Consider the following 109,268-nt stretch of genomic DNA (forward strand, 5'->3'; position numbering starts at 1 on the left):
GTAGCCGGCCGTCGTCGCGGACGGTGGTGGTGCGTCCCCGCGCCTCGGCGGCGGTGACCGCCGGGGCCTCGGCGCCCACGACCCCGGCCAGATAGGACAGGTAGCCGGGCACGAGCGGCACCACGCAGGGCGAGGCGAAGGACACGAGCCCGGCCAGCAGGCACGCTCCGAGGGCCAGCAGCAGCGGGCCGGACGAGGCGACCGACTGGAAGGTGTCCCCGATGCCCGCGGCGAGGACGGCCTCGCTCACGAGCGGACTACTGCTCACGACTGCACCACCCATGTCACTGCTCGGCGGGGGTTTCCGCGGCGATCCGCTCGACGACCGGCTGCAGATCGCTCGCGAGCAGTTCGGTGAGGAAGACCGCCGCGACGCGATGGTCACGATCGAGGACGACCGTGGTGGGGACGACCGACGTCGGGTAGTTCGCCCCGAGCGCCAGCAGCGAGCGCATCGACGGGTCGTAGATCGACGGGTAACCGACCCGGTTGTCGACGACGAAGTCCTGGGCCTTGTCGCGCTGGTTGTCGCGGACGTTGATGCCGAGGAACTGCACGCCCTGGTCCTCGGTGGCCTCGTAGACCTGTTCGAGGTCGTCGGCCTCACTACGGCACGGGGCACACCACTGGCCCCACACGTTGAGCACCACCACCTGGCCGGCGTAGTCGTCGAGCGAGATCGTCTCACCCTCGTTCATCAGGTCCTCGCCCGTGAGCGTCCCGAGGGTGCCGCGTTCGGCGGGCGGGTCGTAGAAGATCCGGGTCTGACCGCCCGGCGAGACGAAGTCGAAGGTGCCGCCGGTGGCGACGGCGTCGTCGCCGGTCGCGCACGAGGTGAGGACGACACTGCAGGCCAGCGCCGTCGCCGCCAGCGCCGCCCGTCGCGTGGCCCGGCGTCTCATGCGCCGTGGACGGTCGGGTCCGAGGCCCCGGCCGGTTCGGAGTAGACGATGTCGACGAGGGTGTCGCCCTGGTACACCAGCGAGGTCAGCGACGCCAGGCTGCACTGGCGGTGCTGCGGGTTGTGCCACAGCCGTTCCCCTTCGAGGAAGCGGCGCAGGGTCCACACCGGAAGCTGGTGGCTCACGCACACGGCTTCGCGTCCCACGGCTGCGACACGAGCGGCGTTGACCGCGGCCAGCATGCGGTGCGCGATCTGCAGGTAGGGCTCACCCCACGACGGGGTGAAGGGGTCGCGCAGCTTCCACCAGTGCCGCGGGCGGCGCAGCGCCCCGTCGCCGACGGCCACTCGCAGGCCCTCGAACTGGTTGCCCGCCTCGACGAGGTTCTCGTCCGTCGCCACGGGCAGGCCGTGCTTGTCCGCGATGGGCTGGGCGGTCTGCTGGGCCCGCTCGAGCGGGGAGGCGACGATGTGCGCGATGTCGTGGTCGGCGAGGGCCGAGGCCACCGACCGGGCCTGCGCCTCCCCGGTCACGGACAGCCGGAAACCGGGCAGCCGGCCGTAGAGGATGCCACTGGGGTTGTGCACCTCGCCGTGCCGGAGCACGTGCACGATGGTGCGGGTCTCGGACGGGGCAGGTTCGGTCACGTGGGAGTTCCTCGGGTGTGCGGCGGGTGTGGACGGCCTGGAAGAGGCGCGCTCAGGCGGTGGCGGCTGCCGCGGCCTTCGCGGCGTGCGGCAGTGCGTCGGCGATGCGGGAGAACGCGTCGTCGTCGAGCGCGGACGAGACGAACCACGTCTCGAACGCGCTCGGCGGGGCGTAGACGCCGTGGTCGAGCAGGGCATGGAAGAACGCGGGGAACCGCCACGTCTGCGCGGCCTTGGCCTGCGCGTAGTCGGTGACCGGCTCCTCGGTGAAGAACACGCTGAGCATGGTGCCGGCGAACTGGACCCGGTGGGCCACGCCCTCCGCCGTCAGTGCCTCACCGATCATCCGTCCGAGGGTGGTGGCGTTGCGGTCGAGCGCGGCGTAGGCGTCGCTGTCGGCGGCGCGCAGGCTGGCGAGGCCGGCCGCGACGGCGACCGGATTGCCCGACAGGGTGCCGGCCTGGTACACGGGCCCGGCCGGCGCGAGATGAGCCATCACGTCGGCGCGGCCACCGAATGCGGCCGCGGGCAGTCCGCCGCTCATCACCTTGCCGAACGTCATGAGGTCACCGGCGACGCCGTCGATGCCGTACCACCCGGCCGGTCCCGCCCGGAACCCGGTCATCACCTCGTCCATGATCAGCAGCGCGCCGTGCTCGCGGGTCAGCTCGCGCAGACCGGCGTTGAAGCCGGGCACCGGCGGGACGGTGCCCATGTTGCCGGCAGCGGCTTCGGTGATCACCGCCGCGATCTTCCCCGGTTCGGCCGCGAACGCCGCGCGCACCGCCTCGAGGTCGTTGTACGGCAGGACGATCGTGTCCTCGGCCTGAGCGCCCGTCACCCCCGGCGACGTCGGCAGCCCGAAGGTGGCGACGCCGGATCCGGCGTCGGCGAGCAGGGCGTCGACGTGACCGTGATAACAGCCCGCGAACTTGACGATCTTGGTCCGGCCGGTGAATCCGCGCGCCAGCCGCACCGCGCTCATCGTCGCCTCGGTACCGGAATTGACGAGCCGGACCTGCTCGACGGGCTCGACGCGGGCCACGATCTCCTCCGCGAGTTCCACCTCGCCGGCGGTCGGCGCGCCGAACGACAGTCCCGTCGTGGCGGCACTGCGCACCGCGTCGACGACGGCCGGGTGCGCATGGCCGAGGATCATCGGTCCCCACGAACACACCAGGTCGACATACGAATTGCCGTCCACGTCGGTCAGCGTGCAGCCCGATGCGGAGGCGACGAAGCGCGGGGTGCCGCCGACCGATCCGAATGCGCGGACCGGAGAGTTCACACCCCCGGGAATCACCTTCGACGCCCGGTCGAACAGTGCGGTGGATACGGAGTCGCGGGCGCGAGATGCATCGGGGGTCGCAGTCACGACCTCCAGTGTCCCAGTTTCGCGGGATTTGCCAAAAGGCGCGGCCCCTGCAACGGCGGTCGTTGCGGTAGGAATGTGACCATGGTCTCGTTCGACGACGTCCGTACCGCCCTCGCCGACCGGTTCCGGGTCGTCACCGCCGCGTTGTCCGCCGACGGACGTGAGGTACTTCTCACCGGACCGGTGGACGTCGGCCTGGAGGTCGGCGGATTCGCGGTCGTCGAACTCGACGACGAGCGCCGTCTCGCCGTGCAGGTCCGCAGCGCGCGCATCGTCGAGCGCGAGGGCGCAGACGTCGACGTCGACGTGGACCAACCGGGTCTGCCGGTGCGCTCCGTGCGCGGCCGCGCCATGGTGCGGACGCTGGCGGGGTCCGCGAGTGTGCTCGGCGTGTTCGGCGACGGCCGGTTCGCCGCCACGCCGGAAGTCGCACCGTTCCCCGAGCGGCATGTGCGGCCGGCCACCGCGGCCGAGACCGCGACGCTCGCGGCCGCCCTGACCGGCACCCTCGACGTCGGCACCCTGCTGCACACCCCGGCCGTGGCCGCGCGGCTGCACCCGGCGGGCTTCGCCCGGCACACCTTCATGTGCGGCCAGTCCGGCTCCGGCAAGACGTACACCACCGGGGCGGTCCTCGAGCGGCTGCTCGCCGCGACGACCCTGCCGATCGTGGTGCTCGATCCCAACTCCGACCACGTGCACCTCGGCCGGCTGCGGGATCCGGAGGACGAGTCCCCCGTCGCGCAGCGGCATCGCCGGGCCGCCGCCGGCGTGCGGGTGGTACGGGCCCGCGGCACCGGCGCCGACCACCTGCTGTGCCTGGATCTGAGCGACCTCCCCCTCGTCGCGCAGGCCCTGCTGCTGCGTCTGGACCCGGTGCACGACCTCGACGAGTACTCGGCGCTGCGCCGCGTCACCGCCGCCCTCGACGCCCCCTACTCCGTCGCGGACGTGCGGTCCGCGGCGGCCGCGGACCCTGAGACGGGGCGTCTGGCGACCCGCATCGACAATCTGGGGATCGCGTCGTGGGATCTGTGGCGGCGGGGGGGAGGAACGCTCGGCCGCCGAACTCGACGTGAGCGCGGGCCGGTGCTTCGTGATCGATCTCGGCAGCCTGAACACCCCCGGGGAGCGGGCCGCGGTGTCGCTCGGGCTGCTGGGCCGGGTGTGGATGCTGCGACGGCGCCGCCTGCCCATGCTCCTCGTGGTGGACGAGGCCCACAACATCCTGCCGTCGGTCACGGCGGATCCGTTGTTGTCGAGCACCGCGGACCTGGGGGTGCTCATCGCCGGTGAGGGACGCAAGTTCGGGCTGCACCTGTTCGTGGCGACGCAGCGTCCGGGGAAGGTGCATCCGAACGTCGTCTCCCAGTGCGACAACCTGCTCCTGATGCGCATGAACGGCAGCACCGACATCGAGGAGCTGTCCCACCTGTTCTCCCACGTCCCCCCGGCGATGCTGCGCCGCGCCACGACCTTCGGGCTCGGTCAGGCCCTGTTCGCCGGGCCGATCGCCCCGACTCCGCTGCTCGCGCGCGTGGGTACCCGGGTCAGTCCGGAAGGGGGCGCGGACGTCCCGACGGACTGGGCGCATGCCGCAGCCGATACCGACGTTCTCACATACCCACACGAAGGGCCCGAATCGTCCTAGTGTCGTTTCATGACGACCGCAGCTGAGCACATCCGCATCACCCTGGACGGCGCGTGGCGGCAGGCGCGCGAGCGGGCACGCACGGACCTGGACCGGCCCGAGTTCGCCCCGCACTACACCCCGGACCTGGACGAGGCCCGGGCGATCACGCTGAAGCAGATGCGGATGCTCGCGGAATCCGGCTACGCCCGGGCGGGCTTCGCGAAGGCGGTGGGCGGCGGCGGCGACGCCGGCGGCGCGGTGGCGTCGATCGAGATGCTCGCCATGTCGGACCTGTCCCTGATGGTCAAGGCCGGGGTGCAGTGGGGCCTGTTCGGCGGCGCGATCGAGAATCTCGGCACGGCCCGCCACCACGACCGCTACATCAACCCCCTCATCGACCTCGACCTGCTCGGCTGCTTCGCGATGACCGAGACCGGCCACGGCTCCGACGTCCAGTCGCTCGAGACGACGGCCTCGTACGACCCGGGCACCGAGGAGTTCGTCATCCACTCCCCGACGCCGTCCTCGCGCAAGGACTACATCGGCGGGGCGGCGCAGCACGCGACGGTCGCCGCGGTGTTCGCACAGCTGATCACCGGGGGCAAGTCCCAGGGCGTGCACTGCTTCGTCGTGCCGATCCGCGACGAGAACGGCGACGACCTGCCCGGCGTCACCACCTCCGACTGCGGCCACAAGGGCGGCCTGCCGGGCGTGGACAACGGCCGGATCATGTTCGACCACGTGCGGATTCCGCGGGAGAACCTGCTCAACCGGTACGCCGACGTCGAGGCCGACGGCACCTACGTCTCGGCGATCGAGAATCCGAACCGCCGCTTCTTCACCATGGTGGGCACGCTCGTGCGGGGCCGGGTCACCGTCGGCGGCTCGGCGGGTGCCGCGGCCCGCGTCGCGCTGTCCGTCGCCACGCGATATGCGCTGCAGCGCCGCCAGTTCAGCGCTCCCGGTGACGAGAAGGAAGTGCTGCTGATGGACTATCTGGTTCATCAGCGTCGCCTGCTGCCGCTCATCGCCAGGTCGTACGCGCTGACCTTCGCGCAGAACGAGCTGATCTCCACCATGGACCGGATCCAGACCACGCCCGTCGAGGAGGTGGATCCGCAGGAGCAGCGTGAGCTCGAGGGTCGCGCGGCCGGGCTGAAGGTCGCCAACACCGCCCATGCGACGCGCGCCATCCAGGAGTGCCGTGAGGCCTGCGGCGGCGCCGGGTACATGGCCGAGAACCGGCTCACCGCGCTGAAGGCGGACACGGACGTGTTCACCACGTTCGAGGGCGACAACCACGTGCTGACCCAGCTCGTCGCCAAGGAACTGCTCACCGCCTACGCGGACGAGGTCCGTGGCATGAGCCCGGTGGAATGGATGAAGTTCGCCGCCGTCACGGTGTCGGACATCGTCAAGAAGCGCACCGCCGCGCAGCAGATCATCCAGACGCTCGTCGACACCCGGAAGGACAACGAGGAGGACGGCAGCCTCTTCGACCGGGGCACGCAGATGACGATGTTCGAGGACCGGGAACAGTACCTGCTCTCGACGGCGGCGCGGCGACTGCAGGCCGCGTCGAACCGCGAGGAGAACCTGTTCGACGCCTTCAACTTCGTGCAGGACCACGTGCTGCACGCGGCGCGTGCCCACATCGACCGGGTCGTGCTCGAGGCGTTCGTCGCCGGGATCGAGTCGTGTCCCGACGCGGAGGCCCGCGAGCTGCTGTCGGACCTGTGCGACCTCTACGCGCTCAGCGTCATCGACGAGGACAAGGCCTGGTACATGGAGCACCGGCAGCTGTCGGTGGAACGGGCGAAGGCGGTGCTGCGCGGCATCAACGAGCGCTGCCGGACCCTGCGTCCCCACGTGCCGGCCCTCGTCGAGGGCCTCGGCGTGCCGGAGCATCTGCTCGGGTCGGCGATGCTCGACGCCACGGACGCCGGTCGCCTCGGCTGACCTGCCGGGCCGAGTGCCGGATTCAGACCAGCGCCAGTACCCGGCACGGCCCACCGGTGCCGCCGGCGTGCTTGGGCGCGCCGACGACGACGGTCGCGCCGCGCGGCGGCACGGTGGCGAGGTTCGCCATCGCCTCGATGCCGTAGCGGCCCGCGCCGAGCAGCTCCACGTGGGCGCCGACGTCGCCCGCCCGGTCGAGGCTCAGGGTGTCGACGCCGAGTCCCACGACGTTCCGTTCGTGCACGAGCATGCGCACCGCATCGCGGTCGAAGCCCGGTGCGTGCGGGATGCGGAGTGCGTCGGCGTTGACGAAGCGGGCGGGGTCGGCGAGGCGGGCCTCCCACCCCGAGTGCATCACGACGAGGGCGCCCGGCGGGATCGGGCCGTGTTGCCGTTCCCATGCCGCCACGTCGTCGACGGTGACCACCGCGTCGTCGTCCTGCGCGGCCTTGCCGGCGATGTCGACGACGGCGAGCGGGGCCACGAAGTCGCGCACCGGCAGCGCCTCGACGGTGGCGCCGCCGCGCACGATGTGGGCCGGGGCGTCGAGGTGGGTGCCGGTGTGCTCCCACAGCGACATCGCGTTGACGGCGAATCGCCCGGTGTCGAACGTGGCCACGGGACGCAGCGCGAACTGTTCGTTGCCGGGCCATACCGGGAACTGCGGGGTCAGCGTGTGGGTCAGGTCGATCACCGTGTCGGCCCGCACGGCGGCGGTGTCCCCGCCGGCTCGTGCCGGCGCCGCGGCGGCGGTCGCCGCGCCCAGACCCGCGGCGCTCACGCCGAGACCCGCGGCGCTCGCGCCGAGGGCCGCGAGGAAGGACCGGCGGCCGAATCGCGCCCGGCCGTCCTCGATTTCGCGGTACGCCCGGTCCAGCACGGCCGGTGAGCACATTCGTCTCGCCCTCTCAGTCGGCGGCGGGTTCCACCAGCAGGACCCGGTCGTCGCGGCCGTTGTCCGTCGTGACGAGCAGCGCGCCGTCGGGCCGTGCGGTCACCGACCGCAGCCTGCCGAACTGCCCTTCGAGCGCGGTCGCGGTCTCGTCCACCGACCGCCCGTCGGCGGTCAGTTCGAGGAACAGGAGTTTCTCCTGCTGCTGGCTCGTGATCACCAGCGCGCCGTCCCAGCCCTGCCAGCCGGCACCGGTGACGAAGGTGCCGCCGGGAGTCGCGAGGGTGGGGGCACCGGAACTCCACACGGCCCCGATCGCTCCCGGAACGCGGGCCGGATCGGTCATGGGCACCGACTCGTCGTAGACGAACGGGAAGCGGTCGGGGCGGTAGCCGTAGTTGCCGCCGGGCTGCAGGAGATTCACCTCGTCGTCGCGGACGGTGCCCTGTTCGACGGCATAGAGCTCGCCCGTACCGGGACGCAGCGCCAGTCCCTGCACGTTGCGGTGGCCGAGAGTGAACACGGGACTGTCCGGGTCGGGGTTTCCCGCCGCCGGGGTGCCGTCCGGATAGATGTGGAGCACCTTGCCGCCCAGGCTGTTCCGGTCCTGAGGCACCTGGGGGTGGGCGGTGTCGCCCGTCCCGACGAACAGCGACCCGTCGGGATGGGCGAACAGCCGGCACCCGCCGTGACGGCCGCCCTGCCCGACCGGAATGCCGGCGAGCACGGTGGCGCCACGGGTCAGTTCCGTCCATCCGGGATCGACCGTCCAGGACTGCACCCGGATGTCGGTGCCGTCGGGACCGCGGTGGCCCTGACAGCTGTAGAGGGTCCGGCTCGTCCCGAAATCCGCCGCCAGCGCCAGACCCATCAGGCCGGTCTCGCCCTCGGCGTACAGGTCGGACAGGTCGGCGCGCACCTCCCGGACGGCACCGTTCGGATCCCGGACCACGAAGCGGCCCCGGCGTTCTCCGGTGAGGATCGTGCCGTCCGGTGCAGCGACGACGTCCCACGGCTTGTTCAGGCCCTCGATCAGCGGCGTCACGGTCGACGCCGGCAGCGCGCCTGCCGTGGGCGGCGCGGCGTGGGCGCCGGGCGCCCCGGCCGCGAGCAGACCGACTGCGATCGCCGCCGCGCAGCTCCCCGAGATTCGCACGCGCATCTCCTTTTCGCCGGATCCCGGCGATGCTACGGACACGGGCCGCGCCGGACGGTGACGACACGCGCGGCGGCGTCAGATTCGTTCGGGTTCCGCTGCGGAAGCGTCCGCGGGTGCCGACCGGAGCCGCTCGCCGCGCGCCGGAACCGCCCGGCGAGCGGCGAGCATGCCGAACACCGCCACGGCGGCGAACCCGAACAGCAGCAGCCGCGCCGAACGCACGCCGGACGGTTGTCCCGCGTTGACCAGGACTCCGGCCAGTGCTGCGCCGAACGCGTTCGCGATCAACTGGACGGTGTTGATCGCAGCGGACGCCTTGCCGCTTTCGCGCGGGTCGGGGACGGCGTTCATCGCGGCGACCGCAAGGTGCGGCCACGCGATGCCGATGCCCGCGCCCGCGACGACCAGTCCCGTGACCCACGCCGCGACTGCAGCCGGTCCGGCCTCGTCACGCACGGCGGCCGCCATGAGCGCGAGGCCGAGGCCGACGAGCACCGGAGCACTCACCACGATGCGGTGCACGGCCCGGGGCGCGGACGCCGAGGCGCTCGGCATCTCACCGAGCGTCCACCCCACCGCGAGGGTGGCACCGAGGAAGCCGGCCGCCAGCGGCGCGAGGCCGGCGAGGCGCTGCCCGAACAACGGAACGAACGTCTCGGCGGTCGAGACGACCGCCAGCCCTGCGATCGTCAGGTACACCCAGCGCAGCCTGGCGGTGGTGAATGTCGCCGCCGGCAGGATGCCGTGGGGGCTGCGACGGTCGACGGCGACGAACGCGACCACGGCAGCGGACGCGACCGCGAGCAGGGCGATCGTGGACGCACCGCCGGTCACGACGGCGGCCACGCTGACCGCCAGGGTCGCGGCGGTGAGGAGGGCCAGCGAACCGAGCGGAATCCTGCCGGCAGCGCGCGATCCGCGGGCGTGCGCCGGCAGGGTGAAGGGCACCGCGGTTGCGACCGCGAGCGTGCAGACCAGCAACGCGCCGAACGCCCATCGCCAGGCGTGGAACTGGGCGAACACGCCGCCGACGGCGGGTCCCGCGAAGGTCCCCACACCCCACATCGCCGACACGAGCGCCGCGCCGCGGCTCCAGAGGCGTTCGGGCAGAGCACTGTTCAGGACTGCGTAGCCGAGTCCGGCGAGCAGGCCGCCGCCGAGTCCTTGGACCGCCCGGCCCGCCAGCAGCGTCTCCATGGACGGGGCGAGCGCGCACACGAGGGTGCCGGCCGCGAAAGCCCCCAGCCCCAGGAGGTAGGCGCCCCGGGGTCCGCGTACGGCGAGGATCCGGGCCACGGTCGTCGAGGAGACCACCGACGCGAGGAGGAACACCGTCGCCGTCCACGCGTAGTAGGCGTGACCGCCGATCTCCTCGACTGCGGTCGGCAGCAGGCTCGCGGTGAGGTACACGTTGGTGGCATAGAGGGCAACTCCACCAGCGAGAGCCGCTGCCGTACCGAGGTATTCGCGCCCGAGAAGTTCCGACCAGGTGCCGGGACGAGTCGTGGATCCTTGCATGACGGTGACTGTAGAGTCTCAAGTGCACTCGAGATCAAGAGCGGGGAACGGAGTCGTGATGAGCCGCACGAGCGAAGAACTGCTGGCAATCGGTGAGGTCTCCCGGCGCACGGGAGCTGCCGTGTCTGCGATTCGCTACTACGAGTCGCTGGGACTCGTGACGGCACACCGCACCGCAGGCGGCACACGCCGCTTCCCCCGGCACACGATCCGGCGAATCTCGATCATCCAGTTGGCGACCCGCTTCGGCATTCCGCTGGTCGAGGTGGCCGAGGTGTTCTCGGCGTTGCCGGCCGAACGGCCCCCGACCCGGCGGGACTGGATGCGCATCTCGCGGGCATGGCACGAGCGACTCGAGGAACGCAAGCAGGCGATCGACCGGATGCAGCGCGAGCTGGCGGGGTGCATCGGCTGCGGCTGCCTGTCGCTGCAGGCCTGCACACTGTTCAATCCGGGCGATCGGCTGGGCGAGGACGGCGCGGGCGCGCGGCGCGTCGACCCGGGGGCGCGTTAGACGGGGGCGACCTGCAGCACCCTGTCGTCGGAGCCGTTGTCGGTGGTGACGAGGAGCGAACCGTCGGGCAGTGGGGTGAGCGACCGCAGGCGCCCGTACTCCCCCTCGAGCAGTTCGGCCGATTCGGTCACGCTGCGGCCGTCGTCGGACAGGCGCAGCAGCAGCAGCTTCTCGCCCTGCTGGCTGCTGACGACGAGTGCACCGGACCACGGGCCCCACTGCGGTCCGGCCGCGAACGCCAGCCCGGGGGTGGCGATGGTGGGCGATCCGGAACTCCACACCGCCGGGATCGCTCCGGGGACGCGCTCGGGATCGGTCATCGGCACCGACTCGTCGTACGTGCCGGGTTCCCGGTCGGGGCGCCAGCCGTAGTTGCCGCCCGGCACGAGCAGGTTGACCTCGTCGTCGCGGCTGCTGCCCTGTTCGACCGAGTAGAGCCGGCCGGTGCCGGGCTGCAGCGCCAGCCCCTGCACGTTGCGGTGGCCGAGGGTGAACACGACGCTGCCCGGGTCCGGGTTGCCGGGGGCCGGCGTCCCGTCGGGGTTCAGGTGCAGCACCTTGCCGCCGAGGCTGCCGGGATCCTGCGGCGCCGTCGGGCGGGTGGCGTCGCCCGTGCCGATGTACAGGGTGCCGTCGGGGTGCACGAGGATGCGGCAGCCGGCGTGGCGGCCGCCGCGGGCGACCGGCAGCCCCTCGACGACGGTGCGCTGCCGCGTCATAGTGGTCCAGCCGGGATCGACGGTCCAGGCGTAGACGCGGACGTCGTCGGGGTCGCGGTGCCCTTGGCACGTGTACACGGTGCGGCTGTCCTCGAAATCGAGGGCGAGCGCGACGCCCATGAGCCCGGTCTCCCCCACCGCGTACAGGTCCGACAGGTCGGCGCGCAGCTCCTCGACGCGCCCGTCGGGCCGGCGGACGACGAACCGGCCCGAGCGTTCACCGGTCAGCAACGTCCCGTCGGGGGCCTGCACCACGTCCCACGGATGGTCGAGACCGTCGACGACGGTGGTGACGGTGACCCGCGGCGGGGTTCCCGCGTCGGGGACCGGGGCGGGCGCGCCCGAGCGCACGGTCCGCGCGGGCTCCTCGGACGTACATGCGGTCAGGACGCAGGCCAGCGCCGCAGCGCACAGTGCGTGGGCGATCCGCATGCCGGTCGGGCTCCTCGGTGGTCAGGGTTTGAGGACGAGGCGCGCTATGGCGTCCGAGGCCTCCTGGATCTTCGCGTCGGCCTCCGGTCCGCCCTGCCGCGCGGCGTCGACGACGCAGCCGGCCAGGTGCGCGTCGAGCAGCTTGAGCGAGACCGTCTGCAGGGCCTTGGTGACGGCGGAGACCTGGGTCAGGACGTCGATGCAGTAGCGGTCGTCCTCGATCATCCGGGCGATGCCCGCGACCTGCCCCTCGATGCGGCGCAGGCGCTTGAGCAGGTCCTCCTGGTGGGGGGTGTATCCGGCCATACTCGTATCGTACCCCTAGGGGGTATTAGGGCAAGGGGGGATCGGTGCGCTCGGCCAGCAAGGCTTCGAGTTCGGACCGCAGCCGCTCGTCGTCCCTGGCCCACGCCCGCACCAGAGCGCCACCCCGCAACCGCAGGCCGACGGCCGTCCGGCCCCGCGGCACGTTCGACAGCTCGCCCAGCGGCCGCGCGGTCTCCCAGCGCTCGGGATCCAGGGCCCGGGGATCGGCCGCGGGCAGCACCGCCTCGATCTCCTCGACCGGCAGTTCCTCGGTCCCGAGGCGCAGCGTCTTCGCGGTCAGCTCCACGCTCACGTGCCGTCGGGCCGCGACGACCATCACGTACGCGAAGCCGCTGAGCACCAGAGCGATCACCGGCAGCGCGACCCAGTGCACCACCGGCCCGGTCGCCAGTTCCACGACGAGCGCGACGACGCACAGCACCGGCCCGAATGCCACGGTGCGCCAACGGCCACCGGGTTCGTGGAAGCGGGGCTCGGTCGGCTCGTTCACGTCGCAGTCAGGCGCTGAGCATGCCCGGAACGACGACCAGCACCAGCGTCACCACGCCCAGGACGGCGATGAGGCCGATCAGGACCAGCTCGCGACGACGACCGTACGGCCGGGGCTCCACCTGCATGAAAGTCCTCTTCGCTCGTCGGAAACGACCGCGCGGGCCGTGGGTCGTCAGACACCGTACTCCGTGCGCCCGTCGGGTCAGCTCGGGGGCAACCGGAAGAAGTACAGATTCGACTCGCGGCGGTGCATGAGCACGATCGCCCCGACGGAACACACCCCCTGCAGGATGCTCACCAGACCGATCACGAGGCCGGCACCGCCGCCCAGCGCACCCACGCCGAACACCGTCGGGATCGCCGTGACGGTCAGGAAGACACCGATCATCGTGAGCAGCATGCGCGCCCAGTTCCGGCCGCGGCGCATCGCGAAGGCCACGAGCAGGAACAGGCCGGTGAACACCAGACCCAGGACGGCGGTGATGCCGAATCCCAACGGCAGCAACGACTCCACCGTCTCCCGCGGCATGTCCACCGGGGGTGTCTGCCGGGCCAGTTCCGCCGTCATCTGATCGACGAACTCGTCCCTGCGCTCCCACATCAGCAGCACACTCGCGCCGAGGTACACCAACCCCAGGACCGCGACCGCGCACCACAACTGGAACGCGGTCTCGACGTCCACGGGCGTGGGGCGCCGCTGCGCCGGTGCCGGCCCGGGCGGAGTGTCCGGCGGCCCGGGCCACTGCGACGGTTCGGGCGTGCTCACGAGAGCCGGCCCGCGACCTCGGCCGCCCAGTACGTGAGCACGATGTCGGCACCGGCGCGACGGATGCTCGTCAGCGACTCCAGGATCGCCGCGTCCCGGTCGATCCAGCCGTTCTGCGCGGCGGCGGTGATCATCGCGTACTCGCCCGAGATCTGATACGCCGCGACGGGCACGTCCGAACGGTCGGCGACCTCGCGCAGCACGTCGAGATACGCCATCGCGGGCTTGACCATCACCACGTCGGCGCCTTCGGCGAGGTCGAGATCGACCTCGCGCAGCGCCTCCCGGCGATTCGCCGGATCCTGCTGGTAGGTGCGCCGATCGCCCTCGAGCGAGGACCCCACCGCGTCCCGGAACGGTCCGTAGAACGCGGAGGCGTACTTCGCGGAATACGCGATCTGCCCCACGTCCTGATGCCCCGCGGCGTCGAGCGCCGCGCGGATGGATGCGACCTGACCGTCCATCATCCCGCTCGGACCGAGCAGGTGCGCGCCGGCCTCGGCCTGGGCGACGGCCATCTCCGCGTACCGCTCGAGGGTGGCGTCGTTGTCCACCTCACCCGAGGCGCCCAGGACGCCGCAGTGACCGTGGTCGGTGAACTCGTCGAGGCACGTGTCGGCCATCAGGACCGTCGCATCGCCGAGTTCGGCGCGCAGGTCCCGCAGCGCACGGTTGAGCACGCCGTCCGGGTCGGTGCCGCCCGATCCGCGGGCGTCCTTGTCCTCGGCGCGCGGCACGCCGAAGAGCATCAGCCCACCCACGCCGGCTTCGACCGCCGCGGTCGCCGCGGCGGGCAGCGAATCGGGGGTGTGCTGGTACACGCCGGGCATCGACGGGATCTCCCGCGGCGCGTCGAGGCCGTCGGCGACGAACATCGGGAGCACCAGATGCCGCGGCTCGAGGGACGTTTCGGCCACCAGCCGGCGCATTGCCGGGGTGGTGCGCAGCCTGCGGGGACGGACATCGGGATACATCGGCGTACTCACCTTCCAGGCAAGCCGTGCGCGGTTCCGGTAGCGGTGGCTACCGGAACCGCGCACGGGGGGTCAGCGGCGGGCGCGGGACTTCTTGCGGGGCGGCGGAAGTGCGCCCTCGGCCCGCAGCCGGGCGGCGTGCTCGGCGAGCGCCTCCACCAGGGGACCGATCTGCGCGGTCTCCGGCTGCACGTCCACCCGCAGCCCGAACTCGATCGCGGTCTCCGCGGTCTTCGGCCCGATGCACGCGACGATGGTGCGCGCGTGCGGCTTACCCGCGATACCCACGAGGTTGCGGACCGTCGACGACGAGGTGAAGCACACCGCGTCGAACCCACCGGTCTTGATCATCTCGCGGGTCTCGGCCGGCGGCGGTGCCGCCCGCACCGTGCGGTAGGCGGTCACGTCGTCGATCTCCCAGCCTCGCTCGCGCAGACCCTCCGCGAGGGTTTCGGTGGCGATGTCGGCGCGCGGCAGCAGCACTCGGTTGACCGGATCGAAAACGTCGTCGTACGGCGCGAATTCGGCGAGCAGCCCCTCGCTGGACTGTTCACCGGAGGGCACCAGCTCGGGGGTGATCCCGAACGAGCGCACCTTGTCCGCCGTCGCCTGCCCGACACACGCGATCTTCACACCCGAGAAGGCGCGAGCGTCGAGTCCGAAGGCCTCGAACTTCTCCCACACCGCGCGCACCGCGTTCGTGGAGGTGAACACCACCCACTGGTAGCGGCCGTCCACGAGTCCCTTGACGGCCCGCTCCATCTGGGCCGGACTGCGGGGCGGCTCCACCGCGATGGTCGGCACCTCGATCGGGATCGCACCGTGCGTGACGAGCCGCTCGCTCATCTCCCCGGCCTGCTCCTTGGTGCGGGGCACCAGCACCGTCCAGCCGTACAGGGCGCGGGACTCCCACCACGAGAGCTTGCCGCGCTGCGCGACGATCTTGCCGACGGTGACGACGAGCGGGCCGACGAGCTCGGAACCGGCGTCGTTGAGCGTGGCGAGGGTGGCTTCGACGGTGCGCTGCTGCCGTGTCGTGCCACGGACGGTGATCGCCGCCGGGGTCTGCGGCGCGAGCCCGTGTTCGACGAGGGCGCTGGCAGTCTCCGCGAGATGGCCGGACGTGGCGTGCAGCACCAGCGGGCCGGGCGCGGCGGCGAGCGCCGCCCAGTCCACCTCGCCGCGCACGTCGACCTCGGTGTGACACGAGCCCAGCGCCATGCCGGCGTAGCTCGGCACGGCCGAGCCGGGCGTCAGGCCCGGCAGGACCTCGAACACCACGTGGGTGCGGGCGACGGCGTTGACCTCCGCGATCACCGAGTCGGTGGTCAGCGGGTCGCCGGCGACGAGGCGCACGACATCGTGGCCGTTCTTCGCCTCCGCGACGAGGGTCTTGGCGACCTCGGTGGGCTCACCCAGGGCGGGACGCACCTCGGCGAGGGGCTCCCCGGTCTCCGCGTCCCGGCCGGCGGTGGTGCCCACGAGCGCCACCACCCCCCGGTCGACGTCGGGGTCGGTGAAGGCGATCGTCGCACCCGCGAGCACGTCGCGGGCGCGCACGGTCAGCAGAGCCGGGTCGCCCGGCCCAGCTCCCACGAACAGGATCCGTCCGGGATTGTGCTTACGGACTCGGCTCATCGGTCATTCTCCAGTGCGGTCGAATCTGCGGTAAAGGGAAACCTGAGGTGCGGACGGAAGGCGTCAAACATCGGCCGTGCCCTGTTCCGGCGCGTCGTCCCCCCGGTCGGCCATCAGCTCGCGCGCACCGAGATCGAGCAACTCGCGAGCCACCGCCCGGCCCAGCTCCTCGGCGCGGCTGGTGGCACCGACGGCGCTGGCGCGCAGCACGTCCGAGCCGTCGAGCGCGGCGGCGCAGCCGCGCACGGACAGTTCCTCGATGACGCGGCCGTCGTCGTCGAGGGACTCGACGACCTCGGCAACGGCCCCGACGGGGGCGGTGCAGCCGGCCTCGAGCTCTGCGAGCAGCGCCCGTTCGGCGACGACCGCCGCGCGGCTGGCGCGGTCGTCGAGACCGGCGAGGATCTCGATCAGTGCGGTGTCCTCCGCGCGGCATTCGACCGCGAGGGCACCCTGGGAGGGCGCCGGCAGCATCTGCACCGGTTCGAGGGACTCGGTGATCCGGTCGAGGCGGCCGATACGCGAAAGTCCCGCGCGCGCAATGACGATGGCGTCCAGTTCGCCGGACGCAACCTTCCCGAGCCGGGTGTCGATGTTGCCGCGCAGCGGCCGGATGTCGAGGCCCAGGCCCATGGCGGCGAGCTGGGCACGCCGGCGCGGCGCGGAGGTGCCCACGCGCGAGCCCGGCGGCAGCTCGCCGAGGACCAGTCCGTCGCGGGCGACGAGCGCGTCGCGCGGATCCTCCCGCGGCGGCACGGCCGCGATCACCAGTCGCGGATCCTGCGCGGTCGGGAGGTCCTTGTACGAATGCACGGCCAGGTCGACGTCGCCGGCGAGCAGCGCCTCCCGCAGCTCGGCGGTGAAGACGCCGACACCGATCCGCTCGACCGGGCCCGCGGTGACGTCGCCCTTGGTGGTGATGACGACCAGCTCGGCGGGATGGCCGGCGGCGATCAGCGCATCCCGGACGGTGCCCGCCTGCGTCGTCGCCAGCAGGCTGCCGCGCGTTCCGATCCGCAGCGTGCGGCTGCCGGTTCCGGTTTCGATCCGGGTATCCGATGCGACCTCGGCGCTCATGCCTGCCTTTCCTCTCGAGAAGCTCCCAGCGCCCCGGGCGACTGCTTCCGGGGCGACCGCAGTTCCGTGGTGACGGCCGGATCCAGCGCGGCCGACAGGTCGGTCGCGCCGGTCACGTCGGGGAGCGCGCCGAGTTCCTTCGCCACCGGGGTGGCGACGGCCTCGGCAGCACCCGGACGCAATTCGAACAGCTCGCGCAGCGCCTCGGCGTACTGGTCGCCGCCCGGAGTGGACGCCAGCTGCTTGACGCGCACCGTCGGTGCGTGCAGCAGCTTGTCGACGACGCGGCGCACCGTGCGGGCCACCTCGCCGCGCTGGCCGTCGTCGAGTCCCGGCAGCCGGGACTCGAGCCGCAGCAGCTCGCCCTCGACGACCTCGGCGGCGCGCTGACGCAGCGCGGTGACGGTGGGGGTGACCTCCGCCAGACGCTGGGAAGCGAGGTAGTCGGCCAGCTCGGCGGCCACGATCGAGCGAGCCGCGTCGGTGTCGGAGGCGGCGGCACCGGCCGCGGGATCGCGTTGCAGCGACTCCATGTCGAAGACGGTGACGCCGGGCAGACCCGAGACGGCCGGCTCCACGTCGCGCGGCAGGCCGAGATCGCAGATCACCAGCGGTCGGGTGCTCCGCTCGGGCTGCGCGAGGGCCCGGTGCGCGTCGGCGAGGGTGACGACCGTACCGACCGCACCCGTGCAGGTGACGGCCACGTCGGCCTGCGACAACGCGGCCGCGAGCCGGTCGAACGACAGCACATCTGCCTCGATGCCGTTGCCGCGGGCGGTCTCGGCGAGCCGCTCGGCGCGCTCACGGGTCCGGTTGACCACCACGATGCGCGCGATCCCGGCACGGGTGAGGTGCGCGACGGCGAGTCCGCCCATCGCGCCCGCACCGATCACGGCGGCGGTGCGGCCGGCCAGACCGTCGAGCACTGTCGCGGCCTTGTCCAGTGCCACCGACACCACGGACGCACCCGCCGCGTCGATGCCGGTCTCGCTGTGCACTCGCTTGCCCACGCGCAGCGCCTGCTGAGCCAGCTCGTGCAGGGCCCGGCCGGCAGCCTGCTGGGCGTCGGCGCTCGCGTAGGCGGTACGGATCTGGCCGAGGATCTGCTGCTCACCGACCACCATCGAGTCGAGGCCGCTGGCCACGGCGAACAGGTGCTCGGCGGCCGCCTCGCTGTAGCGCACGTACGCGTGCTTGTGCAGATCCACGAGGGTCAGGCCCGAGTGCTCGGCCATGAGCTCGCTCACGTCGGCCAGCGCGCCGTGGAACGCGTCGACCACCGCGTAGATCTCCACCCGGTTGCAGGTGGAGACGATCATCGCCTCCGAGATGTGGCCGGAGGCCATCATCTTGTCGGTGAGCTTGGGTCGGTCGGTGTCGGTGACGGCCACCTTTTCGAGCACCGAGACGGGCGCGGTCCTGTGCGAGACCCCGACGAGGAGAACACTCACGGCGCAATCACCGATCCGTTTCTTGTCGCTGCCGAGGCCACGGGGCTCGGCTTTCCTGATGCGGTGAACCCGGTTGCGCTCGCCTTCTGGGCGGTGAGCCGGGACGCGCCGGTCGCTGCCCGGCGCCCTTCGCTCGACGCGACCTGGCAGATATCGGGCAGGCCGGCACGACTGCCGTCCACCGGCGCGTCGTTGCGGGCACTGTGGAACGAGAGGACCTGCATTTCCACGGACAGATCGACTCGCCGGACCTCGACGTGGCCGGGCACCTCGAGCGGTGTCGCGGCGAAGCTCAGCACGGACCGGACGCCGGAACGCACCAGCCGGTCGCATACGCCCTGAGCAGCGTCGTCCGGGGTCGCGATGACACCGATCGTGGCAGCGAGTTCGCGGGCGGCCGCTTCGAGCCCGTCGACGTGCCGGATGGTCAGGTTCCCCACCCGGGTGCCCACCCGCGCCGGGTCGGCATCGAACAGTCCGGCCATCGTGAAGCCGCGGCGGTCGAACCCTGAGTACCCGGCCAGCGCGCGGCCGAGATTGCCGACGCCGACGAGGACCACGCGGTGCCCTCGGTCGAGGCCGAGTGCGTTCTCGATGCGGGCTTGCAGGCGCAGCACGTCGTACCCGACGCCACGCACCCCGTTGGGTCCGAGGAAGGACAGATCCTTGCGGAGTTTCGCGGAACCGACCCCGGATGCGGTGGCGAGTTCCTCGCTCGAGACGATGAGCGTGCCTTCGTCGGCGAGCATTCCGAGGACCCGCAGGTACGTCGCGAGACGCGTCACAGTAGCCTGGGGGATGTCCCGCACGGGGACACCGGGAGACGCACCCCCGTCGACTTCGGCGACGCCGCCGCGGGCGGCATCGCCCTGCGGGGGGTGCAGCTCTGTCACGTTCGTGGCTCCTCGTCCGGCCGACGGGTACACGTCGGTCCTCACGGTGATCCGGGGGATTCGTTCACACCACGGTAACCGCTTGTGAAGCCCTGCACAAAGTTGCTCGAACGGCCCCGAATGTGCTTCTCACCTGCACCACGGTTCCGCCCGGGGGCGCTCAACCGGCCAGATCGGCCCGCAATCGCGGCTCGTCGACCTCCCAGTAGCTGTGCTCCCGGCCGTCGAGCAGCACCACCGGCAGACGATCGCCGAATTCGGCACGCAGGTCGGGATCCGTCGAGGCGGCCCGATCGACATCGACGCACGTCAGGACCGCGCCGAGCTCGTCGCACAGTTGCTCGAGCAGCGTCAGGGCGGGAGCGCAGGCGCCGCAGCCGGCTCGGACGAGGAGGGTGATCTCGTGAGGGGCGCCGGGTGCGGCGGACGGCCCGGGCAGGTGTTCGCTCATGGGTCAACTGTGCGTCATACCCCGCCGAGACGAATGTCACACCCCCGGTCCACATGCGGCAACGCGCGGAGCGGGGCACCGCGCGGGCTAGGCTGAGGCGGTCTGCCACACACGACGGCCGGCCGCCGGCAAACCCGGCCGGCAGCACTCGACGGCGCGGCCGTCGCGCAACAGGGAGGTGCAGGTGCCGGAACGTCCAGTGCCACACGGCTGGGGATTCGGCGAGAACCTGGCCGGTCGCGTCAGCGAGACCCTGGCCGGCCTGATCCGGCCCGGCCGGCCCCGGCTGCTGAGCAAGTTGGGCCCCAGCGAGACCGAGGTTCGCGCGAACCTCGCCGGACAGGCGAGCGCCGACGCCGCGCTCGCCCTGCAGGAGGCCCGCACCGAAGCCGAGCCCGTCGACGTCTCGACGACCCCCGTTCCGCAGGACCTCACCGCGGCCGCATTCTTCGACGTCGACAACACGATGGTGCAGGGCGCGTCGATCATCCACTTCGCGCGCGGACTTGCCGCCCGCGACTACTTCACCAAGTCCGACCTGGCCGAATTCGCCTGGCAGCAGGTCAAGTTCCGGGTCACCGGCAAGGAGAACTCGGACGACGTCGCCAGCGGACGCGAGAAGGCGCTGTCGTTCGTCGCCGGCCGGTCCACGGCGGAGCTGGCCCGTCTCGGCGAGGAGATCTACGACGAGATCATCGCGGACAAGATCTGGCCCGGTACCCGTGCGCTGGCACAGATGCACCTCGACGCCGGGCAGCAGGTGTGGCTGGTGACAGCGACCCCGGTGGAACTGGCGAACGTCATCGCCGAGCGCCTCGGTCTGACCGGTGCCCTCGGAACCGTCGCCGAGTCGGAGGACGGCGTGTTCACCGGCCGTCTCGTCGGCGACATCCTGCACGGCCTGGGCAAGGCGCACGCGGTGCGGGCCCTGGCGATCCGCGAGGGCCTGAACCTCAAACGCTGCACGGCATACTCCGACAGCCACAACGACGTCCCCATGCTCTCGCTCGTCGGCACGCCGGTCGCCGTCAATCCCGACGCCGACCTGCGGGAACTCGCGAAGACCCGGGGATGGGAGATCCGGGACTTCCGCACGGCCCGCAAGGCGGCGCGCATCGGAGTTCCGACGGCGCTGGCCCTCGGCGCCGCAGGGGGCGCGCTCGCCGCCGCTCTCGGCCGTCGCCGCGACTCGGCGGCGTGACGGCCGGGCTCAACCGAGGAACACGTTGCGCCGTTTGGTGAGCAACCGGTACAGCGTCTGCTGGATGGTCTCCCGCACGTGGTCGGTCACCTCGAACAACACCATCGGATCCTCCACCGCGGCATCGTCGTAGACGTCGGTGGCGATCGGCGAACCGAACTCGATGTACCACTTCGACGGCAGCGGCACGATGCCCAGCGGGCCGAGCGCCGGGAACAGTGGGGTGATCGGGAAGTACGGAAGGCCGAGGAGCCGGGCGATGGACGTCAGGTCGGCGATCTTCGGGTAGATCTCCTCCGAACCGACGATCGAGCAGGGCACGATCGGTGCCTTGGTCTGGAGCGCGGCCGAGACGAAGCCCCCACGCCCGAACCGCTGCAGCTTGTAGCGTTCACTGAACGGCTTGCCGAGACCCTTGTACCCCTCGGGGAACACCGCGACCACCTGATCCTCGCGCAGGAGCCGCTCGGCGTCCGGATGGCACGCGAGAGTGTGTCCCGCCTTGCGGGTGACGCTCCCGACGACCGGCATGCCGAAGGCGAGGTCGGCCGCGAGCATGCGCAGGGGACGGTGGGCGAGGTCGTGCACCGCGACGGAGGTCATCAATGCGTCCACCGGCAAGGTGCCGGCATGGTTGGCGACGATCAGCGCGCGCCCGTCGGCCGGGATGTTCTCGATGCCGCGCACTTCGACACGGAACCACTTCTCGAACAGCGGCCGCAGCGCCGGCAGCAGGACGTTGTCGGTGAAGTGCGGGTCGAAGCCGAAGTCGTCCACCTCGTAGTCGCCGGTGATCCGTCGCCGCAGGAACTCGGCGGTGCCGGTGATCTGTCCGACCAGTTTGTGCCGCAAGTCGTCGAGGAACCCGTCCGCCGCCGTCTCCTGCACCGGCGCTGCGGGCCGTTCGGGTGGGATCGGGGAGCCGTAGGTCGACGGGTGACCGGAACCGGCGCCCGGGCGTGCACCCGCCCGTCGTGCCGACCCCGCTCCCCCGTGGAGTGGGATCACCTTGGCCACTTCTGTCATCGCGCCTCCATCCGCTCTCCGAGCGCCGAGAGCAGGATCGACTCGGTTCGATCGACCCATTCCGTCCTGACGACCTGCCGCAGCCCGACGCTGCGAGCGTAGTCGTCGAGAGCCTGCCTCGTGGTCCACCTCGGCTCGAAGCCGAGTTCGGTGCGCATCCGCGTGGTGTCCAGCCCGCGCCCGAAGTGGAAGTAGTCGAGTTCTTCCTTGTTGAACGACTTCATCACCGGCCCCATCAGCGCCTGCCCGACGGTGCGGAACAAGCCGTAGGGCATCGGCACGGTCAGTCCGCCGGCGCGCCGCACGGCCTGCGACATCATCACGATGCCGTCCCCGGCGACGTTGTAGGTCCCGGCCTGTCCGGCGACGGTGGCGCGTTCGAGCGCCGAGAGCGCATCCTCCTCGTGCAGCAGCTGCAACCGGGCATCGCGGCCGAGAATGGTGGGCACGATCGGTGAGGTGAGGTACCGCGAGACGGAGCCGGGCAGATGGTTGCCCACCGTCGGGGCGAGGCGCAGGATCGTCGCGGCGATGTCCGGTCGCCGGCGTGCCATCCCGCGCAGATAACCCTCCACCTCGATCATGTCGCGGGCGAAAGCGCCGGTCGGCCGGCGGCGCGCGCTCATCTCCTCGGTGAATTTCGCGGGGTCCTTCGCACTCGACCCGTACACCACCGACGAGGAGCGCAGCACGACGCGTCGCACGGACGGGGTCTTCTGGCACACGGCGAACAACTGCATCGCACCGAGGACGTTCATGTCCTTCATCGCGGCGCGACTGCCGGACTTCGGCGCCTTGGTGAGGGTGGAGGTGTGGACGACGGTGTCGACGTCCATGTTCCGGATGACCTTGCCGATGAGCGGGTTGCGGATGTCGGCGAGCACGAACTCGGCGCGGCCCATGCGCCGCAGCATGTCCTTGGTGGGCGATTGGGTGTCGACCGCGATGACGCGTTCGACGCCGGGGTGCTGGGCGAGACGGGTGACCAGGTACCCCCCGAGGAATCGGCTCGCGCCGGTGACCAGAGCCACCCTCGGCGGGTCGATTCCGTCGATCTCCGAACTCACCCACTCACCCCCTGCTGTCACTTCGGTCTCTCACGATACGGTGACTTTCGCAACAAAGCATTACACCGGAGTAACCGATCACCGGAAAGACTTCGATGCGGGACTTTCGTCCTCGGCCACCCGAACCCCGCGTACCACCCGGATCGGGCATTCTGCGGGCGATCCTCGACGGCCTGCCGACCCAGACGCTCGATGCCCGCCACCACACGGGTGACGGGCATCGGGGAATCGATCTACTTGCCGAGTTTACGACGCTGCACTCGGGTGCGGCGGAGCAGCTTACGGTGCTTCTTCTTCGACATGCGCTTACGGCGCTTCTTGATCACAGAACCCATCAGGGTTTCCCTCACGTTCTCTCTAGCGTTCCTGCGCGCACGCCGGTGACGTACGCCTGTAGTCGACGCTGGGCCGCGTGGTGACGAGCTCAGCGCCTCACGACACCGGGTGGCCGGTACGACGACAAGCAATCGTACCGGGGCGGGTTTCGACTAGTGAAACCGAGGTCCGCTCCGGGCTCCGATTGCGGCCGACGACCGCTCAGCCGACGTCGAAGTAGGACGTTTCCAGGTAATCGTGCACGGCCTTGGCGTGCACACGGAACGAACGTCCCACTCGCACGGCGGGCAGTTCCCCGCTGTGCACCAGCCTGTACACGGTCATCTTCGACACCCGCATCAGCGCCGCCACTTCGGCGACGGTGAGGAACTGGGTGCCGGAGAGAACCGACTGACCGTCCTCGGGTTGACCCTTCGACGGTTTGCTTCCAGATACCATTACACACCTCCGGCACGTCCCGCGCCGCCGGCTTCCCCTCCGGCGGAACAGACACGCACGTGCTCAATCGAGCTTAGCGTGACCAATGGTTCCCGTGCGACGATGCGCACGACCAATTTCCTCAATCAGCGGACGAACCGAGTGCGGCCGAGCGTTCCCGGGCCGCCGCGAGCGCCTCGTAGAACGCCGTCCGCACGCCGCCACGTTCCAGTTCCCGGATCGCCGCCGCGGTGGTTCCACCCGGCGATGTCACCGCCGCGCGCAGGTCGGCGGCGTTCTCCCCCGACCGGGCGAGCATGGCCGCCGAGCCGGTCATCGTCTGCACCACGAGCTCGGTGGTCGTCGCCCGCGTCAGACCGAGGGCGACGCCCGCGTCGATCATCGCCTCGGCGACGAGGAAGAAGTACGCCGGACCCGAACCGGACACAGCGGTCACCGCGTCGATCTGGGACTCGGGTACCACCGTCACGGTCCCCACCGACTCGAGAACCTGGCGTGCCAGCGCCAGATCGTCGGGCTTGACGTGCCGGCCGGCGGCGATCACGCTCGCGCCCTCCCCCACCAGCATCGGGGTGTTGGGCATGACCCGCACGACCGGCGATCCGGCCGGCAGCCGGTTCTCGTACCGCGACGTGGGCACGCCGGCGACCAGCGACATCAGCAGCTTCTCGCGTTCGCTGTCGAGGTCGGCCTTGCCCAGATCGGCGAGCACGACGTCGACGTCGCCCGGCTTGACCGCGATCACCAGCACGTCCGCGCCTTCGGCCGCGTCGGCGATCGAGTCGGTGACCCGGATCGAGTACTCGGCGGTGAGCTCCTCGCTCCGCGCCGGGAACTTCTCGACGACCACCAGATCCTTGGTCGCGAATCCACTGTGCAGCAGCCCCGAGACCAGCGCCTCACCGATCCTGCCGCCACCGATCACCGCAATTCTCGTCATGGGCAACAGCCTGCCACGGCCGCTGCCGGGGTCCGCATCCCCCCGACGATCAGCGCGGGACCATCGCGAGCTGACGACTCTGGACGACGACGGCGCCGGTGGCATCGACGACGGTGTGGTCCTCCTCGAACCAGGCGTTACCCAGGACCGTGCTGTCGGCCATGATCCGCAGCCAGCCGGGTGCCGGCAGTCGCCGCAGATACGCGGTGAGCTGCACCGTCGGCGCCCAGCCGAACAGGCCCCGATTCATAGTGACCGGCGCGGAGATGTCCCCGGCCATGAGCGCGAACAGCGCGGCGGTGTCGACGTCGGCCTCGTCCCCCGCCCACGGCCGCGCCCACATCCGCACGACCGGTTCACCCTGCTCTCCTGCGAGGAAGCGGGCACTGGTCTCGTCCACGACGAGGTCGGCGCCCCCGCACAGGTTCACCACCTGGGCCATCGGATGGCCGGGGCCGATCAGGGGCGCGCCGTCGGGTGGCTGCACCGGCAGTGCGGCGACCGGATGGGCAGTGGCATACCGCGGCTCGCCCGCGTCGGGCCTGCCGAGCGTCACCGAGGCACGGACCGCGACCCGGTCCCCCTGCGAGAGCTCCACGTCGACGAGCCCGACCTGCTTCCCGAGCTTACGGACGGTGGTGGTGAGCTGGACGTCGCCCGGGTCGGGGGCGGCGACGAACCCGGCACTGACCGCAAGAGGTTGCGCCGCCGGATCGGATCCCGCCGCCTGCGCCGCCGAGCGGGCCGCCGCGGCGCACACGGCGAGCATGCAGCCACCGTGCACCTTGGGGCCGATCGTCCAGATCGGGGCGATGTGGGCGAGCCAGCGGTCGTCGCCGGCGGCGTCGAGCGTCGTCAGGTCGCGGAACGGGTGGTTGCCGGAATCGGGCACGGTGTCGGTCACTGCTGCTCCTGTGAATCGGGGACGGGGCCGTCCGGTGACTCGGTGACGGGGCCGTCCGGTGACTCGGGGACGGGTCCGTCCGGGGCACCGGACTCGGTGAAGCGCCGAGCGGCAAGGTGCTGGTGCGCGAGCCGGCGCATCGCGGTGAGGACAGGTTCGTACAGGGCGGTGCCGAGGACCGCCGCCTCGACCGTCGCCTCCCGGGACCGGGTAGGCAGCAGGTCGATGTCGATCTCGGCGATGCCGAGCACGTGCCGTCCGTAGACGTCGATGCGCTCGTCGCTCATCGACAGGCCGGCGGAATCGAGGGCGGCGAGGGCCCGCTCGAGCTGGGCGACCGCGGCGAACCTCGGGTCGTAGAGCTGACCGAGCCGTTCGAGGACGCGCCGGGCGCGCGGATAGTCGTGGGATGCGGGCTCGTCGGGTGGGTAGGGCGGCAGCGCTGCGACGGCTCGGCCGAGGGCGACGAACAGCGACTCGTCGGTGCCGTCGAGGAGGCGGACGATCTCGCGGATGCGCGGCAGCGGCAGCCCCTGGGCGGCGAGTGCACGGATCAGAGCGAGGCGCCGGACGTGCCGCTCGTCGTACCGGGCCTGGGTGGCGCTGGTCGCCTCGCCCGGCATCAGCAGTCCCTCGCGCAGGTAGTACTTCACGGTCGCCAGGGGGACACCCGTCCGGTCCACCAGTTCCGAGATCCGCACCGCCACCTCCTCTTGACAACGGATAGTACAACTATCCAGTATTGGATATTGCAACTATCCAATACTCCGCGAGGAGGGTTCCGTGCATCCCGTACTCGTCATCGCTCTCGGCGCCACCCTGCTCACCGTCACCGGGATCGCCTTCGGCGGCACCTTCCTGATGCGCGTCGCAGGCGGGCACGTGCCGGCCAACGATCTGCAGAAGTCCTTCTTCCGCGCCGGTCACGCCCACGCCGGCGTCCTCGTCACCCTGGGACTGCTGGTCGCCGTACTCACCGACGCCGTCGGCGCCTCACCCGGATGGGCCGCCGCGGGCGCGATCGCAGTGCTCGGCTCGGCAATCCTGATTCCCGCCGGGTTCTTCCTGTCCGTACTCGGCCGCGACCCCCAGCGGCCGGGCGCCATGATCGCCTGCGTGTGGCTCGGCGCCGCCGCCCTCGCCGCCGGCGTGACGATCTCAGGAGTCGTGGTTCTCGGCGCCGGAATCGGTGCTCTGGCCTGACGGGTGCACCTGCTCGATCGTCGTCGCACGCGGATGCTCGGGCCCGGTGGTGATCGCCAGGCGGGGGGCTCGGTGCAGATGCTCGCGCGCGAAGGCCAGCGACCGGGTCAGCGCGCCCGCCCGCGCGGACCGTGTGCGCGCCCCCTGGGTACTGACCTCCAGAACGACGTGCCCGGAGAAGTCGCTCTCGGCCAGCAGCCGGCACACCTGTTCGCACGGCTGACCACCGTCGCCCGGGAGCAGATGCTCGTCCGTCGACGCACCGTGACCGTCCGCGAGGTGCAGATGAGCCAGACCACTGCCCATCCGCTCGGCGAGAGCCATCGCGTCCATCCCCGCCGTGGCCGTGTGCGACAGGTCCAGTGTGTAGTGCGCGAAGCCGGTGTCGGTGGGATCGATCGACGGGCTGAAGGCCGATACCGCCCGGCCGGGCCCGCCCCGTCGTCTCATGCGCTGCGCGGTGCGGTCGCGGCCACCGAAGAACACGTCGGCGCGCATCGGGTACATGTTCTCCACCGCGACGACCACATGACTGCGGTCCTCGAGGTCCGCGACCTGATCCGCGAAGCCCTCCGCGTACCGGCGCTGCCACCGGAACGGCGGATGCACCACCACCGAGGCGGCCCCGAGCGCCTCCGCTGCTCGCACCGAACGCTCGAGCTTCGCGGCCGGGTCCGGACCCCACACGCGCTGCGAGATCAGCAGGCACGGCGCGTGCACCGCCAGCACCGGGATGCCGTACTTGCGCACCAGCGCCTGCACCGCACGCACGTCCTGGCTCACCGACTCCGCCCAGACCATCAGCTCCACGCCGTCGTAGCCGAGCTCGGCCGCGTAGCGGAAGGCCGCCTCGGTGTTCTCCGGGTACACCGAGGCGGTGGACAGTCCGACCAGGATCTCTCGCGACAGAGTGCTCATGACGACGGGCCGGTTCAGCCGGTGGGCAGCAGGAACAACAGCGGACCGAACGTCACGAAGGCACCCACGGCGAGGGCGATGAGCTGGCTCGCGATGTCGTCGGTGCGGCGGAGGATACGCACCATCGCCACGAGACCGACGATGACCAGCAGGGCAAGTGCGAACGCCACCCACGGCAACACATCCCACAGCTGCTCGAACCCCTTGAACAGCAGTGCGCCCGCGACGATCGCGACGATGCCCTCGCCGATCAGCCACGCCCACTGGGCGATCGCGCCGCGGGACTTTCCGGTGTCGGACGGGGCCTCGTCGGCCTCTGCCGCGGCCGGGGTCTCCGCCGACGCGGCAGCGCCGCGACGAGAGGCGGGCTTCTCCCGCTGCTCCGCGTCCTGCTCGCCCGCGGCCACGGCCTTGCCGATCGTCTCGGTCTCGTCGTCGGCGGTGTCGTCGCTGCTGCCCCGCAGGTCGCTCGCGGGCCCGGACAGCAGCCTCGGCTCGGGCGTGTCGGCGGGCCGCGCCGGCGCATTCGCGGCCACCTCGGCGTGCGCCCGCGCACGTCGCGGCAGGACGGCCGGACGGATGATCTCGGTCGGCGATTCGACCTTCACCGGCGGCACCGGCTCGGCCGCCGATTCCTCGCGCGTCCGGTGCAGGGACGTCGGGACCGGGGTCTCGGGCCCGGGCGACTCGGCCTCGGGGCGCCGGGATTCGCGGCGGTCCGCCTCGGCCGCCACCGGTGTCTGCGCCTTCGGCGGCTCCGGCGTCTGCGCCTTCGGCGGCTCCGGCGTCTGCGCCTTCGGCGGAGCGGACACGACCGGCGCTGCCTCCGGGACGCCGGCGCCGGAGTCCTCGGCCTCGGAGACGGCAGTCTCCGGGACAGCGGTTTCGGGCGCGGCAGTCTCGGAATCCTCGGTCTCGGGGACGCCCGCCTTCGACGTCTGGGCCGATTCCGGGACGGTGACGGGAATCTCCCCGGTCAGCTCCGCGACCGAGATGCCGCCGCTGACGCCGCGGCGGCGGCGTCCGCCGGCGCGGGAATTCACCTTCTGGCCGTTACGGGCCAGCAGCTCCGCGACGGAGATCTGCCCGGTGTCGGTGCTGTTGCCGTCCGTCATTGCGAAACCACCATCAGTTCGCCCCCCATCTCGGTGTCGAGCTTGCGGAGAATGAGCCCCTCTCTCAGGGCCCAGGGACAGATATCGAGCGTTTCCACTCCCAGCGCGCGCATGGCGGCCTCCGCGACGAGGGCACCGGCGACGATCTGCTGCGACCGGTCGGAGCTCACGCCCTCGAGCTCGGCACGGTCCGCGGCCGTCATGCGGGAGATGAATGCGATGAGCTGACGCAACCCGGCGGCGGTCAGGGTGCGCCGCACCCGGGGGCCCGCCGACGAGGGGGCGGCACCGGTCAGCCGTGCGAGGGTGCGGAAGGTCTTCGAGCTCCCCACGCACAGGTCGGGAACGCCGGCCGCCCGCAGTTCCTCGGCGGGCCGGACGAGCTCGGCGTCGAGCCAGTCCCGCAGCACCGCGACGCGCCGCTTGCCGGGCGGGTCCTCGCTCAGCCAGTCCCGGGTCAGGCGCCCGGCACCGAGCTGCAGTGAGAACGCGACGTCGGGGTCCTCGTCGCCCCCGAAGGTCAGCTCCAGGGAGCCGCCGCCGATGTCCAGGCACAGGATGCGTCCCGCGCTCCAGCCGTACCACCGCCGCACCGCGAGGAACGTCAGCCGGGCCTCGTCCACCCCCGAGAGCACCTCGAGTGCGACGCCGGTCTCGGCGCGGACGCGACTGAGCACCGCGTCGGAGTTGGTGGCATCGCGCACCGCCGAGGTTGCGAAGGCCATCAGCTCCTCGCACCCGGAGGTACGCGCGATGCCGGCGAAGTCGGCGACCGTCTCGACCAGCCGGTCGGCGCCCTGGGGGGTGATGTCACCGCGGTCGTCGATGTTCTCGGACAGGCGCAGGGTCGCCTTCGTCGAGCTCATGGGGGTGGGATGGCCACCGCGATGAGCATCCACCACGAGTAGGTGAACGGTGTTGCTTCCGACGTCGAGTACCCCTAGGCGCACATACATACGGTACTGGGTCTACCGTCGGGTCCTGTGACAGCAGGTATGCCCGGTGCCGCCCACAAGCAGGTCCCGGCCCCCGAAGTTCCCCTCGATTTCCCGCGCGAATGGGTCGAGTTCATCGACCCGGACAACAGCGAGCACGTCGTCGCCGCCGACCTGACGTGGCTGCTCTCCCGCTGGACCTGCGTGTTCGGCACGCCCGCGTGTCAGGGCATCATCGCCGGCCGGCCGGACGACGGATGCTGCTCGCACGGCGCGTTCCTGTCGGACGACGACGATCGCGCCAAGCTGGACGCCGCCGTGAGACATCTCACGCCGGAGGACTGGCAGTTGATGCCGAAGGGACTCGGCAAGAAGGGCTATCTCGAGGAGGACGACCTCGAGGACGAGCCGGCCCTGCGCACTCGCCGCTACAAGGGCGCGTGCATCTTCCTCAACCGGCCGGGCTTCGCCGGGGGCATCGGCTGCGCGCTGCACAAGATGGCGCTGCGACGCGGCATCGAGCCCCTCGAGGTGAAGCCGGACGTGTGCTGGCAACTGCCGATCCGCCGCACCCAGGACTGGGTCGAGCGGCCCGACGGCACCGAGGTGCTGCGCACCGTCGTCACCGAGTACGACCGGCGCGGCTGGGGCGAGGGCGGCCACGACCTGGACTGGTACTGCTCCGGCTCGCCGGACGCCCACGCGGGTGCCGCGCCGGTGTGGCAGTCGTACGCACCGGAGCTGCGTGAGCTGATCGGCGACGCCGCCTACGAGGAACTCGCGCGGCTGTGCCGTCGTCGCGAGGGGCTGGGCCTGATCGCCGTGCATCCCGCGACGACGGCCGCCGCCGAGCGCACCCCGTAGGCGGACCCCTACCCTTCGAGCTTGTAGCCCAGGCCGCGGACCGTGACCAGGTGCTGCGGCTTGGCGGGGTCGGCCTCGATCTTGGAGCGCAGCCGCTTGACGTGAACGTCGAGGGTCTTGGTGTCGCCGACATAGTCGGCACCCCACACCCGGTCGATCAGCTGGCCGCGCGTGAGCACCCGGCCGGAGTTGCGCAGCAGGTACTCCAGCAGGTCGAACTCCTTGAGCGGCAGCGTGACGGGATTGCCGGCCACGTGCACGACGTGCCGGTCCACGTCCATCCGCACCGGCCCGGCCTCGAGGATCCCGTCGTCCTGCGTCGCCTCGGCGTCGCTCTCCCCGCCGCGGCGCAGCACCGCACGGATGCGGGCGATGAGTTCGCGCGCCGAGTACGGCTTGGTGACGTAGTCGTCCGCCCCCAGTTCTAGGCCGACCACCTTGTCGATCTCGCTGTCGCGCGCGGTCACCATGATCACCGGCACGCCGGACCGGGTGCGCAGCTGCTTGCAGACATCGGTGCCGCTCATGCCGGGCAGCATCAGGTCCAGCAGGACGATGTCCGCGCCGGCGCGGTCGAATTCCGCGAGCGCCGACGGTCCGTCGCCGACGACGGTGGTCTCGAAGCCCTCCTTGCGCAGCAGGAACGCGAGCGGATCCGCCAGCGATTCCTCGTCCTCCACGATCAGCACACGCGTCACTGCTGGTCCTCCGTACCCTTTGTCACCTGGTGCATCCGGCTCATTTCCGATTCTCGTCGTAGGTGTCGGCATGGTCGTCACGGCTCCCCCGTCATCGCTCCACCGTCAGTGCGGGCCCGCCCTCGTGGCGCGGGGAGGCACCGTGGGATTCGCGGGGATCGGCGGAACAGGCCGGGATGAGGAGGGTGAACGTCGACCCGGTTCCCGGCTGGCTCCACAACCGGATCTCCCCGTTGTGGTTGGCGGCGACGTGCTTGACGATCGCCAGCCCGAGACCGGTGCCACCGGTGGCGCGGGAGCGGGCCTTGTCGACCCGGAAGAACCGCTCGAAGACGCGCTCCTGGTCCTCCTTCTCGATCCCGATGCCGCGGTCGGTCACCGCGATCGCGACCTTGCCCGCGCGCAGGGACCGGCTGACCGATACCGGCGAACCCGGAGACGAGTAGGCGATCGCATTCTCGATCAGATTGGCCAGCGCGGTGACGAGCAGCGTCTGGTCGCCGAGGACCTCGTAGCCACTGGCGGCGTCGGTGGTGACGGTGATCTGCGCGTTCTCGGCGGTCAGGCGGGTGCGGCGCAGCGCCTCCTCGACGACGTCGTCGACCTCGACCACCTCGAGGTTCGGCAGCTTCTCGGCCCCCTGCAGGCGCGAGAGCGCGATCAGTTCGGTCACCATGTTGCCGAGCCGGTTGGCCTCGCTCTGCAGCCGGGTTCCGAAGTGCCGCACGGATTCCGGGTCGTCGGCGGATTCGAGCAGGGCTTCGGCGAGCAGGGCCATCGCGCCCACCGGGGTCTTGAGTTCGTGGCTGACGTTGGCGACGAAGTCCCGGCGCGTGGCCTCCATCCGGACCTGCTCCGAGTCGTCGTAGGCGTACAGGGCAACGAAGCGCGCGTCGTCGTCGAGCAGACGCCGCGCGACGCAGCGCACCGCCACGCGCTCACGACCACGAGGGGTCTTCGCGGTGAGGTCGAGTTCGGTGGGCTCACCCGTCTCGAGGACGCGCGTGGCGGCCGCCCAGGCCGAGTCCTCCACGAGCCGGTTGCGGACCAGGCCGAGTTCCTCGGCACGCGGGTTGAACAGGATGACGTCGTGGAAACGGTCGACGACGGCGATGCCCGTGTCCGCGCCGAAGACCACGCGATCGAGGACCTGCGCCATGGTGAGGTCGGCGTCCGTGCGGTCGGCGGACCGGCGCCGAAGGAGCCGCATGAGCACGATCGCGGACACGGCACCGAGGACGGCGGCCCCGGCGAGCAGCACGGCCTGCGCAACAGTCACGTCTCGAATCGTACGTAGGCGCGGCGTGGTGGTGACAGCGGGTCGGGGCATTCCGCCGCACGTCACACCGCATGTTCACAGCATTTGCCGCATGTTCACCGCCCGTTTCCCCGGGGCCGCGGGCAGCCGCCCGCGGCCCCCGGGAACTACCGGCCGCCCTGACCGGCGACGGCGGCGGCCCCCGCCGCGGCCGCCTCGGGATCGAGGTACGTGCCACCCGGGTTCAGCGGGCGCAGGTTCTCGTCGAGGTCGTAGCGCAGCGGGATGCCGGTGGGGATGTTCAACCCGGCAATCTCCTCGTCGGAGATCCCGTCGAGGTGCTTGACCAGAGCACGCAGCGAATTGCCGTGAGCCGTGATCAGGACGGTCCGGCCGGCCCGCACGTCCTGGGAGATGGTTTCCTCCCAGTACGGGATCAGGCGCTCGACGACGTCCTTCAGGCACTCGGTGAGCGGCACCTCGTCGACGTCCGCATACCGGACGTCGCTGTCCTGGCTGTACTTGCTGCCGGCCTCGATCGGCGGGGGCGGGGTGTCGTAGCTGCGGCGCCACAGCATGAACTGCTCGTCGCCGAACTCCGCCTTGATCTCCGCCTTGTTCTTGCCCTGCAGCGCGCCGTAGTGCCGCTCGTTCAGGCGCCAGTCACGCACGACCGGGATCCAGTGCCGATCCGCGGCGTCGAGCGCGTAGTTGGCGGTGCTGATGGCGCGGCGCAGCAGCGACGTGTAGAGCACGTCCGGCAGGAGATCGTGCTCGGCGAGCAGTTCACCGGCCCGCTTGCCCTCGGCGATCCCCTTGTCGGTCAGGTGGACGTCCACCCACCCCGTGAAGAGGTTCATCGCGTTCCATTCGCTCTCGCCGTGGCGGAGCAACACAAGTGTTCCGTTGGTCATGGGCCAATCCTGGCACGCCCGCGTGGCGGTGCCACGTCCGCACCGTTCGGCGAATTCCCCCGCAGGAGACGCACGCATCGGATATATGTGACAACGGCTGTTTCCAGAATGTCGTCCGGATGGGGGCTTCTCGTGTTCGACACCCGATTTTCCCGCCGCACCTTCCTCACCGCCCTGGGCGCCCTCGCGGTCACGCCCGCCCCCGTCCACGCCGCCCCGCGCTCCCCGGCACTGCGGTCGACGGGCCGCCGCGTCGCCGTGCTCGGCGGCGGGGTGGCGGGCCTGACGGCCGCCCACGAACTGATCGAACGCGGTTTCGAGGTCACCGTCTTCGAACCGACCGCCCTCGGCGGCAAGGCCCGCAGCATCCCGTCGCCGGGCACCGCGGCCGGCGGCCGCGCCGACCTGCCCGGCGAGCACGGTTTCCGGTTCTTCCCGGGCTTCTATCAGCACATCCCCGACACGATGCGGCGGATCCCCTTCCCGGGCAACCCGAACGGCGTGTTCGACAATCTCGTCGCCGGCGCCGCCTTCCGGATGGCGATCCCCGGCGGGCCCGACCTCGTCGCCCCGGCGTCGATCGCCCCGCTGCCCCACGGTGCCCTCGATCCCGCCTCGCTGCAGGACTCCCTCGCCGCCGCCTTCTCCTTCGGCGGCGCGATCCCCCCCGCACGAACTGGCCGTCTTCACCCGCAAGCTGGTGATGTTCCTGACCAGCAGTCTCGAACGACGTAACGGGCAGTGGGAACACCGGACGTGGTCGCAGACACTCGAGGCCGACGGCAAGTCGGCGGCCTACCGCAACATCCTCGTCTCGGCCCTGACCCGTCAGCTGGTGGCCGCCCGGCCCACCGTCGCCTCCACCCGCACCATCGGCATCATGGGCCAGGCATTCGTATGGAACGCGATGGGCACCGTCCCCGCATACGGCCATCTCGACCGGGTCCTTGCCGGTCCCACCGACGAGGCGTGGATCGCCCCGTGGGCCGCGCACCTGCGCGACCTGGGGGTCGTATTCGAAATGGGCTGGGCAGCAGAGGGACTCGACATCGCGTCCGGCTCGATCACCGGAGTACGGCTGGTGGACGGCAACGGCACCCGGTCCGTCGCCGAAGCCGACTGGTACGTCGCGGCGATGCCCGTCGAACGGGCCACGCCCCTGTGGTCACCGCAGATCCTCGCCGCCGATCCTCGCCTCGAAGGCATGCGGAACCTGCACACGGACTGGATGGTGGGCATCCAGTACTTCCTGCGTCGGCCCACCCCGATCGCGGCCGGTCACGTCGCATACCTCGGCTCGCCGTGGGCACTGACCTCCATCAGCCAGGGCCAGTTCTGGCGCGGCGACTTCGCCACCCGCTACGGCGACGGCAGCGCCCACGACTGCCTGTCCGTGGACATCTCCGACTGGGACACCGCCGGCATCCTCCACGGCAAGACCGCGAAGGAGTGCACGGCCGAGGAGATCGCCCGGGAGACGTGGGCCCAGATGTCGGCGTGCCTCGACGACACCGGCACCGGTGTCCTCGACGCGGACGACATCGTCTCCTGGTTCCTCGATCCCGGCATCCGGTGGGATCCCGCGCAGGGCCGCAACACCAACGCCACTCCCCTGCTCGTCAACACCGCCGGCTCCCTGTCCGACCGGCCGGACGCCCGCACCGCGATCCCGAACCTCTTCCTCGCCGGGGACTACGTCCGCACCGACATCGATCTCGCCACCATGGAGTCGGCCGGCGAATCCGCGCCCGCGGCCGTCACCGCACTGCTCGAGGCCGCAGACTCGCCCGCCGCGCCGCCGGCGCTGTACCGCCTGTACGAGCCGGCCGAACTCGAACCGGCGCGCCGCATCGACGCCGACCGCTACCGCGCGGGCCTGCCGCACCTGCTCGACGTGTGACGACGCGCGCTCCGGCACCGGGCACCTGTCACCTCACGGCTCCGGATGCGGCGAACCGGCCCCGCACGGCCGCCGAATTCCGACATACTGCCCTCGAACGCGACGAAAGGGCATGCCCATGAGCGAGACCTCGGTACTCGTGGTCGGCGCCGGCCCGGTCGGACTGACCGCCGCGCTGGAACTGCGCCGCCGCGGTGTCGACGTCGTGATCGTCGACCGGCTGCCGGAACCGCCGCAGTACGCCAAGGCGGTCGGCATCCAGCCGCGCACCCTGGAGGTCTGGGACGCGATGGGCGTGGTCCGGCCGGCGCTCGACGTGTCCGCGCCGATGCACGGGCAGATCGTCTACGTCGACGGCCGGCAAGTGATGCGCCTCGAACTCGAACTGCCCGAGGACGTGCCGTACCGGTTCGTCTGCATGCCCCAGTACGCCACGGAGCGGGTGCTGACGCAGGCCCTGGCCGAGCACGGCACCGTCGTGCGCCGCGGCGTCGAGCTCACCGGGTTCGAGCGGACCGCGGACGGCGTGGTCGCCGCCCTGCGCGACGGCGACGACACCACGCGTCTGGTGGCCCGTTACCTGGTCGGCTGCGACGGTGCGCACAGCGCCGTCCGAAAAGGACTCGGGGTGTCCTTCGACGGCGACGCGTTTCCCGAGGAGTACATGCTCGCCGACGTCGAACTGGACTGGTCGATGCCGGGCGGCTACGGCATCCGCGCCTCGACGACGAGCGACGGGACGACCACGGACATGATGGTGTGCATCCCGCTGCCCGGCACCGGCCGCTACCGCCTGTCGACCTTCGTGGCGCCGGACCTGGCGACCTCCGCCTCCGGCGCCGGAGCCGTGGCCCACGGGCTCGAGGGCGGACGCCGGCCCACCCTCGGCCACATCCAGGCCGTGCTCGACCGGCTGGCACCCGAACCGACACGGGCCGATGCCCTGCGCTGGTCGTCGGTGTTCCGGATCAGCCACCGCCTCGCCGGCAGCTACGGCGGGGGCCGGGTGTTCCTGGCCGGGGACGCCGCGCACATCCATCCCCCGACCGGGGCACAGGGCATGAACACCGGTATCCAGGACGCCTACAACCTCGGCTGGAAGCTTGCACTGGCAGTGCAGGGACGCGCCGCCGACGGCCTGCTCGACAGCTACGACGCCGAGCGCCGGCCCGTCGGGGAGGAGGTGGTGGGCCGCACCGTGCGGCACGCCCGGCAGGGCCTCGGGGCAGGGGAGACGGACGCCGCGACCGCGATCGCACGCGAGGCCCAGCTGCTGCTCGGCTACCGGGACAGCCCGCTCGTGGGTAGCGCCGTGCCGCCGGGCGGCGGCCCTGCTCCGGGCGATCGTGCCCCCGATGCGACGGGGTTGCGGCAGGACGCCGTCGCCTCGCCGCTGCGGCTGCACGACCTGCTGCGCCACCCCGGCCACACCGTGCTGCTGTGGGCGCCGACGGCGCAGGCGCTGCAGGCACAGCGACAGCTCGCCGAGCACGCGACGGACCGCTTCGGGGACGCGCTGCGGGCGTACGTGCTCGTGGCGGGAAGCACCGGGAGCCCGGCGGACGGGCGGGTACTGCGCGACGACGCGGGCCGCGCCGCGCGGGCATACGGTTTCGACGGTGCCGTCGCGGCCGTGGTGGTGCGGCCGGACGGCTATGTCGGGTTCCGGGCGCAGGATCCGACGCTCGAGGCGCTCGCGGCGCATCTCGGCCGGATCCTGCGACCCGGGTGGTGACCGGCTACGACGTCGGCGTGCGCAGATCCTTACGGAGGATCTTGCCGGCTGCGGACTTCGGGACGGTGTCGATGAACTGCACCTGCCGCACCTTCTTGTGCGGCGAGACCCGCTCGGCGACGAACGCGACGACCTCCTCCTCGGTGAGTTCGGCGTCCGGCTGGCGCACGACGAACGCCTTGGGCACCTCCTCGCCTTCGTCGTCGAGCACGCCGATCACCGCGACGTCGGCGATCTTCGGGTGGGTCAGCAGCAGCGCCTCGAGTTCGGCGGGCGGCACCTGGTAGCCCTTGTACTTGATCAGTTCCTTGAGCCGATCGACGATGGTGACGTTGCCGGCCGCGTCGACGGTGGCGATGTCGCCGGTGTGCAGGAACCCGTCGGCGTCGAGGGTCTCCGCGGTGGCCTGCGGGTTGCCCAGGTAACCGACCATGACGTTGGGGCCCTTGCACCACAGCTCACCCGGCTCGGAGACCCCCTCGCCCGTGGGGTACTCGACCTCTTCGCCGGTGGTCGGGTCGACGAGCTTGCACTCCATGTTGGCGATCGTCGGGCCTACCGAGTCGAGCGGCACGTCGTCGCCGTCGAACGGAATGGCATGGCTGACCGGGCTCATCTCGGACATGCCGTAGCCCTGGCGGACCGTCCATCCGAGCCGCGCGGACACTGCGTTCCCGAGCGCCCTGTCCAGCGGCGCCGCGCCGGAGAACACGGTGTGCACGCTCGAGAGGTCGTACTGGTCCACGAGCGGGTGCTTGGCCAGGGCAACGGCGACGGGCGGCGCGATGAACACGTAGGTGCACTTCTGCTCGGAGACGATCCGCAGGAACTCCGGCAGGTCGAACTTCGGCATCGTCACCAGCGACGCGCGGTTGACCAGGGCGGCGTTCAGAAGAACGGTCATGCCGTAGATGTGGAAGAACGGCAGGACGGCGAGGATCCGGTCGTCGGGTTCGATCCTGATCGGGGACTTGATCTGGCACACGTTCGCCACCAGGTTGGTGTGCGTGAGCATCACGCCCTTGGGGCGACCGGTGGTGCCGGACGAGTACGGCAGCACCGCCAGATGGGTGGCCGGGTCGAACGACACCTCGGGGGCGGGGGCGTTCTCGGCGAGCAGGTCGCGTAGGGAGGGATGTCCCTCGGCGCCGTCGAGCACGACGAGACGGTCGTCGGGGATGCCGACCGCGGCCGCAGCCTCCTTCGCGTGCGGCAGCAGCGGCGAGACGGTGAAGAAGAACGTCGCCTTGGAATCCTCGAGTTGCTTGGCGATGTCCTCGGCGGTGTAGAGGGCATTGACGGTGGTCGCGGTGGCCCCCGCCCGCAGGATGCCGTGGAACACGGCCGCGAAGGCGGGCACGTTCGGCGAGAGCAGGCCGACGACGTCACCGACTCCCACCCCGCGCGCCGCGAGCGCACCGGCGATGGCGTCGATCTGCCCGATCAGGGTCCGGTAGTCGGTGACGGCTCCGGTCGCGCCCTCGATCAACGCCGGGCGATCGAGGTCCGATTCCGTGATCGAACCGAACAGGAAGTCGTAGACACTCAGTGCCGGGATCTCGACGTCGGGAAAGGGACTGCGAAAGCTCATTGGTTCTCCTCGGGGGCAGGAATCTCTGGCACGCCGTGCCAGACGTGCCGGGAGTACGGTATCCGACGGCTGTGAAGGCAGTCACAGGCATGCCGGACACTACCGGGTCGAGGACCGTCGCGTGCCCGGTCGCGTGCCCCCGAGTCCGGCCGATCGGGCAGTGTCGGCGTCCGTTCCGGCACCCTAGGCTCGACCGGATGACGGACGTCGTGCACTCGCTGGACCCGTTCTCCGGTCGCGGCTCCTCGCCCGCGACGGTCTCGACCGACTGGGACGAGATCCGGGCGTGGTCGGACCGGGTGTACATGCCCTATCGCGTGCGGCCGAGCGGACGCCTGCTGCACCCGCGATCGAGCATGTTCTCCGCGTCGATCGGCGAGATCGTGCTCACCCGGTTCCGCTACGGAATTCCGGTGACCGTCGATCGGCTCTCGGCCGAGGCCGGCAACATCCTCGTGCTCACGACGATCCGTGGTCACGCGCGGCACCGGGTCGGAGCGGGCGCGGTGGAGGTCGATTCCGGCGCCACGTTCGTGGCCGACTGCAGCCGCATCGAGCATCGCGTCGACTTCGACGACGACCATCTGCAGCTGAATCTGACTGTGCCGCATCGGCTCATCGCCGACCTCGCCGACCGCTGGTTCGGTGTCGTCCCCGACGACCGCCTGTGGCAGCACAAGTGCGTCGTCGGGACCGAGTCGGGCTGGAACACGCTGCTCGCCTATGCGGTCCGCGCGATCCGGGCCGATCCGGTGCGGATCGCGCAGGGCCGGCCGGGCGCCCACCTGCAGGAGCTGCTCCTCGGTCACCTCGTCACCGAGTGGGCCGCCGCGGCGGGCGTCGCGCTCGACTGCGACGAACCGCCGGCCGCCCCGGCATACGTCCGGCACGCGGAGCGCTACATTCGCGAGCACGCCGCGGACCTGCCCACGGTCTCCGAGGTCGCCGCCGCCGTGGGTGTCAGCGTGCGCGCCCTGTCGGGGGCGTTCCGCCGTCATCTGGACACCACGCCGAACCGGTATCTCACCGACGTGCGATTGCGGCACATCCGCGACGAGCTCTCCACCCCGTCGGCCGAGTGCACCGTCTCGGCGGTGGCGGCCCGCTGGGGCTACGTCAACATGGGGGTCTTCGCCGCCGCCTACCGTCGCCGATTCGGCGAGAACCCGTCGCGCACGCTCGCCCGGGCCCGCGGACGCTGACTGCCGGAATCCGACGACGCGCGTGCCGATCCGAGGTGGCCCGCGTCACAACGCCGTCCGTAGCGTCCACCTCCGACGCCGGTCTGCGGCGGACCGCACACAGGAGGAACCGTGACAGACGACTTCGCGACCACGATGGACGCAGCCCTGCGAGAACTCACCCACCGCCCGACGGGCCTACCGGGTGTGGTGGCCATGCTCACCGACCGGGAGGGCGTCGTGTACGAAGGGGTGGCCGGGGAACGGGCAGCAGGCTCCGGCTCGGCGATGACGACGGACACCGTGTTCGCCGCCTTCTCCACGACCAAGGCGATCACCGGCACCGCTGCACTCCAGTGCGTCGAGGAGGGCCTGCTCGACCTCGACGCCCCCGCCGCCCGCTACGTCCCGGAAATCGGGGACCTCCAGGTTCTCGAGGGCTTCGGAGCGGACGGAGCGCCCCTGCTGCGCGCACCGAAGCGCGACGTCACCACCCGCATGCTGCTGCTCCACACAGCCGGCTTCGGGTACGACTTCTTCGACGAGAACTACCGGCGCCTGGCCGAGGAGCACGGTCAGCCCAGCGTGATCACGGGATCGAAGGCCGCGCTGACGACACCGCTGCTGTTCGATCCCGGCGAGCGGTGGATGTACGGCTCGAACATCGACTGGTGTGGTCTCGTGGTGGAAACCGTGCGGGGCCGGCGCCTCGGCGAGGTCATGCGCGAGCGGATCTTCGAGCCGCTCGGGATGGACGACACGGCGTTCGCGCTCACCGACGACATGCGCGCGCGGCTGGCCGTCGTCCACCAGCGCAACGGGGACGGAGCACTCGCCCCGATGCCGGAGATGGTGCTGCCCCAGGACCCCGAGATCCACATGGGCGGCCACGGGCTCTACACCACTGTGCCGGACTACCTGAAGTTCATCCGGATGTGGCTGCGCGACGGCGCGGCCCCCGGCGGTGACCGGGTTCTCTCGCCTGCGACGGTCGCCGATGCCGTGCGCGGCGGCCTGGACGGGCAGCAGGTGACCGCGCTCCCGGGGGTCGTCCCGGCCCTGTCGAACGATGCGGAGTTCTTCCCCGGCCTGGCCAAGAACTGGGCGTACACGTTCCTGGTGAACGAGGAGACGGCGCCGACGGGCCGTCCGGCCGGCGCGCTCGGCTGGGCGGGTCTGGCGAATCTCTACTACTGGATCGACCGGGAGAACGGGCTCGGCGGCTTCTGGGCCACGCAGATCCTGCCGTTCGCGGACGCCGTCTCGTTCCAGGGCTATCTCGACTTCGAGGCCGCCGTCTACCGACGTGCGGCGAGCCGGTGAGATGCGACGAGCCCCGCGTGCGGTGCACGCGGGGCTCGTTCGGCTGCTACGGGCGCGAGCCGGGTGTGTGGGATCAGAGGTACTGACCGCACACCGGCCATGCGCCGCGGCCCTGGCCGGCCAGGACGTTCTCGGCGATGGCGATCTGCTGCTCGCGGGTCGCTTGGTCGGCGGTGGGGGCGTACTGCTGGCCGCCGTAGGCGTTCCAGGTGCTCGGAGCGAACTGCAGGCCGCCGTGGTAGCCGTTGCCGTTGTTGATCGCCCAGTTGCCGCTGCTCTCGCACTGTGCGACGGCGTCCCAGTTGCCGGACGCGGCGTTCGCGGTGCCGGTGCCGAGGGCGAACGGGGTGACGGCCAGGGCCGCGGTGGCGGCGACGGTGCCGAGGGCGCGCTTGAAGGTGAAGTTAGCCATGATGCGGTTGAATTCCTCTCGCGTCTGCTGGCGAGGCACTGCGGCGGCCGACGATGTCGATCCCGCTGCCCGGATTCGGATCTGTGCCTCGTCCCTGCCCCTCGATCTGGTATCGAGTTCCGGTCCCGCGGGGCAGAGTCAGCGGCGACGGGCCGGTCTTGCTTGCCCGGTGGTATCGGGCTGATTACGACGCTAGAGAGTCATCACGGATCGGTCACGCGCTGTTTTCCGGCACGCGCGTCTCACATTCCAAGATCGGGCTGCGGCGTTTTCCCAGGTGACATCCGAGATATCGCCGTTTCGAAACCGCGTAGTTACACGGCCGTTATGTGACCAGCCTCACAGTACTATTGTGGGACGGGTCACCGATATCGCGCCGTTACGGCTGCGCGTCCTCCACCACGAAGGGCCGGCCGTCCTCGATCAGGTGGCGGAAGGGTTCGAGGTTGCGAAGCGACTCGCCTCGCGAGACCCGCCACTCCCACTCCCGCTTGATGGAGGCGAGGAAACCGAGTCCGAGAATGACGTTGAAGTCGTGGTCGGCAGCTTCGAGCACCTGGCCGAGCACCGCGTCCAGTTCGTCCGGAGTGACCGATGCCTCCGACATCCGGCCTACGAGGTAGATGTCCCCGATCTTGTCGAGGGTGTACGCCACCCCGTACAGCCGCCGATTGCGCCGGAGCAGGAACCGGTACACGCCCTCGAAGTTCTCGTCGGGCTTGCGGCACACGAACGCCTCGACCCGCAGGCCGTGGTTGCCGAGGGAGAGCAGGGTCGTCGTCTTGAGCTTGTTCTCCCCCGGGAGGTCGACGACGAAGTGCCCACCCTCCTTGCGGGAGAATTCGAGGCCGCGATCGCGCAGCGTCGCCTCGATCGTCTCGCTCAGTCGCTCGCTCACGCCCGCACCCCCGTCGTCCGCCGGATCTTCCACACTCCGCGCTGCCGTCGCAGCGGGAACTCGCCGCTCCCGAGAGAGCGGTTCCGCAGCGCACCGGCCTTACGGTAACTGGCGAGCAGCCCGTCCGCCGTGTGCTCCCACGAGAAGTTCTCCGCGTGCAGCGGCGCTGCCGCCGCCAGCACTGCCCGCCGACCCGGATCCGTGACCAGCGAGCACAGCGCGGCCGCCCAGTCGCTCGTGCGATGCCCGTCGACGAGCAGCCCGGTCTCGCCGTCGCGCACCGCGACGCCGAGGCCGCCGACGTTCGCCGCCAGCACCGGGGTCCCGCACGCCTGCGCCTCGATCGCCACCAGGCCGAACGATTCGGAGTAGCTCGGCACCGCCACCACGTCCGACGCGCGATAGACCTGCACCAGGCGCTCGGGAGGCTGCGGGGGCAGGAACGTCACCCGGGCGGCGATCCCGAGCTCGGCGGCCAGGTCGATCAGCGAGTGCGGGCGCTCGAGCCCGGTGCCCGAGGGCCCGCCCACCACCAGCACCCGCAGGGGCACCTCCGGGTCGGCGGCCATCGCCGCCGCGGCGGCGCGCAGCAGCACGTCGGGTGCCTTGAGCGGCTGGATACGGCCGACGAACGTCACGATCGTCTCGTTCGGATCCAGTCCCAGCTCGGCACGGGCGAGTGCCCGGTCCCCCGGCCGGTAGCGGGACAGGTCCGCGCCCGGTGCCACCACGTCGATCCGCGACGGGTCGGCACCGTAGCTGCGCTCGAGCTGCGCCGCCTCGTCGACCGTGTTGGCGACGAGACGGTCGGACTCGGCGACCACCTGCTGCTCGCCGATCTGCCGGGCCGCCGGCTCGGGCACGTCACCGTCGGCGAGCGAGGCGTTCTTCACGGCGGCGAGGGTGTGGGCGGTGTGCACGAGCGGGACACCCCACCGGTCGCGGGCGAGCCAGCCCACCTGGCCGGACAGCCAGTAGTGCGAGTGCACCAGGTCGTAGTAGCCCTGCGGATGCCGGGCCTCCTCCCGCAGCACCCCGGCGGCGAAGGCGCACAACTGTGTGGGCAGGTCGTGCTTGTCGAGCCCCTCGTAGGGACCGGCGGCGACGTTGCGCACGAGCACGCCGGGTGCCGCCTCCTGCACGACGGGGTCGGCCGAGGAGGTCGCCCGGGTGAAGATCTCCACCTCCACCCCGCGGCGCGCGAGTTGCACCGCGGTCTGCAGAACGTAGACGTTCATACCGCCGGCGTCCCCCGTGCCGGGCTGCGCGAGTGGCGAGGTGTGGACCGACAGGACGGCCACGCGGCGGGGACGGCTGTTCGACTTCGACGTCACTTCTCCATACTGCCCTGCCGTGCATCCCCGCCCGGTTCCGCCCCCGACCGGTTCGTCTGCGCGACGTCGCACCCGACCGGTCAGGAACCCCCGGAGCCCGTGACTGCGCGGCGCACCGCCGCGTGGAACGGGCTCCACAGGAACCAGACGCCGAACCCGCGCACCAGCGCGGCCGGGCCGTGCACTCGCACGCTGCCGTCGTCGAGCGCCTCGGTCAGCGTCCGGGTGCCGGCGAACACGCGCATCAGGGCCACCGGTTCCGCGGTCACGTAGACGTCGACGTCGAAGCCCGGATGCTTCCGGCACACCGACGGCTCGCCTCGGTCCAGGACGATCCACAACCGGATCGGGGCGGGACCGGTGTAGTCGAACTCGATCACCACCCGCTGCGGCGGCACCCGGTCCCGGTCCACCCGGCGGTGCATCCACCAGGTGAGCGTCACGGGGTCGACCTCGGCGGGCAGCGGCTCGGAGAACAACCACTTCACCGCCCACTCCCCGATCGCGACGAGGATCGGGGCGAGCTCACGACCGGCGGGAGTGAGGTGGTATTCGCAGCCCCGCGCGTGCGGAACCCGTACCAGCACGCCCTTGCGCTCAAGGTGCCGCAGCCGGGTGGCCAGCAGGGTGCGCGAGATGCCGGGAAGACCACGCTCGATCTCGTTGAAGCGGGTACTTCCGTAGACCATTTCGCGCAGGATCAGCGGGGTCCACCGGTCGGCGAGCACTTCGCTGCCGATCGAGACCGGACAGTACTGCCCGTACTCGCGCACACCTCCAGAGTAGGTCCAGAACGTGCACTGGGCGGCATCGATCTGCCCTCCTACCGTCGAGACATGACCACCGTAGACATCACCCAGTACCCCCGCTCCCGGCCCCGCGAGGAACTCGTCGCCGGCGCCGACGAACTCGGCCGGCGGATCGCCCCCTACTCCCGCGCCCACGACCGCGACGGCACGTTCGTCGCCGAGGCCTACGAGATCCTGCGCTCGGAGGGCCGCCTCGCCCTCGCCGTCCCCCGCGAACTCGGTGGCGACGGCGCGACCGTGCGCGACGTCGCCACCGTGCAGCGCACCCTGGCGCACCACTGTGCGGCGACCGCGCTCGCCTCGGCCATGCACCACCATGTGGTGCTCGCCGCCGCATGGCGGTACCGGCACGGTGCGCCCGGCGCCGACCGGATGCTGCGCCGCGTCGCCGAGGAGGCGATCGTGCTCGTCTCCACCGGTGGCGCCGACCAGACCCACCCCCGTGGGACCGCCCGGAAGGTGCCCGGCGGCTACCGCGTCGACGGCCGCAAGGTGTTCTGCAGCCAGGCCCCCGTCGGCGACGTGCTCGCCACCATGTTCCCGTTCGACGACCCCGACGAGGGCCGCATCGTGCTCAACATGATGATCCCGATGAACACCGACGGGGTACGAGTCCACGACAACTGGGACTCACTGGGCATGCGCGGCACCGGCAGCCACGACGTCGAACTGACCGACGTGTTCGTCCCGGACGCAGCCGTGGCCGCCCGCCGCCCCTACGGGGTGATCGACCCGCCGTTCCAGCTGGTGCTCAGCGTCGCCATGCCCGTGGTCGCAGCCGTGTATCTCGGGGTCGCCGAGACCGCGCACGCGCACGCAACCGCCCTCGTCGCCGGGACCCCGCGGGCGAACGACCCGACGGTGCGCCGCCAGCTCGGGGTGGCGGCCACCCGCCTGCAGGTCGCGTCGTGGGCCCTCGACGGTGCCCTCGACGTCGTCGGCGACGATCCGGTGCCGTCGATGAGCACGGTCGCCGCGGTGATGACCGCCAAGGCCGAGATCGCACGCACCGCGATCGAGGTGTGCGACCTGGCGCTCGACGTCGCCGGGGGCCGCGGCTTCTACCGGTCCAGCCCGCTCGAGCAGTGCTATCGCGACGTGCGCGGGGTCAAGTTCCACCCACTCACCCCGGAGGAGACGCTCCTGCTCGCCGGGACGCAGGCGCTCGAATCGGTGGACGCTACAGCGCTGCCGCGAAGCGCGTGACCTCGGCGGCGAACCGCTGCGGGTCCTCGACGAACGGACCGTGGTCGGTCCCCTCCCAGTACGAGGTCGTCGCGTTCGGCAGCAGTGCCGCCGCGTGCTCGGCGGCCGAGACGTCGACGACCGAGTCGGCGGTGCCGTGCAGGACGAGCACAGGAGTGTCGAGGCTGCGCAGCAGCTCGTCGTTGCTCACCGTCCGGGCGAACATCGCCGCCCGCACGCGGGGCGGGGTGCACAGGCTGGTGCCGAACAGTGCCTGCGCCGCGACACCCGTGCCCGCCCCGGTCCCGGTGAGGGCGGTGCCGAAGGCACCGAGTGCGCGGATCGCCGTCGCCGCGTCCTCGGACATCGCATCGGGGACGGCGGCGCGCATGGCCGACCCGACCTTGCCGCCCTTCTCGCCGCGCCCGATGCTGGTGATCGCGCCGACGAGCACGATCCCGGCGACGCGATCGGTGCCGTGGGTCGCGAGGTAGTCGCAGATCACCAGGCCGCCGTAGGACCAGCCGAGCAGCACCGCGCCGTGGGCGTTCTCGGCGCCGAGCACGGCCTGCACGTCCGCGGCCCAGAGTTTCGACTCGTCGTATCCGGTCTCCGGTGCGCCCGAGTACCCGTGTCCGCGGAGGTCGACGGCGATCACCCGGTGGGTGCGGGCCAGCTCGTCGAGCACGGACTCGCCCCAGCACCGCGACGACTGGGCCCATCCGTGCAGCAGGACCAGGGGACGATGGGCGGGATCGCCGATGGCGCGGTAGACGATGGGGGTGCCGTCGGAACTCTCGACCTCACGGATTGTCATGCGGGTCACCCTAGCCGGGCGAGCCGCGCCACTCCCGCGGCACACGCGCACCCGACGAGCGCGGCCACCACGGCGACCGCGATGCCCGCGCTCGGCCCCGACCGGTCGATGACCTGACCGACGACGGCGGAGCCGACCGCGACACCGACCCCGAGTCCCGTAACCGTCCAGGTGATGCCCTCCGTGAGCCGGCCCGGCGGCACGATCCGCTCGGTCAGGGAGGTCGCGACGATCATGGTGGGGGCGACGGCCACCCCGGCCGCCAGGTAGAGCACGGCGAGGGCCGGCACGGTGCCGGCGAGCAGCAGCGGCCACAGCAGCACCGCGACGGCCGTCGTCGCCCCCAGCAGCTGCCGCGTCAGCGGTGCCCGCAGCCGCACCGCACCGAAGACGAGGCCGCCGAGCGCGGATCCCGTCGCGAACATCGCCAGCACCACGGTCGCGGCGCCGGGCACGCCCTGCTCGGCGGTGAACGCGACCCCGACCACGTCGACGACGCCGAAGATCGTGCCCATCGCCGTCATCGCGACCACGAGCACGACGAGCACCGGGATCCGCAGCACGCTCACACCGGGCACACCCCCGACGACCGGGCGCGCGGGCGGTTCGGTGCCGCGCTGCACGGCGAGGGCGACGGTGCCGATCACCAGCAGCACCGCCCCGAGCAACGCGCCCGCCTCGGGGAACGCGGCGACGCTCAGTCCCACCGACAGCACCGGCCCGACGATGAAGCACAGTTCGTCGATCACCGCCTCGAGCGCGAACGCGGTCCGCAGCCGGTCGGTGCCGCGGAGCAGTTCGGTCCACCGGGCCCGGACCATGGCACCGATGGTGGGCATCAGTCCCGCCGGGATCGCGCACGCGAACAGCAGCGCCTCGGGTGCCTCCCACCGCACCCCCGCCAGCATCGTGACCGTCGCGGTCGCGCTGATCCCGGCGGCGACCGGTAAGACGCGGAACTGCCCGTGCCGGTCGGCGGCCCGCGAGACCAGCGGGGTGAGCGCGGCGTAGGACAGCGCGAACACCGCGGCCACCGCTCCGCCGAGGCCGTAGTCGCCGCGGAGCTGCGAGAACATCGTCACGATGCCGATGCCGACCATCGCGATCGGCAGCCGCGCGACGAACCCCGCCAGGCAGAACGCGGCGGCACCCGGCGCGGTGAACAGTGCACGGTAGGAGCGCATTCGTGCCAGCATGCAGTACGTGAGCGTGCTGGTGTGTTTCCATGCCCATCCCGACGACGAGGTGTTCACCACCGGCGGGGTGATGCGTCTGGCCGCGGACGCGGGACATCGGGTGGTGCTGGTCGTCGCGACGGACGGCGCCGCGGGCGAGGTTCCCGACGGTCTGCTCGGGCCCGGCGAATCCCTGGCCCAGCGCCGCCGCGCCGAACTCGAGGCGTCGGCCGAGGCGCTCGGGGTCGCCCGCCTGGTTCCGCTCGGCTACGCCGATTCGGGCATGGCGGGGACGCCACGGAACTCGGACCCGGCGGCGTTCTGCAACGTCGACGTGGCGGCGGCCGCAGCGCGCCTCGCAACGGTGCTCGAGGAGGAGAGCGCCGACGTCGTCACCATCTACGACCCCAACGGCGGGTACGGGCACCCCGACCACGTGCAGGTGCACCGCGTCGGCGCCCGGGCCCAGGAGCTGACGGCGCACCCGTCGGTGTACGAGGCGGCCATGAACCGGGACCACATCCGTCGTCTGCTCGCCGCCGCCCCGGAGATGGGCCCGGATGCGGCGCCACCGGATCTGGACACCTTCGGCCTGCCCGAGACCGAGATCACCACCACGATCGACGTGTCCGCGACGATCCCCGCGAAACGGGCGGCGATGCTCGCGCACGCCTCGCAGGTGGGCGACTTCGGGCCGATGCTGGCGATGACACCGGAACAGCTCGCGAGCGCGTTCGGGCTCGAGTGGTTCCGCCGACGCGGCGCGGAGCAGGCGCTGCGGGAGCACGCCCTGCCGCTGTGACCGACCCGACCGAAGGAGCACGAATGGGCCACCACATCGAACTGAGCCGTTCCGTCGACGCCCCACCCGACCGGGTGTGGCGGGTGCTCACCTCCGTCGACTCGGCCCCGCAGGTGCTGAGCGGGGTGGACAGTGTCGAACGGCTCGCAGGCGTCGGCTACGAGGTCGGCACCCGCTGGCGCGAGACACGCAGGATGTTCGGCAGAGCGGCAACCGAGGAGATGACGGTGACGGCCGTGGAGCCCGGGCGGCACACGGTCGTCGAGGCCGAATCCGGCGGGGTGCGCTACCGCACCGAGTTCGACGTGGCCCCGGATCGGGCCGGCACGATGCTGACCGTGCGGTTCTCCGCGGATGACGACCGTCCCGGCCGGATCCGGCGGGCGCTGACTGCGCTCCTCGCTCCCCTGGGCATGCGGGTGACGCGCACGGCGCTGCGCCGGGACCTCGACGACATCGCGGCCGCGGCCCGGGCCGGGATCTGAGCGTCGTGTCGCTGTATTCGCGTTACCGCGCCACCGGCGCCGACCTGCCCTTCGGCGATCCCCTCGCGGCGCACGACGTCGCGATGGAGGGATACTTCTGGCGGTTCACCCAACCCGGAACCGGGCGGGTGGTGATCGCGCTGTGCGGCGTCAACCAGGCCGGCGACGGGTCGTGGGCGACGCTCGGCCTGGCGGCGCACCCGGGCGGATTCCTGCGGACGACGGCGTACCCGGACGGATTCGCCGATCCCCTCCGGCTCGGCGCATCGGCGGGCACGGCGTTCCACGGGGAACGCGACCGGCTGCGCGTGGACCTCGGCGACGACGCCCGCCTCGACGTGCGCGTGACGGCGCCCCGGCCGTGGCCTCGTCGCCGATTCGGCGGATCCAGCATCTTCCACGCGGTTCCCGCGCTGAACCAGTACTGGCACCCGTGGCTGCTCGACGGCCGGGCCGAAGGCGAGGCCGTGCTCGGCGGCGAGACCTGGAACCTCGACGGCGCCCAGGTGTACGCGGAGAAGAACTGGGGCAGGGGCGGTTTCCCGGAGTCGTGGTGGTGGGGCCAGGCGCACGGGTTCGCGGACTCCGCCGCATGCGTCGCCTTCGCCGGCGGGCAGGTCCACGCCGGTCCCCTGCGGACCGAGGTGACGGCCGTGGTCGTCGCCCTGCCGGACGGACCTGTGATCCGGCTCGGCAACCCGGTGGTCTCCCCGGTGCGGGCACACGTCACCGACGAACGGTGGTCGCTGTTCGGCCGCGGTCCGCGGTGGACCGTCGAGATCGAGGCGACCGCCCCTCTGGGCGACGCCCACGTGCTGCCGGTCCCGCTGCCGCTCGAACGCCGCAACGTGCCCGGCTCCCTCGAGCACCTGGCGGGCTCGTTGAGCGTGACCGTCCGCGACCGCGGCACACCGGTGTGGGCGGACGAGTCCCCCCTCGCGGCACTCGAACACGGCGGTCTGGCGCGCGCCCGGGCCGAACTGGACCGTCGGGCTGCGCCGGCGGGCGCCACGGACGGTCCGCCACTGCGCAGCCGATGACCGGCGGCCCCGGATCCGCGCGCTCCCCGGTCACACGCACATGAAATTGCATGCGCGCATAGCTATTTCGTGCGCGGCTCAGCCCAGTGCCCGGCGCATCGCCCCCAGCGGATCGGAGTACAGCGAGCTCAAGGACACCACGCTCGCGGCGTGCGCCTGTACCCGGTCGCCGAATCCGGTGACCCGGACGTCGGCGCCCGACGGCGCCCCGAGCGCACGCGCGACGTGCGGTGCGGCCGCCGGGTATGCGGTGAACGCCTGGCCGCCGAGAATCACCCGGTCCGGATTGAACAGGTCACGGAGCATCGCGACGGACCGCCCCAGTATCTGCGCCCGCTCCACGAGGATCTCGTGGGCCTCGCGAGAGCCGTTGCGGGCCAGCGTGTACAGCGCGGCGATGGACGTGGCACGTGCGTCGAGCAACCCGGCCTCCCGCGCCCGGGCCAGCACCGCCCGGTCGGCGACGGTGGCCTCGAGGCAACCGCGGGCACCGCAGGCGCACGGCACCGACGATCCCGTCGGCAGGTGCGACACCGAACCCGGGCCGCCGCGTGGCGTGTGTACCCGGCCGTCGAATGCGATTGCGATACCGACTGTCTCGCGGGCGTAGAAGTACAGGGTGGCGCCCTCGACGTCGGCGGTGTCGCGGTCGGGGGTGAGCAGCAGCTCCGACGCGGCCATCGCCTCGACGTGCGCGGCGACGGAAACCGGCAGGCCCAGGCCCCGGCCCACCACGGTTCCGACGGGCGCATCCGCCCAGCCGAGCCGCGGATGGTCCACGGTTCCGGTGGCCGAGTCGACGCGCCCGCCGAGCGCGACGCCTGCCCACAGCGGCGTGCGCCGATGCCAGCGCGCCGCGAAGGCCCGGGCGCTGCTGGTGATCACCCCGAGCGCCGCTTCCTGGCCACCGCGCGGGGTGGGGATCTCCACCGCGCCGATCACACGCCCGCGCAGATCGCTCGCGACGATGCCGGTGACGGCCGCACCGATGTGGATCCCGACGGTCAGGTAGCGCTCGTGGTCGGTCTCGAACGGCACCCGAGGCCGGCCGACGGCGCCGGGCACGGTCAGATCCGGCCGTTCCCGCAGCAGACCCGCGGCGAGCAGCGCCGACACCTGCCGGTTGACGGTGGCGATGCTCGCGCCCGTCGTCGCCGCCGCCTGATCGCGGCAGATCGGCCCGCGCGCCGCCGCGGCCCGGAACACCGCCGCGGCGGCGCCGTCGGCGAGCTTCAGTTCGGGCGGCACGATCTGCGCGCGCGCAGTCGATCGCACACGGGCGGTGGCGCCGCGGGACCGGACCCCGGACTTCGGACGGACGGCATTGGGGTACAAGACATTCGATGTAGCTGCTGCAGACACTGCGGCTCTTCCTCGGGGGCGGGTCCGAAGACCCGGGGCGTGACGGGGAGGCGCCGATCCGCTCGACCGCGAGGGTCGCGATCCGCCGGGTGACGGCAGGAATCGAAGCGGGGCGCGAGGTGCGGTGTCAGCGACAACACAGTTCGCGCGCCAGCGGCAGCCGCGAGCCCAGCGCGGCGGTCACATAGGTGACCCGCGGAGCACGGAGACGGCGAGCTGGCATACCCCGCAACCTAGCTGCCGGGCGCCGCCGTGTCCACTCCGACCGGCGACGCGCAGGCAACGGTCCCGATCACGGTGACGAAAACCCTTACGCCGGAACAGCACCGGTGATGAGGTCGACGGTACCGACATCCGATCCACGAAAGGCACTCCATGTCTGTCGATTTCGATACCCACACCGCACGCGCTCGCGACGTGACCGTGGTCCGCCTGGGCGGGCACATCGGTGCCCGCATCGACGGAGTCCGGCTCGGCGGCGACCTCGACGGCCCCACCGTCGAAGCGATCCGGCGCGCCCTGGCCGAGCACAAGGTGATCTTCTTCCGGGAACAGCACCACCTCGACGACGCGTCGCAGTACGCGTTCGCCGAGTTGCTCGGCACGCCGACCACCGCGCACCCGACGGTGACGTCGCGCGGGGAGCACGTGCTACCCATCGACTCCGACTACGGCAGAGCGAACAGCTGGCACACCGACGTCTCGTTCGTCGACCGCATCCCGAAGGCGTCGATCCTGCGCGCGGTGGAACTGCCCGCCTACGGCGGTTCGACCACGTGGGCGTCCGGCGTGGCGGCCTACGAGGGGCTGCCCGCGCCGCTGAAGACACTGGCCGAGAACCTGTGGGCCACCCACACCAACGTGTACGACTACGCCGCCGAGAGCGCCGAGCATCTCCGCGACGGCGCCGACGAGCGGGTCGCCGAGTACCGCGCCGAGTTCCGGTCCGAGTACTTCGCGACCGAGCATCCCGTGGTGCGCGTGCACCCCGAGACCGGAGCGCGGTCGCTGCTGCTCGGCCACTTCGTCGAGGGGTTCGTCGGACTGAGCGGCCGGCAGTCGCAGGCGCTGTTCCGGCTGCTGCAGGACCACCAGACCCGGCTCGAGTACACCACCCGCTGGCACTGGGCCGCCGGGGACGTGGCGGTGTGGGACAACCGGGCCACGCAGCACTACGCCGTCGCCGACTACGACGGTCTGCACCGTCGGCTGCACCGCATCACCCTCGCCGGCGACGTCCCGGTGAGCGTGCACGGCGAGGCGAGCCGGTCCGTCGCCGGCGACGCGAGCGCCTACTCGATCATCGAGACGCCCCGGCCGCTCGCGTCGTAGCGGGTGCCGCGGTCGCGCGGACCCCGCGCGACCGCACCCGGGGCACCCTAGGATCGCTCGCATGACGATTTCTCCCGATTCCCGCGTCGCCGTCGTCACCGGTGCCTCCTCCGGCATCGGCGAGGCCAGCGCCCGCACCCTCGCAGCCCAGGGCTTCCACGTCGTCGTCGGCGCTCGTCGCGTCGACCGGATCGAGAAGCTCGCGGAGGAGATCGGGGGTACGGCCCTCGAGCTGGACGTCACGGACGAGGACTCGGTGACCGCGTTCACGACGGTGCTCCCCCGGGTGGACGTGCTCGTGAACAACGCGGGCGGGGCCAAGGGTATGGCCCCGGTCGCCGAGGCCGACCTCGACGACTGGCGCTGGATGTGGGAGACGAACGTCCTCGGCACCCTGCGGATGACGAAGGCCCTGCTGCCGAAGCTCGTCGACTCCGGCGACGGCCTGATCGTCACGATCACGTCGGTGGCGGCGTTCCATGCCTACGACAACGGTGCGGGCTACACCTCCGCCAAGCACGCCCAGGCGGTGCTGCACCGGACGCTGCGCGGCGAGCTGCTCGGCAAGCCGGTGCGCCTGACCGAGATCGCGCCGGGCGCGGTGGAGACCGAGTTCTCCCTTGTGCGGTTCGAAGGGGACGCCGAGCGCGCCGCCAAGGTGTACGAGGGCATCACCCCGCTCGTGGCCGAGGACATCGCCGAGATCGTCGGGTTCGTTGCCTCGCGCCCGCCGCACGTGAACCTGGACCAGATCATCGTGCAGCCGCGCGACCAGGCCAGCCCCATGCGCTTCCACCGCACCGCCGAGTAGAACCGGTGGAGATCTCGGGGGACGCCGGGCAGCACCGCCTCTCCCCGGGCCCGCTGCTCGACGGGCGGGGCCGTCTCGCCGAGGCCGGATGGGCCGGCTCCGAGGTCCGCACCTACGACCGTTCCCGGATCGCGGTGCCACGGTGGCGGATCAAGGAGTGGGACTACTACTGCGTGCTCGCCGACGGCGACGACGGGCCGTTCGGTCTCGCGCTGACCGTCGCCGACAACGGTTACCTGGGCCTGCTCGGCGTGAGCTGGCTGGACCTGACCGGCCGCACGGAGACCACCGAGAACGTGATGGTCCCGTTTCCGCTGGGACGACTGCGGTTGCCTGCCTCCGCGGACGCTGGCGAGGTAATCGTCGACCGGCGCGGCATCCGCCTGGAGTTCCGGCACGAGCACGGCGCCCGGCGCCTGGTCGTCCGGCATCCCGGATTCGCGGGCGGACGGGGTCTGTCGGGCGAGGTGGTGCTCATCCCACCCGGCGACGAGCGGATGGTCGTCGCGCTGCCGTTCCCCGGCGACGATCGGGCGTTCTACTACAACCAGAAGTTCCCCGGCCTCTCCGCTGCCGGAACCGTCACGCTCGCCGGTCGTGAGCACACCTTCGACCCCGCGTCGGCATCCGGGGTGTTCGACTGGGGCCGCGGAGTGTGGACCTACGACAACACCTGGTTCTGGGCCTCCGCATCGGGACGGCACGAGGGGCGTCCCTTCGGGTTCACCGTCGGTTACGGCTTCGGCGACACCACCGCGGGCAGCGAGAACATGGTCCTGGTGGACGGCGTGGCGCACAAGCTGGACCGGGTGCAGTTCCACCTTCCGCACGGCACCTACGACGGCGCTCCGTGGCGGTTCGCGAGCAATGACGACCGGTTCGAGATGAGCTTCGAGCCGATCCTCGACCGTGCCGCCGACGTGAACGCCCTTGTCCTGCGCTCGACGCAGCATCAGGTCTTCGGCCGGTTCACCGGCCGTGTCACGCTCGACGACGGTGTCCGGCTCGAGGTGCGCGACCTTCTCGGATTCGCCGAGAAGGTGCACAACCGCTGGTAGTTCGCCTCTCCTACAGCGCGGACATCGATTGCCAGGTGGGCCAGTCGATCGCCCAGTCGTAGAGGTCGCCGTCCGCAGCGGACAGTTCGATCGAGGTTCCGGATACCTCCACCGGGTCGCCGTACATCGCCGTCTCGAAATACGCCTGGGCGTCCCCGAGCGAGAGGTTGATGCAGCCGTTGGTGACGTTGGTCGCGCCCTGCTGACCGAGGGTCGCGGGGTTGGCGTGGATGAACTCGCCGTTGTTGGAAATCCGCACCGCCCAGCGCTCTCGCACGTTCTCGTAGTACGGCGGGTTGGACATCAGGAAGTCCGCGTGCTTCTCGGTGACCACGTGGATACCGCTGCGGGTGACGTTGCGGGCCTCGTTGCCTTGCCCGTAGCTCACGGGGATGTCCATGATCGTCGCCCCGTCGCGCACGACCTGCATGCGGTGCGACGCGGCGTCGGCTACGACGACCTGGCTGCGACCGATCGTGAAGTCGAGTGTGAGGTCCTCCGCGCCGTAGGCACCGTCGCCGAAGTCGAGGCCGTACAGGCGTGCGTCGAGGTGCACTGCGGTGCCGGGCACCCAGTACTGCTGCGGCCGCCAGTGGGCCTGGGCACCGCCGTCGCCGTCGGGCAGCCACGCCCAGCTGCCGATCGTCGGCGGATCGGTCGTCACCGCCAGTGCCTTCTCGACGGCGGCCCGGTCCGCGATCGGGCCGTCGAACCGGACCACGATCGGTGCGGCGATGCCGACCTCCTGGCCGTCGGCGATGTCGAGGGTCGCGGCCACGATCCGGTCGGGGTCGACCGTGTCGAAGCTGCCCTCGACCGGCGCGGGCCGGCCGTCGGAGCCGACGGCCGTGCCGGACCAGCGGTAGGTCGCGCCGTAGCCGAGCGGCTCGGCGACGGTGAAGCTCCGGCGGTCGGCGGACAGTGCGCCGCGCACGACGGTGCCGGTGCCGGTGTTGGTGAGCGCGACGTCGGTGAACTCGCCGTCGGTGACCGAGGCCCGGGCCGGGGCGGTCGGGGCGACCCCGGTAGCACCGTCGACCGGGTCGGTGGCGACCGTCGCGATCGGCTGGGGCTCGGACGGGACCGCGCCCCCGCCCGACGAGCACGCCGCGAGCACCGCGACAAGCGCGAGTACCGCCGACCACAACAACCGACGACGTCGTTCACCCAGGTCATGCACTCCGACGAGAGTACGCCGGGAGCCCGCATTCGCGCCGTCCGCAGCCGTCCGCTCCGACGACCGTCACAGCGGACGGCTGGGCGCCGAGCGGCTGTCGATCGTCAGATCACGCAGCCCACGGTCACCGGTTCCGGTTCGAGCCGCACCCCGAACGCGTCCTGCACGCCGTCGCGCACCTCCCGGGCGAGGGCCACCAGATCCGCGGTGGTCGCGGCGCCCCGGTTGGTGAGCGCGAGGGTGTGCTTGGTGGACAGCCGCACCGGTGCGTCGGGCCCCGGGAAGCCCTTGCCGAACCCGGCCCGCTCGATCAGCCAACCCGCGGAGAGCTTGGTGCCGCCGTCCGCGGGGAATCGCGGGATCCGCACGTCGGGCCCGACACGTTCCTCGACGACTGCGAGCACCCGGGACAACTCGTCGTCGGAGAGCACCGGGTTGGTGAAGAACGATCCGGCGCTCCAGGTGTCGAGGTCGCCCGGGTCGAGCACCATGCCCTTGCCGCGGCGCAACGCCAGCACCTGCTCGCGTACCTCCGCGGCCGGGCGCCGCTCCCCCTCCTCGGCGTGCAGGGCCGACGCCAGCTCCCGATAGCCGAGCGGTGCACTCGCCCCGTCCGGCCGCACGGCGAGGTCCACCTCGAGCACCAGCGCGTCGTCGGAATGCTTGAGGACGCTGGTGCGGTAGCCGAGTCCAAGCTCCCCGGGGCCGACCCACCGGACATCGCCGCTGGTGCGGTCGAGAAGCCGTACGGCGCGCAGGACCGATCCGACCTCCACCCCGTAGGCGCCGACGTTCTGCACCGGGGTCGCGCCGGTGGAGCCGGGGATCCCCGACAGGCACTCGAGCCCCCCGAGGCCGGACTTCACGGTGAGGGCGACGACGTCGTCCCACACCGCACCCGCCTCGGCGCGGACGGTGTCCTCGCCCGCTTCGATCCCGGTGGTCGCGATGCGCACGACCACGCCGTCGAACCCGGCGTCGCCGATCACCAGATTGGAGCCCCCCGCCAGGACCAGGGTGGGGACACGCGCCGCGTCGAGCAGGCTTACGACCTCGACGAGCGTGTCGGTGGTGGTGCACTCGACGAGCCACCGCGCCGGACCACCCAGCCGCAGCGTGGTCAGCGTCGACAGCGGCACGTGCTCGGACACGGCAGCGCCCGCCTCGACGAGTTGGGCCCCAATACGCGGATCAGACACCCGCAAACGGTAGCGTGCCGACCATGGGCAGCCGCATCGACCATTACTCGCACTACGCGTCCCCCGTCGCCACGGTGCACGCGGCGCTCGTCGACGAGAACTACTGGCGGACCCGCCTGGCGGAGATCGGCGGCCCGGGCGCGACGCTCGAGGACGTGCGCACCGGTGACGGGACGATCGACCTGCACATGACCCAGTCCATCCCGGCGGAGCACCTGCCGAGCTTCGTCACCAACTTCCATCCCGGAGACCTGGTGATCCATCGGCACGAGTCGTGGCAGCCGCTGACCGGGGACCGCGCGACGGGCCGCTTCTCCGCGCACGTGGACGGGCTGCCGGGCAAGGTGGACGGCACCTCAACGATGGCCCCGGACGGCTCCGGCACCATCGTGGAGATCGACGGCACTGCCGAGGTGCGGATCCCTTTTCTCGGCGGAAAGATCGAGGGCATCATCGTCGAGCAGATCGTCGAACTGTTCGACGTCGAGCGCACCTTCACCGCGCAGTGGTTGTCCGAACCCCACTGACGGCTGTCCGAACCCCACTGACGGCAGTCCGAACCCCACTGACGGCAGTCCCGAGCCGCACCGGCGGCTGTCCGCACTGCACCGACGTGCCGTTGCGGAGCCGTGACGATTTCCGTCGCTCGGTAACGAACCGGTAACCTCGGCTGTCATGGCACGGCGAATCGACTACTCCGCCCGCTATCCGTACAGCCCGGAGCAGGTGTACGAGGCGCTCTCGGACCGCACGCACTGGGAGGCGCGCATCGTGGAGATGCGCAAGTACTCCGAGAACCATCTCGCGGAGTTCGAAGTGTCGGACGACGGTATCGACCTGGTCCTGCACCACGTCCTGCCACGCACGGAACTGCCCGAGATCGCCCGGACGGTGATGAAGAAGGACATGGTCATCACCCGCAAGGAGACGTACACCCCCCTCGGCGACACGATCACCGGCAGCTACCAGGCCTCGGTCCCCGCGGGGCCCGGCAGCCTCACCGGCACGATGGAACTGTTCGCCTCCGACGGGGGCAGCACCCTGCGCACCACGTCGGAGGCCAAGGTCTTCCTGCCGTTCATCGGCGGCAAACTCGAACAGCTCATGCTCGTCAACCTCGTCGACCTGTTCCGCACCGAGGCGGAGATCACCGCCGACTGGCTCGCGCGCCGGTTCGGATAGTTCCCCAGTGCGCGTCCCGCGCCCGGAAGGTGTCGTCACCCGCGGCACCACGGGCATCAATCGCCTGCGCCGCAGCGACCGCTGGCTGATGCACCATCCCGACGTGGCCCGCGTTCTGCACTCGCGGGACGATGCGCTCGTCGTCGACCTCGGTTACGGCGCGATGCCGGTGACCACCCTCGAACTGGCCGCGCGGCTGCGCACGGTGCGTCGCAGGCTGCGGGTGGTGGGTCTCGAGATCGATCCCGAGCGGGTGGTGCCGGGCCGTGACGGCGTGGAGTTCGCCCGCGGGGGCTTCGAGCTGGCCGGGCTCCGGCCGGTGCTGATCCGCGCGTTCAACGTGCTGCGTCAGTACCCCGAGGAGGCGGTGGCGCCGGCGTGGGCTCGGCTGCGGGCCGGGCTCGCACCGGGCGGGCTGCTGCTCGACGGCACGTGCGACGAACTGGGTCGGCGGTGCGCCTGGGTGCTGCTCGACGAGCACGGACCGCGCACGCTCACCATGGCGTGGAGCCCGTTCCATTCGGCCACACCGTCGGACCTGGCCGAGCGTCTGCCGAAGGCGCTGATCCACCGCAACGTGCCGGGGGAACGGATCCACGAGCTGCTGCAGGCGGCGGATCGCGCCTGGGCGGCGGCGGCGCCGCACGCGGCGTTCGGACCGCGAATGCGCTGGCGCGCGACGCTGGAACTGTTGCGTGCCCAGGGGGTGCCGGCGGCACCACAACGCCGTCGACTGCGGGACTGTGTGCTGACCGTCCCGTGGGACTTCGTCGCCCCCGCGACGGCTCAGCCGGCGGCGAGCAGCGCCAGCTCGATGCGGTCCGCGACCGCCGCGGGCTGATCGACGACCGCGGCGTGCAGCTGCGCCGAGGTCACCCGTCCGATCGCGATCGCGTCGCCGACGAGTTCGTCGAGCACCTCCTGGGAGACTCCGCCCGCCGCCAGGTCGACGGCGGTCCGCGCGGGGGTCGTGATGCGGAAGCATCCGACCTGCTCACAGTCCTGCTCGCGCAGCTGCCGGTGGTGCAGGGCGAGCCGGTTGCTCGGCACCGTCCGCTGATCGGCCGTCGACAGATGCAGGAATCGGGGTTGCAGGTGGCCCATACCGTGCAGGTCGGCCGCGCTCTGGTGGGAGACCACTGCCGCGCCCTCGTACCAGGCGCACCACTGAGCGAACTCGTCGAACTTCGTGTGCGGGCTGTCGCCGAGCCGGAACAGATCCGTCTGGATCCGGATCCAGTGCCCGGCCGCGATCCGGCCGACGAAGTCGATGGTGGCGATGCCGTGGGCCACGGCCTGTCGCGTGGTGAAGAAGCCCGCCTGCGCGAGCGCGGTGTGTCGCAGGGCCTCGTCCGGATCCACCCGGCCGGAGGCGTCGTGTTCAGGTTCCGTCCAGCCCGTCATGCCGCCACAGTACCCGAACAACTGTGTCCCACCTCACACTTTCTCGTCCCGGCTGCGCATCTTCACAGACCTTCCTCAGAGTTCTTCGGGACAATCCGATCTCATGACGAACCGGAAGCGTGTCCCCTTCGCCACCATCGGCATCGTCCTCGCCGTCGTGCTGGTCGCGGTACTCGTGGGTGCCGAGGTGTACGCCCGCAACCGCGCCACCAATTGCCTCGCGCAGTCGTTCGAGAGCGAACTCGGCACGAACGTCGACGTGGACCTGGGATGGAAACCGGTGCTGCTCTCGCTCGTCGACAAGCAGGTCTCGTCCGTCACGCTCGACAGCGACGACACGGCGTTCGGCCCTGCCCAGGAGATGCAGGTACACGCCGTGGTTCGCGACGTGGACCTACGGGAGAGCGCCGACGGCGCCGGGACGATCGGCAGCTCGAGCGCGGAGGTCGTGTGGCCGTCGTCGGGCATTCTCGCGACCGTGCAGACGCTGCCGCTCGGCTCGCTGATCACCGACGTCACCCCGGACGCGAACGCGGGCACCCTCCGCTTCACCGTCGGCGGCGCCGGGCTGGCGGAACTGACCGTGCGGCCGGCGGCCCGGAACGGGACGATCGCGATCGAGACGGTGGACGCGTCGCTGTTCGGCATCGGGTTACCGACAGCGCTGGTCGACGGCATCGTCCAGATCCTCACCGAGAGCTTGCAGCAGTACCCGCTGGACATGCAGGCGACGTCCGTGGCGGTCACCGACTCCGGCATCGAGGTGACGCTCGAGGGCGGCGCCTACACGATGCCGGAGCCGCCGGCCCGTCAGCAGTCGCAGAACCAGCTCGACTGCTGAGGACGCGGCCCACTCACTCGGGCAGGTCGTCGAGTACCGCGCGGGTTCCGGACAGGCCGAGCCGGGTGGCGCCGGCCTCGATCATGGCCAGCGCCGCCTCGGCCGTGCGGATGCCGCCGCTGGCCTTGACGCCGAGCCGACCGCCCACGGTCTCGGCCATCAGCCGCACCGCGTGCACCGAGGCGCCCCCGGCGGGATGGAACCCGGTGGACGTCTTGACGAAGTTCGCGCCCGCCCGCTCGGCGCACCGACATACCTCCACGATCGCCTCGTCCGACAGCACGGCCGACTCGATGATGACCTTGAGGACGGGGTCGAACCCGATCGCCTCGCGCACGGTGAGGATGTCGGCGAGCACCGCGTTGTAGTCGCCGGCGACGGCCGCGCCGACATCGATGACCATGTCGATCTCGGCGGCCCCCTGATCCACGGCGAGTCTGGCCTCGGCGCCCTTGATCAGCGAATGGTGCTTGCCCGACGGGAACCCCGCGACGGTGGCGACGACGAGTCCGTCCGTCCGCAGCGGCAACATCGACGGCGACACGCACACCGACCAGACGCCGAGCTCGCGGGCCTCGTCGACGAGCGCACGCACGTCGGCGCCCGACGCCTCGGGCTTGAGCAGGGTGTGGTCGACGATCGCGGCGACCCGGGCACGGGTGAGGGTGGTCTCCGGCATGCCCGTCAGCTTTCCACAGCGATATCCGGTTGCCCGGGGCGGCGCCGGTGTCCACACTGCTGTCGTGATCGTCCGACGAGAACTCCCCGCCGACGTCCCCGCGATCGCCGACGTGCACCGCGCCGCGTTCGCGGCGCTCACCCCCACGGGCGCGGAACCGGTGGAGCCCGGTCTCGTCGAGGCGCTGCGCGCCGACCCGGCGTGGCTGCCCCGGCTCTCGCTCGTCGCAACGAGTGCCGAGCGTTCGGGTGCAGCTGGAGCCGAAGGCTCGGTCGTCGGGCACGTGTGTGTCACCCGGGCGACAGTCGACGGTGAGCCGGCGCTGGCGTTGGGTCCGATCGGTGTGCTGCCGGAGCTGCAGCGCTCCGGCGTCGGCGGTGCCCTGATGCACGCGGCGCTCGGTGCCGCGGACGCCCTCGACGAACCGCTCGTGGTGCTGCTCGGGCACCTGGACTACTACCCGCGCTTCGGGTTCGTCCCGGCCGCCGAGCTCGGGGTGGAACCCGACGTGCCCGACTGGGCGTCGCACCTGCAGGCCCGTGCGCTCACCGCCTACCGGCCGCAGCTACGTGGCGTCTTCCGCTACGCGCCCCCGTTCTACGACCTCGGTTGACGCGAGGGAGGTTTCCGCGCACTCCGCGGTTCGCCGCGAGATCCACCCGGTCGGCGCAACAATGAACCGGCTGGACTTCCGCCGGGCCTCCGCGGGTCCGACCGCGGATCCGAGAGAACCCGAGGAGGAGGCATGACCGACGACGAGACGGCACAGCTCGCGAGCACCTTCGACGACGCGAGCGGCGACTTCGGCCGGCTCACGCCGACGGTGTGGGGTCCGGCCGGGCAGGCGCTGGTCTTCCAGCTCGGGCCGGGTCCCGGTGCGACGGTGCTGGACGTGTGTTGCGGCGCCGGCGCCTCGGCGCTACCCGCCGCCGCGGCCGTGGGGCCGACGGGCCGGGTCCACGCGATCGACGTCGCCGACGACCTGCTCGAGCTCGGCCGGCTCGTCGCCGCCGAACGGGCGCTGCAGAACATCGACTTCGTGTGCGCCGACGCCACCACGTGGGAACCGCCCTCCACGGTCCCGGAAGCCGGATACGACGTGCTCGCCATCTCCTACGGGGTGTTCCTGCTGCCCCACATGGATGCCGCGTTCGATCGTCTGGTGGGCCTGGTGCGGCACGGCGGCCGGATCGGTGTGACCGTGTGGCGGGCCGGGGCGATGGAGGAGATCAGCGCGACGCTGTTCGACGTCGTCGGCCGGCGCAACCCGGCGGTGGCGGGCCGGCCGTCGCTGCGGGAGCGGACGCCGCTGCGGGCGATCGATCTGCCGCGCACCCTCGAGGCGTGGCTCGCGGCCGCCGGCACCCACTCGGTGGAGGTACGCACCCTGTCGAACCTGCTGCCCGCCACCGACGAGCTGTGCTGGGCGCTGGTGACCGGATCGGGCCTGCGGGCGGTCCTGGCCGGGCTCGACACCGACGCGGTCGCCGCGGTGCGCGCCGAATTCCTCGCGGCCGTCACCGAGCGCGGCATCCACACGATCGACGCGACGACCCTCGTCGGGACCGCCACGGTCCGGCGGCCCCCCGCGACGGTGTGACCGGTCGAATCGGACCGGGGTCCCACCTGAGAGACTGGACGGCATGACCTCCGCTGCCTCGTCCGACGACCGTCGGTATGTACTGTCACTGGGCTGCCCCGACGCCACCGGCATCGTCGCCCGCATCTCGACCTTCCTCGCGGACGTGGGCGGCTCGATCGTCGAAGCCGGCTATCACGCGGACCCCGACAGCGGTTGGTTCTTCACTCGGCAGGCCGTGCGCGCCTCGTCCATCCCGCTCGGCCTCGACGAACTGCGCGACCGATTCTCGGCCGTCGCGGCGGAACTGGGCCCGGAGACCGAATGGACGCTGCAGGACACCGGCGAGACCAAGCGGGTGGTGCTCCTCGTCAGCAAGGAAGGCCACTGTCTGCACGACATCCTCGGCCGGGTGGCCGCCGGGGAACTGAACGCGGAGATCTGCGCAGTCGTGGGGAACCATCCCGACCTCGAACGGGTGACCCGCCGGCACGGCATCGACTTCCACTACGTGTCCTTCCCGAAGGATCCGGAGCAGCGGGGGCCCGCGTTCGAGCAGGTGCGCAAGCTCGTCGACGTGCACGATCCGCACGCGGTCGTGCTGGCGCGGTTCATGCAGATCCTGCCGCCCGAGTTGTGCGAGCACTGGGCGGGCCGGGCGATCAACATCCACCACAGCTTTCTGCCGTCGTTCATCGGCGCACGCCCCTACCATCAGGCCTTCGCCCGCGGCGTGAAACTGATCGGCGCGACGTGCCACTACGTGACCCCCGAGCTGGACGCCGGCCCGATCATCGAGCAGGACGTGGTGCGCGTCGGTCATGCCGACACCGTCGGCGACATGGTGCGCCTCGGTCGTGACGTCGAGAAGCTGGTGCTGGCCCGCGGGCTGCGCTGGCACCTCGAGGACCGGGTGCTGGTGCACGGCAGCAAGACCGTCGTCTTCAGCTGACGGCTCGGAATCGGCCGGTCAGCCCACGGTGACGGTGCGGCTGTGCCAGCCGGTGGCGCCGTCGGGGATCGGCGGGCGGCGCTGCTCGTCCTGCACCCGGCCCTCCCCGTCGGTGGCACGCACCTCGAGGGTGTGCGTGCCGGGCGTCGCGTCCCATCGCCACGTCCACTGCCGCCACGTGTCGAGCGAGTACTCCTCGGCGAGTTCGGCGTCGTTCCAGGGGCCACCGTCGACGCGGACCTCGACGCGGTCGATGCCGCGTTGCTGCGCCCACGCGGTACCGGCGACGACCACGGGCCCGGATTCGAGCCGGCCGAAGGCGGCGGGGACGTCGATGCGTGAGGCGGTCCGGACGGGTGCCTGTTCCGCCCAGCCGCGCTGCGTCCAGTAGGCCTCGGCCCGGTCGAATCGGGTCAGTTCCCAGTCGACGACCCACTTGGTGGCGGAGACGTACCCGTACAGCCCGGGCACCACCTGCCGGGCGGGGTACCCGTGTTCGAACGGCAGCGGTTCGCCGTTCATCGCGACGGCGAGCAGGGCGTCGCGGCCGTCGAGGACGGCGTCGACGGGGGTGCCGCAGGTGAAGCCGTCGGCGCTGGTGGACAGGAGCATATCGGCGTCGGCCCGGACTCCGGCCCGGGCGAGCAGGTCGCTCATCCGGTATCCGATCCAGCGGGCGTTGCCGGCCAGGTTGCCGCCGACCTCGTTGGACACGCAGGTGAGGGTGAGGATCCGTTCGACGGGTTCGAACGCGGCCAGATCGTCCCAGGTGAGTGTCACTTCCCGCTCGACCATGCCGTGAATGCGCAGCTGCCAGTCCGCGGTGCGCAACCGCGGCACCTGCAGCGCGGTGTCGATGCGGTAGAACTCCGCCGGCGAGGTGAGGAAGGGGGTCGCCCCGGGGGCCGTCACCTCGGTGCCCGCCGGCACGGGTGCGGCGGCCCGGGCCGGTCGCGGGACCAGGAACCGGGCACGATCCTCGACGGCCCGCGCCAGCCGGTCGGTGAGGTGCCGGCCGGCGGCGCCGGCGGCCACGGCCACCGCGGCGGCGGTGCCGAGCACCGTGAGGAACCGGCGGCGCGGCCACGCCGCCGGGGTTGCCGTCCCGTCGTCGCGGACGCCGGATGCGGCGAGCAGCCGGACGGCGTACTGCAGCAGCACCGCGCCCGCGACGGCGCCGACGACGGTGGGCAGCGCAGCGACGGCGGTGGCACCCGGCCGGCTCAGTGCCGCGTATCCGCCGACGGCGGCCAGGACCGCGATGACGACGCCGCCGCGCGGTCGGCGGGGCTGTTCGAGCAGCCCCGCCGCCACGGCAAGCACCGCGAGGATCACCGACATGCCGATGAACAACGCCGGTTTGTCCGACGTTCCGAACGTGTCGATCGCGAACTCGCGGGCCCACGCGGGCGCCCGGTCCACAGTCGTGGCGCCGACGGCGTAGAACGGCGACGATGCCGGCCCGACCAGCGCCGCGAGCAGTTCGCCGACGCCGAGGACGACACCGAACGACACCAGTCCGGCGAGGGCACGCGCGGCGCGGTGGCCCGACACGGTCACGGGTCCTTCTCCAGTGGATGGCACACGGGGGGTTCGGTGCCGCGGCCGCCGCGGATGGGAGCGTCAGGCGGTTGCCTGCACGGGCTCCCGTTCGGCGAGGTACAGCAGTTCGTCGTCGAACGCGTCGATCGCCTCGACCGAGCTCATGTGCCCGATCCCGTCGAGGACGACGAAGTGCTCGAGGTGGCCGGCGGCCTCGAGGGCCTCGGCGAGCCGGTGCGCGTGCACCGGCGGCGTGAGGCGGTCCGCGGTGCCGACCAGCACGGTGGTCGGGACGGTGAGGTGCTCGAGGCCCGTTCGGATGTCGATCGCGCTGAGCGCCGCCCCCCAGTTGCCACGGGCCCGGGGGGTGCAGCCGAGCACGATCTTCTCGCAGAACTCCACCTCGGCGGGGCTCGAGCCGGGTGCGAGCGCGACGTACTTCAGCGCGCGGGTGGTCAGGGGGGAGGCGACGAGCGGCAGGGCGGCGCCGAGGACACGCCGCGCGACGGGCTCCGGCACTCGTCCCAGCCGGGGCGGCAGCAGCGCGGCCTCGGCGAGCAGGCTGTCGGTGCCGGTGCTCGCGAGCAGCACTCCGGACGCCTTCTCCCGCACCTGTTCGGGGTGGCGGCCGGCCCACGCGATGATGCTCATGCCGCCCATGCTGTGCCCGGCGAGGACTGCCCTGCGGCCGGTCGGCACCGTCGCCGCGAGGACCGCTGCGAGATCGTCGGCGAGGACATCGGGGCCGAAGGCCCGGGTACCGAGATCGCTGCGGCCGTGACCGCGCTGGTCGTAGGTGATCACCCGGTAGCGCCCGGCGAGTGCATTGATCTGCGGGATCCAGTAGTCGGCGTTGCACGTCCACCCGTGGCTGAGCACGATCGGGTCGGCGTCCGGATCGCCGTAGGCGCGGATGTGGAGGTGGGCACCGTCGTCGGTGGTGAGGTCGACGACGTCGGGGTCCAGCGTGGGCGGCGCGAGCAGCGCGTGCGGTGGCCGGTCGGCGGCGCGCACCACGGCGCGGCGACGGCGGGCGCGGTAGGCCACGAGTCCGGCGACGGCAGCAGCGCCGGCCACCCCGGCGATAACCAGCGTGGTCCTGCGGGACGGCTTCTTCACCTGTGTTGTTCTCCTGGTTGCTGGAACGACGGCCGTCGCGGGACGCGGCGGCCGAGGGACGGGTGCGCGATCACAGGACGTGGGCGCGGCGGAGCAGCAGAGTCGACGGTCCACCGATCAGGCCCACGTCGTCGAGGAACTCGATCGTCCGCCGGGTGCCCTCACGGAGCCGGTCGTGGTAGTGCGTGTTCGTCCGCACCGCCGCCGTGGCCGCGGCGACGTCGAGCCCCGCGGCGGCGTAGACGTCGTCGTGGACGAGGCTCGTGACGACGAAGTACGCGGAGATGCCCAACTGCAGCCGGACACGGGCGCGGTCGGTGCGGGACAGGTGGCGTGTGCGGCGGACTATCTCTTCGCGCGCGTAGCGGATGTGCCGGGACTCCTCGACGACGTGGATGCGGCTGACCGTGCGGGTGACGGGCTGGACCCGCTCGTCGCGCATGAAGTCGCGCTGCATCGCGTCGAGGATCTCTTCGGCGAACAGGGTTCCGCCGAATGCGAGCGCCCCACTCGCCGTGGCCTTGAACAGCCTGCCGCTCTCCCGGATCCAGCGCTTCGGCCGGTAGGACGGGATCCCGAAGTGCTGAGCCGCGCGCGCGAACATGATCGAGTGGCGGCACTCGTCGGCGATCTCGGTGAGCCCGAACTGGACGTAGGCGGTGGCGGGGTCGCGGCGGTAGAGGTCGCGTACGAGCATCTGCATCAGGATCATCTCGAACCAGATGCCGGTGCCGGCGATACTGGCCGCCTCGTGCTGGGTCAGGACGATCCGCTGCCGTTCGCTCATCGACTCCCACAGAGCGGTGCCGTAGAGGCTGCTCCATTCGGGGGTCATCCCGTACTTGTCGGCAGGGACGGGAGCGTCCCAGTCGATTTCGAGGGCCGGGTCGTAGGAGGAACGTGCGGCGGAGGCCAGCAGTCGTTCGGCGGTGTCCTCACGGTCGGCCGTGCGGACGGTCCGGGTGAGCGCCATCGTCGATCACCTCGTCTCGGTAATTACCCGTTACTCGAAGTGTCATCAACCTTTCGGCGCTTGTCAAGGCCTCCCGGCGGGAACTACCAGCGCGGCCGCTGCACCTCGTCCACCCGTGGTCGCACGTCGACGAGGTACACGCTCACGGCGATGACCGCGATGATTCCGAGCATCATGAAGGTGCCCCAGAAGACGACGATCACCAGCAGCGAGGCGGCAAGAATGCCGAGCCACACCGGCTTGGTGAGCTTGTCGACCGCGGGGAAGGCCTCGGCGGGTTGCCGCACGGCATGCAGCAGCGCGAAACCCGCCCCGGCGAGCGCGACGATCTGCAGAGCGAAGATGATCAGGGCGGCGAGAGAATCGACGTTGGGCACGTTCCCATGGTACGAGCAACGGCCCCCACGCGAAGGTCGCGTGGGGGCCGTCGGCGGTTCTACCGCCCGGTGGAGATCAGGCGCCGGTGGTCTTGCGCGGCGCTGCCTTCTTCGCGGGCGCCTTGGCCGGAGTCTTGGCGGCAGCCTTGGCCGGCGTCTTGGCGGCCGGGGTCTTCGGAGCCTCCGTCTTCGAAGCCTCGGTCTTCGGCGCAGCCGCCTTCTCTGCGGCTTCCTCGACCTTGGTGGCAGCCTCGTCGAGCTCGAGCGCGGCGGTCTCGACCCGGTCCGCGGCCTCCGCAGCCGCCTCCTGGGCCTGGCCACCGAGGTCGAGCACCCGCAGACCGGCCTCCTCGCCGGCCCCGGAGATGGCCTCGCCGACGTCGCCGGCGGTCTCCTCGATCCGGCCGGCGGCACGGCCCGCGAGCCGGGCGGCCTGTTCGCCCACGGCGCGGGTCTGGCGCGCGACGGTGCCCAGAGCCTCCTCGGTGAGCTCGACGGCGTCACCGAACGCAGCCTCCGCGCGGCCGATGCCCTCCTCCACGACCGGCTGCTTGCGCAGCCGTTCGATGGTCTCCTCGCCACGCTCGGCGAGCGCGGTGTAGATGTCGGAGGCCACCTTCAGGTAGGCCTCGGCCACCTTGCGCAGCTCCTCGGCGGTGAACTTCTCGCGCAGCTCGGCGAGATCCTCGGGCAGTTCGGCCGGCAGGCCGGCGAGCCGCTCGCGCAGGGACTCGACGTTCTCGGTCAGATCCTCCTGGAAATCGGCCAGGCGGCCCCGGGCACTGTCGACCCGGTCGCTGACGTCGGTCTGGGTGGTCTCGGCGCGACGGCGGGTACGGGCCACGATGTCCGCCACCGCCTGGACCACGGTGTCACCGGCACCGACGGCGGCATACAGCGGGGTGGCGAGGTTCTTCGGATCGGTCATGTCAGTTCTCCTGTCGATCAGGGTCGGTCGCGCCGTTCGGGGCAGCGGCCGCGGGTGCGGATACCTCGGGTACAGACACCTCGGGTGAGAGGTCCGCCCCGGAAGGGTGGGAACCGTTCTCGCGGCAGAACGATTCGTAGATGTCGAGCAGGACCTGCTTCTGCCGCTCGTTGAGTACGGCATCGGTCAGCAGCGCGTCGCGCACCGCGCTCTGCGGGCGTTGCTCCAGGATCCCGGCCCGGACGTAGAGGACCTCCGCGGACATCCGGAGCCCCTTGGCAATCTGCCCGAGCACCTCGGCCGAGGGCTTGCGCAGCCCTCGCTCGATCTGGCTCAGATAGGGATTGCTGACGCCGGCGAGCTGGGAGAGCTGGCGCAGAGACACCTGCGCCGCCTCGCGCTGCGAGCGGATGAAACTGCCGATGTCCTGCGCGGCAGTACTGACCACCCGCGTGGCGATCTCGGTGGCGCCGGACGCGTCGTCCTTGTCATCGTCCCCTCCGTCGGCGGGTTCACCCCGTTCCTTCGTGGACACATTTCCACTGTACCCACAAGTGCTAGCTGTAGCAAGCAGTCTGCTAGCAGGTGTGACACGTCACGCGAACAGCAGATTCGACAGGGTGTAGATGGCCAGACCGGCGAGCGACCCGACCACCGTGCCGTTGATCCGGATGAACTGCAGATCGCGTCCCACCTGGAGCTCGATCTTGCGGCTCGCCTCCTCCGCGTCCCAGCGCTCCACCGTCTCCCGGATGACCGCGGTGATCTCGTCGGCGTAGTTGGCCGCGATGTACCGGGCCCCGTCGAGCAGCCAGCGGTCGAACTTGCCGCGCAGCTCGTGGTCCTCCATCAGCCGCACACCGAAGTGGATGACGTTCTCGGTGACCTTCGTGCGCAGCGTGCTGTGCGGGTCGTCGACCGACTCGAGGATCATCCGCTTGGCCGCGCGCCACGTCGCGGAGGCCAGCTGGGTGACCTCCTCGCGGCCCATGATCTCCGCCTTGACCTTCTCCGCCTTGGCGATGGTGACCGGATCGTGCTGCAGGTCCCGCGCGTACTCGGCGAGGAACCGGTTCGCGGCCACGCGCACCTCGTGGTCGGGATTGGACCGCACCTTCCAGGTGAACTCCACCAGCTCGCGGTGGATCCGCTCGCCGAGCAGCAGGTCCACGAACTTCGGCGACCACGACGGCGAGTCGCGGCTGATGATGCGGTCGATCGTCTCCTGGCTGCCGAGGGCCCACTGATGAGCCCGCTCGGCCAGCATGTCGATCAGCGGCAGTTGCCGGTTCTCGGCGAGCAGCTCGGACAGCACCCGGCCGATGGGCGGCCCCCATTCCGGCTCGGCGATGCGCTTGACGATGGTGTTGTCGATGATCTGCTGGATGTCTTCCTCGCGCAGGACCGTCACGAGTCCCCGCAGCACCGTCGACGTCTCCTGCGCGATCCGTTCGGCGTGTTCGGGCTCCGCCATCCAGGTCCCCAGGCGCAGCGGGATCCGGGCGTTCTCGACCTTCGCCGACACCACCTCGGGGGCGAGGAAGTTGGAGCCGACGAACGAACTCAGGCTCGCCCCGAGCTGATCCTTCTTCCGCTTGATGATGGCCGTGTGCGGAACGGGGATACCCAGCGGATGCCGGAACAGCGCGGTGACCGCGAACCAGTCCGCGAGCGCGCCGACCATCCCGGCCTCGGAGGCGGCGCGCACGTACCCCACCCATTCGCCGGCGCCGCGCGTCTCCTGCCAGCGGCAGAACAAGTAGATAGCGGTCGCCGCGAGCAGAAAGCCGGTGGCGACCGCCTTCATCCGGCGCAGGTCTCTGCGCTTGGCGTCATCGTCGATGCTCATCAACTGCACCTCCGCCATTGTGCCGAAGACACCTCCGCCGTTGTGCCGAAGCCGTGCCCGGCTGTGCCGAAGCCGTGCCCGGCTGTGTCGAAGCCGTGCCCGGCGAGGGCGGCACGCGGCGGAAACGGACGTGGCGTCCCGATCGGGACGTCCACACGGCCGGTCGCGCGCCCCCCTCTAAACTGGACGGACGATCGAGCGAACGGATGTGCCACCCAGTGCCGAACCACCGAGTTCCCCAGCCCCCGTCCCCGACCGACACGCCGGTCCCGACGACCGCCGCGCCGACCAAACAGGACGGCCGCAAGCGTCGCTGGCACGAACACAAGATCGCCCGCCGCGAGGAACTCGTCGACGGCACGATCAAGGCGATCCGGACCCGCGGGCGCGACGTCGGGATGGACGAGATCGCCGCCGAGATCGGCGTCTCCAAGACCGTTCTCTACCGGTACTTCACCGACAAGAACGACCTGACCACGGCGACGATGCTGCGGTACGTGGAGACGATCCTGGCGCCGCGCATCTACGCGGCGGTGGCAGAGGACCTCGACGAGTACGACCTGACCCGGGTCGCGATCGCCACCTACGTCGAGACCGTCGCCTCCGATCCCGAGGTGTATCTGTACGTGATGACCAACAGCGCCGCGGCGGGGCGCGACGTCGTGGCCGACTCGGAGCGGATGATCGCCGAACTCGTCGCGACGGTGATCGGTGAGCGGCTGCGGCACCTGGAGATGGACTCGGGCGGTTCCGTGCCGTGGGCGTACGCGATCGTGGGCGCGATCCAGCTCGCCACCCACTGGTGGATTTCCAACAAGTCGATGTCGGCGGAGGACCTGACCGACTACCTCACGATGATGACCTGGGGCGGAATCTCCGGAATCGCGGCCGTCGGCGGCTCGCCGGCCCGCTTCAAGAGCCGGCCGCACCCGCTGCTTCCGGACGCCGGCACATCGTGACTCAGTTTGCGTGACCCTGTTTATGTAACTGGCGTTTACATGTAAAGTCGCGGGCATGTCCGACCCACACGACGACGAACCCGACGGCTACCGCGGCCCCGCCGAGGTCACCGTCGGCGAGCGGCACGCCACCACGGACGTGCAGCTGTCCGGGGCATTCGACCCCATCAGCGGCCGCTACCGCTGGCGGGGCCGCCTCCGCGGACTCGCGGCAGCCCTCCCGGGCACCGACCTCTCCCCCGGCACCGACGTCCGCCTCGCGGTGCCCGGACCCGACGGCCCCGTCCCGGCGGCCGCCCGGATCACCGAGACGGACCTGTGGGGCAGCCACATGGTCGACGGGATCTCGGCTCCGCCCTACCCCACCCGCCCGGACGACACCGAGCTCGAACTCGGCTGATCCGGCCACGGGATGTGGCACGCTCGGCAGATGACCGTCAAGAGCACCGACCCGTGGCAGGCGCCGGCCGTCGAGGTGCTCCGCGCCCACCCCGGGATCAGGGTCGCCGAGATCGAGACCAACGCAACCCCGGGTTTCACCGGCGACAAGGCCACCGGTGAACGGCTCATCGAGGAACGCGGGGCGGTGCTCTCGCGCCTGCAGGAGATGCTGTTCGCCAACGGACGTTGGGGGGACCGCCGGTCGATCCTGCTGATCCTGCAGGGCATGGACACCGCCGGCAAGGGCGGCATGGTCCGCAACGTCATCGGTCACGTGGATCCGCAGGGCGTCGACCATACGTCGTTCGGCGTGCCCACCCCCGAGGAGAAGCGCCACCACTACCTGTGGCGTATCAACAAGGCGCTGCCGCGGGCGGGGCAACTCGGGGTGTTCGACCGCTCGCACTACGAGGACGTGCTCGTCGTGCGGGTCCGCAACCTCGTACCCGAGAGCGTGTGGAGCACCCGGTACGACGAGATCAACCAGTTCGAGCGTGAACTCGTCGACAGCGGGACCACGCTGATCAAGGTGGCGATGTTCGTCTCGCTCGACGAACAGAAGCGGCGCCTGGCCGAACGGCTCGAGCGGCCGGACAAGCACTGGAAGTACAACCCCGGCGACGTCTCCGAACGCAAACTGTGGCCCGCCTACCAGGAGGCGTACCAGGCGATGCTGGACAGGACGTCGACGGAGCACGCCCCGTGGTACGTCGTGCCCTGCGACCGCAAGTGGTACAGCCGCATCGCCGTCATGGAACTGCTCATCGACGCGTTCGAGCGCCTCGACCTGGACTGGCCGTCGGTCGAGTTCGATGTGGAACTCGAGAAGCGGCGCCTGGCCGAGGCGTGAGACGGCGGAGCCGTCAGAACAGGTGCGGCGTCTCGCGATGCAGACGATGGTCGTGATGGACGGTACTGCCGATCATCGCGATCGCCGACGCGACCGCGAGGACGCACACTATCCCTGCGACGAGCGCCCACCCGCCGTTGCCGGACCCCGCGGCGTAGAGGAAACCCGCGAGACTCACGATCGAGACCAACGCGAGCATGTAGCCGGTCCATGCGACGAACAGATTGAGCTTCATGACCGCCCTCCTTTCCTCGGAGCGACGTTGTCCCTGGTGGAGCCGACAGTACCCGTACAGTGACGCAGGTCACAAGAGGGCGGCGGTGCGCCCGGGAGGTTTGACGAGCGCCGCACGGGGCATGCCGAGAGGGTGCAGCCCACAGCGGTTCCGAACGAGGACTGGAACAAGCGGGTCCGGCACGAGACGCCCGTGCAGCGGCTGGACCGGAACTGGTCGAGTCTGCTGCAGGAGCTGCGCGTCGTGCAGACCGGCGTCCAGCTCCTCACCGGCTTCCTGCTCACTCTGCCGTTCCAGAGCCGATTCGACGAGCTCACCGGCTTCCAGCGCGGCGTCTATCTCGTCACCGTGCTGGCGTCGATCACGGCCACCATCCTGCTCGTCGCCCCGGTGGGCATGCACCGCCTGCTCTTCCGGCAGCGCCGCCTCCCGGAACTGGTGGTCACGGCGCACCGCTTCGCCATGGCAGGTCTGCTCCTGCTCGGTGTCGCGATGGCCGGCGTCGTCGTGCTGGTCGTCGGGCTGGTGGTCGGCACCGCCGCCGGCATCGCCGGGGGCATCGTCACGGTCGTGCTGTTCCTGACCCTGTGGGTGGTCTACCCCTGGCGATACCGGCGCTGACCCCCCGGCTCAGCCCGGCAGCGTCTCACCCCCGATGGGGGCGAGCACTTCGCCGCTGTAGTACGACGACATCGTCTCGGAGGCGAAGAACACATACGAGGGTGCGATCTCGTCGGGCTGCGCCGCCCGGCCGAACGGGGCCTGCTGCCCGAACGTCGCGACCTTCTCCGCATCCATGGTCGCCGGGATCAACGGCGTCCACACCGGTCCCGGTGCGACGCAGTTGATGCGGATTCCCCGGTCCTGGAACGACTGCGCCAGCGAGTACGTCAGCGCGAGCACCGCGCCCTTGGTCGCCGAGTAGTCGATCAGCGACTTGTTGCCCCGCAGGCCGTTGATGGAGGCGGTGTTGATCACGGCGGAACCACGCGGCAGGTGGGCGAGCGCCGCCTTCGTCACGTGGAAATAGCTGTCGATGTTCACGGCGAACGTCCGCCGCCACTGGGCGTCGTCGAGTTCGGTGAGGTCGTCCACCGGCTCCTGATACGCGACGTTGTTGACCAGCAGATCGAGGCCGCCGAGCGCCGCCGCCGACTCGGCGACGACTGCGCGGCAGTGGTCTGCCGCGGCGAGATCTCCCGGGAGCAGATGGCACCGACGACCCGCACGCCGCACCAGTTCCGCGGTGTGCTCGGCGTCGTCGTGCTCGTCGAGGTAGGCGATCGCGACGTCGGCGCCCTCCTTCGCGAAGGCCACCGCCACCGCGCGCCCGATCCCGGAGTCACCGCCGGTGATCAGCGCCTTGCGGCCGGCGAGCAGGTCGCGGCCGCGATAGTTCCGCATCTCGTCGCGGGGTTGCTCGGCCATGTCGGCCGTCTCACCGGGATAGTCGATCGTGTGCGGCGGACGCTCGACGTCCTCGCCGCCGGACACCGTCCCGTTCTCCGTGTCGCTGTTGTCACCGTCGCCTTTTTCACCGTTCATGTCCGGGCGGATACCCGCGCGGACCCACCCCACACCCGGCGTTTCGCACGAATCGGGTCCGGGTATCCGCGCACATGCCTGCGAATTCTGCGACCGCCGTGCTGCAGTCCGCCGCCCTCCCCCGGGCTCGGGGGCCTGTCTCCCAGCAGGTGATCGAACGGCTCTCGCGTCCCGCCGACACCGACACCTGGCCGGTCGAGGTGGCCGGCACCGATCCCTACGGCGAGGATGCCCAGCTGGCTCTGGCGGTGTTGTACGAACTGTCCTACCACGGGTTCGACGGGGTCGACCCCGGCTGGGAATGGGCGCCGGGCCCGCTGGCCGTCCGAGCCGGTCTCGAACGGCTCTTCCTGGACCGGCTGCGCGCCGACGTACCGTCGGGCGACGATCCCCAGCGAGTGTTCGACGACCTGTGCCGCGAACCCGAGGACGCGTGGGGCGTGTCCCATCACATCCGCGACCACGGCACGTGGGAGCAGGTGCGCGAGTTCTTCGTCCACCGGTCCGTCTACCACCTCAAGGAGGCCGACCCCCACTCGTTCGCCATCCCGCGGCTCACCGGCCGAGCGAAGGCGGCGCTGGTGGCAGTGGAGTTCGACGAATTCGGCGGCGGCCGGGCCGAGCGCATGCACTCGGTCCTCTACTCGGACCTGCTCGCCGCGGCCGGTCTCGACACGGGATACCTGGCCTATCTGGACCGGGTGCCCGCGGAGACGCTCGCCACGGTGAACTTCATGTCGCTGTGCGGTCTGCACCGCGCGCACACCCCGAAGCTCGTGGGCCTGTTCGCCTCCGCCGAGATCACCTCCTCGCCGATGGCCCGCCGGATGGCCCGCGGTCTCGAACGCCTGGGCGCACCGGACGCGTGCATCCACTTCTACACCGAGCACATCGAGGCGGACGCGGTGCACGAGCAGGTCCTCCGCTACGACGTGGCGGGTGATCTCGTGGAGCGCGATCCGCGCTGCGCCGGGGACGTCGCGTTCGGTGCAGAGGCGATGGAATACCTCGAGGGCCGGCTCGCCGCGTACCTGCTCGAGCGGTGGCAGAACGACGAGCCGACCCTGCTCGGCACCGGAGCCGTCTGACCGTCCCCCGGCTGATCCGGCCCGGCACCCGACCTCTCGGGTGCCGGGCCGTCGTCGTTCAGTCCTCCCGGCCCGAATCCTCCTCGTCGATCAGGTGCACGGCCGCTTCCTCGGCGGACGCGGCGCCTCCGTCGATTCCCACGTCCGTCCCGAACAACTCGGCGTCCTGGTCCTCGGCGGTGCCCTCGTCCGGCGCGACGAGGCGTCCGGCGCGGGCCCGGCCGGCCTCGGCGACGGAGCTGCGGAACTCGCTCTCGCCCTCGTCCTCCGGCTCGGGCTCCTCCTCACGCAGGCGCTCGTCCAGGGTCTCGTGGCGGTCAAGGCCGACGGGCCGTTCCATCGGCGAGAATCCCTCGTCGAGGACGTCGTCGACGCCGCGGTCGATCAGGGAGTCCTCCGGCTGCAACTGGTCCTCGTCGTCGACGCTGTACTCACCGGGGACGCTGTCCCCGGGGTTCTCCGAAGTAGGCATGCCCCAGACAATGCCACCGGTACCGTCGGCGCGCCACGAATCCACGGGAAGTGCCCACCGTCGACCGATGAGAGGTTCGCGAGGTTTCGGCACGGCCGATGCGGGTATCCCCTCGGCAAGGCCCGGAGGCGACCGGCAACGGGCACCGACAGCGAGGTGACACTCATGATCATTCTGGGTTTGATTCTGCTCGTGGTGGGTTTCCTCACCAACATCTCGATCCTGTGGACGCTCGGGATCATTCTCCTGGTGGTGGGCGCAATCCTGGCAATCCTCGGAGCAACGGGCCGGGCTGTCGGCGGCCGGAAGTACTGGTATTGATGCGTGATGTGTGACGGCGCGTAGACGCGTTGCGGGGCGGGCGGTTCCTCAGGAACCGCCCGCCCCGCTGTGTGCCTATCGTGCTCCGGCCGAAGGGGCCGGACTCAGCGCGGATCGCGCCGGGGACGACGATGACCGGTGTCGCACAGCGGGTACCGCTCGCTGCGACGGCACCGGCAGATCGCGACGACGAACCGGTCCGACTCCACCTCCTCGCCGTCCTCGGCGACGATGCGAACCGGGCCCTCCACCAGGGCCGGACCGCCGCGGACGAGCCGGACGACCCTCGGATCCTCCCCCGCTAGGCCCTCCACCCGCAGTCCCGGGCACAGGCCGGGCACAACGATGCCCCCGGGGGACGTGTCCCGGGGGCTGCCACCCGTGGCTACCTCACGGGCTGTGTGTTCGATCGGCACGGATCACCACCACTTCCTCGGTGTCGACTCCTGCGGGCAGCTCGTACCGCGTCCGCAGATATCCGGTGCGGCTGCGCATCACGGGCCCGAACGGGACCCGGCGACGGGCGACGACGGAGGCCTTGAGACCGCCGTCGCGCAACCGGACGAGCGTCTCGTCCACCCCCGAGAACTCGGAATGCACGACGAGTGCGAAACCGCCGGGGGACAACAGGTTCGGCAGCCCGGCGCACAGGGGGTCCAGCACCGCCCGGCCGTCGGCACCGGCATCCCAGCGGGCATCGCCGGAATCGGCGTCGTGCGGGACGTAGGGCGGATTGGACAGCACCACGTCGAACGGGCCGTGCCGGCCGGCCTCGTCCAGTCCACCGCGCACGACCCGGATCGGAAGCTTCCGTGATCTCGCATTGAGACGCGCCGCGAGGACCGCACGGGGCGCGATGTCCAGTGCGGTCACGGACCCGGCGCCGGACATCGCCGCCGATACTGCGATGAAGCCTGTGCCGGTGCAGAAGTCGAGCACCTTGGCGCCGGGGGGTGCCGCCGCACGGTCCAGTGCTCCGGCGAGCAGATGCGAATCCTCCTGCGGGCGGTACACACCGGGCAGTCGCCACACCCTCCTGGGCGCCGGCACGTTACCGGACCCCGGCTGCGACGGCACGGCCCCCGTGGGTGGACCGGGCGAGGGACACGGTGAGTTCCGGGCGAGACGTCGTTGTCATACGTGGGAGTACCCCCCGGAACGGCCACCCGAAACCTGGTGGGGACGGAAGGCGGCGGCGCCGCCGCGTCGCGACACCGCGGCCCCGTCCGGACGAGTGCGGGAGGCCGCTGACCGCACCGAACCCGGCCGCCCGGCGGCCGGCGCCGCGGTCAGCGAACCGAGCATGAACGACAACCCCGCCGCCACGGCGAGTCCCGCCCCGACGCCCGTGAGTGCGGAAGCGGAGAGCACACCCACACCCACGGCGGCGATCACGCAGATTCCGGCAGCGAGTGCGGCGACTCCACCTTCCACCTCACGCAGCGCCTGCGGCACGAGCGACGGGCCGTGCACCTGCCGGATCGGTGTTCCCACTGGCATTCCCATGCCTACTGATACCCGTTCGGCGGATCGTCCAATCGCGTCGGCGACGAGACCGGGAAATCAGCTGCGTGTCAGCACGTCCGAGATCGCCTCGTTCAGCCGCCGCCGCACCCTGCCGCCCACGCCGTGGTCACGCAGAGCTGCGCGGGCCGCGTTCCACCCGCACATGCCGTGCACGCCGCCGCCGGGGTGGGTGGACGACCCGGCCAGGTACACACCCTCGACCGGCGTGCGGGGACCACCGAAGCCGGGCAACGGCCGGAACACGAGCTGCTGGTGGATCTGGGCGGTGCCGCCGTTGACCGCCCCGCCGACCAGGTTCGAGTTGGCGGCCTCGAGGTCGCGGGGGCGTTGCACGCTGCGGTGCACGATCGAGCTCAGCACCCCCGGAGCGTGTGCCTCGAGTTCGGCGTCGACGCGCCGGGCCAGTTCCTCTGCGGAGGCGTCGTCGGCGACACCGCGTGGCAGATGGGTGTACGCCCAGGCGCTTTCCGTCCCCTCCGGTGAGCGCACCGGATCGGAGGTGGTCATCTGACCGAAGATGATGAACGGGTGCTCCGGCACGCGACCGGTTGCCAGGTCGGCCGACCAGCGCACGAGACCGTCGGCGTCGGCGCCGAGATGGACGGTTCCGGCTGTCGCGAGTGCCTGCGAGCGCCACGGAATCGGCCGGTCGAACCCGTAGTTCACCTTCACCACGGGTGTGTCCCACTCGAAGCGCCGCAGGTCGTCGCGGACCGCGGCCGGCACGGCGTCCGCGGGCAGGAGCGAGCCGAACAGCGCCGGCGCGGACACGTCGGCCAGTACCGCCCGCCGGACCCGGAAGCGTTCGCCCTGCTCGGTACGGACCTCGGTGACCGTGCCGCCGCCGACCTCGATGCCGGTGACCTTCCGGTCGCACAGGATCCGCGCCCCGCTGTGTTCGCCGCGACGCGCCAGGGCCGCCGCGAGTTCCCCGGCCCCACCCTCGGGCACCGGATAGCCCACATCCTGCGCGAGCATGGTCAGGACGTACCCCATGATTCCGCTGCCCGCCGAGTCCACGGGGGTGTCGGCGTGCATCGCGTTGCCGAGCAGCAGCAGCCGCGCGTGTTCGCCACCGAACAGTTCCTCGGACATCCGGCGGGCGGGCAGCGCCAGCATCCGGACGAAGCGCAGGGCGTCCGCGGTACCGAGGCGGCGCAGCAGCCCCGCCGGGCCGCGTACGGGTGGAAAGGGCTCGAACAGGGTGCTCAGGAACGGTTCACGGATCTCTTTCCACTGCTCGGTCAGCCGGATCCAGGCGCTGCCGTCGCCGGGATGCCGCCGTTCGAGTTCGGCCGCGGTCGCCGTGACGTCCGGGAAGACCACCGCGGCGTCCTCGTCGTACGGACCGGCGGCGTGCCCGTACACCTTCGGCGCCCGGCGCAGGCGCAACCCGTGTGAGGACAGGTCGAGCGCCCGGAACGCCGGGGAGGCCGCCGCGAGGGGATAGAAGGCGCTGAACAGGTCCATCCGGAAGCCCGGATGCAGTTCCGCCGTGCGGACGGCGCCGCCGACCTCGTGCTGCTCCTCGAGCACCAGGACGTCCCAGCCGGCGTCGGCCAGCACGGCCGCGGCCGTCAGGCCGTTCTGGCCGGCGCCGACGACGACGGCATCGACGGTCTCGGCACTCACTCGCCGACGCCCTTCGGCTCGGTGGCGCGTTCGGCCATGAGGACGAGCCGGCGCAGGCATTCGACGTTGCGCGGCAGCACCAGCCGGGCCTGGATCGCATCGGGAACGAGTTGACCCGGGCCGGCGGCGGCCTGCTCCGCCATCTCGATCCGGCAACCGCCGGGTCGCTCGTGCAGGCGCATGGTGATCTCGGCCTGCCCGGCCGGCCACGCCCGCGCCCGCAACTTCAGCTCCTTCCCGGGAACCGACTCCACCACCTCCGTGTGGTCGTTCAGCAGGGCGGGCCACACCCCCACCGAGTGGTGGATGCGGCTGCCCACCGCCGGCCACGTGTCGTCCACCGCCCGGATACGGGAGGCCCCCACCACCCAGCCCGCGTACGACCAGCCGTCGGCGAGGACGTCCCACACCTGCTGGGGCGTCGCCGTGGTGTCGCGCTGCGCCGTCTCACTCATCCCGATACCCTCTCTCGTCGCTGCGCCGCGAGTGGTCACGGCGGGACGCGGCGCCCGACGGTCCCCCGCCCGAGCAGGGCGCTCATCGTCTCGAGCGGTCCGCGACTGCGCAGGACCGGGCTGTCGGTGCCGGCCTCGGCCTGCATACCCGCGATGGCCTCGCGCCACACCCGGGGGCCCGGGACGGTCGTGTCCCAATCCAGGTCCCGGCGGGCCCGGTCGCAGTTCAGCATCGGGGTGTTGTACGCCAGGTCGATCCAGCCGCCGGCGATCGGTTGCAGGTGGACCTGCCAGGTCGCCTCGACGACGGCCCGCAGCACCTGTCGCGGCACCGGGACGGCCCGCGCCCCGAATGCGCCGGCGATGTCGGCCGCCCGCAGCGGTTCGGGGGCCGCGAGGTTGAACACGCCCGGTACGCGCCGCTCCAGGGCGACGTCGAGGGCGGCGGCCACGTCGTCGGCGTGCACGGCGGGGATCGCCGTTCCGGAATCCACAGGCAGCAAAGGTAGGTGACGAAGCGCCAGGTCGGGCACGTATCCCGGTACCGCGTAGCGTCGCAGCGCGCTACCGCCCGCGTACTGACCGATGAAGCCCGGCCGGAACCGGGTGACGATCGGCGCCACGGCCGCCTCCGCGATGCGCCGGTCGAGCAGCTGCTCCGCCGCGACCTTGTCGACGCTGTAGGCGCACGATTCGATGCCGGTCGCGGGCCACGACTCGTCGACCGCGCGGCCGTACGCCCCGGCCGCGTACACCGCGGCCGAGGACATGTGGACCAGATGCCCGACCCCGGCGGCGAGGACGGCGTCGATCACGGCCGCGGTGCCGTCCACCCCGGTGCGACGCAGGTAGTCCCGTCGGTGCGAGGGCTGGAAGCCCCAGGCCAGATGCACGACGGCGTCGGCGCCGTCGACGACCGGGCGCAGCCGGGTCTCGGCGTCGGGCGCGGCGAGGTCGATGCTGTGCCAGTTCATGTCGCCGTAGGGATCGGTGGCCGGTGGCACGCGGCGGGCGACGGCCACGATCTCCGGCGGTTCCGATCTCAGAGCGAGCCGTCGCAGCAGGGCGGTGCCGACATTGCCGCTGGCGCCGGTGATCACGATGCGCTGTCCCATGATCGCAGGAGTTACCCCCCCGAGCTGCGTCGTACACCCCTCGTGGCAGGTTTCACCCGCCCGGGGACGGGTATGCCCGTGGGCATGACGGGCTCGCAGATGGACATCCTCTATTCCGGGACGGAATCGGCGACGTGGCTGGACGGCCCGGCCGAACTGTTGGGTAGGCAGCTCGAGCGGATCGCGGACACTCCGGTCGGCGCGGTGCTCCACGGCACGCCGGTCGGTCACCCGCTGCATCCGGCACTCGTGACCGTGCCCATCGGGGCATGGACCGCGGCCGTCGCCTTCGACGCCCTGCGGCAACCCGAGGCCGCGCGGCGGCTGATCGGGCTCGGACTGCTGGCGACTCCACCGACGGTCCTGGCCGGCTGGGTCGACTGGGCGCACACCGACACCGTGCAGCGCCGGGTCGGGCTGATCCACGCGGTCGTCAACGGAACCGGAGCGGCCCTCATGGCCCTGTCCTACCGCCGCCGGCGGCGGGGGCCCACCGCCGGCGCGGTGACGCTCAGCGCCGCCGGCGCGGCACTGATCGGGCTGGGCGGCCTGCTGGGCGGTCACCTCGCGTATTCGCTCGGCGCCAACGTGCATCCGGCCGAGGTGCCGAACGCTCCCGCCTACGATCCCGTCCTCGCCGGTTCGCCCGACGGAACGGCCTGACAGGCCGACACCGCGTACGAACCGCACGCCCGTCACCCCGGGCGGCGCACCCATCTCTCCCCGAAGGATCTACATGACTGCCCCGTCCCGCGACGGCAACGACGACAATGCCCCCTCTGCCTTCGTTTTCGCTCCCACCCCCCTGCTCACCGTCACCGTCGAGTCGTCGCCGTCCGACGTCCCCGAACTGCACGTCCATGCCGGCGGCCAGGGCTTCTGGATCGCCCGCATGGCGGTCACTCTCGGCCTGAACGTGCGGCTGTGCGGCACCTTCGGCGGCGAGACCGGTCCCGTCGTCAGCGATCTCATCGCACGCGAGGGCGTGTCGGTGCGACCGGTGTTCACCGCGGGGCAGAACGGCTCGTACGTGCACGACCGCCGCGGCGGCGAGCGCGAGGAGATCGTCGAGGTCCCGCCGCCCACACTCAACCGGCACGAGGCCGACGACCTGTTCGGTGCGGCCTTGTCCGAGGGTCTCGACGCGGACGTGGCGCTGCTCGGCGGCCCGCACTGCGACCAGGCGATACCGCACGACGTCTACACCCGGCTGGCCGCCGACCTGACCGCGATGAACGTCCCCGTCGTCGCCGATCTGTCCGGCCCGACGATGACCGCGGCGCTCGAGGGCGGCCTCGCCGTACTCAAGGTCAGCCACGAGGATCTCATCGAGGACGGGCGGGCGAAGTCCGACGACGTCGACGACCTGATCGCCGCCATGAAGGAACTCGTCGCCCAGGGTGCCCGGAACGTGGTGCTCTCCCGCGCCGGCGACCCGGCACTCGCGCTCGTCGACGACGAACTGATGGAGATCGTCTCGCCGCCGCTGAACATTGCCGACCACCGCGGCGCCGGCGACTCCATGACCGCCGGGATCGGGGCTGCGCTGGCTGCCGGGCGGCCCCTCGCAGAGGCGCTGCGGCTCGGGGCGGCCGCCGGCGCCGTCAACGTCACCCGGCACGGGCTGGCCACCGGACAGCGAGAACTCGTCGACAAGGTCGCCGAGAGCGTCGAGGTCCGGCCGTTCGCGAAGGGCAAGAAGGGGAGGTAGTCCTGTGAGAGCGCTGATCGTCAACGACGACGGGGTGGACAGCCACGGCATTTCGGTGCTCAGCCGGGTGGCGGTCGAGGCCGGTCTCGACGTGGTGGTGGCCGCGCCCCACGCCGAGCGCAGCGGCGCCAGCGCCTCGCTCAGCGCCCTCGAGGAGGACGGCCGGCTCGTCGTCTCGCCGCGCACGTTCCCGGACCTGCCGGACACGACGGTGCTCGCCGTGGAGGCGTCGCCGGCACTGATCGCCTTCGTCTCGATGTACGGCGCCTTCGGTCCCCCACCCGACATCGTGCTCTCCGGGATCAATCACGGCCCCAACACCGGTCATGCGATCCTGCACTCCGGAACGGTCGGCGCGGCGCTGACCGGCGCCAACCACGGCAGTCTGGCCCTGGCCGTGTCCCTGGCGGGATCGGTCCACGAGCACTGGGACGGCGCCGAGGCCGTCGCCCGGCATGCCCTGCAATGGGTGCTGGGTCAGGGCGTGCCGGGCACTGTGCTCAACGTCAACGTGCCCGACATCCCGCTGCACGAGCTGCGCGGGCTGCGCACGGCACCGCTCGCTGCGTTCGGTGCCGTGCAGGCCGACATCGGCGAGTCGGGCCAGACCCCGGACGACGACGACCGCCGGTTCGTGACGGTGACGTTCAGCGACATCCGGGCCGAGGAGTCCGAGGACACGGATGCGGGCCTGCTCGCCCAGGGCTGGGCGACGGCGACGGTGCTGCGGTCGCCTTTCGAGGCCGCCGACGTCGCCACCGAGGATCTGCCGCGCACCGCAGCCGACCTGGGGTGACGCCGGCGGCACCGAACACCGGCGCACCGGTCAGGGCTCGAGCTGGATCTTGATCGCCCCCTCCTGCTTGCGCTGGAAGATCTCGTAGGCGTGCGGGGCGTCCGACAGCGGCAGCCGGTGCGTGGCGAAGGTGTCCACACCGAGCGGATCGTCGTCGGTGAGCAGCGGCATGATCTGCGGCACCCAGTTGTTGACGTTCGCCTGGCCCATCCGCAGCCGGATCTGCTTGTCGAACAGGGTCATCATCGGCATCGGATCGGTCATGCCACCGTATACGCCGCTGAGCGAGATCGTGCCGCCGCGCCGTACCACGTCGATCGCGGTGTAGAGGGCGTGCAGGCGATCGACACCGACGTGGGTCATCAGCGGCGCGGCCAGCGCGGAGGGCAGCAGGCTCGTCGCGGTGTGCATCGCCGACGCGACCGGTGACCCGTGAGCCTCCATGCCGACCGCGTCGATCACCGAATCGGTGCCACGGCCGTCGGTGCGGTCCCGGATCATCTCGCCCAGCGAATTCCCGGCCTCCTTCAGGTCGATGGTCTCGATGCCGCGCGTGGCGGCCCGCGCGAGCCGCTCGGGCACCATGTCGACACCGATCACCCGGTAGCCGCGGTGCACGGCGATCCGCCCGGCCATCTCACCGATGGGTCCGAGGCCGAGTACCGTCACCGAACCACCGTCGGGAACGTGTGCGTACTCCACGGCCTGCCACGCGGTGGGCAGCACGTCGGACAGGTAGACGAACCGCGAGTCCGACGGCCCCTCCGGAACCGAGATGTGGGTCGAATCCGCATGCGGCACACGCAGATACTGCGCCTGGCCGCCAGGAACACTCCCGTACAGCTTCGAGTACCCGAACAGCGCTGCCCCGGAGCCCTGGTCCCGCACCTGCGTGGTCTCGCACTGGGAGAACAGGCCGTCCCCGCACATGAAGCAGCTGCCGCACGAGATCTGGAACGGGATGACCACGCGGTCACCGGGTTTGATTTTCGTGACCTCCGCACCGACCTCCTCGACGATGCCCATGGGTTCGTGCCCGAGGATGTCCCCCGGCGACATGAACGGCCCGAGCACCTCGTACAGGTGCAGATCCGAACCGCAGATGTTGGTGGTCGTCACCCGGATGATCGCGTCGGTGGGCTGTTCGATCTTCGGGTCGGGGACCGTGTCGACGCTCACCTTCCGCTTGCCCTGCCATGTCACTGCCTTCATCGCCGCTCCTCTCGCCCCGGTCGTGCCGGGCTCTTCCAGTCGTGGGCTACGCGGCACAACGCCGGCTCGAACCGCCTACCCGCCAGGACGGGATGCAAACCTCCCTGCGCTACCGCAGCATCGGCGACCAGCGCGAATACCCCGGTCGCAGCTCGACCCGGCCGTCGCCGACCCGGCGCACGTCGCGCCACAGCACGAGGAACGCACCACGGTGTCGCCACCGCAGATACCGGGCGATCAGCGCGGGCCGGACCTCCTCGGTGCGTTCGTAGCCGAGGAACGAGCCACTCGAACACGGGCTGACGAGCACCCCCTCGAGCCGCAGCCGGTTCTGCGGCGACTCCACGAACCGCACGTCGACGGCGAAACCCACGCGACGGCCGTCCGCATCGTGGACCCGCGCCCCGACGAGTTCACTGAGGCGCACGACGACCTCCGGGGAGGCGCGCGACGATGCGGTCCCGGACCCACCGCTCGACCCACAGGTGGTCCAGTCGATCGCCGGACACTCGCAACTCCACCGTGGTGCCCAGGTGGGCGACGTCCGACCAGTCGATCGTGTCGAGTCGCGAATCCGGCGGACGACCACCGAATATCCTTGTAGGAAGCGCGTTTCCGCTCAGAATTGCATGCACCGTCGGCGGCGGCGCGGCGGGGTCGATGTCCGTCCCGGCCTCGACCCCGGCCAGCTCGACATCGTCGACGGTGGTCACCGGCCGGCCGTCGACGTCCACGACCAGCCGGTCGAGCAGATGCAACCGGGCGTCGACGAGCCGGCCGCGCAGCGGCGCCTCGGGCAGCGTTCCGGGTTCGCTCATGCTCCCGCTCCCGTCATCACCAGCAACGGCACCGCTGCGATCGACGCGACGACGATCACCGGAAGGTAGGCGAGGGCGAGTGCGTTGACGACCGGTCCGTTGACGTGTTCTCCCATGTATTCGCGGTCGTTCGCGACCAGGAGGATCGGCAGGTAGGTCAACGGCAGGGCGACCGCCGAGAACACCACCGACACCTCGGTGACCAGAACCGGGTCCACCCCGGTCGCCAGTACCGCGAGACCGACGACCAGGGCGATCATCATCGACACGTGGAAGCGCGCCGCCTCCGCCGGGCGCCGGAACTTGCCCCACGACCAGCCGAAGAACTGCGCGAGCGTGTACCCGCTCGACAAGGTGGTCTCGAGCGCCGCCCCGAAGGTCGCCGCGACGATCCCGACGAGGACGAACGCCAGCGCGAGCGTGCCGCCGGCCACCACGACCGGCATCACGACCTCCGACAGCGACGTCACCTCGATGCCGCGGGGCAGAAGAACCACCGCGGCGCATCCCGCGATCGCGACCGACAGGATCCCACCGAGCGGGAACCCCACCGCCACGTTGATCCGGGAGCGGGCGAGATCGGCGACCGTCCACCGCTCCTCCACCGCGCCGGAGGAGAAGAAGAACACCTCGTACGGGGTCATCGCGGCGCCGAAGAGAGCGACGGCGTAGAACCAGTACACGGCCGTCGACTCGGACTCGGGGACCGCCGGCGCGAATGCCTGACCGGTGAGTTCCCCCCAGTCCGGGCCCGTCAGGAACAGCGCGACGGCGAACACGATCAGACACAGGCCCAGCAGGCCCGTGACGTTCTCCATCACCGAGAACCGCACCCGCCAGATCACGAGCCATACCGCGAACGCCGCCACGGGCATCCACATCAACGGTCCCGTCCCGGCGGCCAGCTGCAGAGCGAGGGCTACGCCGCCGACCTCGGCGGTCAGGGTCAGCAGGTTGATCAGGAACGACGCACCGAGATTGGCCAGCGCCGCGCGCGGACCGAGCCGTTCCCGGATGATCTCGAAGGTCGCGCGACCGCTCACCGCGGCGACGCGCCCGGCCATGTTCGCGTACAGGCAGATGCCGCCGACCCCGAGGACGACGACCCAGGCCAGACCGAGCCCGAACCGTGAGCCCACCACGGCATTGGTGACCATGTCGCCGATGTCGAGGAACCCGCCGATGGCCGTGAGGATTCCGAGGGCGACACCGAGGAGCTTCTTCATCGGCTCCCCTCCGCGAACGCGGACAGGTAGCCGGTGAGATCGGCCAGCCGGCCCGTCACGTCCGCCGCGGACGGGGCTGTGGCGACGGCGTCCGTTCGAGCGCGGGCCTCACCGAGGACGGTCGCGGCGGCGTCGATCCGGTCGAGGAGCGCGGCGCGGTGCGCCGCCTCCTGCCCGGTGGCGACCTCGACCGCAGCCACGGCCGAGTAGGCGGCGAGCACCTCGTCGAGTGCGTCCGACAGCACGGTCACGGCGTGGGCGCGGGTGGTGCGGTGCCCGGCCACCAGTTCCATCGCCAGTTCCGCGGAGGCGGTGGCCGAGGCGGACTGCGCGGCGGCACGCGAGAGGTCGCCCTCCGTGCCACCCGGCAGCCCCGCACAGCTGCCCAGCACCGCGGCGGATGCGACGAGCCATGCCGCGACCGTCCGTCCCACGCTCCCGTGCCCTGCCTCCACCGGATCCACCTCGCAGTCCGATGCCCGCGGGTCCACGAGCGGGCACCTGCCGGATACCGCGTGGCGCCGCGGTCGAAACTCGCAGGCGGACTCAGGACCGGCGCAGCAGCCGGATCACGGCGCGTTCGACGACGGCCCGGGATTCGTCCGGATCGCCACACCTGCCGGCTCGCCGCAGCGCAGCGCGGATCGTGCGGCCGTCCGCCCAGGCCCGCATCACGCGGGGGTCGACGTACGAGGCTCGTGCCACCGCGGGGGTGTTGCCGAGCTCCTCCGAGACCGCACGCATCACGGCCGCCTCGACCCGCGTCCGGCCGCGCCCACTGCCGGGCACGTCGTGCTCGGCGAAGGCCGCGGCGGCAAGCACCGTCGCCCCCCACGTGCGCAGATCCTTCGCACTGCAGTCCTCCCCGGCGAGTTCCTTGAACCGGGCGTTGACGTCGTCCGCGTGCAGCTCGCGGATCGCATCACCGTCGCGGTAGACCAGCAACCGGTCCGATTCGCTGCGGACCCGGCGCAGTGCCCGGACAGCCGTCGCCAGGTCGGCGTCCTCGACCGTGACGACCCTCCGGATGCCGCCCTTGGCCGGATAGTCGAACGTCAGGGTGGTGTCATGCAGCCGCACGTGGCTGCGCAGCAACGTCGCAACCCCATAGGTACCGTTCTCGGCCGCGTACTCCTCCCCGCCCACCCGGAACACGGCCCGGTCCAGCAACCGCAGGGCCACGGCCTCGACCCGGCGCCGCCCCACCCCCCGCCCGGTCAGGTCGGCCTGCACCTGGGCCCGCCAGGACGGAAGCCGGGCCGCCATGGCCAGTACCCGGTCGTGCTTCTCCTCGTCGCGCTCCTCGCGCCACCGCTGGTGGTACAGGTACTGCCGCCGGCCGGCGGCATCGATGCCCACGGCCTGGATGTGCCCGTCGGGGCGGGGGCAGATCCACACCTTGCGCCACGCCGGAGGGATGACGAGCTCGTCGATACGGGCGAGCACGGCCTCGTCGGTCACGCGATTGCCGTCGGCGTCGTGATAGGTGAAGCCGCGGCCGCGGCGCACCCGCCGGATCCCGGGGCCGGAAGTACTGCTCCGCCGCAATCGCATCCCCCTCACTCCTCCCGCCGGCTCCCTGCCCCGCGGATACCCCGGCGGGCACCCGGGCAACCGGAGGTTTCCCGCACGCGGCACCGGGCATACCCCACAGGTGACCTCCCTGTGGCTCTCCCGCACCGATACCGCCCACCTCGACGACACTCCGTGGCCCGAGGGTCCGGCCCGCTTCGACACCCTCGTGGTCGGCGCCGGCCTCACCGGAGTGGTGACAGCTCTCCTGCTCGCGCGCGCCGGACACCGCGTGGCCGTCCTCGAGGCCCGCACGGTCGGCGCCGTCACCACCGGCAACACCACCGGCAAGGTCAGCCTGCTGCAGGGCAGCACGCTCTCGAGTATCGCCCGGGGCCATTCGCGCGACGTCCTGCGCAACTACGTGGCCGGCAACCTCGAGGCCCAACGGTGGGTGGTGCAGCTGTGCCGCGAACGGGACCTGCCGATCGAATCCGCGGCGGCCTACACCTACAGCGCCGGCGAGGAGAGCGCCGCCACGGTGCGCGCCGAGTACGAGGCCTGCCGCGCCGCCGGGCTCGATGCCCGCATGACCACCGAGACGGAACTGCCGTACCCCGTGGCCGCCGCGGTGACGCTGGCCGACCAGTCGCAGATCGATCCGATGCCGTTGCTGCACGAGCTGGTCCGGGAACTCCGGGAGCGCGGTGGCGCGCTGTTCACCGGTTGCCGGGTCCGGAAGGTCCGCTCGGACCGGAACGGCTGCGTGGCCGTCACCGATCGTGGCGACGTGCAGGCCGGGCACATCGTGCTCGCGACGGGGACACCGATCCTCGATCGCGGCGGGTTCTTCGCCCGGCTCGAGCCCCAGCGGTCGTATGCGGCCGCGTTCGAAGTGCCGGGCGACGTCCCGAGCGGCATGTACCTGTCCGTGGATTCGCCGACGCGGTCGCTGCGCACGGCGTACGGAGGGCAGTACTTCCTCGTGGGCGGCAACGGGCACACCGTCGGGCGGGCACACGACCATCGCGGGGCCGCGGACGATCTCGTCGCGTGGACGGGCCGCCACTTCCCCGGCGCGAAAACCGTGGCACGTTGGTCGGCGCAGGATTATTCGACACTCGACCACCTGCCGTACGTGGGTCCGCTGCTGCCCGGCAACGACCGGTTGCTCGTGGGCACCGGCTACGGCAAGTGGGGAATGACGAACGCGGTGGCCGCGGCCCGGTTGCTGTCGGACCGCATCCTCGGCGAGGCGACTCCGGAGTGGGGGTCGGCGTTCCAAGCCTGGAGTCCCACACAGGTTTTCGATCTTCCGGCCGCGACCCGCCTCAATGCCGCCGTGGCGGTGGAGATGACGCGCGGATGGATGCGCGCCGAGTTCTCCGGGGACGGCGCGCCGCCGCCCGCCGGCGGCGGCGAGGTACGCCGGGAGAAGCTCCGTCCGGTCGGGGTGTGCACCGTGGACGGCACCACGCACCGGGTGTCCGCGGTGTGCCCGCACCTGGGCGGGGTGCTGCGGTGGAACGATGCGGAGGCCTCCTGGGACTGCCCGCTGCACGGTTCCCGCTTCGCCGCGGACGGGCGCCTGCTCGAGGGTCCCGCCACCCGGGATCTGCCGCGGGAGTGACGTTTCCCCGTCGCCGGCCTCGGGTACGCGACCGGCGGAACACGACGAAAGGACGACTTGTGATGAGTGACCCAGGAAACGGCCGGCTGGCGGGACGCACCGTGGCCGTCCTCGCGACGAACGGTGTCGAGGAAGTCGAGTTGGTGGAGCCGCGGCGCGCGGTCGAGGAGGCGGGTGGCACGGTGCGCCTGCTGTCGCTCGAACCCGGTGAGATCCAAGCCATGAAGTCCGACGTGAACGCAGCCGGAAGATACCGGGTCGACCAGGCGGTATCGGAAGTGTCGGTGTCGGACTTCGACGCCCTGATCCTGCCCGGTGGCACCACCAATCCCGATCACCTGCGCCAGGACTCCGCCGCCGTCGCGTTCGTGCGGGACTTCGTCGAGTCGGGGCGGCCCGTCGCGGTGATCTGTCACGGGCCCTGGACGCTGGTCGAGGCCGACGTGGTCCGGGGACGGACGCTGACGTCCTACCCGAGTGTCCGCACGGACATCCGCAACGCCGGCGGAAACGTGGTCGACGAGGAGGTGGTCGTCGACGGGAACCTGGTGTCGAGCCGCAATCCGAAGGATCTGCCCGCCTTCTGCACGACCCTCGTCGACGTGTTCGCGAACGCGGAGCAGCACGCCGGTTAGCTCGCGTCACATCACGCGCCGTCGGAGAGAGTGCTCGCTTCCCGAGGCATAATCGTTGCGTGACGGAACCGAGCACGCACACCGGCGACACCCGGACCGACGACGCCTCCGAGCAGGTGTTCGCGAGCGGAAAGCCGCAGCGGGTCGGGAGTTTCCGCTATCTGATCGATGAGGACAAGTGGGAATGGTCGGACGGCGTGGCACGGATGCACGGCTATGCCCCCGGAACCGTGCAGCCGACCACCGACCTGCTGCTGAAGCACAAGCACCCCGACGACCGGGCCCAGGTCGCCGCCATGGTGAGCGCCATGCAGCGCAACGGTGAGCCGTTCAGCGGCCGGCACCGGATCGTCGACGCACACGGCAGGGTCCGACCGGTGGTGGTGATCGGCGACCGCCTCCTCGACGAGCGAGGACGGGTCGTCGGCACGGCCGGGTTCTACGTGGACCTGTCCCACGCCTACGACGACGAGGTCCGTGAAGGCGTCGACGAGGCGGTCTCGGCGCTCACGCAGGACCGTGCCGTCATCGAACAGGCCAAGGGCATGATCATGGCGGTCTACCGGATCCAGGAGGATCACGCCTTCGAGATCCTCGCCTGGCGGTCCCAGGAGACGAATGTCAAGCTCCGTGCGCTCGCCGAGCAACTGGTCCACGACGTCACCACCGGACTCGACGTGCCGGCGGCGTTCCGGAACGAATTCGACCATCTGCTCATGACCGTGCACGAGCGCGTCCCGTCGAAGTCGACTCCCCCGGGCGCCGTCACGGACTCGGCTGCGGAAGTTCGCACTCCACCTTCGGATTGACCCCGGCGTAATTCAGCGGTCCCGCGACGACCGTCACTGCGACGGTGGCGAAGTCGGCGCAGTTCTGCTCGGCTTCCGTGAAGTACCCTCGCTGCCCGGCCGCGATCGCCCCGATCACCAGCCACACCAGCACCACGAACGTCACAATGCGCATCGCTTCTCCTCGGGAGACGAAGACCCGGGAGCCGAACGGCCCCCGGGTCGTGGACGAACGACGGGCGCGACCCAGCGGCCGCTCACCCCGTCACTGCTGATGCGAGCGCTGGCGGGCCTCGTCGACCTCGGCGTCGGCGCGGGCCTTCTCCGCTTCGGCTTCCTTCTTCGCGGCCTCCCGCTGGCTGTCCGCCTTGTCCTGCTGGGCCCGCCCCTCCCGGGTGAGCTCGTCGTTGCCGACGACGGCGCCGGTCGCCTCCTTGGCTTTGCCCTTGACGTCTTCGACGACGCCCTTCACGCCTTCGCTCGGTCCGCTCGTGTTCTCTGCCATGCGACTCTCCCTCGTCGGCGTTCCTCGCTTGCGAGCCAGGAATACCCTCGTCGAACTCCGGCAAACCACTCGGGACTGCGGCGCCTGTAGCTGCGCCGTCTACATCAGGATTCCCACGATCACCACCAGGAAGAGCACCACGATCAGCGCGACCGCGCCGATCGCGAGGATACCGGTGGGCGGGAAGTGGTTCCGAGTGCGCGGCTCGGGTGCCGACAGTCCGGAGGTGGTACCCGAGTCCGGCGGTGTCGAACCAGGTGCCACCCCACCGCCGGGCTCGAGATCGGGCGTCCGGGCAGGGTCGGGATCGGTACTGGCATGTGCCTGCGGATCGGGGATGTTCCGCGGATCTGGGGCGTTCATCACCCACTCCTTTCTCTCGGCGGCCGACCCCGCCGACCGGAGGTGACGTGGCCGGATGGTGCCGTCCGCCTCAGGTGGGTTCCCGGCCCGCCTCCGGCCAAACCGCTGCGCCGGCTCCGGTTACGGCGGGCCGTGCAGGGTATCCGCGGGCCATGACCGAGCCGACGCGGCGCCTCGGCGACCGGCGAGCAGTTTGACGGGATCGGCCGCCGGGCACCCGTTCCACAGGACCGGACATCCGAGAGGAGGAGCGTGATGGCTACCTGCGATACGTGCGGCAACGACTACGACAAGACCTTCACCGTGACCCGGGGCGACGTCTCGGGCACATTCGACAGTTTCGAATGTGCGGCACAGGCGATGGCGCCGCAGTGCGCACACTGCGGTTGCCGCATTCTCGGCCACGGAGTGGAAGCCGACGGCACCATGTTCTGCTGCGCCCACTGCGCCCGGAAATCGGGACAGGTCGCGCTCACCGACCGAGCGTGAGGAGACCGTGAGGAGACACTGTGACACAAGATGTGGAGAAGCGGTGGCGGGATCCCCGCACCGCGCGCTCGGCGGTGCGCTATGCGGCCGTCGTCGTCGTCGCAGCCCTGCTGCTGATGGCGGCGGTCGTGATCTGGGCCGCCGCGAACGATGATCGATGCGCCGACGAGGAATTCCTCGTGTGCACCGATCCGGCGCGGCTCGTCCTGGCCCTCGGCCCCACGGCGATCCTGCTGCTCGGTGCGGTCGGTGCGTTCGTGCAGACCTACCGGGTGTGGCGCTCGGGCGGGACATGGCCGATCTGGCACGGCACGGGCTGGGGGCTGATGATCCTGACCCTGGTGTACGGGACGATTTCGTCCGGCGTTCTCGTCGCGGGGTGAGCCGACGAGACACCGGGCGGGCGTGTTTCGGGAAGACCCGCCCGGGCTATTCCTCCGTCCTGGGGCGTGGCGCCCCGCGCACCCGATGGAGGAACGATGATCCGATCCAGCCCGTATCCCAGGGTGCAGCGCACCCGGATCCAGGGTTACGCCTTCGCGGTCGGCATCGTGTTTCTCCTGATCGGGGCGCTCGGCTTCGTGCCCGGCCTCACCAGCGGGTACGACTCGATGACGCTCGCGGGACAGGAATCGCACGCGCACCTGCTGGGCCTGTTCCGGGTCTCGATCGCCCACAATCTCCTGCACCTCGCCTACGGCGGGGTGGGAATCCTGGCCGCCCGCAAGGTGCGCGCGTCGCGGATCTACCTGATCGCCGGTGGCGCCGCGTACCTGGCACTGTCGGCGTTCGGCATGGTGGTCGGCCACGACAGCGCCGTCAACGTGGTGCCGGTCAACGCGGCCGACAACTGGTTGCACCTGGCATTGGGCGTGCTGTTGCTCGTCCTGGCGGTCGATCCGCGCGGCAACCGTCCCCCGAAGCTCCCGAAGCCGGCCTGATCGGCCGGTGATCGGCGGACAGATGCCACGTCGCGAGAACGGAGCGGATCAGGCCGGCACTCGCAGGGCGTGGATCGCGCTGTCGAGCGTGGCATGCGCGTAGACCGGTTCGCCGAGCACCCGCAGCAACCGATCCACCGCCCGTCCACCGACGAGCGCCCACCGGGAGTTCCGGCGCCGGGCCAGGGTGTCGAGTTCCTCGAACACGGTCAGTCCTGCCGAACCGAAGAAGTCGACGTCCGACAGGTCGAGCACCACACGCGACGACGTGTGCAGCCGGGCTCCCGCGTAACTGCACAATGCGGGAGCGTTGCGCATGTCGAGTTCGCCCGCCACAGCGACCCGGACGAGCGCGGAACTGATTCTCTCGGTGGAGAAATCCGCCCCGGACGAGGTACGGCAGAGCGGCGGCTGATCCGATCGGGTGACCCACAGCGAGGTGACTTTGCGCTGGGTAACGGTAGTCATGAGCTTCCCATCGTCGGGAGAGTGGAAGCGCCGACGGGACGGGACCGCACTGACACCGGCTACCGCGAATACGCGGCACTTCCGAGCCAGGCTGTGTGCTCAACCTCACTCACACCCTACGGCAGTCGCCACGGCACTGCAAAGAACCGGCCTACCAGCTGCAATGCCACTGGCACGGAAACCGTTTCCGCATGATTGAGAACCCCGCGTCGCGGGTAGTCTCGCCAGGAACACCCGCTCGCCCGGGCCCTCAACCTGCCGCAACGGAGAAACGACACACATGGCGAACACGGCATCGATCGATTCGGCCCTCGAACGCACCCATCCCGTAGTGGAGTTGCGGGTGCGCGCGGAACCAGGCCAGCTTCCCGTACTGCGCGCGGTCGCCGCCGCTATCGCCATCCAGCAGGGCTTCGACCTCGATGCAGTGGCCGACGTCAAGCTCGCGATCGACGAGGCGGGCACCCGGCTCATCACCCGGGCTCCGGAAGGTGCGACGTTGTCGTGCCGGTTCCAGGCGATGCCGCCTGCACTGCGGATCAGCGCGTCTGCTCTCACGGTCGACGGTGGACTGACCGCGGATTCGCGGACCTTCGGGTGGCATGTACTCAATGCGCTCGCCGACTCCGTCGACGTGAAGGTGGACGAGACCGACGAGGGATCCGTCACCACCATCGACGTCTCCCTGACCGACAGCAGCGCTGTTCTGTGACGGGGACCGGCGCCCAACGGCGCAGCGGCCGAGCCGCCGACGAATACGCCGACGTCATCCCTCTCTTCGAGAAGATGGTGACGCTCGGCGAGGACGATCCTGCACGCGGAACCATGCGCGACAGCCTGGTCGAACGGTGCCTGCCGCTCGCGGAACACATCGCCCGCCGATTCGACGGCCGCGGCGAGGCGTTCGACGATCTTCTGCAGGTTGCCCGCCTCGGCCTGGTCAACGCCGTGGACCGGTTCGATCCCGAGCGCGGCTCGGACTTCGTGTCCTTCGCGGTTCCGACCATCATGGGCGAGGTGCGCCGCCACTTCCGCGACGCCGGTTGGGCGGTACGCGTGCCGCGCCGGATGAAGGAGATGCACCTGGCGCTGAGCAAGGCGACCGGGGAACTCTCGCAGCGCCTCGGCCGTGCCCCCACGGCGGCCGAACTCGCAGCGGAACTGGGACTCGATCCCGAAGAGGTCGCGGAAGGCCTCGTCGCCGGCAACGCATACCAGGCGGTCTCGGTCGACCGGCCTGCCCCGGCCGGGGACGACGGCGTCACCCTTGCGGACACTCTCGGCGACTACGACGCCGCGCTCGCGCACGTGGAGAACCACGAAGCGCTGCGTCCGCTGCTGGCCGCGCTGCCGGAACGCGAGCGCACGGTCGTGCTGCTGCGTTTCTTCGGGAACATGACCCAGACCCAGATCGCCGAACGGGTCGGTGTGTCCCAGATGCACGTGTCACGACTGCTGACGAAAACCCTCGCCCAGCTGCGTGAACAACTGGGCGAGGGCTTCTAGACCGAGGGTCGCTCTTCGTCCCCGGGTCACTGCTTCCCGGGCCAGGTGCCGGTGACGCGGCGGAAGCCGACCGCACTCGCGCGGTTCGCCGCCGCGCTCACCGCACCGAAGATCGCTCCCTGCACGGCGGCGGAGACCAGCACCTCACGCCACCCGAAGCGGCTGTCCATGGCCTCCGGCGGATCGTCCTGGCCGGCACCGAGCGCCCACACCTTCCGGAACACCATGCCGGCGGCCACACCCGCCAGAGAACTGACTACGAGGCTCACGGGCCGGTACAACGCCTTCTTCACATTTCCTCCACGTCTCGAGGTACGAGGCGGGAGTACCCGGCCGTCGCGGTCTCACACCTGCCGGACTGCTCAGATGGTGGTGGCATCGATGACGAAGCGGTAGCGCACGTCGCTCGCCACGACCCGGTCGTACGCCTCGTCGATCCGGTCGGCCGGGACGACCTCGATCTCGGCGCCGATCCCGTGTTCGGCGCAGAAGTCGAGCATCTCCTGGGTTTGCGGGATGCCGCCGACCATGGAGCCGGCGAGACTGCGGCGGTTCCGGGCGAGCGAGAACGCCCGGAGCGTGAGCGGGTGTTCGGGCAGGCCCAGCTCGACGAGGGTGCCGTTGCGGGCGAGCAGCGACAGGTAGGCATCCATGTCGAGATTCACCGACACGGTGTTGACGATCAGGTCGAATGTGTCCCGCAGATCCACGAAGGTCTGCGGATCGGTCGTGGCGCGGTAGTCGACGGCGCCGAACCGCAGCCCGTCCTCCCGCTTGGCCAGCGAATGCCCCAGCACGGTCACCTCCGCACCCATTGCCGCGGCGATCTTCACGCCGACGTGGCCGAGACCGCCCATGCCGATGACGGCGACCTTCCTGCCCGGTCCGGCGCCCCAGTGCCGGAGCGGAGAGTACAGGGTGATGCCCGCGCAGAGCAGCGGCGCCGCCGCATCGAGCGCCAGGCCGTCGGGGATCTTCAGGACGAAGTGCTCGGTGACGACGATATGGGTGGAGTATCCGCCCTGAGTCACCTCGCCGTCGCGGCCGACCGCGTTGTAGGTGCCGGTGACCCGCTCGGTGCAGTACTGCTCGTCGCCGCTGGTGCAGGCCTCGCACTCGAGGCACGAGTCGACGAAGCAGCCCACGCCGACCCGGTCGCCGACCGCATGCCTGGTGACGTCGGAGCCGACAGCGCTCACCACCCCGACGATCTCGTGGCCGGGGACGACCGGGTAGCGGGTGCCGCCCCACTCGTTGCGGGCGGTGTGGATGTCGGAATGGCAGATCCCGGCGTACCGGATCTCGATGAGCACGTCGAGGGGACCGAGCTCGCGCCGCTCGATGGTGGTCTTGACGAGGGGGCTGTCCGCCGTGGTGGCGGCGTACGCAGCAACGGTAGTCATGCGTTCATGCCTACCTGCCGGCGCGCCGACGCGCACCCGCGGGGCTGCTCGCGGGTGCGCGTCGGCGGTGCTTTCCGGTCGCTACTGTCCGGCCGCTACTGTCCGGCCGCGCGGCGCCGCAGCCGGCGTGCGGCGGCGACGAGGTTGCGCAGCGACGGCTCGAGCTGCCAGTAGTGCCGGGTCTTGAGCCCGCCGTCCGGATTGGCCCACAGCCGGTCGAGTTCGACGGATTCCGCAGCGGTGCTGAGCAGTTCGTCGAGCTCGTCGATGTCGGGAATGCGCGCCGATCGGCTCTCGTAGACACCGGGCCCGACACCGTGCGTGAGCGCCTTGTCCTTGATGGCCTCGAGCACCCAGCGGATCGAACGGGTCGCGACGATCGCCGTGACGTCCGCGTCGAGCCGTTCGATCGCGTCGACCACCGACGCCTGACCGGAGTAGGTCAGGTGCGTGTGGATCTGCGTCTCGGGCTTGGCGCCGCCCGTCGCGAGCCGGAATGCGTCGACCGCCCAGTCCAGGTACTCGGCCCGGCCGTCCTGCCGCAACGGCAGCAGTTCCCGGATCGCGGGCTCGTCCACCTGGATGATCGCGATGCCGGCCCGCTCGAGATCGGCGATCTCGTCGCGGATCGCCAGCGCCAGCTGGTCGGCCGTCTCGTGCAACGGCTGGTCCTGGCGCACATACGACCGGGCCAGCATCGTGACCGGACCGGTGAGCATGCCCTTGACCGGCTTGTCGGTCAGCGACTGCGCGAACGCGATCCACTCCACCGTCATCGGCTTCGGCCGCACGATGTCGCCGTAGAGGATCGGCGGCCGCGTGCACCGCGACCCGTAGGCCTGCACCCAGCCGAAGTGCGTCGTGGCGAAGCCCTCGAGCAGTTCGGCGAAGTACTGGATCATGTCGTTGCGCTCGTGCTCGCCGTGGACGAACACGTCGAGACCGATGTCCTCCTGCAACCGGATGGTGGACTCGATCTCCTCCTGGATGCGCTTGACGTAGTCGTCCCACGACATGCGCCCCTCACCCAGCTCGTAGCGGGCCTTGCGGATCTCGGCCGTCTGAGGGAACGAGCCCAGGGTGGTCGCCGGCACCGGGGGCAGCTTCAGGCGCTCCTGCTGCGCGGCGCGGCGCTCCTCGTACGGGACCCGGCGGCGGTGTTCGGGGCGCAGGGCGTTGACGCGGGCGCGGATCGTGTGCTTCTGCTTGAAGTGCACCGAGGTCGGCGGCTTGCGCCACCGCTCCTCCGCCCCGGTGGTCAGTGCCTTGGCGAGCGAGACCACCTCGCCCACCTTCTGCTTGGCGAACGCCAGCCGGTCCGCCACGTCGCCCGGGATGTCGTACTCGGCGAGCACGTCGTAGGGCACGTGCAGCAGCGAGCACGACGTGGAGACCACCAGGTCGGGCGCAACGGCCGCGAGGCTGCTCAGGTATTCGAGAGTGCGGTGCCGATCGGCCTTCCACACGTTGCGGCCGTCGACGACCCCCGCATAGATCCGTTTGCGCTTGAGTCCCGGCACCGCGGCCAGCTCCTCGGCGCTCATCCGGCCGTTGACCAGGTCGAGACCGATGGCCTCGACCTTGGTGGCAGCGAGGAGGGGCAGCGCCTCGCCGAGGTGGCCGTAGGGGCCGGTGACGAGCAGGCGCGGGCGCAGCGGCGCGTGGGAGAGAGTGTCGTAGGCCCGCGCGAACGCCTCGAGCTCCTGCGGGGTGCGATCCTCGGTGAAGGACGGCTCGTCGAGCTGCACGCACCAGGCGCCGGCGCGCGCGAGTTCCGCGAACAGCTTCTCGTACTCCGGCAGCAGCCGGTCGAGCAGGTCGAGCGTGGAGAACCCGTCCTGCTCGGACGTCTCCGAGACCTTGGACAGCAGCAGCAGGGACATCGGGCCGAGCACGACCGGGCGCAGCTCGATGCCACGGGCCTTGGCGCGCTCGAACTCGTCGAGTACCGCCGCCGAGTTCAGGGCAAAGGTGGTGGTCTCGTCGAGCTCGGGCTGCCGGTAGTGGTAGTTGCTGCCGAACCAGCGGACCAGCTCGAGCGGCGGGAAGTCCTCACGGCCCCGGCACAGCGTGAAGTAGAGGTCGAGTGGATCGAGCTCGCCGACGAGCGGGCGGAACCGCTCGGGGATCGCACCGAACAGCAGTGCGTTGTCGAGCACGTGATCGTAGTAGGAGAACGTGTTGCCCGGCACCTGGGTGAGTCCGGTGGCGGCGAGTTCGCTCCAGGTGGACTCCTGGATCTCGCGGGCCACCGCGACGAGTTCGTCGCGCGTGCCGGTACCGTGCCAGTAGGCCTCGAGCGCACGCTTGAGTTCACGGCGGGGTCCGATGCGCGGATACCCGAGAATGCTGGAGCCGTATCCGTCTGCATTGCTGGCCATCAGGGGTCGACCTTTCCCTCGATGCACCTCGCGCCCGTGCCCCGACAGCCAGCGCAACGGCTGTGCTGTCGGCACACGGGCGCCGAGATGCGGTGTGGTGCTACCTACCTAGCTGACTTTCTTGGCGGCACGACCGTTGTCGGCGTACTCGTAGAAGCCGGCGCCCGACTTCTTGCCGACGAGGCCCGCCTCGACCATGCGCAGCAGGAGCGGCGGAGCCGAGTAGAGCGGCTCCTTGAACTCCCCGTACATCGAGTCGGCGATCGACTTGACCGTGTCCAGGCCCACCAGGTCGGTCAGCGCGAGCGGACCCATCGGGTGCGCACATCCGAGAACCATCGCCTTGTCGATGTCCTCCTTGGTGGCGAAGCCGGATTCGACCATCCGGATCGCCGACAGCAGGTAGGGCACGAGCAGCGCGTTGGCGATGAAGCCGGCCCGGTCGGAGGACCGGACGACCTGCTTGCCGAGCACCTCGGAGGCGAAGGCCTCCGCGCGCTGGGAGACCGCGGGGCTGGTCTTGAGCGTGGTGACCAGCTCGACCAGCGGCAGCACCGGAACCGGGTTGAAGAAGTGCATGCCGATGACCCGCTCGGGCCGGGTGGTGGCGATGCCCAGCTTCATGATCGGGATCGACGAGGTGTTGGACGCCAGCACCGCGTTCGGATCCGTGACGATCTTGTCGAGCTCCGCGAAGATCTCGGCCTTGACCTTCTCGTCCTCGACGACCGCCTCCACGACGAGCTGGCGATCGGCGAAGTCGCCGAGGTCGGAGGTGAAGCGCAGCCGCCAGGCGGCCTGCTCACGCTCCCGTTCGGTGATCTTGCCGCTGCTGACACCGCGGTCGAGGGACCGGAGGATGCGGGCACGCCCGGCAGCCGCGAGTTCGCGGGTCTGCTCGTACACAAGTACGTCGACATGAGCGCGCGCGCACACCTCGGCGATACCTGCGCCCATCATCCCGGCGCCGATCACGCCGACGCGCTGAATCTTTTCGCTGGTCACGTCAGCTCCTACTCGTCATGTGGGGGTCGTGAAGGGAGTTTTCGACAGGGGGTGGATACGGCCGCGGCGGGACCTGGTCGTTCGAGATCCCGCCGCGCCCACATCCGGTTGCCGGTTCCTAGTGGAACTGGCCCTCCTCGGTGGAGCCCTTCAGGGCCGCCGTGGAGGTGTTCGGGTCGACGGTGGTGGCGATGGCGTCGAAGTAGCCGGCGCCGACCTCACGCTGGTGCTTGATGGCGGTGAAGCCACGCTCCTCGGCGGCCTTGAACTCGCGCTCCTGCAGGTCGACGAAGGCGGTCATGCCCTGGCGGGCGTAGCCGTGGGCCAGGTCGAACATGCCGTAGTTCAGCGAGTGGAAGCCGGCGAGGGTGATGAACTGGAACTTGAAGCCCATCGCGCCGAGCTCCTTCTGGAACTTCGCGATGGTCGCGTCGTCCAGGTGCGCCTTCCAGTTGAAGGACGGCGAGCAGTTGTAAGCGAGGAGCTGGTCCGGGAACTCGCCGCGGACGGCCTCGGCGAACTTCTTGGCGACCTCGAGGTCCGGCACGCCGGTCTCCATCCAGATCAGATCGGAGTACGGCGCGTACGCCTTGGCGCGCGCGATGCAGGGCTCGATGCCGTTCTTGACGCCGTAGAAGCCTTCGGCGGTGCGGGTGCCGTCGAGGAACTCGCGGTCACGCTCGTCGACGTCGGAGGTCAGCAGCGTCGCGGCCTCGGCGTCGGTGCGGGCGATGACGACCGTGGGGACGTCGGCGACGTCGGCCGCGAGGCGAGCCGAGGTCAGCGTGCGGATGTGCTGCTGGGTCGGGATGAGCACCTTGCCACCGAGGTGGCCGCACTTCTTCTCCGACGCGAGCTGGTCCTCCCAGTGCGAACCGGCGACACCGGCCGCGATCATCGCCTTCTGCAGCTCGTAGACGTTGAGCGCGCCACCGAAGCCGGCTTCACCGTCGGCCACGATCGGGGCGAGCCAGTTGTCGACGGAGGTGTCGCCCTCGATCTTGGCGATCTCGTCGGCGCGCAGCAGCGCGTTGTTGATGCGGCGGACAACCTGCGGAACCGAGTTCGCCGGGTACAGCGACTGGTCCGGGTAGGTGTGGCCGGACAGGTTCGCGTCACCGGCGACCTGCCAGCCGGACAGGTAGATGGCCTTGAGGCCGGCGCGGACCTGCTGCACGGCCTGGTTGCCGGTGAGGGCGCCCAGCGAGTTGATGTAGTCCTCGTTGTTCACGAGGTCCCAGAGGATCTCCGAACCGCGGCGGGCGAGGGTGGCTTCCTCGACGACGGTGCCCTGCAGCTTCGCGACCTGCTCGGCCGTGTAGTTGCGGGTGATCCCCTTCCAGCGCGGGTTGGTGTCCCAATCCTTCTGGATTTCCTCAGCGGTCCTCGGGGTGCCGGTGGTCGACATCTAAAGCTCCACTCTCTAGATCGGATCCGCGCCGGACGTTCTGCAGTACGTGCGTACTACTTCACATCCTTCGCGAACCTTTCGGATGTACCACTCGACAATGACACACCCCGAAAGTGCGGTCTACCTGTTGCTAATGCCAATCTTCGCTAGGTTTTCCAATAGCCTTGCAAAGGTTGTAAACGTTTGGGGCGTCCAACGAACTCGCCTACCGGGCCCTGGGCTACTCGTCGGTAGCAATTACCTCGGCATTGTCCGCCACGCCGCCTCCGGCGGGCGCGGATCGCGAAGACCTCCGAGTGCGGGCCCACCAGCCCCGGGAACGCGGGATACCGCCTCCATTGTGACCAGTCTCACAGAATCGGCTGCGGCGAATCGGGAAGTCGTCCCGGTCGAATCGGCCGGGGACCAAGATCGTTCGTCTACCATGTGCGCGTTGATCAGTCGGGGCCGGTCACGCCGAGCGGGCGTGCCCACTCCCCACTCGCACACGAGTCGAGGAGGGCGCCATCCTTTCCGCCACGTCGAAGCCGGTGATCGAGGCCACCCTGCCGGTCGTCGGTGCCCATATCGGCCGGATCTCCGAACTGTTCTACGACAAGCTCTTCGCGGCCGCACCCTCGCTGCGGACCGACCTGTTCAACCGCACCAACCAGGAGAACCGGGAGCAGCAGAAGGCCCTCGCGAGTTCGGTCGCCGCGTTCGCGACGCTCCTGGTCACCGAGGACGCCGCGGACATCGACGCGATCATGGCCCGGATCGCCGCCAAGCACGCCTCGCTCGGCGTCCAGGCTCCCCACTACGAGGTGGTGCGGCACCAGTTGTTCGCCGCGATCGCCGAGGTGCTCGGGGATGCGGTCACCCCCGAGGTCGCCGCGGCCTGGCGCGAGGTCTACACCCTGATGGCCAACTCGCTCATCGAGCAGGAGGCCGCCCTCTACGACAAGGCCGGGGTCCGGCACGGCCAGGTGTGGCGCGTCGTCGTGGTCACCGACGTCCAGTTCGACGGCGCCGAGGTCGCGACTCTGACGCTGCGCTCACTCGACGGCACTCCGCTCCCGGATTTCCTTCCCGGACAGTACATCTCCATCGCGACCACCCTCGGTGACGGCACCCGTCAGATCCGCCAGTACACCCTCGTGCGCAGCCACGTCCCGGGCGAGTGGGCCGTCACCGTCAAGCGGGTCCGGGGCGGGATCGTCTCCCCGTTCCTCGCCGGGGGCGTCGGCATCGGCACCGAACTCGTCGTCTCCCATCCGTTCGGCAGCCTCGTCGTCGAGGACGGCGACGATCCTCTGGTGCTGATCTCGGCCGGCATCGGCATCACCCCGACGCTCGCGGCGCTGCAGCACCTGGCGGCGCACCGATCCGAGCGCGAGGTTCTCGTCGTGCACGTCGACCGCTCGACCTACGACCATCCCCGCCGCGCGGAGACACAGGCCCTGGTCGATCGCCTGCCGCGGGCCCGCATGCAGACCCGGTACTCCGAGTTCGAAGAACTCCGCGAGGACGGCCACTCCCCGCTCGACGGTGTCGAGTTGCCGACCGACCCGCAGGTCTACGTGTGCGGTCCGGTCCCGTTCATGCGCTCGATCCGGCAGACGCTGCTCGCTGCGGGGGTATCGCCCGACGCCGTCCACTACGAGGCCTTCGCGCCCGGTTCCTGGCTGGGCCTGGCGGAGAGCTAACGTTGCGAATCCCTCGTTGCAAAGCTGTGTAGACGCTCGTACGCTGGGGTGATGCCAAAGACGTTCGTCGGCGCCCGCCTGCGCCAGCTGCGGACCGAGCGGGGATTGAGCCAGGCAGCACTGGCCAAGACCCTGGAGATCTCGGCCAGCTACCTCAACCAGATCGAGCACGACGTGCGGCCGCTCACGGTTCCGGTCCTGCTGCGCATCAGCGAGGTCTTCGGGGTCGACACCACGTTCTTCTCGTCCCAGGACGACACCCGGCTCATCGCCGAGATGCGAGAGGTGGCCCTCGACCAGGAGATGGGCATCGACGCCGACGCCCAGGAGATCGCCGCGATGGTGTCGGCCCACCCCGGGCTCGCACGGGCGATGGTCAACATGCACCGGCGGTTCCGCAACACCACCGCGCAACTCGCCGCCGCCACCGAGGACCGGTACAGCGACGGCAGCGGCACCGGCACCATCACCATGCCGCACGAGGAGGTCCGCGACTACTTCTATCAGCGGCAGAACTACCTGCACGAACTCGACACCGCCGCCGAGGAACTCGCCACCCGGATCCGCTTCCACCGGGGCGACATCTCCGGCGGCATCATCAAGCGCATGGAGGCGGTGCACGACGTGCAGCTCGTCCGTCGCGTCGATCTCGGCGAGAACGTGCTGCACCGGTTCGACCCCGCCACGCGCACCCTCGAGATCTCCGCGCGGCTGTCGGGCGGCCAGCAGGTGTTCAAGCTGGCCACCGAGCTGGCCTACCTCGAGTGCGGGGAGCTGATCGAGAAGCTGGTCGCCGAAGGCGCCTTCACCAGCGAGGCCTCGCTCTCCCTGGCCCGCCACGGCCTCGCCAACTACTTCGCGGCGGCGATCATGCTGCCGTACGCGCAGTTCCACGAGATGGCCGAGGACTTCCGGTACGACGTGGAGCGGCTCTCCGCCTTCTACGCGGTCAGCTACGAGACCATCGCCCACCGGATGTCGACCCTGCAGCGACCGAAGCTGCGCGGCGTGCCGTTCTCGTTCGTCCGCGTCGACCGGGCGGGCAACATGTCCAAACGGCAGTCCGCCACGGGCTTCCACTTCTCCACCAGCGGCGGCACCTGCCCCCTGTGGAACGTGTACGAGACGTTCGCATATCCGGGCAAGATCATGACCCAGCTCGCCCAGATGCCCGACGGACGTCGCTACCTGTGGGTCGCACGCACGGTCGAGCGTCGCGCCGCCCGATACGGCCAGCCGTCGAAGACTTTCGCGATCGGCCTCGGCTGCGAACTGCGCCACGCCCACCGCCTCGTCTACGCCGACGGACTCGACCTCAGCGACGCCAACCCCGGCGCTCCCATCGGGGCCGGCTGCCGCGTGTGCGAGCGCCTGAACTGCCCCCAACGCGCATTTCCCCCACTGGGCAAGGAACTCGTCATCAACGAGCACCAGAGTTCGGTGTCCCCCTACCTCATCAAGTAACACCCGCGCACATGTTCGTCGTGCGCGAAAGCGATTGCGTGCGCGGCTGACTGCGAAGTTCGCGGATCCTCTGTCCACAGGCGGACGATTCATCCACAGATCGCCGTCTCGCGCCCGCGGCTCGCGGACGGAGCGCCGGCGTTCGGGCACGCTCCACGTATGAGCGAACCTACGCCGCTGCTGCGCCCTGCCGCCCTCGCAACCGGGATCACCGACGCCGAACTACGCCGAGGAATCCGTACGGGTCGTCTCGAACGCATCGTGCCGGGGATGTACCTCGGGCGAGAGGACGCCGGGCAACTCGACGATGTGGCACGCCACGTGCTGCGGATCCGGTCGAGCGCAGCGCGGTTGCGCGAGGGCGCCGCGATCAGCCACGTCTCGGCCGCCGTCGTCCACGGCTTCGCGGTCTGGCGCACCGACCTGTCCCGCATCCACCTCACCCGCGATCGCGCGTCGGGTGGTCGACGTACCCCACGTCAGCACGTCCACGCCGCGGCTCTCCCCCACGACGAAGTCGAGACCGTGGAGGGGATCCGCGTCACCTCGGCTGCGCGGACGGTCGTGGACCTCTCGCGCACGGTCACCGCCGAAGAGGCCGTGGTGACGGGGGACTCCGCGTTGCGCGGGTATCCCGGTCTGCGGCCGGCACTGGCCACCGCACTCCACCGGGCCGAGGCGCGAACGGGAATCGCCGCGGCACGGCGAATCGTCCCGTTCCTGGACGGTCGCAGCGAGAGTCCCGGCGAGTCGATCAGTCGGCTCCGCATCCACCAGGCCGGACTGCCGGCCCCGGCGCTCCAGCACGACGTCCGGACGAGCGAAGGCCGATTCGTCGCGCGGACCGACTTCTACTGGGAAGAGCCCGGGATCGTCGGGGAGTTCGACGGCATGGGCAAGTACGGCGCCGACGACCCCGGAACCACGGCCGAAACGGTGCGGCGCGAGAAGCTGCGCGAGGATGCGCTGCGAGACCTCGGCTTCGAGGTGGTCCGCTGGACGTGGGCGGAGCTGTTCCGGTTCCCGACGGTTGTCGCCCGCTTCGAACGGGCCGTCGCCCGATCGCGTCGCTGAGAACAGCCGCGAAGACCCCCGGCATCCGCATCGGCAATTGCTGGCGCGGACGGCTATTCATGGTGCGGAAAGGGCACCACCTCGGGGTGTGCGCATTCGGCAACGAGGTCGTAACACGCGTCATGAACTCGTCACCGCGAGACATTCTCACGCAACACCGGCCGCCTACTCTTCGGACCCACGGATACAGCGCTGTATACGCAGCCCGGATACGCCGGGCCCCGTCCGGTTCCCACCTTCGAAGAAGGGCACCTCCATGCCAGTTGCCACATCCACGTTCGCCAGGCGCGCCGTCGCCGCGCCGGTCGCGCTGGCCGCCGTCGGTCTCGTGCTCAGCGCCTGCGGCAGCAAGGCCACCGACAGCACCGATGCCGCCGGATCCGCCTCGTGCGTCGACACCTCCGGTGACACGATCAAGGTCGGCTCGTTGAACTCGCTCTCGGGCACCATGGCGATCTCCGAGGTCACGGTGCGTGATTCGATCGCGCTGGCCGTCGAGGAGATCAACGCGAACGGCGGTGTTCTCGGCAAGCAGATCCGGATCGTGGCCGAGGACGGCGCGTCGGAGCCGACGGTGTTCGCCGAGAAGGCCGAGAAACTGATCAGCTCCGACTGCGTGGCCGCGGTGTTCGGTGGGTGGACGTCGTCGAGCCGCAAGGCGATGCTGCCGGTGTTCGAGGACCTGAACTCGCTGCTGTACTACCCCGTGCAGTACGAGGGCCTCGAGTCGTCGCCGAACATCTTCTACACCGGCGCCACCACCAACCAGCAGATCGTTCCCGCGCTGGACTACCTGAAGGAAAAGGGCGTCCGGTCGCTCTACCTCGTCGGCAGCGACTACGTCTTCCCGCAGACCGCGAACCGCATCATCCGCGCGTACGCCCAGGCCAACGGCATCGAGATCAAGGGCGAGGACTACACCCCGCTCGGCTCCACCGACTTCTCCACGATCGTCAACAAGGTCCGCACCGCCGACGCGGACGCGGTGTTCAACACCCTCAACGGCGACTCCAACGTCGCCTTCTTCCGCGAGTACGCCAACGTCGGCCTCACCGCCGCCGACATGCCGGTGATCTCGGTGTCCATCGCCGAGGAGGAGGTCGTCGGAATCGGCGCGCAGAACATCGCCGGTCAGCTCACCGCGTGGAACTACTACCAGACCGTGGACAGTGCCGAGAACACGGCGTTCGTCGACGCGTACAAGGCGAAGTACGGCGCGAACAAGCCCACCTCCGACCCCATGGAGGCCGCGTACGCCTCGGTGTACCTGTGGAAGAACACCGTCGAGAAGGCGAACTCGTTCGCCGTCGCCGACGTGCAGGCCGCAGCCGACGGCGTCTCGTTCGCCGCGCCGGAGGGCACCGTCACGATCGACGGGGACAACCACCACATCTTCAAGACGGCCCGCATCGGCGAGATCCGTGGCGACGGACTGATCTACACGGTGTGGGAGTCGAGCGGGGCGATCGAGCCGGACCCGTACCTCGAGAGCTACGACTGGGCCGCCGGCCTGTCCGGTAGCTGACCACCGTGACCGGGAAGCCGACGAGAAGGGAGGCGACATGGATGTCGTCGTAGGACAGCTCTTCACGGGTCTGAGCATCGGCTCGATCCTGCTGCTGGCGGCGCTGGGCCTGTCGCTGACGTTCGGGCAGATGGGCGTGATCAACATGGCCCACGGCGAGTTCATCATGGCCGGCTCCTACACGGCATACGTCGTGCAGCAGGTGGTCTCGGCCGCCGGGTTGTCCCTGCTGGTGTCACTGCTCGTCGGTTTCCTGGTCGGTGGCACGATGGGAGTGCTGCTCGAGGTCACCCTCATCCGCCGCATGTACCACCGCCCCCTCGACACCCTGCTGGTGACCTTCGGCGTGGGCCTGCTGCTGCAGCAGGCCGCCCGCGACGTCTTCGGCGCACCCGCCGTCAACGTGGTTGCACCGCAATGGCTCTCGGGTGGCGTCGAGATCTTCGGAGCGGTGGTGCCCAGGACCCGGCTGTTCATCCTCGTGCTCGCCGTCGTGTGCGTCGCGATTCTGATCGCCGCGATGAAGTACACCCCGATGGGCCGGCGCATCCGGGCCGTCGTGCAGAACCGCGACCTCGCCGAAACCGTGGGAATCTCGTCCCGCCGCACCGACATCACCACCTTCTTCCTCGGCTCCGGACTGGCCGGTCTGGCCGGGGTGGCCTTGACCCTGATCGGCTCCACCAGCCCCACCATCGGCCAGTCGTACCTCATCGACGCGTTCCTGGTGGTCGTCATCGGCGGCCTCGGCCGGATCGAGGGTGCCGTCGTCGCGGCGGTCGCACTCGGCCTGCTCAACTCGTTCATCGAATACTCCACCACCGCCTCGATCGCGAAGGTGATCGTCTTCGTGCTCATCGTCATCTTCCTGCAGGTCCGGCCGCAGGGCCTGTTCGCGGTCAAGACAAGGAGCCTGGTCTGATGCCTGCCCCGAGACTTCTGCCGGCACTCACCCGGCCCGGACCGGCCCGCACCTGGGCCGGGTTCGCACTCGCCGCGCTGTTGCTGTTCGTCCTCGCCCCTGTCGTGTTGTCGGACTTCCGGCTGAACCTGCTCGCGAAGTTCCTGTGTTTCGCGATCGTCGCCGTCGGGATCGGTCTCGCCTGGGGCCGGGGCGGCATGCTCACCCTCGGCCAGGGCGTGTTCTTCGGCCTCGGCGCCTACATCATGGCAATGCACCTGAAGATCGCCGACGCCGAGCTGCGCGGCGAGGCCGTCCCGGACTTCATGCAGATTGCCGGAATCCGTGAACTGCCCGGCTACTGGGCGCCGTTCGCCTCTCCGTTCGTGACGATCGCCGCGATCCTGGTGCTCCCCGCGCTGGTCGCGGTGCTGCTCGGGCTCGGCGTCTTCAAGCGCCGCGTCAAGGGTGCCTACTTCGCGATCCTCTCCC

At 70.8% G+C, this 109,268-nt stretch carries 120 protein-coding genes and 1 pseudogene (2 of these 121 running past the window's edge); 48 read left to right on the forward strand and 73 right to left on the reverse strand.

Annotated features, from left to right (window positions below; genetic code table 11):
- The 4 genes in view from AC2IPW_RS18015 to hemL are tightly spaced (at most 52 nt apart) and all read right to left on the reverse strand, a layout consistent with a single transcriptional unit that may run on beyond the window.
- A protein-coding gene (locus AC2IPW_RS18015) for a cytochrome c biogenesis CcdA family protein (RefSeq protein ID WP_052033990.1) crosses the window boundary here: on the reverse strand, positions 1-283 show its 5' end (the start). 578 nt of this gene lie to the left of the window's left edge; only the first 283 of its 861 coding nucleotides appear in the window; its start codon is at positions 281-283; its stop codon lies off the left edge, out of view.
- A 1-nt stretch (position 284) separates the two neighbouring features.
- Entirely contained in the window at positions 285-902 is a 618-nt protein-coding gene (locus AC2IPW_RS18020; RefSeq protein ID WP_003937573.1) for a TlpA disulfide reductase family protein, read from the reverse strand.
- Positions 899-1,549, reverse strand: a complete 651-nt coding sequence (locus tag AC2IPW_RS18025) for a histidine phosphatase family protein (RefSeq protein WP_003937572.1) — start codon at positions 1,547-1,549, stop codon at positions 899-901. Before AC2IPW_RS18025 ends, AC2IPW_RS18020 begins: the two co-directional genes overlap by 4 nt.
- 52 nt (positions 1,550-1,601) lie before the next feature.
- Positions 1,602-2,924, reverse strand: coding sequence for a glutamate-1-semialdehyde 2,1-aminomutase (hemL, locus tag AC2IPW_RS18030; protein ID WP_054375244.1), 1,323 nt, complete (start codon positions 2,922-2,924; stop codon positions 1,602-1,604).
- Positions 2,925-3,005: 81 nt separating this feature from the next.
- Between hemL and AC2IPW_RS18035 the strand changes: the two genes are divergently transcribed.
- The 3 genes from AC2IPW_RS18035 to AC2IPW_RS18045 are packed head-to-tail and all read left to right on the forward strand — an operon-like array spanning position 3,006 to position 6,516.
- Positions 3,006-4,220, forward strand: coding sequence for a helicase HerA domain-containing protein (locus AC2IPW_RS18035; RefSeq protein ID WP_486375307.1), 1,215 nt, complete (start codon positions 3,006-3,008; stop codon positions 4,218-4,220).
- Positions 4,180-4,575: an ATP-binding protein gene (locus tag AC2IPW_RS18040; protein WP_486375308.1), complete on the forward strand. Its 396-nt coding sequence runs from the start codon at positions 4,180-4,182 to the stop codon at positions 4,573-4,575. The genes AC2IPW_RS18035 and AC2IPW_RS18040 overlap by 41 nt, the downstream gene beginning before the upstream one ends.
- 9 nt (positions 4,576-4,584) lie before the next feature.
- The gene (locus tag AC2IPW_RS18045; protein ID WP_486375309.1) at positions 4,585-6,516 is read left to right on the forward strand and encodes an acyl-CoA dehydrogenase family protein; all 1,932 of its coding nucleotides are present in this window, start codon (positions 4,585-4,587) and stop codon (positions 6,514-6,516) included.
- 22 nt (positions 6,517-6,538) lie between these two features.
- Here AC2IPW_RS18045 and AC2IPW_RS18050 read toward each other — a convergent pair whose 3' ends face one another.
- The 3 genes from AC2IPW_RS18050 to AC2IPW_RS18060 form a co-directional block, all read right to left on the reverse strand.
- On the reverse strand, positions 6,539-7,411 hold the full coding sequence (locus AC2IPW_RS18050) for a cyclase family protein (protein ID WP_486375310.1): 873 nt from the start codon (positions 7,409-7,411) through the stop codon (positions 6,539-6,541).
- 13 nt (positions 7,412-7,424) lie between these two features.
- Positions 7,425-8,570, reverse strand: a complete 1,146-nt coding sequence (locus tag AC2IPW_RS18055) for a PQQ-dependent sugar dehydrogenase (protein ID WP_486375311.1) — start codon at positions 8,568-8,570, stop codon at positions 7,425-7,427.
- Positions 8,571-8,642: 72 nt separating this feature from the next.
- The gene (locus AC2IPW_RS18060; RefSeq protein ID WP_486375312.1) at positions 8,643-10,085 is read right to left on the reverse strand and encodes an MFS transporter; all 1,443 of its coding nucleotides are present in this window, start codon (positions 10,083-10,085) and stop codon (positions 8,643-8,645) included.
- A gap of 58 nt (positions 10,086-10,143) precedes the next feature.
- Between AC2IPW_RS18060 and soxR the strand changes: the two genes are divergently transcribed.
- Positions 10,144-10,599: a redox-sensitive transcriptional activator SoxR gene (gene soxR, locus AC2IPW_RS18065; RefSeq protein WP_003937565.1), complete on the forward strand. Its 456-nt coding sequence runs from the start codon at positions 10,144-10,146 to the stop codon at positions 10,597-10,599.
- On the opposite strand, the gene AC2IPW_RS18070 is transcribed toward soxR, so the two are convergent.
- The 10 genes from AC2IPW_RS18070 to AC2IPW_RS18115 form a co-directional block, all read right to left on the reverse strand.
- On the reverse strand, positions 10,596-11,750 hold the full coding sequence (locus AC2IPW_RS18070) for a PQQ-dependent sugar dehydrogenase (RefSeq protein ID WP_289377857.1): 1,155 nt from the start codon (positions 11,748-11,750) through the stop codon (positions 10,596-10,598). The genes soxR and AC2IPW_RS18070 overlap by 4 nt on opposite strands.
- Positions 11,751-11,771: 21 nt before the next feature.
- Positions 11,772-12,056: a metal-sensitive transcriptional regulator gene (locus AC2IPW_RS18075; RefSeq protein WP_003937563.1), complete on the reverse strand. Its 285-nt coding sequence runs from the start codon at positions 12,054-12,056 to the stop codon at positions 11,772-11,774.
- A gap of 25 nt (positions 12,057-12,081) precedes the next feature.
- Entirely contained in the window at positions 12,082-12,567 is a 486-nt protein-coding gene (locus tag AC2IPW_RS18080) for a hypothetical protein (RefSeq protein WP_486375313.1), read from the reverse strand.
- Between the two features lie 204 nt (positions 12,568-12,771).
- Entirely contained in the window at positions 12,772-13,335 is a 564-nt protein-coding gene (locus AC2IPW_RS18085; protein WP_486375314.1) for a hypothetical protein, read from the reverse strand.
- Entirely contained in the window at positions 13,332-14,309 is a 978-nt protein-coding gene (gene hemB, locus AC2IPW_RS18090) for a porphobilinogen synthase (protein ID WP_371383469.1), read from the reverse strand. The genes AC2IPW_RS18085 and hemB overlap by 4 nt, the downstream gene beginning before the upstream one ends.
- A gap of 72 nt (positions 14,310-14,381) precedes the next feature.
- Entirely contained in the window at positions 14,382-15,947 is a 1,566-nt protein-coding gene (locus tag AC2IPW_RS18095) for a bifunctional uroporphyrinogen-III C-methyltransferase/uroporphyrinogen-III synthase (protein ID WP_003937559.1), read from the reverse strand.
- 63 nt (positions 15,948-16,010) lie between these two features.
- Complete coding sequence (gene hemC / locus AC2IPW_RS18100; RefSeq protein WP_289377853.1) at positions 16,011-17,024, reverse strand: hydroxymethylbilane synthase; 1,014 nt, start codon at positions 17,022-17,024, stop codon at positions 16,011-16,013.
- Positions 17,021-18,475, reverse strand: coding sequence for a glutamyl-tRNA reductase (locus AC2IPW_RS18105; RefSeq protein WP_003937557.1), 1,455 nt, complete (start codon positions 18,473-18,475; stop codon positions 17,021-17,023). Before AC2IPW_RS18105 ends, hemC begins: the two co-directional genes overlap by 4 nt.
- Positions 18,472-19,368, reverse strand: coding sequence for a redox-sensing transcriptional repressor Rex (locus AC2IPW_RS18110; protein WP_486375315.1), 897 nt, complete (start codon positions 19,366-19,368; stop codon positions 18,472-18,474). Before AC2IPW_RS18110 ends, AC2IPW_RS18105 begins: the two co-directional genes overlap by 4 nt.
- A 160-nt stretch (positions 19,369-19,528) precedes the next feature.
- Entirely contained in the window at positions 19,529-19,819 is a 291-nt protein-coding gene (locus tag AC2IPW_RS18115) for a glutaredoxin family protein (RefSeq protein WP_486375316.1), read from the reverse strand.
- Positions 19,820-20,003: 184 nt separating this feature from the next.
- Between AC2IPW_RS18115 and AC2IPW_RS18120 the strand changes: the two genes are divergently transcribed.
- On the forward strand, positions 20,004-21,020 hold the full coding sequence (locus tag AC2IPW_RS18120) for an HAD family hydrolase (RefSeq protein ID WP_486375317.1): 1,017 nt from the start codon (positions 20,004-20,006) through the stop codon (positions 21,018-21,020).
- 9 nt (positions 21,021-21,029) lie between these two features.
- Here the strand turns inward: AC2IPW_RS18120 and AC2IPW_RS18125 are convergent, their stop codons facing one another.
- From AC2IPW_RS18125 to AC2IPW_RS18155, 7 genes are all read right to left on the reverse strand, one after another.
- Positions 21,030-22,046, reverse strand: a complete 1,017-nt coding sequence (locus AC2IPW_RS18125; RefSeq protein ID WP_486375318.1) for a lysophospholipid acyltransferase family protein — start codon at positions 22,044-22,046, stop codon at positions 21,030-21,032.
- Positions 22,043-23,113, reverse strand: a complete 1,071-nt coding sequence (locus AC2IPW_RS18130) for an NAD-dependent epimerase/dehydratase family protein (RefSeq protein WP_054373339.1) — start codon at positions 23,111-23,113, stop codon at positions 22,043-22,045. The genes AC2IPW_RS18125 and AC2IPW_RS18130 overlap by 4 nt, the downstream gene beginning before the upstream one ends.
- A 233-nt stretch (positions 23,114-23,346) precedes the next feature.
- Positions 23,347-23,448: a 30S ribosomal protein bS22 gene (locus AC2IPW_RS18135; protein ID WP_003402602.1), complete on the reverse strand. Its 102-nt coding sequence runs from the start codon at positions 23,446-23,448 to the stop codon at positions 23,347-23,349.
- Positions 23,449-23,650: 202 nt separating this feature from the next.
- Entirely contained in the window at positions 23,651-23,887 is a 237-nt protein-coding gene (locus AC2IPW_RS18140) for a helix-turn-helix domain-containing protein (protein WP_003937551.1), read from the reverse strand.
- A gap of 121 nt (positions 23,888-24,008) precedes the next feature.
- Positions 24,009-24,827, reverse strand: coding sequence for a pyrroline-5-carboxylate reductase (gene proC / locus AC2IPW_RS18145; protein WP_289377850.1), 819 nt, complete (start codon positions 24,825-24,827; stop codon positions 24,009-24,011).
- Positions 24,828-24,876: 49 nt separating this feature from the next.
- On the reverse strand, positions 24,877-25,731 hold the full coding sequence (locus AC2IPW_RS18150) for a thioesterase family protein (protein ID WP_003937549.1): 855 nt from the start codon (positions 25,729-25,731) through the stop codon (positions 24,877-24,879).
- Positions 25,728-26,432, reverse strand: a complete 705-nt coding sequence (locus AC2IPW_RS18155; protein ID WP_486375319.1) for a MerR family transcriptional regulator — start codon at positions 26,430-26,432, stop codon at positions 25,728-25,730. The genes AC2IPW_RS18150 and AC2IPW_RS18155 overlap by 4 nt, the downstream gene beginning before the upstream one ends.
- Before the next feature lie 82 nt (positions 26,433-26,514).
- On the opposite strand from AC2IPW_RS18155, the gene AC2IPW_RS18160 reads away from it, so the two are divergent.
- Positions 26,515-26,934, forward strand: a complete 420-nt coding sequence (locus tag AC2IPW_RS18160) for a hypothetical protein (protein ID WP_486375320.1) — start codon at positions 26,515-26,517, stop codon at positions 26,932-26,934.
- Here AC2IPW_RS18160 and AC2IPW_RS18165 read toward each other — a convergent pair.
- From AC2IPW_RS18165 to AC2IPW_RS18175, 3 genes are read right to left on the reverse strand one after another with little or no spacing between them, the layout of a single operon-like run.
- Positions 26,890-27,852, reverse strand: coding sequence for a sugar phosphate isomerase/epimerase family protein (locus AC2IPW_RS18165; protein WP_003937546.1), 963 nt, complete (start codon positions 27,850-27,852; stop codon positions 26,890-26,892). The two genes, AC2IPW_RS18160 and AC2IPW_RS18165, sit on opposite strands and share 45 nt — an antisense overlap.
- A 14-nt stretch (positions 27,853-27,866) precedes the next feature.
- Entirely contained in the window at positions 27,867-28,967 is a 1,101-nt protein-coding gene (locus tag AC2IPW_RS18170) for a hypothetical protein (protein WP_486375321.1), read from the reverse strand.
- Positions 28,964-29,917: a Ppx/GppA family phosphatase gene (locus AC2IPW_RS18175; protein ID WP_081608759.1), complete on the reverse strand. Its 954-nt coding sequence runs from the start codon at positions 29,915-29,917 to the stop codon at positions 28,964-28,966. Before AC2IPW_RS18175 ends, AC2IPW_RS18170 begins: the two co-directional genes overlap by 4 nt.
- A 45-nt stretch (positions 29,918-29,962) precedes the next feature.
- Here AC2IPW_RS18175 and AC2IPW_RS18180 point away from each other — a divergent pair, with 45 nt between their 5' ends.
- Complete coding sequence (locus AC2IPW_RS18180) at positions 29,963-30,766, forward strand: DUF3109 family protein (RefSeq protein WP_486377027.1); 804 nt, start codon at positions 29,963-29,965, stop codon at positions 30,764-30,766.
- A gap of 8 nt (positions 30,767-30,774) precedes the next feature.
- Here the strand turns inward: AC2IPW_RS18180 and AC2IPW_RS18185 are convergent, their stop codons facing one another.
- From AC2IPW_RS18185 to AC2IPW_RS18195, 3 genes are all read right to left on the reverse strand, one after another.
- The gene (locus tag AC2IPW_RS18185; protein ID WP_054373335.1) at positions 30,775-31,464 is read right to left on the reverse strand and encodes a response regulator transcription factor; all 690 of its coding nucleotides are present in this window, start codon (positions 31,462-31,464) and stop codon (positions 30,775-30,777) included.
- 91 nt (positions 31,465-31,555) lie between these two features.
- Complete coding sequence (locus tag AC2IPW_RS18190; RefSeq protein ID WP_003937541.1) at positions 31,556-32,743, reverse strand: sensor histidine kinase; 1,188 nt, start codon at positions 32,741-32,743, stop codon at positions 31,556-31,558.
- Positions 32,744-32,889: 146 nt separating this feature from the next.
- Complete coding sequence (locus tag AC2IPW_RS18195) at positions 32,890-33,636, reverse strand: phosphoglyceromutase (protein WP_003937540.1); 747 nt, start codon at positions 33,634-33,636, stop codon at positions 32,890-32,892.
- Positions 33,637-33,744: 108 nt separating this feature from the next.
- Here AC2IPW_RS18195 and AC2IPW_RS18200 point away from each other — a divergent pair.
- Both AC2IPW_RS18200 and AC2IPW_RS18205 read left to right on the forward strand, forming a co-directional pair.
- Positions 33,745-35,536, forward strand: a pseudogene (locus AC2IPW_RS18200) (hydroxysqualene dehydroxylase).
- A 118-nt stretch (positions 35,537-35,654) separates the two neighbouring features.
- Positions 35,655-37,271, forward strand: a complete 1,617-nt coding sequence (locus AC2IPW_RS18205) for an FAD-dependent oxidoreductase (RefSeq protein ID WP_486375322.1) — start codon at positions 35,655-35,657, stop codon at positions 37,269-37,271.
- A gap of 4 nt (positions 37,272-37,275) precedes the next feature.
- Here AC2IPW_RS18205 and AC2IPW_RS18210 read toward each other — a convergent pair whose 3' ends face one another.
- Complete coding sequence (locus AC2IPW_RS18210) at positions 37,276-38,862, reverse strand: AMP-binding protein (protein WP_486375323.1); 1,587 nt, start codon at positions 38,860-38,862, stop codon at positions 37,276-37,278.
- A 197-nt stretch (positions 38,863-39,059) separates the two neighbouring features.
- Between AC2IPW_RS18210 and AC2IPW_RS18215 the strand changes: the two genes are divergently transcribed.
- Both AC2IPW_RS18215 and acmB read left to right on the forward strand, forming a co-directional pair.
- The gene (locus AC2IPW_RS18215; RefSeq protein ID WP_416061535.1) at positions 39,060-40,064 is read left to right on the forward strand and encodes an AraC family transcriptional regulator; all 1,005 of its coding nucleotides are present in this window, start codon (positions 39,060-39,062) and stop codon (positions 40,062-40,064) included.
- 111 nt (positions 40,065-40,175) lie between these two features.
- Positions 40,176-41,366: a methyl acetate hydrolase AcmB gene (gene acmB, locus AC2IPW_RS18220; protein WP_486375324.1), complete on the forward strand. Its 1,191-nt coding sequence runs from the start codon at positions 40,176-40,178 to the stop codon at positions 41,364-41,366.
- A gap of 73 nt (positions 41,367-41,439) precedes the next feature.
- On the opposite strand, the gene AC2IPW_RS18225 is transcribed toward acmB, so the two are convergent.
- The 4 genes from AC2IPW_RS18225 to AC2IPW_RS18240 form a co-directional block, all read right to left on the reverse strand.
- A complete protein-coding gene (locus AC2IPW_RS18225) occupies positions 41,440-41,778 on the reverse strand; it encodes a transglycosylase family protein (RefSeq protein ID WP_003937534.1) in 339 nt (112 codons plus the stop codon).
- A gap of 379 nt (positions 41,779-42,157) precedes the next feature.
- A complete protein-coding gene (locus tag AC2IPW_RS18230; RefSeq protein ID WP_026138013.1) occupies positions 42,158-42,676 on the reverse strand; it encodes a type III secretion system chaperone family protein in 519 nt (172 codons plus the stop codon).
- Complete coding sequence (gene mshA / locus AC2IPW_RS18235; protein WP_486375325.1) at positions 42,673-44,010, reverse strand: D-inositol-3-phosphate glycosyltransferase; 1,338 nt, start codon at positions 44,008-44,010, stop codon at positions 42,673-42,675. The genes AC2IPW_RS18230 and mshA overlap by 4 nt, the downstream gene beginning before the upstream one ends.
- Before the next feature lie 80 nt (positions 44,011-44,090).
- Positions 44,091-44,783, reverse strand: coding sequence for a winged helix-turn-helix transcriptional regulator (locus tag AC2IPW_RS18240; RefSeq protein WP_486375326.1), 693 nt, complete (start codon positions 44,781-44,783; stop codon positions 44,091-44,093).
- A gap of 63 nt (positions 44,784-44,846) precedes the next feature.
- On the opposite strand from AC2IPW_RS18240, the gene AC2IPW_RS18245 reads away from it, so the two are divergent.
- On the forward strand, positions 44,847-46,025 hold the full coding sequence (locus tag AC2IPW_RS18245; RefSeq protein WP_054373327.1) for an acyl-CoA dehydrogenase family protein: 1,179 nt from the start codon (positions 44,847-44,849) through the stop codon (positions 46,023-46,025).
- Here the strand turns inward: AC2IPW_RS18245 and AC2IPW_RS18250 are convergent.
- On the reverse strand, positions 46,000-46,821 hold the full coding sequence (locus AC2IPW_RS18250) for an alpha/beta fold hydrolase (protein ID WP_486375327.1): 822 nt from the start codon (positions 46,819-46,821) through the stop codon (positions 46,000-46,002). The two genes, AC2IPW_RS18245 and AC2IPW_RS18250, sit on opposite strands and share 26 nt — an antisense overlap.
- Positions 46,822-46,826: 5 nt before the next feature.
- Positions 46,827-48,017 (reverse strand): MFS transporter, encoded by a 1,191-nt coding sequence (locus AC2IPW_RS18255; RefSeq protein WP_486375328.1) that lies wholly within the window; start codon positions 48,015-48,017, stop codon positions 46,827-46,829.
- Between AC2IPW_RS18255 and AC2IPW_RS18260 the strand changes: the two genes are divergently transcribed.
- From AC2IPW_RS18260 to AC2IPW_RS18270, 3 genes are read left to right on the forward strand one after another with little or no spacing between them, the layout of a single operon-like run.
- On the forward strand, positions 48,016-48,798 hold the full coding sequence (locus AC2IPW_RS18260; RefSeq protein ID WP_416061538.1) for a PIG-L family deacetylase: 783 nt from the start codon (positions 48,016-48,018) through the stop codon (positions 48,796-48,798). The two genes, AC2IPW_RS18255 and AC2IPW_RS18260, sit on opposite strands and share 2 nt — an antisense overlap.
- Positions 48,799-48,821: 23 nt before the next feature.
- Positions 48,822-49,283: an SRPBCC family protein gene (locus AC2IPW_RS18265; protein ID WP_003937527.1), complete on the forward strand. Its 462-nt coding sequence runs from the start codon at positions 48,822-48,824 to the stop codon at positions 49,281-49,283.
- A gap of 5 nt (positions 49,284-49,288) precedes the next feature.
- On the forward strand, positions 49,289-50,323 hold the full coding sequence (locus tag AC2IPW_RS18270; protein WP_450121441.1) for a tocopherol cyclase family protein: 1,035 nt from the start codon (positions 49,289-49,291) through the stop codon (positions 50,321-50,323).
- A gap of 78 nt (positions 50,324-50,401) precedes the next feature.
- Here AC2IPW_RS18270 and AC2IPW_RS18275 read toward each other — a convergent pair whose 3' ends face one another.
- Positions 50,402-51,598: an ROK family protein gene (locus AC2IPW_RS18275; protein ID WP_416061541.1), complete on the reverse strand. Its 1,197-nt coding sequence runs from the start codon at positions 51,596-51,598 to the stop codon at positions 50,402-50,404.
- A 462-nt stretch (positions 51,599-52,060) separates the two neighbouring features.
- Between AC2IPW_RS18275 and AC2IPW_RS18280 the strand changes: the two genes are divergently transcribed.
- The 3 genes from AC2IPW_RS18280 (at position 52,061) to AC2IPW_RS18290 (ending at position 54,886) form a co-directional block, all read left to right on the forward strand.
- Complete coding sequence (locus AC2IPW_RS18280) at positions 52,061-53,017, forward strand: TauD/TfdA dioxygenase family protein (RefSeq protein ID WP_486375329.1); 957 nt, start codon at positions 52,061-52,063, stop codon at positions 53,015-53,017.
- Positions 53,018-53,078: 61 nt separating this feature from the next.
- On the forward strand, positions 53,079-53,828 hold the full coding sequence (locus AC2IPW_RS18285) for an SDR family NAD(P)-dependent oxidoreductase (RefSeq protein ID WP_003937523.1): 750 nt from the start codon (positions 53,079-53,081) through the stop codon (positions 53,826-53,828).
- 5 nt (positions 53,829-53,833) lie between these two features.
- On the forward strand, positions 53,834-54,886 hold the full coding sequence (locus tag AC2IPW_RS18290) for a DUF2804 domain-containing protein (RefSeq protein ID WP_486375330.1): 1,053 nt from the start codon (positions 53,834-53,836) through the stop codon (positions 54,884-54,886).
- 10 nt (positions 54,887-54,896) lie between these two features.
- Here AC2IPW_RS18290 and AC2IPW_RS18295 read toward each other — a convergent pair whose 3' ends face one another.
- Positions 54,897-56,066, reverse strand: coding sequence for a L,D-transpeptidase (locus AC2IPW_RS18295; RefSeq protein ID WP_486375331.1), 1,170 nt, complete (start codon positions 56,064-56,066; stop codon positions 54,897-54,899).
- 101 nt (positions 56,067-56,167) lie between these two features.
- Positions 56,168-57,214: a UDP-N-acetylmuramate dehydrogenase gene (locus AC2IPW_RS18300; RefSeq protein ID WP_486377028.1), complete on the reverse strand. Its 1,047-nt coding sequence runs from the start codon at positions 57,212-57,214 to the stop codon at positions 56,168-56,170.
- Positions 57,215-57,285: 71 nt separating this feature from the next.
- Between AC2IPW_RS18300 and AC2IPW_RS18305 the strand changes: the two genes are divergently transcribed.
- The 3 genes from AC2IPW_RS18305 (at position 57,286) to AC2IPW_RS18315 (ending at position 59,285) form a co-directional block, all read left to right on the forward strand.
- A complete protein-coding gene (locus AC2IPW_RS18305; protein ID WP_003937519.1) occupies positions 57,286-57,789 on the forward strand; it encodes a DUF2505 domain-containing protein in 504 nt (167 codons plus the stop codon).
- A gap of 148 nt (positions 57,790-57,937) precedes the next feature.
- Entirely contained in the window at positions 57,938-58,444 is a 507-nt protein-coding gene (locus AC2IPW_RS18310) for a DUF2505 domain-containing protein (RefSeq protein ID WP_003937518.1), read from the forward strand.
- 7 nt (positions 58,445-58,451) lie between these two features.
- Entirely contained in the window at positions 58,452-59,285 is an 834-nt protein-coding gene (locus tag AC2IPW_RS18315) for a class I SAM-dependent methyltransferase (RefSeq protein ID WP_407040995.1), read from the forward strand.
- On the opposite strand, the gene AC2IPW_RS18320 is transcribed toward AC2IPW_RS18315, so the two are convergent.
- The gene (locus AC2IPW_RS18320; protein ID WP_054374879.1) at positions 59,231-59,848 is read right to left on the reverse strand and encodes a type IV toxin-antitoxin system AbiEi family antitoxin domain-containing protein; all 618 of its coding nucleotides are present in this window, start codon (positions 59,846-59,848) and stop codon (positions 59,231-59,233) included. The genes AC2IPW_RS18315 and AC2IPW_RS18320 overlap by 55 nt on opposite strands.
- A 103-nt stretch (positions 59,849-59,951) precedes the next feature.
- Between AC2IPW_RS18320 and AC2IPW_RS18325 the strand changes: the two genes are divergently transcribed.
- A complete protein-coding gene (locus AC2IPW_RS18325) occupies positions 59,952-60,689 on the forward strand; it encodes an LmeA family phospholipid-binding protein (protein WP_486375332.1) in 738 nt (245 codons plus the stop codon).
- Positions 60,690-60,702: 13 nt separating this feature from the next.
- Here AC2IPW_RS18325 and deoC read toward each other — a convergent pair whose 3' ends face one another.
- The gene (gene deoC / locus AC2IPW_RS18330; RefSeq protein ID WP_003937514.1) at positions 60,703-61,368 is read right to left on the reverse strand and encodes a deoxyribose-phosphate aldolase; all 666 of its coding nucleotides are present in this window, start codon (positions 61,366-61,368) and stop codon (positions 60,703-60,705) included.
- A 64-nt stretch (positions 61,369-61,432) separates the two neighbouring features.
- Between deoC and AC2IPW_RS18335 the strand changes: the two genes are divergently transcribed.
- The 3 genes from AC2IPW_RS18335 to purU all read left to right on the forward strand — a co-directional run bounded on the left by AC2IPW_RS18335 (position 61,433) and on the right by purU (position 63,899).
- Positions 61,433-61,981 carry a GNAT family N-acetyltransferase gene (locus AC2IPW_RS18335; RefSeq protein WP_486375333.1) on the forward strand — a complete coding sequence of 183 codons (549 nt, stop codon included), beginning with the start codon at positions 61,433-61,435 and terminating at the stop codon, positions 61,979-61,981.
- Between the two features lie 132 nt (positions 61,982-62,113).
- On the forward strand, positions 62,114-62,968 hold the full coding sequence (locus AC2IPW_RS18340; protein ID WP_450121720.1) for a class I SAM-dependent methyltransferase: 855 nt from the start codon (positions 62,114-62,116) through the stop codon (positions 62,966-62,968).
- A 43-nt stretch (positions 62,969-63,011) separates the two neighbouring features.
- Positions 63,012-63,899, forward strand: a complete 888-nt coding sequence (gene purU, locus AC2IPW_RS18345; protein ID WP_003937511.1) for a formyltetrahydrofolate deformylase — start codon at positions 63,012-63,014, stop codon at positions 63,897-63,899.
- 18 nt (positions 63,900-63,917) lie between these two features.
- On the opposite strand, the gene AC2IPW_RS18350 is transcribed toward purU, so the two are convergent.
- From AC2IPW_RS18350 to AC2IPW_RS18380, 7 genes are all read right to left on the reverse strand, one after another.
- Entirely contained in the window at positions 63,918-65,459 is a 1,542-nt protein-coding gene (locus AC2IPW_RS18350; RefSeq protein WP_486375334.1) for a molybdopterin-dependent oxidoreductase, read from the reverse strand.
- A 63-nt stretch (positions 65,460-65,522) separates the two neighbouring features.
- Positions 65,523-66,560 carry an alpha/beta fold hydrolase gene (locus tag AC2IPW_RS18355; RefSeq protein ID WP_486375335.1) on the reverse strand — a complete coding sequence of 346 codons (1,038 nt, stop codon included), beginning with the start codon at positions 66,558-66,560 and terminating at the stop codon, positions 65,523-65,525.
- A gap of 70 nt (positions 66,561-66,630) precedes the next feature.
- Positions 66,631-67,533: an AurF N-oxygenase family protein gene (locus tag AC2IPW_RS18360; RefSeq protein WP_486375336.1), complete on the reverse strand. Its 903-nt coding sequence runs from the start codon at positions 67,531-67,533 to the stop codon at positions 66,631-66,633.
- Positions 67,534-67,616: 83 nt separating this feature from the next.
- The gene (locus AC2IPW_RS18365; protein ID WP_003937507.1) at positions 67,617-67,910 is read right to left on the reverse strand and encodes a DUF2516 family protein; all 294 of its coding nucleotides are present in this window, start codon (positions 67,908-67,910) and stop codon (positions 67,617-67,619) included.
- Positions 67,911-67,986: 76 nt separating this feature from the next.
- Entirely contained in the window at positions 67,987-68,838 is an 852-nt protein-coding gene (locus AC2IPW_RS18370) for a heparin-binding hemagglutinin (RefSeq protein WP_486375337.1), read from the reverse strand.
- A gap of 1 nt (position 68,839) precedes the next feature.
- Positions 68,840-69,373 (reverse strand): helix-turn-helix domain-containing protein, encoded by a 534-nt coding sequence (locus tag AC2IPW_RS18375; RefSeq protein ID WP_289381823.1) that lies wholly within the window; start codon positions 69,371-69,373, stop codon positions 68,840-68,842.
- A 60-nt stretch (positions 69,374-69,433) separates the two neighbouring features.
- Positions 69,434-70,687 (reverse strand): DUF445 domain-containing protein, encoded by a 1,254-nt coding sequence (locus AC2IPW_RS18380; RefSeq protein WP_235157420.1) that lies wholly within the window; start codon positions 70,685-70,687, stop codon positions 69,434-69,436.
- A gap of 218 nt (positions 70,688-70,905) precedes the next feature.
- Between AC2IPW_RS18380 and AC2IPW_RS18385 the strand changes: the two genes are divergently transcribed.
- The 3 genes from AC2IPW_RS18385 to AC2IPW_RS18395 are packed head-to-tail and all read left to right on the forward strand — an operon-like array spanning position 70,906 to position 72,937.
- Complete coding sequence (locus AC2IPW_RS18385; RefSeq protein ID WP_003937503.1) at positions 70,906-71,646, forward strand: TetR/AcrR family transcriptional regulator; 741 nt, start codon at positions 70,906-70,908, stop codon at positions 71,644-71,646.
- Positions 71,647-71,701: 55 nt separating this feature from the next.
- Positions 71,702-72,046 carry a DUF4873 domain-containing protein gene (locus AC2IPW_RS18390; RefSeq protein WP_486375338.1) on the forward strand — a complete coding sequence of 115 codons (345 nt, stop codon included), beginning with the start codon at positions 71,702-71,704 and terminating at the stop codon, positions 72,044-72,046.
- A gap of 30 nt (positions 72,047-72,076) precedes the next feature.
- Entirely contained in the window at positions 72,077-72,937 is an 861-nt protein-coding gene (locus AC2IPW_RS18395; RefSeq protein ID WP_054374892.1) for a PPK2 family polyphosphate kinase, read from the forward strand.
- A gap of 13 nt (positions 72,938-72,950) precedes the next feature.
- On the opposite strand, the gene AC2IPW_RS18400 is transcribed toward AC2IPW_RS18395, so the two are convergent.
- Positions 72,951-73,172, reverse strand: a complete 222-nt coding sequence (locus AC2IPW_RS18400) for a hypothetical protein (RefSeq protein WP_003937500.1) — start codon at positions 73,170-73,172, stop codon at positions 72,951-72,953.
- A gap of 132 nt (positions 73,173-73,304) precedes the next feature.
- Between AC2IPW_RS18400 and AC2IPW_RS18405 the strand changes: the two genes are divergently transcribed.
- Complete coding sequence (locus tag AC2IPW_RS18405; protein WP_003937499.1) at positions 73,305-73,793, forward strand: DUF6328 family protein; 489 nt, start codon at positions 73,305-73,307, stop codon at positions 73,791-73,793.
- A 9-nt stretch (positions 73,794-73,802) separates the two neighbouring features.
- On the opposite strand, the gene AC2IPW_RS18410 is transcribed toward AC2IPW_RS18405, so the two are convergent.
- Complete coding sequence (locus AC2IPW_RS18410; RefSeq protein WP_054374893.1) at positions 73,803-74,600, reverse strand: SDR family oxidoreductase; 798 nt, start codon at positions 74,598-74,600, stop codon at positions 73,803-73,805.
- Between the two features lie 191 nt (positions 74,601-74,791).
- Between AC2IPW_RS18410 and AC2IPW_RS18415 the strand changes: the two genes are divergently transcribed.
- On the forward strand, positions 74,792-75,805 hold the full coding sequence (locus AC2IPW_RS18415; protein ID WP_010592141.1) for an iron-containing redox enzyme family protein: 1,014 nt from the start codon (positions 74,792-74,794) through the stop codon (positions 75,803-75,805).
- Positions 75,806-75,863: 58 nt separating this feature from the next.
- On the opposite strand, the gene AC2IPW_RS18420 is transcribed toward AC2IPW_RS18415, so the two are convergent.
- Positions 75,864-76,277: a DUF5709 domain-containing protein gene (locus AC2IPW_RS18420; protein WP_289382045.1), complete on the reverse strand. Its 414-nt coding sequence runs from the start codon at positions 76,275-76,277 to the stop codon at positions 75,864-75,866.
- 165 nt (positions 76,278-76,442) lie between these two features.
- Here AC2IPW_RS18420 and AC2IPW_RS18425 point away from each other — a divergent pair, with 165 nt between their 5' ends.
- Positions 76,443-76,598 carry a DUF6131 family protein gene (locus AC2IPW_RS18425; protein WP_003937495.1) on the forward strand — a complete coding sequence of 52 codons (156 nt, stop codon included), beginning with the start codon at positions 76,443-76,445 and terminating at the stop codon, positions 76,596-76,598.
- Positions 76,599-76,702: 104 nt separating this feature from the next.
- Here AC2IPW_RS18425 and AC2IPW_RS18430 read toward each other — a convergent pair whose 3' ends face one another.
- The 6 genes from AC2IPW_RS18430 to AC2IPW_RS18455 form a co-directional block, all read right to left on the reverse strand.
- Positions 76,703-76,912 carry a CDGSH iron-sulfur domain-containing protein gene (locus tag AC2IPW_RS18430; RefSeq protein WP_486375339.1) on the reverse strand — a complete coding sequence of 70 codons (210 nt, stop codon included), beginning with the start codon at positions 76,910-76,912 and terminating at the stop codon, positions 76,703-76,705.
- Between the two features lie 76 nt (positions 76,913-76,988).
- Complete coding sequence (locus tag AC2IPW_RS18435) at positions 76,989-77,630, reverse strand: HemK2/MTQ2 family protein methyltransferase (protein WP_486377029.1); 642 nt, start codon at positions 77,628-77,630, stop codon at positions 76,989-76,991.
- Between the two features lie 102 nt (positions 77,631-77,732).
- A complete protein-coding gene (locus tag AC2IPW_RS18440; protein ID WP_486375340.1) occupies positions 77,733-78,092 on the reverse strand; it encodes a hypothetical protein in 360 nt (119 codons plus the stop codon).
- Between the two features lie 69 nt (positions 78,093-78,161).
- On the reverse strand, positions 78,162-79,757 hold the full coding sequence (locus AC2IPW_RS18445) for a phytoene desaturase family protein (RefSeq protein ID WP_486375341.1): 1,596 nt from the start codon (positions 79,755-79,757) through the stop codon (positions 78,162-78,164).
- A complete protein-coding gene (locus AC2IPW_RS18450) occupies positions 79,754-80,212 on the reverse strand; it encodes an SRPBCC family protein (RefSeq protein ID WP_054371742.1) in 459 nt (152 codons plus the stop codon). Before AC2IPW_RS18450 ends, AC2IPW_RS18445 begins: the two co-directional genes overlap by 4 nt.
- A gap of 35 nt (positions 80,213-80,247) precedes the next feature.
- Positions 80,248-81,327: an NAD-dependent epimerase/dehydratase family protein gene (locus AC2IPW_RS18455; RefSeq protein ID WP_486375342.1), complete on the reverse strand. Its 1,080-nt coding sequence runs from the start codon at positions 81,325-81,327 to the stop codon at positions 80,248-80,250.
- Between the two features lie 72 nt (positions 81,328-81,399).
- On the opposite strand from AC2IPW_RS18455, the gene AC2IPW_RS18460 reads away from it, so the two are divergent.
- From AC2IPW_RS18460 to surE, 3 genes are all read left to right on the forward strand, one after another.
- Positions 81,400-81,990, forward strand: a complete 591-nt coding sequence (locus AC2IPW_RS18460; protein ID WP_416061553.1) for a DUF2231 domain-containing protein — start codon at positions 81,400-81,402, stop codon at positions 81,988-81,990.
- A 73-nt stretch (positions 81,991-82,063) separates the two neighbouring features.
- Positions 82,064-83,038 (forward strand): PfkB family carbohydrate kinase, encoded by a 975-nt coding sequence (locus AC2IPW_RS18465; RefSeq protein ID WP_416061554.1) that lies wholly within the window; start codon positions 82,064-82,066, stop codon positions 83,036-83,038.
- Positions 83,039-83,042: 4 nt separating this feature from the next.
- Positions 83,043-83,834, forward strand: coding sequence for a 5'/3'-nucleotidase SurE (gene surE / locus AC2IPW_RS18470; RefSeq protein WP_054371739.1), 792 nt, complete (start codon positions 83,043-83,045; stop codon positions 83,832-83,834).
- A gap of 30 nt (positions 83,835-83,864) precedes the next feature.
- Here the strand turns inward: surE and AC2IPW_RS18475 are convergent, their stop codons facing one another.
- The 6 genes from AC2IPW_RS18475 to AC2IPW_RS18500 form a co-directional block, all read right to left on the reverse strand.
- Positions 83,865-85,046: a zinc-dependent alcohol dehydrogenase gene (locus AC2IPW_RS18475; protein ID WP_450121006.1), complete on the reverse strand. Its 1,182-nt coding sequence runs from the start codon at positions 85,044-85,046 to the stop codon at positions 83,865-83,867.
- Between the two features lie 109 nt (positions 85,047-85,155).
- The gene (locus AC2IPW_RS18480) at positions 85,156-85,473 is read right to left on the reverse strand and encodes a PRC-barrel domain-containing protein (RefSeq protein WP_237210752.1); all 318 of its coding nucleotides are present in this window, start codon (positions 85,471-85,473) and stop codon (positions 85,156-85,158) included.
- A complete protein-coding gene (locus AC2IPW_RS18485; RefSeq protein ID WP_237210751.1) occupies positions 85,460-85,864 on the reverse strand; it encodes a hypothetical protein in 405 nt (134 codons plus the stop codon). Before AC2IPW_RS18485 ends, AC2IPW_RS18480 begins: the two co-directional genes overlap by 14 nt.
- A complete protein-coding gene (locus tag AC2IPW_RS18490) occupies positions 85,861-87,090 on the reverse strand; it encodes an NRAMP family divalent metal transporter (protein WP_289382371.1) in 1,230 nt (409 codons plus the stop codon). Before AC2IPW_RS18490 ends, AC2IPW_RS18485 begins: the two co-directional genes overlap by 4 nt.
- A complete protein-coding gene (locus AC2IPW_RS18495) occupies positions 87,087-87,545 on the reverse strand; it encodes a hypothetical protein (RefSeq protein ID WP_486375343.1) in 459 nt (152 codons plus the stop codon). Before AC2IPW_RS18495 ends, AC2IPW_RS18490 begins: the two co-directional genes overlap by 4 nt.
- A gap of 91 nt (positions 87,546-87,636) precedes the next feature.
- Positions 87,637-88,644: a DNA topoisomerase IB gene (locus AC2IPW_RS18500; RefSeq protein WP_486375344.1), complete on the reverse strand. Its 1,008-nt coding sequence runs from the start codon at positions 88,642-88,644 to the stop codon at positions 87,637-87,639.
- A 100-nt stretch (positions 88,645-88,744) separates the two neighbouring features.
- On the opposite strand from AC2IPW_RS18500, the gene AC2IPW_RS18505 reads away from it, so the two are divergent.
- The 3 genes from AC2IPW_RS18505 to AC2IPW_RS18515 all read left to right on the forward strand — a co-directional run bounded on the left by AC2IPW_RS18505 (position 88,745) and on the right by AC2IPW_RS18515 (position 91,676).
- Complete coding sequence (locus AC2IPW_RS18505) at positions 88,745-90,232, forward strand: FAD-dependent oxidoreductase (RefSeq protein WP_486375345.1); 1,488 nt, start codon at positions 88,745-88,747, stop codon at positions 90,230-90,232.
- A gap of 62 nt (positions 90,233-90,294) precedes the next feature.
- Positions 90,295-90,867 (forward strand): type 1 glutamine amidotransferase domain-containing protein, encoded by a 573-nt coding sequence (locus tag AC2IPW_RS18510; protein WP_003937478.1) that lies wholly within the window; start codon positions 90,295-90,297, stop codon positions 90,865-90,867.
- Between the two features lie 59 nt (positions 90,868-90,926).
- Positions 90,927-91,676: a PAS and ANTAR domain-containing protein gene (locus AC2IPW_RS18515; protein WP_054371733.1), complete on the forward strand. Its 750-nt coding sequence runs from the start codon at positions 90,927-90,929 to the stop codon at positions 91,674-91,676.
- Here the strand turns inward: AC2IPW_RS18515 and AC2IPW_RS18520 are convergent.
- The 3 genes from AC2IPW_RS18520 to AC2IPW_RS18530 all read right to left on the reverse strand — a co-directional run bounded on the left by AC2IPW_RS18520 (position 91,633) and on the right by AC2IPW_RS18530 (position 92,523).
- Positions 91,633-91,830, reverse strand: a complete 198-nt coding sequence (locus AC2IPW_RS18520) for a hypothetical protein (RefSeq protein WP_416061561.1) — start codon at positions 91,828-91,830, stop codon at positions 91,633-91,635. The genes AC2IPW_RS18515 and AC2IPW_RS18520 overlap by 44 nt on opposite strands.
- Before the next feature lie 90 nt (positions 91,831-91,920).
- Positions 91,921-92,160 (reverse strand): microaggregate-binding protein 1, encoded by a 240-nt coding sequence (mbp1, locus tag AC2IPW_RS18525; protein WP_003937475.1) that lies wholly within the window; start codon positions 92,158-92,160, stop codon positions 91,921-91,923.
- A gap of 99 nt (positions 92,161-92,259) precedes the next feature.
- Positions 92,260-92,523 carry a DUF6480 family protein gene (locus AC2IPW_RS18530; protein WP_486375346.1) on the reverse strand — a complete coding sequence of 88 codons (264 nt, stop codon included), beginning with the start codon at positions 92,521-92,523 and terminating at the stop codon, positions 92,260-92,262.
- Positions 92,524-92,778: 255 nt separating this feature from the next.
- On the opposite strand from AC2IPW_RS18530, the gene AC2IPW_RS18535 reads away from it, so the two are divergent.
- The 3 genes from AC2IPW_RS18535 (at position 92,779) to AC2IPW_RS18545 (ending at position 93,953) form a co-directional block, all read left to right on the forward strand.
- Positions 92,779-93,012, forward strand: a complete 234-nt coding sequence (locus AC2IPW_RS18535) for a hypothetical protein (protein ID WP_003937473.1) — start codon at positions 92,779-92,781, stop codon at positions 93,010-93,012.
- A 20-nt stretch (positions 93,013-93,032) separates the two neighbouring features.
- Positions 93,033-93,395 carry a hypothetical protein gene (locus AC2IPW_RS18540; RefSeq protein WP_486375347.1) on the forward strand — a complete coding sequence of 121 codons (363 nt, stop codon included), beginning with the start codon at positions 93,033-93,035 and terminating at the stop codon, positions 93,393-93,395.
- A 96-nt stretch (positions 93,396-93,491) separates the two neighbouring features.
- Entirely contained in the window at positions 93,492-93,953 is a 462-nt protein-coding gene (locus AC2IPW_RS18545) for a DUF4383 domain-containing protein (protein ID WP_486375348.1), read from the forward strand.
- Positions 93,954-94,001: 48 nt separating this feature from the next.
- Here AC2IPW_RS18545 and AC2IPW_RS18550 read toward each other — a convergent pair whose 3' ends face one another.
- The gene (locus AC2IPW_RS18550) at positions 94,002-94,421 is read right to left on the reverse strand and encodes an STAS domain-containing protein (protein ID WP_486375349.1); all 420 of its coding nucleotides are present in this window, start codon (positions 94,419-94,421) and stop codon (positions 94,002-94,004) included.
- Between the two features lie 280 nt (positions 94,422-94,701).
- Between AC2IPW_RS18550 and AC2IPW_RS18555 the strand changes: the two genes are divergently transcribed.
- Positions 94,702-95,133, forward strand: coding sequence for an ATP-binding protein (locus AC2IPW_RS18555; protein ID WP_003937469.1), 432 nt, complete (start codon positions 94,702-94,704; stop codon positions 95,131-95,133).
- A complete protein-coding gene (locus AC2IPW_RS18560) occupies positions 95,130-95,927 on the forward strand; it encodes a SigB/SigF/SigG family RNA polymerase sigma factor (RefSeq protein WP_003937468.1) in 798 nt (265 codons plus the stop codon). The genes AC2IPW_RS18555 and AC2IPW_RS18560 overlap by 4 nt, the downstream gene beginning before the upstream one ends.
- Before the next feature lie 26 nt (positions 95,928-95,953).
- Here AC2IPW_RS18560 and AC2IPW_RS18565 read toward each other — a convergent pair whose 3' ends face one another.
- The 5 genes from AC2IPW_RS18565 to aceA form a co-directional block, all read right to left on the reverse strand.
- Positions 95,954-96,220, reverse strand: a complete 267-nt coding sequence (locus tag AC2IPW_RS18565) for a DUF4235 domain-containing protein (RefSeq protein WP_003937467.1) — start codon at positions 96,218-96,220, stop codon at positions 95,954-95,956.
- A gap of 69 nt (positions 96,221-96,289) precedes the next feature.
- Positions 96,290-97,330 carry an NAD(P)-dependent alcohol dehydrogenase gene (locus AC2IPW_RS18570; RefSeq protein WP_486375350.1) on the reverse strand — a complete coding sequence of 347 codons (1,041 nt, stop codon included), beginning with the start codon at positions 97,328-97,330 and terminating at the stop codon, positions 96,290-96,292.
- A 95-nt stretch (positions 97,331-97,425) separates the two neighbouring features.
- Positions 97,426-99,711 carry a 5-methyltetrahydropteroyltriglutamate--homocysteine S-methyltransferase gene (gene metE, locus AC2IPW_RS18575; RefSeq protein ID WP_289378561.1) on the reverse strand — a complete coding sequence of 762 codons (2,286 nt, stop codon included), beginning with the start codon at positions 99,709-99,711 and terminating at the stop codon, positions 97,426-97,428.
- A gap of 108 nt (positions 99,712-99,819) precedes the next feature.
- Positions 99,820-100,716, reverse strand: a complete 897-nt coding sequence (locus AC2IPW_RS18580; RefSeq protein ID WP_003937464.1) for a 3-hydroxybutyryl-CoA dehydrogenase — start codon at positions 100,714-100,716, stop codon at positions 99,820-99,822.
- Between the two features lie 118 nt (positions 100,717-100,834).
- Complete coding sequence (aceA, locus tag AC2IPW_RS18585) at positions 100,835-102,124, reverse strand: isocitrate lyase (RefSeq protein WP_003937463.1); 1,290 nt, start codon at positions 102,122-102,124, stop codon at positions 100,835-100,837.
- A gap of 533 nt (positions 102,125-102,657) precedes the next feature.
- Between aceA and AC2IPW_RS18590 the strand changes: the two genes are divergently transcribed.
- The 6 genes from AC2IPW_RS18590 to urtC all read left to right on the forward strand — a co-directional run.
- Positions 102,658-103,812, forward strand: a complete 1,155-nt coding sequence (locus tag AC2IPW_RS18590) for a globin domain-containing protein (RefSeq protein WP_054371725.1) — start codon at positions 102,658-102,660, stop codon at positions 103,810-103,812.
- A gap of 51 nt (positions 103,813-103,863) precedes the next feature.
- Complete coding sequence (ramB, locus tag AC2IPW_RS18595) at positions 103,864-105,276, forward strand: acetate metabolism transcriptional regulator RamB (protein ID WP_289378558.1); 1,413 nt, start codon at positions 103,864-103,866, stop codon at positions 105,274-105,276.
- 159 nt (positions 105,277-105,435) lie between these two features.
- Positions 105,436-106,350, forward strand: a complete 915-nt coding sequence (locus AC2IPW_RS18600) for a hypothetical protein (protein WP_289378557.1) — start codon at positions 105,436-105,438, stop codon at positions 106,348-106,350.
- Between the two features lie 256 nt (positions 106,351-106,606).
- Entirely contained in the window at positions 106,607-107,875 is a 1,269-nt protein-coding gene (urtA, locus tag AC2IPW_RS18605; protein ID WP_486375351.1) for an urea ABC transporter substrate-binding protein, read from the forward strand.
- Positions 107,876-107,912: 37 nt separating this feature from the next.
- Positions 107,913-108,797, forward strand: a complete 885-nt coding sequence (gene urtB / locus AC2IPW_RS18610; protein WP_003937458.1) for an urea ABC transporter permease subunit UrtB — start codon at positions 107,913-107,915, stop codon at positions 108,795-108,797.
- Positions 108,797-109,268, forward strand: the 5' portion of a protein-coding gene (urtC, locus tag AC2IPW_RS18615; RefSeq protein WP_003937457.1) for an urea ABC transporter permease subunit UrtC. It continues 647 nt past the right edge of the window; the window shows 472 of its 1,119 coding nt (coding positions 1-472); it begins with the start codon at positions 108,797-108,799; the stop codon falls past the right edge of the window. The genes urtB and urtC overlap by 1 nt, the downstream gene beginning before the upstream one ends.

This window comes from Rhodococcus sp. NS-SX18 (assembly GCF_057367935.1).

What these genes read in the sequence shown, in the direction of transcription:
- AC2IPW_RS18020 (WP_003937573.1), bottom strand. Translation starts at nt 902, where the DNA reads ATGAGACGCCGGGCCACGCGACGGGCGGCGCTGGCGGCGACGGCGCTG.
- AC2IPW_RS18035 (WP_486375307.1), top strand. Translation starts at nt 3,006, where the DNA reads ATGGTCTCGTTCGACGACGTCCGTACCGCCCTCGCCGACCGGTTCCGG.
- AC2IPW_RS18045 (WP_486375309.1), top strand. Translation starts at nt 4,585, where the DNA reads ATGACGACCGCAGCTGAGCACATCCGCATCACCCTGGACGGCGCGTGG.
- AC2IPW_RS18050 (WP_486375310.1), bottom strand. Translation starts at nt 7,411, where the DNA reads ATGTGCTCACCGGCCGTGCTGGACCGGGCGTACCGCGAAATCGAGGAC.
- AC2IPW_RS18055 (WP_486375311.1), bottom strand. Translation starts at nt 8,570, where the DNA reads ATGCGCGTGCGAATCTCGGGGAGCTGCGCGGCGGCGATCGCAGTCGGT.
- AC2IPW_RS18060 (WP_486375312.1), bottom strand. Translation starts at nt 10,085, where the DNA reads ATGCAAGGATCCACGACTCGTCCCGGCACCTGGTCGGAACTTCTCGGG.
- soxR (WP_003937565.1), top strand. Translation starts at nt 10,144, where the DNA reads ATGAGCCGCACGAGCGAAGAACTGCTGGCAATCGGTGAGGTCTCCCGG.
- AC2IPW_RS18070 (WP_289377857.1), bottom strand. Translation starts at nt 11,750, where the DNA reads ATGCGGATCGCCCACGCACTGTGCGCTGCGGCGCTGGCCTGCGTCCTG.
- AC2IPW_RS18075 (WP_003937563.1), bottom strand. Translation starts at nt 12,056, where the DNA reads ATGGCCGGATACACCCCCCACCAGGAGGACCTGCTCAAGCGCCTGCGC.
- hemB (WP_371383469.1), bottom strand. Translation starts at nt 14,309, where the DNA reads ATGTATCCCGATGTCCGTCCCCGCAGGCTGCGCACCACCCCGGCAATG.
- AC2IPW_RS18095 (WP_003937559.1), bottom strand. Translation starts at nt 15,947, where the DNA reads ATGAGCCGAGTCCGTAAGCACAATCCCGGACGGATCCTGTTCGTGGGA.
- hemC (WP_289377853.1), bottom strand. Translation starts at nt 17,024, where the DNA reads ATGAGCGCCGAGGTCGCATCGGATACCCGGATCGAAACCGGAACCGGC.
- AC2IPW_RS18115 (WP_486375316.1), bottom strand. Translation starts at nt 19,819, where the DNA reads ATGAGCGAACACCTGCCCGGGCCGTCCGCCGCACCCGGCGCCCCTCAC.
- AC2IPW_RS18125 (WP_486375318.1), bottom strand. Translation starts at nt 22,046, where the DNA reads ATGACAGAAGTGGCCAAGGTGATCCCACTCCACGGGGGAGCGGGGTCG.
- AC2IPW_RS18135 (WP_003402602.1), bottom strand. Translation starts at nt 23,448, where the DNA reads ATGGGTTCTGTGATCAAGAAGCGCCGTAAGCGCATGTCGAAGAAGAAG.
- AC2IPW_RS18140 (WP_003937551.1), bottom strand. Translation starts at nt 23,887, where the DNA reads ATGGTATCTGGAAGCAAACCGTCGAAGGGTCAACCCGAGGACGGTCAG.
- proC (WP_289377850.1), bottom strand. Translation starts at nt 24,827, where the DNA reads ATGACGAGAATTGCGGTGATCGGTGGCGGCAGGATCGGTGAGGCGCTG.
- AC2IPW_RS18165 (WP_003937546.1), bottom strand. Translation starts at nt 27,852, where the DNA reads ATGAGCACTCTGTCGCGAGAGATCCTGGTCGGACTGTCCACCGCCTCG.
- AC2IPW_RS18170 (WP_486375321.1), bottom strand. Translation starts at nt 28,967, where the DNA reads ATGACGGACGGCAACAGCACCGACACCGGGCAGATCTCCGTCGCGGAG.
- AC2IPW_RS18180 (WP_486377027.1), top strand. Translation starts at nt 29,963, where the DNA reads ATGCCCGGTGCCGCCCACAAGCAGGTCCCGGCCCCCGAAGTTCCCCTC.
- AC2IPW_RS18195 (WP_003937540.1), bottom strand. Translation starts at nt 33,636, where the DNA reads ATGACCAACGGAACACTTGTGTTGCTCCGCCACGGCGAGAGCGAATGG.
- AC2IPW_RS18205 (WP_486375322.1), top strand. Translation starts at nt 35,655, where the DNA reads ATGAGCGAGACCTCGGTACTCGTGGTCGGCGCCGGCCCGGTCGGACTG.
- AC2IPW_RS18210 (WP_486375323.1), bottom strand. Translation starts at nt 38,862, where the DNA reads ATGAGCTTTCGCAGTCCCTTTCCCGACGTCGAGATCCCGGCACTGAGT.
- AC2IPW_RS18215 (WP_416061535.1), top strand. Translation starts at nt 39,060, where the DNA reads ATGACGGACGTCGTGCACTCGCTGGACCCGTTCTCCGGTCGCGGCTCC.
- AC2IPW_RS18225 (WP_003937534.1), bottom strand. Translation starts at nt 41,778, where the DNA reads ATGGCTAACTTCACCTTCAAGCGCGCCCTCGGCACCGTCGCCGCCACC.
- AC2IPW_RS18245 (WP_054373327.1), top strand. Translation starts at nt 44,847, where the DNA reads ATGACCACCGTAGACATCACCCAGTACCCCCGCTCCCGGCCCCGCGAG.
- AC2IPW_RS18250 (WP_486375327.1), bottom strand. Translation starts at nt 46,821, where the DNA reads ATGACAATCCGTGAGGTCGAGAGTTCCGACGGCACCCCCATCGTCTAC.
- AC2IPW_RS18260 (WP_416061538.1), top strand. Translation starts at nt 48,016, where the DNA reads ATGCAGTACGTGAGCGTGCTGGTGTGTTTCCATGCCCATCCCGACGAC.
- AC2IPW_RS18255 (WP_486375328.1), bottom strand. Translation starts at nt 48,017, where the DNA reads ATGCTGGCACGAATGCGCTCCTACCGTGCACTGTTCACCGCGCCGGGT.
- AC2IPW_RS18265 (WP_003937527.1), top strand. Translation starts at nt 48,822, where the DNA reads ATGGGCCACCACATCGAACTGAGCCGTTCCGTCGACGCCCCACCCGAC.
- AC2IPW_RS18280 (WP_486375329.1), top strand. Translation starts at nt 52,061, where the DNA reads ATGTCTGTCGATTTCGATACCCACACCGCACGCGCTCGCGACGTGACC.
- AC2IPW_RS18285 (WP_003937523.1), top strand. Translation starts at nt 53,079, where the DNA reads ATGACGATTTCTCCCGATTCCCGCGTCGCCGTCGTCACCGGTGCCTCC.
- AC2IPW_RS18305 (WP_003937519.1), top strand. Translation starts at nt 57,286, where the DNA reads ATGGGCAGCCGCATCGACCATTACTCGCACTACGCGTCCCCCGTCGCC.
- AC2IPW_RS18310 (WP_003937518.1), top strand. Translation starts at nt 57,938, where the DNA reads ATGGCACGGCGAATCGACTACTCCGCCCGCTATCCGTACAGCCCGGAG.
- AC2IPW_RS18320 (WP_054374879.1), bottom strand. Translation starts at nt 59,848, where the DNA reads ATGACGGGCTGGACGGAACCTGAACACGACGCCTCCGGCCGGGTGGAT.
- AC2IPW_RS18325 (WP_486375332.1), top strand. Translation starts at nt 59,952, where the DNA reads ATGACGAACCGGAAGCGTGTCCCCTTCGCCACCATCGGCATCGTCCTC.
- deoC (WP_003937514.1), bottom strand. Translation starts at nt 61,368, where the DNA reads ATGCCGGAGACCACCCTCACCCGTGCCCGGGTCGCCGCGATCGTCGAC.
- AC2IPW_RS18340 (WP_450121720.1), top strand. Translation starts at nt 62,114, where the DNA reads ATGACCGACGACGAGACGGCACAGCTCGCGAGCACCTTCGACGACGCG.
- purU (WP_003937511.1), top strand. Translation starts at nt 63,012, where the DNA reads ATGACCTCCGCTGCCTCGTCCGACGACCGTCGGTATGTACTGTCACTG.
- AC2IPW_RS18360 (WP_486375336.1), bottom strand. Translation starts at nt 67,533, where the DNA reads ATGGCGCTCACCCGGACCGTCCGCACGGCCGACCGTGAGGACACCGCC.
- AC2IPW_RS18370 (WP_486375337.1), bottom strand. Translation starts at nt 68,838, where the DNA reads ATGACCGATCCGAAGAACCTCGCCACCCCGCTGTATGCCGCCGTCGGT.
- AC2IPW_RS18380 (WP_235157420.1), bottom strand. Translation starts at nt 70,687, where the DNA reads ATGAGCATCGACGATGACGCCAAGCGCAGAGACCTGCGCCGGATGAAG.
- AC2IPW_RS18390 (WP_486375338.1), top strand. Translation starts at nt 71,702, where the DNA reads ATGTCCGACCCACACGACGACGAACCCGACGGCTACCGCGGCCCCGCC.
- AC2IPW_RS18395 (WP_054374892.1), top strand. Translation starts at nt 72,077, where the DNA reads ATGACCGTCAAGAGCACCGACCCGTGGCAGGCGCCGGCCGTCGAGGTG.
- AC2IPW_RS18400 (WP_003937500.1), bottom strand. Translation starts at nt 73,172, where the DNA reads ATGAAGCTCAATCTGTTCGTCGCATGGACCGGCTACATGCTCGCGTTG.
- AC2IPW_RS18410 (WP_054374893.1), bottom strand. Translation starts at nt 74,600, where the DNA reads ATGGCCGAGCAACCCCGCGACGAGATGCGGAACTATCGCGGCCGCGAC.
- AC2IPW_RS18415 (WP_010592141.1), top strand. Translation starts at nt 74,792, where the DNA reads ATGCCTGCGAATTCTGCGACCGCCGTGCTGCAGTCCGCCGCCCTCCCC.
- AC2IPW_RS18420 (WP_289382045.1), bottom strand. Translation starts at nt 76,277, where the DNA reads ATGCCTACTTCGGAGAACCCCGGGGACAGCGTCCCCGGTGAGTACAGC.
- AC2IPW_RS18425 (WP_003937495.1), top strand. Translation starts at nt 76,443, where the DNA reads ATGATCATTCTGGGTTTGATTCTGCTCGTGGTGGGTTTCCTCACCAAC.
- AC2IPW_RS18450 (WP_054371742.1), bottom strand. Translation starts at nt 80,212, where the DNA reads ATGAGTGAGACGGCGCAGCGCGACACCACGGCGACGCCCCAGCAGGTG.
- AC2IPW_RS18455 (WP_486375342.1), bottom strand. Translation starts at nt 81,327, where the DNA reads ATGGGACAGCGCATCGTGATCACCGGCGCCAGCGGCAATGTCGGCACC.
- AC2IPW_RS18460 (WP_416061553.1), top strand. Translation starts at nt 81,400, where the DNA reads ATGCCCGTGGGCATGACGGGCTCGCAGATGGACATCCTCTATTCCGGG.
- AC2IPW_RS18465 (WP_416061554.1), top strand. Translation starts at nt 82,064, where the DNA reads ATGACTGCCCCGTCCCGCGACGGCAACGACGACAATGCCCCCTCTGCC.
- AC2IPW_RS18475 (WP_450121006.1), bottom strand. Translation starts at nt 85,046, where the DNA reads ATGAAGGCAGTGACATGGCAGGGCAAGCGGAAGGTGAGCGTCGACACG.
- AC2IPW_RS18485 (WP_237210751.1), bottom strand. Translation starts at nt 85,864, where the DNA reads ATGAGCGAACCCGGAACGCTGCCCGAGGCGCCGCTGCGCGGCCGGCTC.
- AC2IPW_RS18490 (WP_289382371.1), bottom strand. Translation starts at nt 87,090, where the DNA reads ATGAAGAAGCTCCTCGGTGTCGCCCTCGGAATCCTCACGGCCATCGGC.
- AC2IPW_RS18500 (WP_486375344.1), bottom strand. Translation starts at nt 88,644, where the DNA reads ATGCGATTGCGGCGGAGCAGTACTTCCGGCCCCGGGATCCGGCGGGTG.
- AC2IPW_RS18510 (WP_003937478.1), top strand. Translation starts at nt 90,295, where the DNA reads ATGAGTGACCCAGGAAACGGCCGGCTGGCGGGACGCACCGTGGCCGTC.
- AC2IPW_RS18520 (WP_416061561.1), bottom strand. Translation starts at nt 91,830, where the DNA reads ATGCGCATTGTGACGTTCGTGGTGCTGGTGTGGCTGGTGATCGGGGCG.
- mbp1 (WP_003937475.1), bottom strand. Translation starts at nt 92,160, where the DNA reads ATGGCAGAGAACACGAGCGGACCGAGCGAAGGCGTGAAGGGCGTCGTC.
- AC2IPW_RS18530 (WP_486375346.1), bottom strand. Translation starts at nt 92,523, where the DNA reads ATGAACGCCCCAGATCCGCGGAACATCCCCGATCCGCAGGCACATGCC.
- AC2IPW_RS18535 (WP_003937473.1), top strand. Translation starts at nt 92,779, where the DNA reads ATGGCTACCTGCGATACGTGCGGCAACGACTACGACAAGACCTTCACC.
- AC2IPW_RS18545 (WP_486375348.1), top strand. Translation starts at nt 93,492, where the DNA reads ATGATCCGATCCAGCCCGTATCCCAGGGTGCAGCGCACCCGGATCCAG.
- AC2IPW_RS18550 (WP_486375349.1), bottom strand. Translation starts at nt 94,421, where the DNA reads ATGACTACCGTTACCCAGCGCAAAGTCACCTCGCTGTGGGTCACCCGA.
- AC2IPW_RS18555 (WP_003937469.1), top strand. Translation starts at nt 94,702, where the DNA reads ATGGCGAACACGGCATCGATCGATTCGGCCCTCGAACGCACCCATCCC.
- AC2IPW_RS18570 (WP_486375350.1), bottom strand. Translation starts at nt 97,330, where the DNA reads ATGACTACCGTTGCTGCGTACGCCGCCACCACGGCGGACAGCCCCCTC.
- metE (WP_289378561.1), bottom strand. Translation starts at nt 99,711, where the DNA reads ATGGCCAGCAATGCAGACGGATACGGCTCCAGCATTCTCGGGTATCCG.
- aceA (WP_003937463.1), bottom strand. Translation starts at nt 102,124, where the DNA reads ATGTCGACCACCGGCACCCCGAGGACCGCTGAGGAAATCCAGAAGGAT.
- ramB (WP_289378558.1), top strand. Translation starts at nt 103,864, where the DNA reads ATGCCAAAGACGTTCGTCGGCGCCCGCCTGCGCCAGCTGCGGACCGAG.
- AC2IPW_RS18600 (WP_289378557.1), top strand. Translation starts at nt 105,436, where the DNA reads ATGAGCGAACCTACGCCGCTGCTGCGCCCTGCCGCCCTCGCAACCGGG.
- urtA (WP_486375351.1), top strand. Translation starts at nt 106,607, where the DNA reads ATGCCAGTTGCCACATCCACGTTCGCCAGGCGCGCCGTCGCCGCGCCG.
- urtB (WP_003937458.1), top strand. Translation starts at nt 107,913, where the DNA reads ATGGATGTCGTCGTAGGACAGCTCTTCACGGGTCTGAGCATCGGCTCG.